Annotated in this window: 110 protein-coding genes, 1 tRNA gene and 4 pseudogenes (1 of these 115 running past the window's edge); 59 read left to right on the top strand and 56 right to left on the bottom strand. The window is 66.0% G+C overall.

The window, feature by feature from the left end:
* From V6M63_RS14245 to V6M63_RS14205, 9 genes are all read left to right on the top strand, one after another.
* Positions 1-166 carry the end of a formate dehydrogenase subunit alpha gene (locus V6M63_RS14245; RefSeq protein WP_332742843.1) on the top strand. Its footprint begins 2,801 nt before the window's first position, so only the last 166 of its 2,967 coding nucleotides appear in the window; its start codon lies off the left edge, out of view; it ends in the stop codon at positions 164-166.
* Positions 167-181: 15 nt separating this feature from the next.
* A complete protein-coding gene (gene fdh3B, locus V6M63_RS14240) occupies positions 182-784 on the top strand; it encodes a formate dehydrogenase FDH3 subunit beta (RefSeq protein WP_056272861.1) in 603 nt (200 codons plus the stop codon).
* Positions 781-1,026, top strand: coding sequence for a hypothetical protein (locus V6M63_RS14235; protein WP_332742839.1), 246 nt, complete (start codon positions 781-783; stop codon positions 1,024-1,026). Before fdh3B ends, V6M63_RS14235 begins: the two co-directional genes overlap by 4 nt.
* Positions 1,027-1,039: 13 nt before the next feature.
* On the top strand, positions 1,040-2,260 hold the full coding sequence (locus V6M63_RS14230; RefSeq protein ID WP_332742837.1) for a formate dehydrogenase subunit gamma: 1,221 nt from the start codon (positions 1,040-1,042) through the stop codon (positions 2,258-2,260).
* Between the two features lie 34 nt (positions 2,261-2,294).
* Positions 2,295-2,690: a hypothetical protein gene (locus V6M63_RS14225; RefSeq protein ID WP_332742835.1), complete on the top strand. Its 396-nt coding sequence runs from the start codon at positions 2,295-2,297 to the stop codon at positions 2,688-2,690.
* A gap of 107 nt (positions 2,691-2,797) precedes the next feature.
* Entirely contained in the window at positions 2,798-3,658 is an 861-nt protein-coding gene (gene fdhD, locus V6M63_RS14220) for a formate dehydrogenase accessory sulfurtransferase FdhD (RefSeq protein WP_332742833.1), read from the top strand.
* A 62-nt stretch (positions 3,659-3,720) separates the two neighbouring features.
* Positions 3,721-4,353, top strand: coding sequence for a uracil phosphoribosyltransferase (upp, locus tag V6M63_RS14215; protein WP_056272841.1), 633 nt, complete (start codon positions 3,721-3,723; stop codon positions 4,351-4,353).
* Positions 4,354-4,501: 148 nt separating this feature from the next.
* Entirely contained in the window at positions 4,502-7,057 is a 2,556-nt protein-coding gene (locus V6M63_RS14210; RefSeq protein WP_332742828.1) for an ABC transporter permease, read from the top strand.
* Positions 7,054-7,464 (top strand): group II truncated hemoglobin, encoded by a 411-nt coding sequence (locus V6M63_RS14205; RefSeq protein WP_332742826.1) that lies wholly within the window; start codon positions 7,054-7,056, stop codon positions 7,462-7,464. The genes V6M63_RS14210 and V6M63_RS14205 overlap by 4 nt, the downstream gene beginning before the upstream one ends.
* A 66-nt stretch (positions 7,465-7,530) precedes the next feature.
* Here V6M63_RS14205 and V6M63_RS14200 read toward each other — a convergent pair whose 3' ends face one another.
* Both V6M63_RS14200 and radC read right to left on the bottom strand, forming a co-directional pair.
* Positions 7,531-8,166 (bottom strand): Smr/MutS family protein, encoded by a 636-nt coding sequence (locus tag V6M63_RS14200; RefSeq protein ID WP_332742824.1) that lies wholly within the window; start codon positions 8,164-8,166, stop codon positions 7,531-7,533.
* Positions 8,167-8,228: 62 nt separating this feature from the next.
* Entirely contained in the window at positions 8,229-8,921 is a 693-nt protein-coding gene (radC, locus tag V6M63_RS14195; RefSeq protein WP_332742823.1) for a RadC family protein, read from the bottom strand.
* A gap of 113 nt (positions 8,922-9,034) precedes the next feature.
* Here radC and V6M63_RS14190 point away from each other — a divergent pair, with 113 nt between their 5' ends.
* From V6M63_RS14190 to serS, 3 genes are read left to right on the top strand one after another with little or no spacing between them, the layout of a single operon-like run.
* Positions 9,035-9,481, top strand: coding sequence for an FKBP-type peptidyl-prolyl cis-trans isomerase (locus V6M63_RS14190; protein ID WP_442909591.1), 447 nt, complete (start codon positions 9,035-9,037; stop codon positions 9,479-9,481).
* Positions 9,481-10,452 carry a 4-hydroxy-3-methylbut-2-enyl diphosphate reductase gene (ispH, locus tag V6M63_RS14185; RefSeq protein WP_332742819.1) on the top strand — a complete coding sequence of 324 codons (972 nt, stop codon included), beginning with the start codon at positions 9,481-9,483 and terminating at the stop codon, positions 10,450-10,452. Before V6M63_RS14190 ends, ispH begins: the two co-directional genes overlap by 1 nt.
* Positions 10,453-10,499: 47 nt before the next feature.
* Positions 10,500-11,813 carry a serine--tRNA ligase gene (gene serS, locus V6M63_RS14180; protein WP_332742817.1) on the top strand — a complete coding sequence of 438 codons (1,314 nt, stop codon included), beginning with the start codon at positions 10,500-10,502 and terminating at the stop codon, positions 11,811-11,813.
* Between the two features lie 66 nt (positions 11,814-11,879).
* Here the strand turns inward: serS and V6M63_RS14175 are convergent.
* A tRNA-Ser gene (locus V6M63_RS14175) sits at positions 11,880-11,967 on the bottom strand.
* Between the two features lie 117 nt (positions 11,968-12,084).
* Between V6M63_RS14175 and V6M63_RS14170 the strand changes: the two genes are divergently transcribed.
* The gene (locus tag V6M63_RS14170) at positions 12,085-13,515 is read left to right on the top strand and encodes a sensor histidine kinase (protein WP_332742815.1); all 1,431 of its coding nucleotides are present in this window, start codon (positions 12,085-12,087) and stop codon (positions 13,513-13,515) included.
* A gap of 30 nt (positions 13,516-13,545) precedes the next feature.
* Here the strand turns inward: V6M63_RS14170 and V6M63_RS14165 are convergent, their stop codons facing one another.
* From V6M63_RS14165 to ppc, 7 genes are all read right to left on the bottom strand, one after another.
* Positions 13,546-14,139, bottom strand: coding sequence for a LuxR C-terminal-related transcriptional regulator (locus V6M63_RS14165; protein WP_082585758.1), 594 nt, complete (start codon positions 14,137-14,139; stop codon positions 13,546-13,548).
* 247 nt (positions 14,140-14,386) lie between these two features.
* Positions 14,387-15,679: a tryptophan--tRNA ligase gene (locus V6M63_RS14160; RefSeq protein WP_332742809.1), complete on the bottom strand. Its 1,293-nt coding sequence runs from the start codon at positions 15,677-15,679 to the stop codon at positions 14,387-14,389.
* 5 nt (positions 15,680-15,684) lie between these two features.
* Positions 15,685-16,353: a site-2 protease family protein gene (locus V6M63_RS14155; RefSeq protein ID WP_332742807.1), complete on the bottom strand. Its 669-nt coding sequence runs from the start codon at positions 16,351-16,353 to the stop codon at positions 15,685-15,687.
* Positions 16,354-16,416: 63 nt separating this feature from the next.
* Complete coding sequence (locus V6M63_RS14150; protein WP_332742805.1) at positions 16,417-17,052, bottom strand: L-threonylcarbamoyladenylate synthase; 636 nt, start codon at positions 17,050-17,052, stop codon at positions 16,417-16,419.
* 15 nt (positions 17,053-17,067) lie between these two features.
* On the bottom strand, positions 17,068-17,976 hold the full coding sequence (locus V6M63_RS14145; protein WP_332742804.1) for a DMT family transporter: 909 nt from the start codon (positions 17,974-17,976) through the stop codon (positions 17,068-17,070).
* On the bottom strand, positions 17,976-18,833 hold the full coding sequence (locus V6M63_RS14140; protein ID WP_332742802.1) for a 3',5'-nucleoside bisphosphate phosphatase: 858 nt from the start codon (positions 18,831-18,833) through the stop codon (positions 17,976-17,978). Before V6M63_RS14140 ends, V6M63_RS14145 begins: the two co-directional genes overlap by 1 nt.
* A 24-nt stretch (positions 18,834-18,857) precedes the next feature.
* Positions 18,858-21,692, bottom strand: coding sequence for a phosphoenolpyruvate carboxylase (gene ppc, locus V6M63_RS14135; RefSeq protein WP_332742800.1), 2,835 nt, complete (start codon positions 21,690-21,692; stop codon positions 18,858-18,860).
* Between the two features lie 153 nt (positions 21,693-21,845).
* Between ppc and hemC the strand changes: the two genes are divergently transcribed.
* From hemC to V6M63_RS14115, 4 genes are read left to right on the top strand one after another with little or no spacing between them, the layout of a single operon-like run.
* Complete coding sequence (gene hemC / locus V6M63_RS14130; RefSeq protein ID WP_332742798.1) at positions 21,846-22,799, top strand: hydroxymethylbilane synthase; 954 nt, start codon at positions 21,846-21,848, stop codon at positions 22,797-22,799.
* A 4-nt stretch (positions 22,800-22,803) separates the two neighbouring features.
* The gene (locus V6M63_RS14125; protein ID WP_332742796.1) at positions 22,804-23,667 is read left to right on the top strand and encodes a uroporphyrinogen-III synthase; all 864 of its coding nucleotides are present in this window, start codon (positions 22,804-22,806) and stop codon (positions 23,665-23,667) included.
* A complete protein-coding gene (locus V6M63_RS14120; RefSeq protein ID WP_332742795.1) occupies positions 23,664-24,881 on the top strand; it encodes a uroporphyrinogen-III C-methyltransferase in 1,218 nt (405 codons plus the stop codon). Before V6M63_RS14125 ends, V6M63_RS14120 begins: the two co-directional genes overlap by 4 nt.
* 23 nt (positions 24,882-24,904) lie before the next feature.
* A complete protein-coding gene (locus V6M63_RS14115; RefSeq protein WP_332742978.1) occupies positions 24,905-26,191 on the top strand; it encodes a heme biosynthesis protein HemY in 1,287 nt (428 codons plus the stop codon).
* A gap of 92 nt (positions 26,192-26,283) precedes the next feature.
* On the opposite strand, the gene V6M63_RS14110 is transcribed toward V6M63_RS14115, so the two are convergent.
* Positions 26,284-29,460: an Rne/Rng family ribonuclease gene (locus V6M63_RS14110; RefSeq protein ID WP_332742794.1), complete on the bottom strand. Its 3,177-nt coding sequence runs from the start codon at positions 29,458-29,460 to the stop codon at positions 26,284-26,286.
* 587 nt (positions 29,461-30,047) lie between these two features.
* Between V6M63_RS14110 and V6M63_RS14105 the strand changes: the two genes are divergently transcribed.
* The 3 genes from V6M63_RS14105 to V6M63_RS14095 all read left to right on the top strand — a co-directional run bounded on the left by V6M63_RS14105 (position 30,048) and on the right by V6M63_RS14095 (position 32,008).
* Positions 30,048-31,070, top strand: coding sequence for an RluA family pseudouridine synthase (locus V6M63_RS14105; protein WP_332742976.1), 1,023 nt, complete (start codon positions 30,048-30,050; stop codon positions 31,068-31,070).
* A 69-nt stretch (positions 31,071-31,139) separates the two neighbouring features.
* Positions 31,140-31,445, top strand: coding sequence for an H-NS histone family protein (locus V6M63_RS14100; RefSeq protein WP_332742792.1), 306 nt, complete (start codon positions 31,140-31,142; stop codon positions 31,443-31,445).
* 92 nt (positions 31,446-31,537) lie between these two features.
* Complete coding sequence (locus V6M63_RS14095; protein ID WP_332742790.1) at positions 31,538-32,008, top strand: low molecular weight protein-tyrosine-phosphatase; 471 nt, start codon at positions 31,538-31,540, stop codon at positions 32,006-32,008.
* Here V6M63_RS14095 and V6M63_RS14090 read toward each other — a convergent pair.
* The gene (locus tag V6M63_RS14090) at positions 31,986-33,680 is read right to left on the bottom strand and encodes an AMP-binding protein (RefSeq protein ID WP_332742788.1); all 1,695 of its coding nucleotides are present in this window, start codon (positions 33,678-33,680) and stop codon (positions 31,986-31,988) included. The two genes, V6M63_RS14095 and V6M63_RS14090, sit on opposite strands and share 23 nt — an antisense overlap.
* Positions 33,681-33,771: 91 nt before the next feature.
* Positions 33,772-34,560 (bottom strand): 2-keto-4-pentenoate hydratase, encoded by a 789-nt coding sequence (locus tag V6M63_RS14085; RefSeq protein WP_332742786.1) that lies wholly within the window; start codon positions 34,558-34,560, stop codon positions 33,772-33,774.
* 55 nt (positions 34,561-34,615) lie between these two features.
* On the opposite strand from V6M63_RS14085, the gene V6M63_RS14080 reads away from it, so the two are divergent.
* Complete coding sequence (locus tag V6M63_RS14080) at positions 34,616-35,305, top strand: alpha/beta hydrolase (RefSeq protein ID WP_332742784.1); 690 nt, start codon at positions 34,616-34,618, stop codon at positions 35,303-35,305.
* Complete coding sequence (locus V6M63_RS14075; protein ID WP_332742782.1) at positions 35,306-35,593, top strand: hypothetical protein; 288 nt, start codon at positions 35,306-35,308, stop codon at positions 35,591-35,593.
* Here V6M63_RS14075 and V6M63_RS14070 read toward each other — a convergent pair.
* Positions 35,545-36,525 carry an EamA family transporter gene (locus V6M63_RS14070; RefSeq protein ID WP_332742781.1) on the bottom strand — a complete coding sequence of 327 codons (981 nt, stop codon included), beginning with the start codon at positions 36,523-36,525 and terminating at the stop codon, positions 35,545-35,547. The two genes, V6M63_RS14075 and V6M63_RS14070, sit on opposite strands and share 49 nt — an antisense overlap.
* Positions 36,526-36,622: 97 nt before the next feature.
* On the opposite strand from V6M63_RS14070, the gene V6M63_RS14065 reads away from it, so the two are divergent.
* The 3 genes from V6M63_RS14065 (at position 36,623) to V6M63_RS14055 (ending at position 39,344) form a co-directional block, all read left to right on the top strand.
* Positions 36,623-37,075, top strand: a complete 453-nt coding sequence (locus V6M63_RS14065; RefSeq protein WP_332742779.1) for an Lrp/AsnC family transcriptional regulator — start codon at positions 36,623-36,625, stop codon at positions 37,073-37,075.
* A 177-nt stretch (positions 37,076-37,252) separates the two neighbouring features.
* Positions 37,253-37,741: a Cache 3/Cache 2 fusion domain-containing protein gene (locus V6M63_RS14060; protein WP_332742777.1), complete on the top strand. Its 489-nt coding sequence runs from the start codon at positions 37,253-37,255 to the stop codon at positions 37,739-37,741.
* A 13-nt stretch (positions 37,742-37,754) separates the two neighbouring features.
* On the top strand, positions 37,755-39,344 hold the full coding sequence (locus V6M63_RS14055; RefSeq protein ID WP_332742775.1) for a methyl-accepting chemotaxis protein: 1,590 nt from the start codon (positions 37,755-37,757) through the stop codon (positions 39,342-39,344).
* 36 nt (positions 39,345-39,380) lie between these two features.
* Here the strand turns inward: V6M63_RS14055 and V6M63_RS14050 are convergent, their stop codons facing one another.
* A complete protein-coding gene (locus tag V6M63_RS14050; RefSeq protein WP_332742773.1) occupies positions 39,381-40,829 on the bottom strand; it encodes an 8-oxoguanine deaminase in 1,449 nt (482 codons plus the stop codon).
* Positions 40,830-40,865: 36 nt separating this feature from the next.
* Between V6M63_RS14050 and V6M63_RS14045 the strand changes: the two genes are divergently transcribed.
* The 6 genes from V6M63_RS14045 (at position 40,866) to V6M63_RS14020 (ending at position 46,937) form a co-directional block, all read left to right on the top strand.
* Entirely contained in the window at positions 40,866-41,678 is an 813-nt protein-coding gene (locus V6M63_RS14045; RefSeq protein WP_332742771.1) for a hydroxypyruvate isomerase family protein, read from the top strand.
* Positions 41,678-42,988 carry a glycerate kinase type-2 family protein gene (locus V6M63_RS14040; protein WP_332742769.1) on the top strand — a complete coding sequence of 437 codons (1,311 nt, stop codon included), beginning with the start codon at positions 41,678-41,680 and terminating at the stop codon, positions 42,986-42,988. The genes V6M63_RS14045 and V6M63_RS14040 overlap by 1 nt, the downstream gene beginning before the upstream one ends.
* Before the next feature lie 176 nt (positions 42,989-43,164).
* Entirely contained in the window at positions 43,165-43,833 is a 669-nt protein-coding gene (locus V6M63_RS14035; RefSeq protein WP_332742767.1) for a DUF3348 family protein, read from the top strand.
* Complete coding sequence (locus tag V6M63_RS14030) at positions 43,830-45,773, top strand: DUF802 domain-containing protein (RefSeq protein ID WP_332742765.1); 1,944 nt, start codon at positions 43,830-43,832, stop codon at positions 45,771-45,773. Before V6M63_RS14035 ends, V6M63_RS14030 begins: the two co-directional genes overlap by 4 nt.
* Entirely contained in the window at positions 45,770-46,432 is a 663-nt protein-coding gene (locus V6M63_RS14025; RefSeq protein ID WP_332742763.1) for an OmpA family protein, read from the top strand. The genes V6M63_RS14030 and V6M63_RS14025 overlap by 4 nt, the downstream gene beginning before the upstream one ends.
* Positions 46,425-46,937: a DUF2894 domain-containing protein gene (locus V6M63_RS14020; protein WP_332742761.1), complete on the top strand. Its 513-nt coding sequence runs from the start codon at positions 46,425-46,427 to the stop codon at positions 46,935-46,937. Before V6M63_RS14025 ends, V6M63_RS14020 begins: the two co-directional genes overlap by 8 nt.
* Positions 46,938-46,983: 46 nt before the next feature.
* On the opposite strand, the gene V6M63_RS14015 is transcribed toward V6M63_RS14020, so the two are convergent.
* The 3 genes from V6M63_RS14015 to V6M63_RS14005 all read right to left on the bottom strand — a co-directional run bounded on the left by V6M63_RS14015 (position 46,984) and on the right by V6M63_RS14005 (position 49,939).
* Positions 46,984-48,066 (bottom strand): TRAP transporter substrate-binding protein, encoded by a 1,083-nt coding sequence (locus tag V6M63_RS14015; protein WP_332742759.1) that lies wholly within the window; start codon positions 48,064-48,066, stop codon positions 46,984-46,986.
* Positions 48,067-48,203: 137 nt separating this feature from the next.
* On the bottom strand, positions 48,204-48,965 hold the full coding sequence (locus V6M63_RS14010; protein WP_332742974.1) for an ABC transporter permease: 762 nt from the start codon (positions 48,963-48,965) through the stop codon (positions 48,204-48,206).
* Between the two features lie 5 nt (positions 48,966-48,970).
* Positions 48,971-49,939, bottom strand: a complete 969-nt coding sequence (locus tag V6M63_RS14005) for an ABC transporter ATP-binding protein (protein WP_332742758.1) — start codon at positions 49,937-49,939, stop codon at positions 48,971-48,973.
* Between the two features lie 80 nt (positions 49,940-50,019).
* On the opposite strand from V6M63_RS14005, the gene V6M63_RS14000 reads away from it, so the two are divergent.
* The gene (locus tag V6M63_RS14000) at positions 50,020-51,114 is read left to right on the top strand and encodes a PA0069 family radical SAM protein (RefSeq protein WP_332742757.1); all 1,095 of its coding nucleotides are present in this window, start codon (positions 50,020-50,022) and stop codon (positions 51,112-51,114) included.
* Here V6M63_RS14000 and V6M63_RS13995 read toward each other — a convergent pair.
* From V6M63_RS13995 to ybaL, 3 genes and pseudogenes are all read right to left on the bottom strand, one after another.
* A complete protein-coding gene (locus tag V6M63_RS13995; RefSeq protein WP_442909596.1) occupies positions 51,074-51,247 on the bottom strand; it encodes an oxidoreductase-like domain-containing protein in 174 nt (57 codons plus the stop codon). The genes V6M63_RS14000 and V6M63_RS13995 overlap by 41 nt on opposite strands.
* A gap of 87 nt (positions 51,248-51,334) precedes the next feature.
* Positions 51,335-51,562 (bottom strand): annotated as a pseudogene (locus tag V6M63_RS13990) (DUF1653 domain-containing protein); the annotation flags it as partial.
* Positions 51,559-53,274: a YbaL family putative K(+) efflux transporter gene (gene ybaL, locus V6M63_RS13985; RefSeq protein ID WP_332742756.1), complete on the bottom strand. Its 1,716-nt coding sequence runs from the start codon at positions 53,272-53,274 to the stop codon at positions 51,559-51,561. The gene ybaL and the pseudogene V6M63_RS13990, both read right to left, overlap by 4 nt.
* 189 nt (positions 53,275-53,463) lie before the next feature.
* On the opposite strand from ybaL, the gene V6M63_RS13980 reads away from it, so the two are divergent.
* The 3 genes from V6M63_RS13980 to upp (V6M63_RS13970) are packed head-to-tail and all read left to right on the top strand — an operon-like array spanning position 53,464 to position 56,635.
* Positions 53,464-54,762 carry a GTP cyclohydrolase II gene (locus V6M63_RS13980; RefSeq protein ID WP_332742755.1) on the top strand — a complete coding sequence of 433 codons (1,299 nt, stop codon included), beginning with the start codon at positions 53,464-53,466 and terminating at the stop codon, positions 54,760-54,762.
* Positions 54,759-55,973 carry a URC4/urg3 family protein gene (locus V6M63_RS13975; protein WP_332742753.1) on the top strand — a complete coding sequence of 405 codons (1,215 nt, stop codon included), beginning with the start codon at positions 54,759-54,761 and terminating at the stop codon, positions 55,971-55,973. The genes V6M63_RS13980 and V6M63_RS13975 overlap by 4 nt, the downstream gene beginning before the upstream one ends.
* A 32-nt stretch (positions 55,974-56,005) precedes the next feature.
* A complete protein-coding gene (gene upp, locus V6M63_RS13970) occupies positions 56,006-56,635 on the top strand; it encodes a uracil phosphoribosyltransferase (protein ID WP_332742752.1) in 630 nt (209 codons plus the stop codon).
* A 16-nt stretch (positions 56,636-56,651) separates the two neighbouring features.
* On the opposite strand, the gene V6M63_RS13965 is transcribed toward upp (V6M63_RS13970), so the two are convergent.
* From V6M63_RS13965 to V6M63_RS13950, 4 genes are all read right to left on the bottom strand, one after another.
* Positions 56,652-57,953, bottom strand: coding sequence for a TRAP transporter large permease (locus V6M63_RS13965; protein ID WP_332742750.1), 1,302 nt, complete (start codon positions 57,951-57,953; stop codon positions 56,652-56,654).
* A 7-nt stretch (positions 57,954-57,960) separates the two neighbouring features.
* On the bottom strand, positions 57,961-58,443 hold the full coding sequence (locus tag V6M63_RS13960) for a TRAP transporter small permease (RefSeq protein WP_332742748.1): 483 nt from the start codon (positions 58,441-58,443) through the stop codon (positions 57,961-57,963).
* A 2-nt stretch (positions 58,444-58,445) separates the two neighbouring features.
* Complete coding sequence (dctP, locus tag V6M63_RS13955) at positions 58,446-59,435, bottom strand: TRAP transporter substrate-binding protein DctP (protein WP_332742745.1); 990 nt, start codon at positions 59,433-59,435, stop codon at positions 58,446-58,448.
* Between the two features lie 61 nt (positions 59,436-59,496).
* Positions 59,497-59,949 (bottom strand): type II 3-dehydroquinate dehydratase, encoded by a 453-nt coding sequence (locus V6M63_RS13950; protein WP_332742743.1) that lies wholly within the window; start codon positions 59,947-59,949, stop codon positions 59,497-59,499.
* A gap of 208 nt (positions 59,950-60,157) precedes the next feature.
* Between V6M63_RS13950 and V6M63_RS13945 the strand changes: the two genes are divergently transcribed.
* Genes V6M63_RS13945 through V6M63_RS13935 form a run of 3 tightly spaced genes read left to right on the top strand, consistent with a single transcriptional unit; the run spans position 60,158 to position 63,342 of the window.
* Positions 60,158-60,952 carry an IclR family transcriptional regulator gene (locus tag V6M63_RS13945; RefSeq protein WP_332742741.1) on the top strand — a complete coding sequence of 265 codons (795 nt, stop codon included), beginning with the start codon at positions 60,158-60,160 and terminating at the stop codon, positions 60,950-60,952.
* 12 nt (positions 60,953-60,964) lie between these two features.
* Positions 60,965-62,227, top strand: a complete 1,263-nt coding sequence (locus tag V6M63_RS13940) for an amidohydrolase family protein (RefSeq protein WP_332742740.1) — start codon at positions 60,965-60,967, stop codon at positions 62,225-62,227.
* Positions 62,224-63,342 (top strand): MBL fold metallo-hydrolase, encoded by a 1,119-nt coding sequence (locus V6M63_RS13935; RefSeq protein WP_332742739.1) that lies wholly within the window; start codon positions 62,224-62,226, stop codon positions 63,340-63,342. Before V6M63_RS13940 ends, V6M63_RS13935 begins: the two co-directional genes overlap by 4 nt.
* A 73-nt stretch (positions 63,343-63,415) precedes the next feature.
* Here V6M63_RS13935 and V6M63_RS13930 read toward each other — a convergent pair whose 3' ends face one another.
* The 3 genes and pseudogenes from V6M63_RS13930 to V6M63_RS13920 all read right to left on the bottom strand — a co-directional run.
* Positions 63,416-64,864: a carotenoid oxygenase family protein gene (locus tag V6M63_RS13930; protein WP_332742737.1), complete on the bottom strand. Its 1,449-nt coding sequence runs from the start codon at positions 64,862-64,864 to the stop codon at positions 63,416-63,418.
* Positions 64,865-65,905 (bottom strand): MerR family transcriptional regulator, encoded by a 1,041-nt coding sequence (locus V6M63_RS13925; RefSeq protein WP_332742735.1) that lies wholly within the window; start codon positions 65,903-65,905, stop codon positions 64,865-64,867.
* A gap of 73 nt (positions 65,906-65,978) precedes the next feature.
* Positions 65,979-66,275: pseudogene (locus V6M63_RS13920) on the bottom strand (DUF1428 domain-containing protein); the annotation flags it as partial.
* Between the two features lie 155 nt (positions 66,276-66,430).
* Here V6M63_RS13920 and V6M63_RS13915 point away from each other — a divergent pair.
* The 3 genes from V6M63_RS13915 to V6M63_RS13905 are packed head-to-tail and all read left to right on the top strand — an operon-like array spanning position 66,431 to position 67,952.
* Positions 66,431-66,997 (top strand): TetR/AcrR family transcriptional regulator, encoded by a 567-nt coding sequence (locus tag V6M63_RS13915; protein WP_332742733.1) that lies wholly within the window; start codon positions 66,431-66,433, stop codon positions 66,995-66,997.
* Positions 66,998-67,023: 26 nt separating this feature from the next.
* On the top strand, positions 67,024-67,311 hold the full coding sequence (locus V6M63_RS13910; RefSeq protein ID WP_332742731.1) for a YciI family protein: 288 nt from the start codon (positions 67,024-67,026) through the stop codon (positions 67,309-67,311).
* Positions 67,312-67,343: 32 nt separating this feature from the next.
* Positions 67,344-67,952 carry a DNA-3-methyladenine glycosylase I gene (locus tag V6M63_RS13905; protein WP_332742729.1) on the top strand — a complete coding sequence of 203 codons (609 nt, stop codon included), beginning with the start codon at positions 67,344-67,346 and terminating at the stop codon, positions 67,950-67,952.
* A gap of 37 nt (positions 67,953-67,989) precedes the next feature.
* On the opposite strand, the gene V6M63_RS13900 is transcribed toward V6M63_RS13905, so the two are convergent.
* The gene (locus tag V6M63_RS13900; protein WP_332742727.1) at positions 67,990-68,673 is read right to left on the bottom strand and encodes an alternative oxidase; all 684 of its coding nucleotides are present in this window, start codon (positions 68,671-68,673) and stop codon (positions 67,990-67,992) included.
* A gap of 209 nt (positions 68,674-68,882) precedes the next feature.
* Here V6M63_RS13900 and V6M63_RS13895 point away from each other — a divergent pair, with 209 nt between their 5' ends.
* The 8 genes from V6M63_RS13895 (at position 68,883) to arcC (ending at position 78,154) form a co-directional block, all read left to right on the top strand.
* Positions 68,883-69,101 (top strand): YdcH family protein, encoded by a 219-nt coding sequence (locus V6M63_RS13895; RefSeq protein ID WP_332742726.1) that lies wholly within the window; start codon positions 68,883-68,885, stop codon positions 69,099-69,101.
* A gap of 35 nt (positions 69,102-69,136) precedes the next feature.
* The gene (locus V6M63_RS13890) at positions 69,137-70,234 is read left to right on the top strand and encodes an NAD(P)-dependent alcohol dehydrogenase (protein ID WP_332742724.1); all 1,098 of its coding nucleotides are present in this window, start codon (positions 69,137-69,139) and stop codon (positions 70,232-70,234) included.
* Between the two features lie 239 nt (positions 70,235-70,473).
* Positions 70,474-72,036 (top strand): methyl-accepting chemotaxis protein, encoded by a 1,563-nt coding sequence (locus tag V6M63_RS13885; RefSeq protein ID WP_332742722.1) that lies wholly within the window; start codon positions 70,474-70,476, stop codon positions 72,034-72,036.
* Positions 72,037-72,162: 126 nt separating this feature from the next.
* Positions 72,163-73,200 (top strand): MerR family transcriptional regulator, encoded by a 1,038-nt coding sequence (locus tag V6M63_RS13880; RefSeq protein ID WP_332742720.1) that lies wholly within the window; start codon positions 72,163-72,165, stop codon positions 73,198-73,200.
* 168 nt (positions 73,201-73,368) lie between these two features.
* Positions 73,369-74,820 carry a YfcC family protein gene (locus tag V6M63_RS13875; protein WP_332742718.1) on the top strand — a complete coding sequence of 484 codons (1,452 nt, stop codon included), beginning with the start codon at positions 73,369-73,371 and terminating at the stop codon, positions 74,818-74,820.
* Positions 74,817-76,064 carry an arginine deiminase gene (arcA, locus tag V6M63_RS13870; protein WP_332742716.1) on the top strand — a complete coding sequence of 416 codons (1,248 nt, stop codon included), beginning with the start codon at positions 74,817-74,819 and terminating at the stop codon, positions 76,062-76,064. Before V6M63_RS13875 ends, arcA begins: the two co-directional genes overlap by 4 nt.
* Before the next feature lie 12 nt (positions 76,065-76,076).
* Positions 76,077-77,078 (top strand): ornithine carbamoyltransferase, encoded by a 1,002-nt coding sequence (gene argF, locus V6M63_RS13865; protein WP_332742714.1) that lies wholly within the window; start codon positions 76,077-76,079, stop codon positions 77,076-77,078.
* A gap of 158 nt (positions 77,079-77,236) precedes the next feature.
* Entirely contained in the window at positions 77,237-78,154 is a 918-nt protein-coding gene (arcC, locus tag V6M63_RS13860) for a carbamate kinase (RefSeq protein ID WP_332742712.1), read from the top strand.
* A gap of 27 nt (positions 78,155-78,181) precedes the next feature.
* On the opposite strand, the gene V6M63_RS13855 is transcribed toward arcC, so the two are convergent.
* From V6M63_RS13855 to dsbD, 5 genes are all read right to left on the bottom strand, one after another.
* Positions 78,182-79,162, bottom strand: coding sequence for a c-type cytochrome (locus tag V6M63_RS13855; protein ID WP_442909595.1), 981 nt, complete (start codon positions 79,160-79,162; stop codon positions 78,182-78,184).
* 95 nt (positions 79,163-79,257) lie between these two features.
* Positions 79,258-79,962, bottom strand: coding sequence for a c-type cytochrome (locus V6M63_RS13850; protein WP_442909594.1), 705 nt, complete (start codon positions 79,960-79,962; stop codon positions 79,258-79,260).
* Between the two features lie 193 nt (positions 79,963-80,155).
* Positions 80,156-81,010, bottom strand: a complete 855-nt coding sequence (gene dsbG, locus V6M63_RS13845; RefSeq protein WP_332742707.1) for a thiol:disulfide interchange protein DsbG — start codon at positions 81,008-81,010, stop codon at positions 80,156-80,158.
* Entirely contained in the window at positions 81,007-81,849 is an 843-nt protein-coding gene (locus tag V6M63_RS13840; protein ID WP_332742705.1) for a prolipoprotein diacylglyceryl transferase family protein, read from the bottom strand. Before V6M63_RS13840 ends, dsbG begins: the two co-directional genes overlap by 4 nt.
* On the bottom strand, positions 81,846-83,714 hold the full coding sequence (gene dsbD, locus V6M63_RS13835; RefSeq protein WP_332742703.1) for a protein-disulfide reductase DsbD: 1,869 nt from the start codon (positions 83,712-83,714) through the stop codon (positions 81,846-81,848). Before dsbD ends, V6M63_RS13840 begins: the two co-directional genes overlap by 4 nt.
* A gap of 181 nt (positions 83,715-83,895) precedes the next feature.
* On the opposite strand from dsbD, the gene V6M63_RS13830 reads away from it, so the two are divergent.
* Both V6M63_RS13830 and V6M63_RS13825 read left to right on the top strand, forming a co-directional pair.
* Positions 83,896-84,579 carry a response regulator gene (locus V6M63_RS13830; protein WP_332742701.1) on the top strand — a complete coding sequence of 228 codons (684 nt, stop codon included), beginning with the start codon at positions 83,896-83,898 and terminating at the stop codon, positions 84,577-84,579.
* Entirely contained in the window at positions 84,576-85,943 is a 1,368-nt protein-coding gene (locus V6M63_RS13825) for an ATP-binding protein (protein ID WP_332742699.1), read from the top strand. Before V6M63_RS13830 ends, V6M63_RS13825 begins: the two co-directional genes overlap by 4 nt.
* Before the next feature lie 69 nt (positions 85,944-86,012).
* Here the strand turns inward: V6M63_RS13825 and V6M63_RS13820 are convergent, their stop codons facing one another.
* The 4 genes from V6M63_RS13820 to V6M63_RS13805 form a co-directional block, all read right to left on the bottom strand.
* Entirely contained in the window at positions 86,013-86,780 is a 768-nt protein-coding gene (locus V6M63_RS13820; protein ID WP_332742697.1) for a Crp/Fnr family transcriptional regulator, read from the bottom strand.
* Between the two features lie 171 nt (positions 86,781-86,951).
* Positions 86,952-87,266, bottom strand: a complete 315-nt coding sequence (locus V6M63_RS13815; RefSeq protein ID WP_332742695.1) for a BON domain-containing protein — start codon at positions 87,264-87,266, stop codon at positions 86,952-86,954.
* A 193-nt stretch (positions 87,267-87,459) separates the two neighbouring features.
* Entirely contained in the window at positions 87,460-88,779 is a 1,320-nt protein-coding gene (locus V6M63_RS13810) for a trypsin-like peptidase domain-containing protein (protein ID WP_332742693.1), read from the bottom strand.
* A 59-nt stretch (positions 88,780-88,838) separates the two neighbouring features.
* Positions 88,839-89,300 (bottom strand): c-type cytochrome, encoded by a 462-nt coding sequence (locus V6M63_RS13805; RefSeq protein ID WP_332742691.1) that lies wholly within the window; start codon positions 89,298-89,300, stop codon positions 88,839-88,841.
* 602 nt (positions 89,301-89,902) lie between these two features.
* On the opposite strand from V6M63_RS13805, the gene V6M63_RS13800 reads away from it, so the two are divergent.
* The 4 genes from V6M63_RS13800 to V6M63_RS13785 all read left to right on the top strand — a co-directional run bounded on the left by V6M63_RS13800 (position 89,903) and on the right by V6M63_RS13785 (position 92,973).
* Positions 89,903-90,292, top strand: a complete 390-nt coding sequence (locus V6M63_RS13800) for a DUF302 domain-containing protein (protein WP_332742690.1) — start codon at positions 89,903-89,905, stop codon at positions 90,290-90,292.
* A 110-nt stretch (positions 90,293-90,402) separates the two neighbouring features.
* Positions 90,403-91,122, top strand: coding sequence for a Crp/Fnr family transcriptional regulator (locus tag V6M63_RS13795; RefSeq protein ID WP_332742688.1), 720 nt, complete (start codon positions 90,403-90,405; stop codon positions 91,120-91,122).
* A 30-nt stretch (positions 91,123-91,152) separates the two neighbouring features.
* A complete protein-coding gene (locus V6M63_RS13790; protein WP_332742686.1) occupies positions 91,153-91,854 on the top strand; it encodes a Crp/Fnr family transcriptional regulator in 702 nt (233 codons plus the stop codon).
* A gap of 120 nt (positions 91,855-91,974) precedes the next feature.
* Complete coding sequence (locus V6M63_RS13785; RefSeq protein ID WP_332742684.1) at positions 91,975-92,973, top strand: aldo/keto reductase; 999 nt, start codon at positions 91,975-91,977, stop codon at positions 92,971-92,973.
* Positions 92,974-92,985: 12 nt separating this feature from the next.
* Here V6M63_RS13785 and V6M63_RS13780 read toward each other — a convergent pair.
* Both V6M63_RS13780 and V6M63_RS13775 read right to left on the bottom strand, forming a co-directional pair.
* Positions 92,986-93,069 (bottom strand): annotated as a pseudogene (locus tag V6M63_RS13780) (YciI family protein); the annotation flags it as partial.
* Between the two features lie 8 nt (positions 93,070-93,077).
* Positions 93,078-93,863 carry an SDR family oxidoreductase gene (locus V6M63_RS13775; RefSeq protein WP_332742682.1) on the bottom strand — a complete coding sequence of 262 codons (786 nt, stop codon included), beginning with the start codon at positions 93,861-93,863 and terminating at the stop codon, positions 93,078-93,080.
* 105 nt (positions 93,864-93,968) lie between these two features.
* Here V6M63_RS13775 and V6M63_RS13770 point away from each other — a divergent pair, with 105 nt between their 5' ends.
* On the top strand, positions 93,969-94,865 hold the full coding sequence (locus V6M63_RS13770) for an AraC family transcriptional regulator (protein ID WP_332742680.1): 897 nt from the start codon (positions 93,969-93,971) through the stop codon (positions 94,863-94,865).
* A gap of 33 nt (positions 94,866-94,898) precedes the next feature.
* Here V6M63_RS13770 and V6M63_RS13765 read toward each other — a convergent pair.
* Positions 94,899-95,258: pseudogene (locus V6M63_RS13765) on the bottom strand (YciI family protein); the annotation flags it as partial.
* Between the two features lie 95 nt (positions 95,259-95,353).
* On the bottom strand, positions 95,354-95,935 hold the full coding sequence (locus V6M63_RS13760; protein ID WP_332742678.1) for a TetR/AcrR family transcriptional regulator: 582 nt from the start codon (positions 95,933-95,935) through the stop codon (positions 95,354-95,356).
* A gap of 104 nt (positions 95,936-96,039) precedes the next feature.
* Between V6M63_RS13760 and V6M63_RS13755 the strand changes: the two genes are divergently transcribed.
* A complete protein-coding gene (locus tag V6M63_RS13755) occupies positions 96,040-96,627 on the top strand; it encodes an NAD(P)H-dependent oxidoreductase (RefSeq protein ID WP_332742676.1) in 588 nt (195 codons plus the stop codon).
* Positions 96,628-96,705: 78 nt separating this feature from the next.
* Here the strand turns inward: V6M63_RS13755 and V6M63_RS13750 are convergent, their stop codons facing one another.
* From V6M63_RS13750 to V6M63_RS13720, 7 genes are all read right to left on the bottom strand, one after another.
* Positions 96,706-97,332 (bottom strand): hypothetical protein, encoded by a 627-nt coding sequence (locus tag V6M63_RS13750; RefSeq protein ID WP_332742675.1) that lies wholly within the window; start codon positions 97,330-97,332, stop codon positions 96,706-96,708.
* A 124-nt stretch (positions 97,333-97,456) separates the two neighbouring features.
* On the bottom strand, positions 97,457-98,212 hold the full coding sequence (locus tag V6M63_RS13745) for a hypothetical protein (RefSeq protein WP_332742987.1): 756 nt from the start codon (positions 98,210-98,212) through the stop codon (positions 97,457-97,459).
* 105 nt (positions 98,213-98,317) lie between these two features.
* Positions 98,318-99,814 carry a tripartite tricarboxylate transporter permease gene (locus tag V6M63_RS13740; protein ID WP_442909590.1) on the bottom strand — a complete coding sequence of 499 codons (1,497 nt, stop codon included), beginning with the start codon at positions 99,812-99,814 and terminating at the stop codon, positions 98,318-98,320.
* Positions 99,811-100,311: a tripartite tricarboxylate transporter TctB family protein gene (locus V6M63_RS13735; RefSeq protein WP_332742673.1), complete on the bottom strand. Its 501-nt coding sequence runs from the start codon at positions 100,309-100,311 to the stop codon at positions 99,811-99,813. The genes V6M63_RS13740 and V6M63_RS13735 overlap by 4 nt, the downstream gene beginning before the upstream one ends.
* An 86-nt stretch (positions 100,312-100,397) precedes the next feature.
* Positions 100,398-101,492 carry a tripartite tricarboxylate transporter substrate binding protein gene (locus tag V6M63_RS13730; protein WP_332742671.1) on the bottom strand — a complete coding sequence of 365 codons (1,095 nt, stop codon included), beginning with the start codon at positions 101,490-101,492 and terminating at the stop codon, positions 100,398-100,400.
* Positions 101,489-102,280, bottom strand: coding sequence for a 3-ketoacyl-ACP reductase (locus tag V6M63_RS13725; RefSeq protein ID WP_332742669.1), 792 nt, complete (start codon positions 102,278-102,280; stop codon positions 101,489-101,491). The genes V6M63_RS13730 and V6M63_RS13725 overlap by 4 nt, the downstream gene beginning before the upstream one ends.
* A 35-nt stretch (positions 102,281-102,315) precedes the next feature.
* Positions 102,316-103,236: a shikimate dehydrogenase family protein gene (locus tag V6M63_RS13720; RefSeq protein WP_332742667.1), complete on the bottom strand. Its 921-nt coding sequence runs from the start codon at positions 103,234-103,236 to the stop codon at positions 102,316-102,318.
* A gap of 109 nt (positions 103,237-103,345) precedes the next feature.
* Here V6M63_RS13720 and V6M63_RS13715 point away from each other — a divergent pair, with 109 nt between their 5' ends.
* Positions 103,346-104,131 (top strand): IclR family transcriptional regulator domain-containing protein, encoded by a 786-nt coding sequence (locus V6M63_RS13715; protein WP_332742665.1) that lies wholly within the window; start codon positions 103,346-103,348, stop codon positions 104,129-104,131.
* 33 nt (positions 104,132-104,164) lie between these two features.
* Here V6M63_RS13715 and V6M63_RS13710 read toward each other — a convergent pair whose 3' ends face one another.
* The 6 genes from V6M63_RS13710 to V6M63_RS13685 all read right to left on the bottom strand — a co-directional run bounded on the left by V6M63_RS13710 (position 104,165) and on the right by V6M63_RS13685 (position 108,766).
* Positions 104,165-104,887, bottom strand: coding sequence for an anti-sigma factor (locus V6M63_RS13710; RefSeq protein ID WP_332742663.1), 723 nt, complete (start codon positions 104,885-104,887; stop codon positions 104,165-104,167).
* On the bottom strand, positions 104,884-105,456 hold the full coding sequence (locus V6M63_RS13705; protein ID WP_332742661.1) for a sigma-70 family RNA polymerase sigma factor: 573 nt from the start codon (positions 105,454-105,456) through the stop codon (positions 104,884-104,886). The genes V6M63_RS13710 and V6M63_RS13705 overlap by 4 nt, the downstream gene beginning before the upstream one ends.
* A gap of 70 nt (positions 105,457-105,526) precedes the next feature.
* A complete protein-coding gene (locus V6M63_RS13700; RefSeq protein WP_332742659.1) occupies positions 105,527-105,922 on the bottom strand; it encodes a COG4315 family predicted lipoprotein in 396 nt (131 codons plus the stop codon).
* Positions 105,923-106,084: 162 nt separating this feature from the next.
* The gene (locus V6M63_RS13695) at positions 106,085-106,789 is read right to left on the bottom strand and encodes a PEP-CTERM sorting domain-containing protein (protein ID WP_332742657.1); all 705 of its coding nucleotides are present in this window, start codon (positions 106,787-106,789) and stop codon (positions 106,085-106,087) included.
* A gap of 85 nt (positions 106,790-106,874) precedes the next feature.
* On the bottom strand, positions 106,875-108,263 hold the full coding sequence (locus tag V6M63_RS13690) for a YihY/virulence factor BrkB family protein (protein ID WP_332742655.1): 1,389 nt from the start codon (positions 108,261-108,263) through the stop codon (positions 106,875-106,877).
* A 110-nt stretch (positions 108,264-108,373) separates the two neighbouring features.
* Entirely contained in the window at positions 108,374-108,766 is a 393-nt protein-coding gene (locus tag V6M63_RS13685; RefSeq protein WP_332742653.1) for a VOC family protein, read from the bottom strand.
* Positions 108,767-108,902: 136 nt separating this feature from the next.
* Here V6M63_RS13685 and V6M63_RS13680 point away from each other — a divergent pair, with 136 nt between their 5' ends.
* Positions 108,903-109,730: a DUF72 domain-containing protein gene (locus tag V6M63_RS13680; protein ID WP_332742651.1), complete on the top strand. Its 828-nt coding sequence runs from the start codon at positions 108,903-108,905 to the stop codon at positions 109,728-109,730.
* Between the two features lie 422 nt (positions 109,731-110,152).
* On the opposite strand, the gene V6M63_RS13675 is transcribed toward V6M63_RS13680, so the two are convergent.
* Positions 110,153-110,596 carry a hypothetical protein gene (locus V6M63_RS13675; RefSeq protein ID WP_332742649.1) on the bottom strand — a complete coding sequence of 148 codons (444 nt, stop codon included), beginning with the start codon at positions 110,594-110,596 and terminating at the stop codon, positions 110,153-110,155.
* Between the last annotated feature and the right edge of the window lie 244 nt (positions 110,597-110,840).

The following is a 110,840-nucleotide window of genomic DNA, read 5'->3' as shown; positions in this document are numbered from 1 at the left end:
CTTCTCGGGACGCTGGCAGGGCGAGGACATGAAGCCCTACTACCCCGAAGGAGCCTTCCCCGTGGTGCGAGGCGAAGCGGTCAACACCGCGACCACGTATGGCTACGACATCGTCACGATGATGCAGGAAACCAAGACCACCATCTGCAACGTCGAAAAAGCCTAAGACCAGGAGCACACCATGGCAAGAATGAAATTCATCTGTGATGCAGAGCGCTGCATCGAATGCAACGGTTGCGTGACCGCCTGCAAGAACGAGCACGAGGTGCCTTGGGGCGTGAACCGCCGCCGCGTGGTGACGCTCAACGACGGCGTGCCCGGCGAGAAGTCCATCTCGGTCGCCTGCATGCACTGCAGCGACGCCCCTTGCATGGCCGTGTGCCCTGTGAACTGCTTCTACCGCACCGACGAAGGCGTGGTGCTGCACGACAAGGACGTGTGCATCGGCTGTGGCTACTGCTCCTACGCCTGCCCGTTCGGCGCGCCGCAGTTCCCCTCGCAAGGCACGTTTGGTGTGCGCGGCAAGATGGACAAGTGCACCTTCTGCGCTGGCGGCCCCGAGGCCCATGGCAGCCAGGATGAGTTCGAGAAGTACGGACGCAACCGCCTGGCCGAAGGCAAGCTGCCCGCCTGCGCCGAGATGTGCTCGACCAAGGCGCTGCTGGCCGGTGACGGCGACGTGGTGGCCGACATCTTCCGCAACCGCGTGTTGCAGCGTGGCAAGGGCGCCGAAGTCTGGGGCTGGGGCACCGCCTACGGCACCGCACAAGGGACCAAATCATGATCCAGCGTTTCACCCTCACCATCGCAGCGGCAGCCTTGACACTGGGCCTGGCGGCCTGCGGCGACCAGCCGCAGGAAATGAACGCCGCAGGCGTCAAGCAGGACGGCGCCCCCTACATCGGCGTGGGCAAGAGCCAGTACGCCCAGGGTGGCTGGAACGTGGGCGACAAGGCCAGCTGGGAGCAGCAGCTCAAGGCGCGCGCTCAGTACGGACAGAACGACTACACCCGCATGTCCAAGTGACAAGGAACGCTGTATGCAACGGTTTTTGACCGCTGGCTTGCGCCAGCTCGCATCACCCGCTTTCCTGGCTGCTGCCCTGCTCGCGCTCAGCGCGGGCGTGGCCAGCGCTCAAGCCGTGAAACCGGCCACGGGGCAGGACGACCCGGCTCCGCCGGCCGTGACCGCGCCGGCAGCCACCCAGCAGGGCGGTATCCGCAGTGCCAACATCTTCGAGATCGCGCCCGACGCGGCCACCGATCCGAAGTACAGCGAGCAGACCAACGCCGAACGCGGCAAGGTCCAGCCGGGCAACAACGCACCCATGTGGCGCGATGTCGGTAAAGGCGTGACGGGCTATTCGAGCCTGCCCTACCCGGAAGCCGGCAACATGATCCAGGGCTTCGTGCAGTACCCCGGCTCGCGCCTGACCAACGCCGGTGAAGCCTGGCGCCAGGTGCGCAACAACTGGATCATTCCTTACGGTGGCTCGCTGTTGTTGATCGTGTTGGTGGCGCTTGCGCTGTTTTACTTCGGCAAGGGCACGATCAAGCTGCACGGCAGCGAGACCGGTCGCGTCATCGAGCGCTTCACCTATGTCGAGCGCGCAGCCCACTGGGTCAACGCCATTGCCTTCGTGGTGCTGGCCGTCTCGGGCATCGTCATGGCGTTCGGCAAGTTCTTCCTGCTGCCCGTCATCGGCAGCACGCTGTTTGGCTGGCTGACCTACGCGCTCAAGAACATGCACAACTTTGCCGGCCCGCTGTTCGCGGTGTCGCTGGTAGTGGTGTTCTTCACCTTCCTCAAGGACAACTGGCCCAGCAAGGACGACTTCGCCTGGATCATGAAGGCGGGCGGCCTGTTCGGCTCCGCCGAAGTGCCTTCGCACCGCTTCAATGCGGGTGAAAAGCTCGTGTTCTGGGGTGGCGTGTTTTTCCTGGGGCTCATCGTGGTGGGCTCCGGGGTGTTCCTCGACAAGATCGTGCCGGCCGTGGAGTACACCCGCGCCAACATGCAGGTGGCCAGCATGATCCACGGGGTGGCCACCGTGCTGATGATGGCCATGTTCCTCGGACACATCTACATGGGCACCATCGGCATGCAGGGCGCCTACAAGGCCATGAAGACCGGCTATGTGGACGAGACCTGGGCCAAGGAACACCACGAGCTCTGGTACGACGACATCAAGGCCGGCAAGATCCCCGCGCACCGCACGACGGCCGCCACCGCGGCCAGTGACGCGCCCCGCACCGCCTGAACGCATCCCGTTAGTCTGAAGCAAGGAACCTTCCATGAAACGCAGCCTTCTGTGCCTCTCGATGCTGTTGGCCACGTCCGTGTTTGCCAAGTTGCCCACACCCGTGTTGACCGAGGAAGCCAAAGCCAAGGCCGAAGAAGCCAAGGCCAAGACCGCCTGGGCCGCCAAGGTCGACAGCTACAAGCTGTGCCTGTCCATGGACCGTGCGGCTGGCAACTACTTCAAGACGGCCGCTGCCAGCGGGAAGTCGGTAAAGCCCGGGGCGGCATTGCCCGCCTGCGCCGATCCAGGGCCGTTCACCTACGTGGCCGCAGCGGCCGCAGCCGTGGCCAAGCCGGCCGAAGCGGCGGGTGCCCATTCACCCGCAGCCACGGCGGCCAGCCCGCCCAGCGGCAAGGCGCCCGCCGCGGCGACCACACCGACCAAGTGATTGGTGGCGGCGCTGCCCGCTTCTGTGTGTCATCGCTTGAAAGGGCCGCGCCTTCGGGTGCCGGCCCTTTGACGTTGTCGTCTTCGAATCTGTTGTAGCCTGCTGCCATGCCTTTGCCCCACCTCACCCAGGCCCGTGCGCCACTGACCCGCGAAGTCGAGGTCATGAACCAGCACGGCGAGCGCGAGACGATCTTCATACCCGCCGAGCGCGACCTCACCGTGTACGTGGACAAGCGCGAGTTGGTGACCCTGATGACGCTGGGCGCGCAACCCGAGTGGCTGGTGCTGGGCTACCTGCTCAACCAGCGGTTGATCGCCACGGTGGACGACATCGAATCCGTCACGGTGGACTGGGAGGTGGGCGCGGCTTCCGTCAAGACGCGGCATGGCATCGACCACATCGAAGAGCGCACCTCCAAACGCGTGGTCACCACCGGCTGCGGCCAGGGCAGTGTGTTCGGCAACCTCATGGACGAGATCGACAGCATCCGCCTGCCCGAATCCATGGTGCTGCGCCAGTCGCAGCTGTATGGCATCGTCAATGCGATCCGGCTGAAGGAAAGCACCTACAAGTCGGCGGGCTCGGTGCATGCGTGTGCGCTGTTCCGCGACGAGGAGCTGCAGCTGTTTGTTGAAGACGTCGGCCGCCACAACGCGGTGGACACCATCGCAGGGTGGATGTCACTTGAACAGTCCACCGATGCGCGCAACAAAGTGTTCTACACCACCGGCCGCCTCACCAGCGAGATGGTCATCAAATCGGCGCAGATGGGCGTGGCCATGGTGGTCTCGCGCAGCGGCATCACGCAAATGGGGCTGGACGTGGCGCAGCGCGTGGGCCTGTGCGCGATCGGCCGGGCCACCAACAAGCACTTCCTGTGCTACACGCACCCCGAGCGGCTGGTGCTCGACGCGGTGCCACCGGCCACGCCCACGGCCCGCGAGCGCGCCGCCAGCCCGTCCTGACGCGGCGCTGCCCCGAGTGATCGGGCATAAACTCGGTTCACTTTTTTGCCGAGAAATTCCCCATGAGCCGAGACGTCCACGTCATTGACCACCCCCTGGTGCAGCACAAGCTCACCCTGATGCGCCGCAAGGACACCAGCACCAAGAGCTTTCGCGAGCTGGTGCACGAACTCAGCGCGCTGCTGGCCTACGAAATCACCCGCGACATGCCGATGCAGGAGATCGAGATCGAGACCCCGCTGGAGAAGATGACCTCGCGCGTGATCGACGGCAAGAAGGTGGTGCTGGCTTCCATCCTGCGTGCGGGCAACGGTTTTCTCGACGGCATGCTGCAGGTGATCCCCGGCGCGCGCGTGGGCCACATCGGTCTGTACCGCGACCCGGCCACGCTCAAGGCGGTGGAGTACTACTTCAAGATGCCGCAGGACATGCACGAGCGCGACGTGATCGTGCTCGACCCCATGCTCGCCACCGGCAACTCGGCCGTGGCGGCTGTTGATCGCCTGAAGAAGACCGGCCCACGCTCGATCCGTTTTGTGTGCCTGGTCACTTGCCCCGAAGGCATCAAGACCTTCCACGATGCGCACCCCGATGTGCCGATCTACACGCCGGCGGTGGACCGTGGTCTGAACGAACACGGTTACATCGTGCCGGGTTTGGGCGACGCAGGCGACCGCATCTTCGGCACGAAATAGGATCACCCCCGCGCCGCGCTTGCAGCGCGTCACCCCCTCAATGGGGCAACGCCTGCGGCCTGGCGGAGCCAGTTCAGCGGCGTTCTGAACCAATGCACTCCGCGCCGGTCCGACGTGTGGCTATTGTTGATGCGATAAGGTCCTGCGAATGCGTACACCTCCCACCTCCCTGCCCATCCGCTTCTGGACCCTGGGCTGGTCTTCCCTGACCCGCGACTGGCGCGCCGGTGAGTTGCGGCTGTTGATGCTGGCCGTCACGCTCGCGGTCGCTGCCTTGTCGGCGGTGGGCTTCTTTGCCGACCGCTTGCAAGGCGGCCTGTCGCGCGATGCACGTGCGCTCATCGGGGGCGACGTGGTGATCAGCAGCGACAACACGCCACCACCGGCCTTCGAACAGCAGGCGCGCGAACTGGGCCTGACCGTGGCGCAGACGCTGGGGTTTCCCACCATGGGCCGCGCCCGAGACGAAGAGGGTGGTGCCGCCCGGCTGGTGGCCTTGAAGGCCGTGGGCGAGGGCTACCCGCTGCGTGGCAGCCTGCGCGTGGCCGAGACACCCACCGCCGCCGATGCGCCCACGCGCGAGATTCCCGCCCCCGGCACCGCCTGGGTCGACGCCGCGCTGCTGGTGTCCTTGAACCTGCGGATGGGCCAGCCGCTCTTGCTGGGCGACTCGGCGCTCACCATCGCCCGCATCATCGTGGTGGAACCCGACCGGGGTGCTGGCTTCATGAGCTTTGCGCCGCGCGTGATGATCAACAACGCCGATCTGCCCGCCACCGGCCTGGTGCAGCCCGCCAGCCGGCTCACCTACCGTCTGGCCGTGGTGGGCGACGAAGCCCGCGTGGCCCGTTTCAACCGGTGGGCTCAGGCCGAGATCGCCCAGTCCGGCCTGCGCGGCATCCGGCTGGAGTCGCTCGAGGGTGGACGCCCCGAGATGCAGCAGACGCTGGAGCGCGCCGAAAAATTCCTCAACCTCGTGGCGCTGCTCGCCGCGTTGCTGTGCGCCGTGGCGGTGGCCATTGCCGCGCGCGGCTTTGCCCAGCGGCACCTGGACGACTGCGCCATGCTGCGCGTGCTCGGCCTTTCGCAGGGCACCATGGCGCGCGCTTACACGCTCGAATTCGCGCTCGTCGGCCTGTTTGCCAGCGCGCTCGGTGTGGCCATCGGTTATGCGGTGCACCACGTGTTCGTGGTGCTGCTCGCGGGCCTGGTCGAGGCCAGCCTGCCGCCGCCCGGCATCGCGCCCGTGCTGCTCGGCCTGGGCATGGGCCTCACGCTCATGATGGCTTTTGGCCTGCCTCCGGTGCTGCAGCTGGCCAAGGTGCCGCCGCTGCGCGTGATCCGCCGCGACGTGGGCCAGCTCAAGCCCGCCACGCTGGCCGTGCTGGCCCTCGGCATGGCCGGTTTTGCCGCATTGCTGCTGGCCGCCAGCCGCGATCTGGTGCTGGGCAGCATCGCGGTGGGCGGCTTCGCGGCCGCCGTGCTGCTGTTCGCCGCCGCCAGCTTTGCTGCCGTGCGCCTGCTGCGTGCCAGCGTCAACGAAGCCACCGCACCTCGCGCGCTGGTGATGGCCACGCGCCAGCTCTCGGCCCGCCCGGTCTACGCGGTGGTGCAGATCAGCGCGCTCTCGGTCGGGTTGCTCGCGCTGGTGCTGCTGGTGCTGCTGCGCACCGACCTCATTGCCAGCTGGCGCAACGCCACCCCGCCGGACGCACCCAACCGCTTCGTCATCAACGTGCAGCCCGAGCAGGGCACGGAGTTCCAGCAGGCGCTGCGCACCGCCGGGGTGGAGCGTTTCGACTGGTATCCCATGATCCGGGGCCGCCTGGTCAGCATCAACGGCGCAGCGGTCAGACCCGAGGACTACACCGACGACAGGGCTGCCCGTCTGGTCGACCGCGAGTTCAATCTCTCCAACACCGCCACCCTGCCCGACAACAACCCGGTGGTGCAAGGGCGCTGGACCAACGACGAAGCCGACGCCCTGAGCGTGGAAGAGGGGCTGGCTGAAACGCTGGGCCTCAAGCTCGGCGACCGACTGGGTTTCGACATCGCCGGCCAGGTGACTGAAGGCCGCATCACCAGCCTGCGCAAGGTGGACTGGGGCTCCATGCGGGTCAACTTCTTCGTGGTGTTTCCGGTGGCCGATGTGCCCGACGTGCCGGTGAGTTTCATCAGCGCCTTTCGCGCGCCCGATGGTGCGAGTGCCGCCGGCGCGAGCTTCGACAACACGCTGGTGCGCCAGTTTCCCAACATCACCAACGTCGACATGAGCCAGACCATCGCGCAGGTGCAGCGCGTGCTCGGCCAGGTCATCAGCGCGGTGGAATTCCTGTTCGCCTTCACGCTGGCCGCCGGCCTGGTGGTGCTGCTGGCCGCCATCACCGCCACGCGCGGCGAACGCGAGCGCGAATTCGCCATCCTGCGCGCGGTGGGCGCAGGCTCGCGCCTGCTGCGCCAGGTGCAGCGCATCGAGTTGCTGGGCGTGGGCCTGCTGGCCGGCTTCCTGGCTTCCACGGTGGCCGTGGTGGTGGGCTGGGCGCTTGCTCGCTACGTGTTCCAGTTTTCCTGGACCGCTTCGCCCTGGGTGCCGCTGGGCGGCGCGCTGGCCGGCGCCGTGCTGGCACTGTTGGCGGGCTGGTGGGGACTGCGCAGCGTGCTGCGCACCCCGGTGGTGGAAACCTTGCGCAGGGCCGCCGAATGAACACGCCCCTGCAAGAGCCCACGCCCTTCGCAACTCCCTTCGAATGGATCGGCGGCGAAGACAAGGTGCGCGCCCTGGTCGACCGCTTCTACGATCTCATGGACATCGAGCCCGGCTACCGGGAACTGCGCGCTGCCCATGGCAGCACGCTGGCCGATGCGCGGCAAAAACTCTTCTGGTTCCTCTGCGGCTGGCTCGGCGGCCCGCAGCACTACACCGAACAGTTCGGCCACCCGCGCCTGCGCATGCGCCACATGCCGTTTTCCATCGGCATCATCGAACGTGACCAATGGCTGGCCTGCATGGACCAGGCGATGGTCGAGACGGGCGTGGACGCGGTGCTGCGCGAGCGATTGAAGACCAGCTTCTTTCAGACTGCGGACTGGATGCGGAATTCGCCAGGGTGAGAGCCGGTGCTTTCAATCAACCAACGGGCTGCGACATGCAAACGGCCATGCCTGTGCGAGCTGCCTTCATCCCGATCGCAGCAACACCACCAGCGCCCCAGCCCCACCCTCGGCCGGCCGCGCCTGCACAAACGCCATCACCTCGTTCTTCTGCACCAGCCAGCGCAGCACGCGGTTCTTGAGCACCGGCATGCGCCCGGGTGAGCCCAGGCCCTTGCCGTGCACCACGCGCACGCAGCGCAGGCCGTGCTGGTGGGCCTCGCGGATGAAGCGGCCCAGGGCTTCGCGGGCTTCGTCGGTGCGCAGGCCGTGCAGGTCGATCTGGCGCTGGATGCTCCAGCTGCCTTCGCGCAGCTTGCGCATCACGTCCGGCCCGAGGCCCGGGCGGTGGAAGCTCAGCATCTCGTCGGTGTGCAGCAGGGTCTCGATGTCGAACTCGTCGGACAGTGCCTCGCGCATCACCGAGGCCTCGTCAAGCTGTCGTTGCACGGGGAGCGGCTCCACCGGCACCCGGCGCGGCTCGATGCGGCCCGGGTTGGCGATGGATTGCACCGGCCCCACGGCGTGGGCAAACAGGCGTTGCTCGCGTTCGCGCCGCCGCTCGGCCTGGCGCGCGGCTTCGCGTTGCAAGGCATCGGCCGCCGCACGCTCGGCCATGGCGCGCTTGAGCGCCTTCAGGTCGGCCAGCGTGTTGACTTTCATGGCGTCGATTGTGACGGAGCGGTCTCGCTCGCCGCTGCGGGCACGAGATCAACCCTGCAGCGTCAGATCAAGCCCATCTCGGCCATGGACGCGGCGTGGTTGCGCGTGACGATGAAGTGGTCCAGCACGCGCACGTCCACCAGCGCCAGCGCCGACTTGAGGGTGGCGGTGAGGGCTTCGTCGGCGCGCGAGGGCAGGGCGGTGCCACTGGGGTGGTTGTGCGCCAGCACCACGGCGGCGGCGTGGTGATGCAGGGCGCGCAGCACCACTTCTCTGGGGTACACGCTGGTCTGGGTGAGGGTGCCGCGAAACAGTTCCTCGAGCGCCACCAGCCGGTTCTGGGAGTCGAGGAACAGCACCGCAAACACCTCGTGCTGGCGGCCACCGAGCTGCAGCTGCAGGTACTCGCGCACCGCCTGGGGGTTCTCCATGAGCGTCTTTTCCTGCAGGCGCTGGGTGAGCGCGCGGCGGGCGAGTTCGAGCACGGCCAGCACTTCGGCGCGTTTGGCCGGGCCCAGGCCCTTGACCTGCCTCAGCGCCTCGGCGCTGGTGTGCAGCAGTCCGGCCATGCCGCCAAAGTGTTCCAGCAGCTCCTGAGCGAGCTGCACCACGTGTTTGCCGCGGATGCCGGTGCGCAGCAGCAGCGCCAGCAGTTCCACGTCGCTGAGCGCGGAAGGTCCGCGTGCCAGCAGCTTTTCGCGCGGTCGCGCGTCGTTTGGCAGGCTCTTGAGCCCGACTGCAAGAAGGCCATCCATCGTTTTCTCTCCCTGTTTCAGTCCGCTTTTTACAATACAGGCTTCACCCCACCGCCAGCGCCCCGGTTTTCAGCCCTTGCGCCACACTCCCGCCCATGCTTTCCCATCCGCCCATGCCCCAAGTCCAAGACGGCTCCTTCCTCACCCTGCACTACCGCATGTCGGGTCCGCAGGGGCAGGTGATCATCGACACCTTCGCCGGCAAACCCGCCACGCTGAGCCTGGGCACCGGCGAGCTCTCGCCCGCCATCGAGCAGCGCCTGATGGGGCTGGAGGAGGGCACCCACACCATCATCGAGCTGGCCGAGGGCGAAGCCTTTGGCGATCGCCAGCCCGAGATGGTGCAGTGGGTGGCTCGCAAGCTGTTGAGCGAGCTGGGAGACCCGCACGAACGGTACGTGGCCGGCGATGTGGTGCAGTTCCCCACGCCCGATGGGCTGGGCACCTATGCGGGCGCGGTGCTGCAGGTGCGCGAAGACGGTGCGGTGCTGTTCGATTTCAACCACCCGCTGGCCGGGCAGCCGGTGAACTTCGAAGTGCAACTGATCGGGGTGCTCTGATGCCGATGTCCCAGGAAATCGTTCTCGCCGAGCCGCGCGGCTTCTGTGCCGGTGTGGACCGCGCCATCGAGATCGTCGAGCGTGCGCTCGCCAAGTTCGGCCGGCCCATCTATGTGCGCCACGAGATCGTGCACAACACCTATGTGGTCAACGACCTCAAGGCCAAGGGTGCGGTCTTCATCGAGGAACTGGCCGACGTGCCGGCCGGCGCCACGCTGGTGTTCTCCGCCCACGGCGTGAGCAAGGCGATCCAGGACGAAGCGAAGCAGCGCGGCTTCCACATCTTTGATGCCACCTGCCCGCTGGTGACCAAAGTGCACGTCGAGGTGGCCAAGCTGCACCGCGAAGGTTTCGAGTTCATCATGATCGGCCACAAAGGACACCCCGAGGTGGAGGGCACGATGGGCCAGTTGGAGAGCGGCATCCATCTGGTGGAAGAGGTCGCCGATGTGTCGCGCGTGTCGCCCACGCAGACGGCCAAGCTTGCCGTGGTGACGCAGACCACGCTGTCGGTGGACGACGCCGCCGAGATTCTCAAGGCCGTGAAGGCGCGCTTTCCCCAGGTGCGCGAACCCAAGCAGCAGGACATCTGCTACGCCACGCAGAACAGGCAGGACGCGGTCAAGCTGCTGAGCCCGCAGGTGGACATCGTGATCGTGGTGGGCAGCCCCACCAGCTCCAACAGCAACCGCCTGCGCGAAGTCGCGCTCAAGCTCGGCACGGTCAGCCACATGGTCGACAGCGCCGATGAGCTGCGCGCCGAGTGGTTCGAAGGCAAGAGTCGCGTGGGTCTCACCGCCGGCGCCTCGGCGCCCGAGATCCTGGTGCGCCAGGTGATCGAGCGCATCAAGGCGCTGGGCGCCATTTCCGTGCGCACCATGGACGGCCTGACCGAGACCATCAAGTTCCCGCTGCCCAAAGGCCTGAAGATGGACGGCGAAGACGCCGCGCCGCTGCAGCACCTGCGCTGAGCCGCCGGGGCACCCAGGTGCCTTCTGCCCAAACCTACAATCGCCGCATGCTAGACATCGTTCAACTGAGAAAAGACCTCCCCGGGGTCGTGGCGCGGCTTGAAACGCGCAAGAGCCCACAGCCGTTTCTGGACGTGGCCGCCTACCAGGCCCTGGAGACGGAGCGCAAGACGCTGCAGACCCGCACCGAAGAGCTGCAAAGCCAGCGCAACACGCTCTCCAAACAGATCGGTCAACTCAAATCCAAAGGGGAAAACGCCGACGCCGTGATGGCGCAGGTGGGCGCACTCAAGACCGAGCTGGATGTGTCTGCCACGCGGCTTGAGGTGATTCAAGCCGAACTGCACAACCTGCTGCAGGCCGTGCCCAATCTGCCGCACGAGAGCGTGCCCGTGGGCAGCGACGAGCACGGCAATGTGGAGCTGCGCCGCTGGGGCACACCGCGTGTGTTCGACTTCCCGGTGCGCGACCATGTGGACGTGGGTGCCCCGCTCGGACTCGATTTCGAAACCGGCACCAAACTCGCCGGCTCGCGCTTCACCTTCATGCGCGGCCCGCTCGCGCGCCTGCACCGTGCGCTCAGCGCGTTCATGCTCGACGTGCAGACCCAGGAGCACGGCTACACCGAGTGCTACACGCCCTACATCGTGAACGCCGACACCCTGCGCGGCACCGGCCAGTTGCCCAAATTCGAAGCCGACCTGTTCGCGGTGAAAAAGGGCGGCCAGGAAGGTGAGCCCGTGCCCGACACGCAGGCGCTCTACCTGATCCCCACCAGCGAAGTGACGCTGACCAACACCGTGCGCGACACCGTGGTGGCCGAAGCCGAGTTGCCGATCAAGCTGACGGCGCACACACCGTGCTTCCGCTCGGAGGCCGGCAGCGCCGGGCGCGACACGCGCGGCATGATCCGCCAGCACCAGTTCGACAAGGTCGAGATGGTGCAGATCGTGCATCCCGACAAAAGCTACGAAGCCCTGGAGGCCATGACCGGCCACGCCGAAGCTGTGTTGCAGAAGCTCGACCTGCCCTACCGCGTGCTCGCGCTGTGCACCGGCGACATGGGCTTTGGCGCCACCCGCACGCACGACCTGGAAGTGTGGGTGCCCGCGCAAGGCACCTACCGCGAGATCAGCTCGGTCTCCAACTGCGAGGCCTTCCAGGCCCGGCGCCTGCAGGCTCGCTTCAAGAATGCGCAGGGCAAGAACGAACTCGTGCACACCCTCAACGGCTCGGGCCTGGCCGTGGGCCGTGCGCTGGTGGCGGTGTTGGAGAACTTCCAGAACGCCGATGGCAGCGTGACGGTGCCCGAGGTGCTGCGGCCGTACATGGGTGGGCTGGAGCGCCTGAATCCGACTTGAAAACGGCTTGAAGCGAAAAGCTTTGCCCAGCAAAAAGCCACCGGGTTCGGTGGCTTTTTTCATGTCTGGCGGAGAGGGTGGGATTCGAACCCACGGTACCTTGCGGTACGCCTGATTTCGAGTCAGGTACATTCGACCACTCTGCCACCTCTCCGGTGTCGGTCTTCATCGCGAACCGGCGAGTATAGCAGGCGCTCAACGCCGAGATGTCGGCATGTCGGGCGCGCGAGGCGGGTGAGACAATGCGCCCACCGCCGCATTCCACCCACCCATGCTTGTCGACACCCAACCCGCGACCTATCAACACGTGCCGGCATCGCCGGAGGTGCGTGACCATTGGGTGAATTCGCAACTCATCGGCGTGTTGATGGACAACATGGGCCCGTCGTTGGTGGCGGCCACGCTTTCGCTGCCGCTGCTGGTTTACATGATGGCGGGGGATGTCAACACGGTCGGCTTGCTGGTCTGGACCGTGCTGATGCTGGCGATGCTGGTCTACCGCTACCGTCTGATCGGTATCTACCGTTTGCGCCACGACAGCCTGGAGGGGCCGCAGCGCATCACCTTCATCACCCGCTACCACTGGAGCTGGGCCGCTGTGGCCCTGCTGTGGGGCGGGCCGGTGCTGCTGAGTTACCAGCAGGCACCGATCGCCACTCAGTTCGTTTGCGCGCTGGTGGTGCTGGGCCAGGGGCTGCTCACGCTCACCTCCTTCAGCGCCTACCTGCCGGTCTACCGCACTTACGCCAATGCACTCATGCTCTCGGTGCTCTTGAGTCTGGTCGTCGTCATGGTGGTGTTGCCCCAACCGGCTGGGGCACTGCAGACCGGACTGGTCCTCATGGCCCTCCTGGTGGCGTTCTGGGGCTTGCTGTTCATGACAGGAACACGCATGCACGAGGTTCACCGTGCCAGTTTTGAGTTGCAGTTTTCCAATCAGGAGCTGATCGACTCGCTCACCTTGCAGACCCGCGCCTCGTTGCGCGCGGTGGCCACCAAAAACCGATTTCTGGCGTCTGCCGCCCACGACCTGCGCCAGCCGGTGCATGCGCTCAGCCTCTACGCCGACTGGCTGGCCACCGAGCCGGAGATGGCGCGTGACATCGCCCCGCGCATCCTGCAGTCCACCCGCGCCATCAACGAGTTGTTTGATTCGTTGTTCGACCTGACGCGCATCGATGCAGGCAACTACAAGGTGCGGTTGCAGCACGTGGATGTGGAGAAGCTGTTCGCCGATCTGTCGCTGCAATTCGAACCGGTGGCGGTGGGCAAGTCGCTGCGTCTGCGTTCCCACACGCGGCCCACCACGCTGTGGTCGGATCCCGTGGTGCTGCGCCGCATTCTGGGCAACCTGGTGTCCAACGCGCTGCGGCACACCCATCAAGGGGGCGTGTTGCTGGCGCTGCGTCAACGCGAGGACATGTTGGTGTTCGAAGTCTGGGACACCGGCGTGGGCATTGCGCGCGAGCACCAGCAGGCGATCTTTCAGGAGTTCTTTCGCGTGTCCCAGCATCAGGGCACCGAGGACAGCCTGGGCCTGGGTTTGACGATCGTGTCCAAGCTGGCGTCGTTGATGGGCTACCAGCTGGCCCTGACGTCGGAGGCCAACCGGGGCAGCGTCTTCAGGGTGATGCTGCCGGCGTTCACCCAACAGGAAGCCACCGGGAGGCCCGAACCCACGGTGGTGCGCAGCGCGGCCTGATCACGGGCCGCTGCGCTGCTGCCCGCGGGATCAGAGGTCCAGCAAACCAGCCGTGCGGGCGAGGTGGCTGGCCTGCGAGCGGCTCTTGACGTTGAGCCGGCGGAACAGTCGCCACAAGTGCACCTTGACGGTGTGTTCACTGATCTGCAGTTGCTCCGCGATATCGCGGTTGCTCAGGCCACGGTCCAGCATGACCAGCAGCTGTTTCTGACGTTTGGAAAGTTTGTCAGGAATGGTGGGGGCGTTTTCGTCTTCCACCTCGTCGGTCAGGAATTCGCGCAGCACCTTGGCGATCTGTGCCGCACCGGCCGACTTCTCCACATAAGCGTCGGCGCCGGCTTCGCGGGCCAGGTCTTCGTAATCGGATGAGGGTGAAGCCGACAGCACGATCAACGATGTGTCGGGCAACATCTGGCGGACTTCGCGCACACCGGACACGCCGTTGGTGTCGGGCAGTTTGAGGTCGAGGCAGACCAGCTCTGGCTCACCATGTTCGGCGATGGCCTTGCTCACGGACGCCAGCCGCTCAAGTTCAATCACCTGGGTCGAGGCCCGAAGGCGGCGAAGCAGCATGACGACGGCTTCGCGCATGAGCGGGTGGTCGTCAATAACAAAAATACTCATATCGGGCTGTGCTGGTAATAAATGGTTTCAACCGAAGAGCATATCGGCAACTTGAACCTTTGGCGATAGCCGCCTCCGGCGAAATCGGTCCTGGGATGGGACTTGTTGCACGATATGCGTCGCGCGGCGTGGGCTTCCATCGAATACCCCACATGGTACGCGCATGGGACGCGGGATGTTACCCAAAAGAAGACACCCTTCTCGGAGGCCTTCTGTGGGGCCGTTGCCGTGTCGGGGTCACGCGGGTTCAGTCGGCCTGCTCGCTGAAGGCCTGCAAGGCAGCCGACACTGCCGCAGGGTCGCCACGGGACGCCAGCTGACCCGACAGGGCTTCCAGCGCCATATTGCCTTCGCGTTGCAGGCGCATCATGGCTTGAGCCGCATCGCGTGGAGCGGTGAAGCCTGTGCTTTGCAGGAGCAGCGCGCCCTGGGCGTCGAGCAGCTTGAAATAGAACAGGCCGTCCGGTTCCCGGTATTGCTTGAAACTGGGGGCCGCACTCTTGCTGCCCTTGCGGACCACGGGAGCCGCCGCCATCTGAAGCGGGCGCAAACCGACGGCGTGGCGCAGTCTTGATGTGAATGGCGTGGCGATGGCGCGTGCTTTTTCAGCGCCTGCTTTCAAGGTCTTTTCAATCCGCTCGGGCTCCTGGATCAATTCGTCGTAGACCAAGCGAAGCGGTGCAATTTCCTGGTCCAGGCGTTCGAACAAGACTTGCTTGGCCTCGCCCCAGGCGATGCCGTCGGCGTAGGCTTTTGCCAGCGCAGCGGTTTCATCGGCCGAGGCGAAGGCCTGGTAGAGCTGGAACAGCGCCGAGCCATCGGTGGACTTGGGCTCGCCCGGTGCGCGCGAGTCGGTCACGATGCCCATGATGAGTTTCTTCAACTGCTCGCGCGGCACGAACAGCGGGATGGTGTTGTCGTAGCTCTTGCTCATCTTGCGACCGTCAAGCCCGGGCAGGGTGGCCACGTGTTCTTCGATGGCGGCCTCGGGCAGCGTGAAGTGTTCGCCGTAGAGGTGGTTGAAGCTGGCCGCGATGTCGCGCGCCATTTCGATGTGCTGGATCTGGTCACGCCCCACCGGCACCTGGTGCGCGTTGAACATGAGGATGTCGGCCGCCATCAGCACCGGGTACATGAAGAGACCGGCGGTCACGCCAGCGTCAGGGTCGGCGTTGGCCGCGGTGTTCTTGTCGACCGACGCCTTGTAGGCGTGCGCGCGATTGAGCACGCCCTTGCCGGTCACGCAGGTCAGGAGCCAGGTGAGTTCGGGAATCTCGGGGATGTCGGACTGGCGGTAGAAGGTGACCTTCTCGGGATCGAGCCCGCAGGCCAGCCAGGTGGCGGCAATTTCCAGCGTGGAGCGCTGCACGCGCGCGGGCTCGCCCACCTTGATGAGCGCGTGGTAGTCGGCCAGGAAGTAGAAGCTCTCCACCTGGTCCAGGCGGCTGGCGCGCACGGTGGGGCGGATGGCACCGACGTAGTTGCCCAGATGGGGTGTGCCCGAGGTGGTGATGCCGGTGAGGACGCGTTGGGTTTTCATGGGCGTTACAGGATCAGCATGCGCAGGGGTGTGAGCAGCACTTCAATGGCGCTGCCGGTGAGCATCATCAACGGTCGCAACCAGAGGTTGCCCACCACACCGCTGATGACCAGGGCCATGACGATGAAAAATCCCCAGGGCTCGACGCGTGAGACCAGTTCGGCCTGGCGCAGGGGCAGCAGGCCCACCAGAATGCGCCCGCCGTCCAGGGGGGGAAGTGGAAAGAGGTTGAAGGCGAACATGACCAGGTTCACCAGCACGCCCGCGCGGCACATCTGCAGGAAGAACTGTTCGTGCACGCCCATCGCGGCCAGCACATAGAGCAGCACGGTCCAGGCGATCGCCTGGAACAGGTTGGCACCGGGCCCCGCAAGGGCGACCCAGACCATGTCGCGCTTGGGGTTGCGCAGGCGCCCGAAGTTGACCGGCACCGGCTTGGCATAACCGAACAGGAAGGCCCCTGCGGTGGCGAAGTACAGGATCAAGGGCATCGCGATGGTGCCCACCGGATCGATGTGCTTGACGGGGTTGAGCGTGATGCGTCCCATGAGTTCGGCGGTGCGGTCGCCGAAGTGCCGGGCCGCGTAACCGTGAGCCGCCTCGTGCAGCGTGATGGCGAACAGCACCGGGATGGCGTAGAGGGCGACGGTTTGAACGATCTGGGCGAAATCCATGGAGGGTGCGCTGTGGGCAAACGGGTATTGTCCCAGACTGGGCGAGAGCCCCGCCGGGGTGGCTCAGAGCCCGAGCGGACCGAGGGCGCCCTGGCCTGCGCGGATCACTTCGGGTTCCCCGCCGCTGCCCATCGGCGTGAGGTCGATCACCGTGGTGGGCTCCAGCGCACAGGCCCCGGCATCGATCACACCGGCCAGCTCATGCTGCAGACGTTCGCGGATCTCCTGGGCGTCGTTCAGCGGATCGGTCTGGCCGGGCAGGATGAGTGTGGTGGAGAGCAAGGGCGCACCATGCAGGCCCAGCAGCTCCAGCAGCGTCCTGTGCTCGGGCACGCGCAGGCCGATGGTCTTGCGCGACGGGTGGCTCAGGCGACGCGGCACTTCCTTGCTGGCCTCCAGGATGAAGGTGTAGGGGCCAGGTGTAGCGAGCTTGAGCAGCCGGTACTGGCGGTTGTCGACCCGCGCGTAGCTGGCGAGTTCGCTCAGGTCGCGGCAGATCAGCGTGAGGTGGTGCTTGTCGTCCACCTGGCGGATGCGGCGCAGGCGGTCGGCGGCGGTCTTGTCGTCGAGGTGGCAGACCAGCGCGTAGCTCGAATCGGTGGGCACGGCCAGCACGCCACCGCGTTCCAGCAACTGCACCGCCTGCTTGAGCAGGCGCGGTTGGGGATTCTCGGGATGGACTTCGAAGAACTGCGACATGGTGGTGAGACGCGCTCAGGCCTCGGGTTGTTCCACCGGCAGTCGCCGGTCGCGCGCGGTGAGCCAGCTGGCGGTGGCGCCGCACAGCACGATCATCGCGATGCCGATGAGCTCCAGGCGGCCCGGCACATGGCCGAACACGACCCAGCCACAGAACATGGCGAAGCCGATCTGGCCATAGAGGTAGGGCGTGAGCGTGGACGCCTGCGTGCGTTTGAACGCCAGGATCAACAGAAAATGGCCCACCGTGCCCATGAGGCCGATCAGGCACAGCAGCGCGAACGTGGCTGCGTCGGGCACGGTCTGCCACACCACGGGCAGCACCAGGCTGGCGAGCAGCGCGCCGACCCAGCCGGTATAGAAATGCATGGTCATGGGGTCTTCGGTGCGCGCCATCTTGCTGGTCAGAATCTGGAACCAGGCGTAGGTGAACACCATCACCAGCGGCAACAGACTGGCCCAGCCGATCACATCACCACCAGGTTGCACCACCAGCAGCGCGCCTGCGAAGCCGCCGCACACCAGCACCCAGCGCAGCGGCGACACGCGCTCGCGCAGGAACAGCGCAGCCAGCAGCGTGACCACCAGCGGCGTGATCATGACGATGGCGGTGAATTCGCCCACCGGCATGTACTGCAGGGCGACGAACGAAATCGCGCTCACGGCCAGCAGCAGGGCACCGCGCAGCACCTGAAAGCGGGGGTGCGCGGTTTGCAACAGGCTGCGACCGCGCAGCGGCAGCATGACGGCCGTGACCAACACCGCGTGGAACGCGTAGCGGAACCACACCGCCATCAACACCGGCACGAAGGCGCCGACGTACTTCACGGTGGTGTCCAGCACGGCAAAGAACGCCGTGGCCAGCACCAGGAAGCCAATGCCCAGCGCGGCCTGCGCGGGCGGGTAGCGCGTCGGCTCCACCATCACTGCAGGATGCGCGACTGCAGCAGCTCCCACACCGGCGTGACGCTGCCGGGCAGGTCGGGCAGTTTGCCCAGGTCCATGTGGCTCTCTTCCGGGCTGTGGAAATCGCTGCCGCGCGAGGCGGCGAGGCCGAATTCCTGGCAGTAGCCCGCGTATTTCGCGTAGTCGGACTGGTTGTGCGCACCGGTCATCACCTCCACCGCCTGACCGCCGTGGCTTTTGAACTCGGTGAACAGCGCGAATTCTTCATTGGGCGTGAGCTTGTAGCGGCCCGGGTGGGCGATCACGGCCACGCCGCCGGACTGCGTGATCCAGCCCACCGCGTCGGCCAGCTTGGCCCAGCGGTGTGGCACGAAGCCGGGTTTGCCTTCGGTGATGTATTTGCGAAAGACGTCGTTGGTGTCCTTGCTCACACCGATTTCCACCAGATAACGCGCGAAGTGCGAGCGAGAGATGAGCTCGGGGTTGCCCACGTACTTCAAGGCGCCTTCATAGACATCTTTGATGCCCACGCGGGCGAGGTCGTCGCTCATGTCGCGGGCCCGCTGTTCGCGCCCGCCGCGCGTGGCCCGCAGGCCGGCCAGGAGCGTGGGATGCGTGTGGTCCATGCCCAGGCCGACGATGTGCACCGTGATGCCCAGGAAGGTCACCGAGATCTCGACGCCTGTGAGGTAACTCATGCCCACCTCACGCGCAGCCGCCATGGCGCGATCCTGCCCACCGAGTTCATCGTGGTCGGTCAGGGACCACAACTCCACGCCGTTGGCCTGGGCGCGCTGCGCCAGCGCCTCGGGCGTGAGGGTGCCGTCGGAGACGACGGAGTGGCAGTGCAGGTCGGCGTTGGTCAATGTGTTCACCGGGTCATTTTAGGTTTTACCCATTCACCCTGTGTTTCGCAGGCCGGCCGCGATGCCGTTGATCGAAATGTGGATGCCGCGGCGCACGCGTTCGTTGCGATCGGCGTCGTTTTCACCAGCGCGGTAGCGCCGCACCAGTTCCACCTGCAGGTGGTGCAGCGGGTCGATGTAGGGGAAGCGGTGGCGCATGGAGCGCTGCAGCGCAGCGTTGTTGACCAGGCGCTGCTTTTCACCGGTGATGAGCGCCAACGCATCGGCGGTGCGGTGCCACTCGGCTTCGATGGCGGTGAACACCTGCTTGCGCAGGCGCTTGTCGGGCACCAGCTCGGAGTAGAGCGAGGCGAGCGCCAGATCGCTCTTGGCCAGCACCATGTCCATGTTGGAGAGCAGGGTGCTGAAAAACGGCCACTGCTTCACCATCTTCTGCAGCAGCGCCTTTTGTGTGGCCACGCCCTTGGGACCGTCGCGGTGCAGGAAGGTGTGCACCGCCGAGCCGAACCCGTACCAGCCCGGCAGCGTGAGGCGGCACTGGCCCCAGCTGAAGCCCCAGGGAATCGCGCGCAGGTCCTCGATCTTCTGCGTCGCCTTGCGTGAGGCCGGACGCGAGCCGATGTTGAGCTCGGCGATCTCGCGGATCGGTGTGGAGGCGAAGAAGTACTCGGCGAAGCGCGGGGTGTCGTAGACCAGCGCGCGGTAGGCCGCCATGCTCTGGCGCGAGAGCTCGTCGGCCGCCGCCAGGAAAGCGGCGGGCGCGTTGCGCGTGGGCTTGAGCAACGTGGCCTCCAGTGTGGCGGCCACCAGGGTCTCGAGGTTGCGCCGGCCGATTTCCGGGTTGGCGTATTTGGAGCCGATCACCTCGCCCTGTTCGGTCAGGCGGATCTGGCCGCGCACCGTGCCCGGCGGTTGCGCGAGGATGGCCTGGAAACTCGGACCACCACCGCGCCCCACTGTTCCTCCTCTGCCATGGAACATCCGCAGCTGGATGGGTTTTTCACGGCCCTGGTTGAGGGCGTCGAACAACTCGACCAGTGCGATCTCGGCCCGGTACAGCTCCCAGTTGCTGGTGAAGATGCCGCCGTCCTTGTTGCTGTCGGAGTAGCCGAGCATGATGTCCTGCTCGCAATAGCCATCGGCCGCGCCCCGTTCGACCATGGCGCGCACACCGGGCAGGGCGAGGTACTCGCGCATGATGGGCGCGGACTGCGCCAGGTCTTCGATGGTCTCGAACAGCGGCACCACGATCAGGTCGCACACCGCGTCGTCATTCAGCGTGCCGCGCATCAGCCCAGCCTCTTTTTGCAGCAGCAGCACCTCCAGCAGGTCGCTCACGGTTTCAGTGTGGCTGATGATGGCGTGGCGAATGGCCTGCGCGCCGAAGCGCTCGCGCCCGCTGCGCGCGGTGTCGAAGATGGCCAGTTCGCCCAGCGTGTGGGCCGAGTACGCAACACCGGGCACGCGCAAGGGTCGCGCGTCGTTGAGCTGGCGAAGCAGCACGACGCGCTTGCCGGCCTCATCGAGTTGCGAATAGTGCGGCTCGATGCGCGCCGTGGCGAGCAATTCCGCCACCACCTCTTCGTGTTTGTCCGAGCTTTGCCGCAGGTCCACCGTGGCCAGATGAAAGCCGAACACCTGCACCGCACGCATCAGCGGCTGCAGGCGCGCGCGCGCCAGTGCGGCGCCGTGATGCGACTTGAGCGAGTCTTCGATGGTGCGCAGGTCGTCGAGCAGTTCGGCTGCGCTGATGTAGGCGTCTTGCGGTGCCACGGCGTGGCGCGCCGCCTCGCCGCCGGTGAGGTGGTGAAGCGTGGCCGCGAGGCGCGCGTACATGCCAGTGAGTGCGCGGCGGTAGGGCTCGTCCTGTCGGTGGGCATTGGTGTCGGGTGAGCGCTTGGCCAGGGCCTGCATGGCCGGGCTCACGCTGGTGAGCATGGCCGACACGGAAAGCTCGGCGCCCAGGTGGTGCAACTGGGTGAGGTGGTGGCGCAGCACCATGTCGGCCTGGCTGTGCAGCGCCAGTTCGAGCGTCTGCTCGGTCACGTTGGGGTTGCCGTCGCGGTCGCCACCGATCCACTGGCCCATGCGCAGGAAGGGCGCGATCACGGCGTTCTCGCCATCGTCGCCCAGACCTTCCTCGAGCTCGCGGTACAGGCGCGGGATCTGCGTGAGGAAGGTGGCCTCGTAGTAGCTCAGCGCGTTCTCGATCTCGTCGGCCACGGTCAGCTTGGTGAAGCGCAGCAGGCGCGTTTGCCAGAGCTGGGTGACACGGGCGCGGATCTGCGCCTCGATGTCGTCGCGCTCGCGCGGCAGGCGCTCCTGTTCGTCGCGCTCGCCGAGCAGCCGCGCGATGGCGCGCTCGGCGTCCAGGATGCTCTTGCGCTGCACCTCGGTGGGGTGGGCCGTGAGCACGGGCGAGATGTGGCTGTGGGCCAGCGTGTCGACGATGGCGCCCGGCGCGATGCCGGCCTTGTGCAGTCGCTGCAGCGTGCGCGCCAGACTGCCTTCCTGCAACTCACCGGCGCGCTCGTGCACGGCGCGGCGGCGGATGTGGTGGCGGTCCTCGGCCAGGTTGGCCAGGTGGCTGAAGTAGGTGAAGGCGCGGATCACGCTCACCGTCTGGTCACCGCTGAGGCCCTTGAGCAGTTTCTTGAGGGCTTTGTCGGCCGATTGGTCGGCGTGGCGTCGGAATGCGACCGAGAGCTGGCGGATCTGCTCGATCAATTCAAAGGCCACCCGGCCCTCCTGCTCGCGGATCACATCGCCGAGGATGCGTCCGAGCAGACGGATGTCGTCGATGAGCGGCTGGTCCTTGTCGGCGCGGCTGGAGGGGCGGGTGCGGGTGTGCGCGATCGTTCGGCTCATGGTGTTGGGAGATGAGAGGCCTGCCGACGGGGCCGGGTGTTCTGGAGAAAACCCGGTCGAAGGGCCATGCTAGCATCCCAAAACACCCTGCCCGGTTACGAACCGGGTACCAAATTTCGCGGGTCGTGCCGCCAAAGATCCTCCCCTCCCTTCATGTCCACTTCCACCTCCCTGGCCATCACCATCGCCACCCGCGAGAGCCGCCTGGCGCTGTGGCAGGCCGAACACGTCAAGGCTTTGCTGGAAGGCCTGGGCCACCGGGTGACGCTGCTGGGCATGACCACGCTGGGCGACCAGATCCTGGACCGCAGCCTGTCCAAGGTGGGGGGCAAGGGCTTGTTCGTCAAGGAACTCGAAGTGGCGCTGGCAGAGGGCCGCGCCGACATCGCCGTGCATTCGCTCAAGGACGTGCCGATGCAGCTGCCCGACGGCTTTGCGCTGGCCTGCGTGATGGAGCGCGAAGACCCACGCGATGCCTGGGTGTCGCCGGGCTGTGCGTCGCTGGCCGAGCTGCCCGCGAACGCGGTGGTGGGCACCTCCAGCCTGCGCCGCCTGGTGCTGTTGCGCGAATCGCTGGACCGACTGGGCCGCACCGATGTGCGCATCGAACCCTTGCGCGGCAACCTGGACACGCGCCTGCGCAAGCTCGACGAAGGCCAGTACCACGCCATCGTGCTGGCCGCGGCCGGCCTCAAACGGCTGGGCCTGGGCCAGCGCATCCGCCACATCTTCGAACCGGCCGACTCCTTGCCCGCCGCCGGCCAGGGGGCACTGGGCATCGAGGTGCGATCGGATCGGCAAGACCTCGTCGATGCGCTGGCGCCGCTCGCGCACACCGCCAGCTGGCAGCGCGTGGCGGCCGAGCGCACCGTATCGCGCGCCATGGGTGGCAGCTGCTCCATGCCCCTGGCGGCCTACGCCGACTGGCAGGCAGACGGCATGTTGAAGCTCGACGCCGCCTGGGGCGATCCGCAAGGCCGGCATGCCGTGGTGCGGGCGAGCGGGCAGGCGCGCGTGCACACGCTGGCCGAGGCCGAGGCGCTGGGCCAGCGCGTGGCCGCCGACCTGCGCGCGGCCGGCGCCACACCGCCGCTGGTGGAGGTCTGAGGCCTTGAGCGAGACCACCGCCCAGCGGCCCGTGCCCGGCCGCCTGGCGCGACTGATCGTCACCCGTCCCGCGGGTGAAGCCGCCCACTGGGTGCAAGCGCTGCGTGCCCAGGGCTGGCCAGCGCAGGCCCTGCCCCTGATCGACATTGGCGAGCCGGCGTCCGTCGAGGCCAGGGCTGCCTTGCAGGTCTGGCGCGCGAACTGGTCACAAGTCGATGCGCTGCTGTTCGTGAGCGGCGCGGCCGTGAGCCATTTTTTTGCCGACGGGGCGGTTGCGCGTCCGCTGGCGCCGTTCAACACACGTTTCTGGGCCCCGGGGCCTGGCACGGCGCGCCAGCTCGAACAGGCGCTCGGCGCCCTGGGCATTGCGCCCGAGCGCATCGACTCGCCGCCAGCCGACGCCGCGCAATTCGATTCCGAGCATCTCTGGCCCGTGGTCGCCCCGCAGGTGGTGGTGGGAAGCCGGATCCTCATCGTGCGGGGATCGACCATGGAAGCGCCCGCAGCCGAGGGCTCTGTGCCCGGGCATGGGCGCGACTGGTTGATTCGGCAATGCGAGGCCCGCGGTGCCCGGGTCGAAGGCTGTGTGGCCTACGAACGACGCCCGCCGGTGTTCGACGACGCCGATCGCGCGCTCGTGGCGCAGGCGACCCTGGCAGGCAGTGTGTGGCTGTTCAGCAGTTCCGAAGCGCTGGCCGCGCTGCGCATGGCGCAGCCATCGGCCCGCTGGACTGCGGTCACGGCGCTGGTGACGCATCCGCGCATTGCCCAGGCTGCGCGCGACGCGGGCTTCGGGCGTGTGATCGAATCACGTCCCAGCCTGCCCGACGTGTTGCGCGCCCTAGAATCAGAGTGCACTGCACCATGAGCTCCAACCAACCTGTTCACCCCTCCACCGACACCGCGGCGCCCGCCGCGGTGCCGAGCCACGCAGCGCCGCAGTCTGCTGCTGCAGCGGGGCGCCGACCCGGCTCGGGGTTGACGTGGCTGGCCGTGCTGCTGGCCGCGCTGGCACTCGTGCTGGCCGGCTTGCTGTGGCAAAAGCTCAGCCTCACCCAACAGGAACTGGCCCGCCGCGTGCAAGACAGCGGCGAGCAGGCCGTGGAAGCGCGCACCATGGCCGCACAGGCCGAGGCGCTGGCGCAGGAGCTGCAGGCGCGGCTGGCCGTGGCGGAGGTGCGCTTGTCCGAAGTGAGCCTGCAGCGCAGCCAGCTCGAAGAACTCATGCTGGCGCTCTCACGCTCGCGCGACGACAACCTGGTGCAAGACCTGGAGTCGGCGGTGAAGCTCGCGCAGCAGCAGGCCCAGCTCACCGGCAGTGCCCAGCCCATCATCTCCGCGCTCCAGGCGGCGGACCAGCGCATTGCCCGAGCCGCCCAGCCACGGCTCAATCCGGTGCAGCGCGCCATTGCACGCGACATCGAACGCATCCAGGCCGCCCCGCTGGCCGACATCCCCGCGCTGGCCATGCGGCTGGACGAGTTGGCCCGGCAGGTGGACGAGTGGCCTGTGCTCAACCAGGTGGGCTTGCAGAAGGCGGCGCCTGCCGCACGCAAGACCGCAGCGGCGCCCGTGCCAGCGGCTGCAAAGAACCCTGCCACGCCCGCCACCGCTGCGCCAGCCGCCCCCGCCGCCCAGGAGCCCGCTCTGGAGAGCGAGCCAGGTGCCGAGCCGGGTGGATTCAGCCAGGGCTGGGCGCGTGTCTCCGGCTGGTGGAGCGCTCTGTGGGAGCGCACCTGGACCGAGATCACGCGCAGTGGCCGCGAGCTGGTCCGTGTGAGCCGCATTGACCGCCCCGAGGCCGCGCTGCTGGCGCCCGAGCAGGCGTTCTTCCTGCGCGAAAACATCAAGCTCAAGCTGCTCAACGCCCGCCTGGGGCTGCTGGCCAGGCACATGGCCGCCAGCCAGGCCGATGTGGTGGCGGTGGAGGCGTCCATCGCGCGCTACTTCGACACCAGCGCACCCCGGGTGGCCAGCGCGCAAGCCTTGCTGGGTCGCCTGCGCCGCGATCTGGTCGACAACGAACTGCCGCGTCCGGAAGCGACCCTGTCCGCCCTGGCCGCGGCTGCGGGAGGCCGCTGATGCGCCGTCGTCAGCGGGGCGCAATGCGCAACGTGTTCTGGTTGCTGGGGCTGGCCGCCGTGGCGGTGGCGCTGGCGCTGCTGGTGGGGGACAACGCGAGCACGGTCACGCTGTTCTGGCCCCCTTACCGGTTCGACGTCTCCTTCAACTTCGTCCTGTTCTGCCTGATCGCCGCCTTTGTGCTGCTGCACGCCGCGTTGCTGGCCATCGGTCTGGTTCGAGACCTGCCCGAACGGGCGCAGCGCTGGCGCAACCAGCAGATCGAGCGCTCGGTGGTGGGTGCGGTCATGGACGCGTTGGCGCACCAGCTGGCGGGCCGTTTCGTGCGTGCGCAGTCGGCAGCGCAGCACGCGCTCGATCAACTCAAGACCGTCGCGCCAGGCCAATGGCCGCGGCGCGACCAGTTGCAGGTGCTTGCGCATTTGCTGGCCGCCGAAAGCGCGCAGTCGTTGCAGAACCGCGAGCGGCGCGATGAACATCTGCAGGCCGCGCTCGATCCCGCCTTGGCCAAGGGCGCGCCCGATGCGTCCGAGGGCGCCCTGTTGCGCGCGGTGCGCTGGGCAGTGGAAGACCGCGATGTGGAGGCCGCACGCAGCCGTCTGGCCGAGCTGCCGCAAGGCGCGGGCCGCCGCATCCAGGCGCTGCGGCTGAAGCTGCGCGTCGCGCGCCTGGGGGGCGCCACGTCAGAAGCGCTGGAAACCGCGCGCCTGCTCGCCAAGCACAAGGCGTTTTCACCCGAAGCCTCGCGCAGCATCGTGCGCGGACTGGTGCTCGACGCCTTGCGCGAAGCACACGACATGGCGCAACTCGAGGCTGTGTGGAATGGTCTGGACGCCAGCGAACGCGCCATGCCCGAGCTGGCCCTGGCCGCCGCGCGGCGCGGTAACCAGCTGGTGCTCCAGCGCAGCGATGCTGACGGAGATGAACCCCGCGAGGTGGCCGCTCGTCTGCGCTCGTGGCTGGAGCCGCTGTGGCTGGACTTCGATGCCCTGACGCCCGTGCAGCAACGCCAACTGGTGGTGGCCTTCGAGCCCGGCCTGCCGCAACTCGACAGCGCCTGGCTCGCTCGACTGGAGCAGCAACAGCGCCTGTCGCCCAACAACGCCTTTCTGCAGTACCTCGCCGGGCAGGCCTGCATGCAGCGCCAGCTCTGGGGCAAGGCCAGTCAGTTGCTCACGCAGGCCAGCCACGGCTTGAATGACGCCGCGCTGATGCGCCGCACCTGGCGCTCGCTGGCCCTGCTGGCCGAAGAGCGCGGCGACGAGACGGCGGCTCAGGCGGCCTGGAAACAGGCCGCGTTGCTGGACTGAACGCCTGCTCACCCGCCAAAAGAAAAGCGCCCGAGGGCGCTTTTCTTTCGGGGTCCATACCTTCAGGCGCTGGCGCCTGAAGGAGGGGCCGATCAGCGTGTCTCGAAAGGCAGCTGCATGTCGCGCAGGTCCTTGCGCGTCTCGACCAGCACCAGCGGTCCGTCGTCCAGCACCACCGCCGGCTTGGGCTCGCGCGGCACGTGCACGGGCTTGGGCTCGGCCGCGATCGCGGCCTGCACCTGGGCCACTTTGTCGGCGTTGGAGTTGACCCACTCCAGACCGCTGGACTGGGCGACCTGCTGCATCTCTTCCATGGGCAGCGAGAAGCTGGCCACCTTGGGCAGACCGCGGGCCGCGGGCGCCTCGACCACCACCGGCGCTGCGGGCTTGGGTGCTGGCGCGCGAGGGGCGGGTGTCGGTGCTGGCGCGGCCACCGGGGCGGCCACCGGCGCCACCACAGGTGTGGCGATGGCTGGTGCCGGTACGGCAGCCTCCATCACCGGAGCTTCGATCGGAGCTGCGACGGGAGCCGGGGCGGCCACGGGCGCTTCGTCCACCACAGGCGCGGGCGCTGCCTCCACGGGCAGACTGAAGTAGCTGCGCGTGGGGGCTTCGTCCACCGGCTCGTGCACCAGTGTCGAGGCAGCGGCGAAGGCCACTTCGCTGGCTGGCATCTCACTGACGGGTGCTGCCTGGCCTTCGCCGCCTTCGGGGGCGCCGTTGGCATCGCGTGGGCCGCGCTCGCGGCGATCGCGGCCATATCGGTCACGGCTGCGGCGCTCGCGCGGGGCGCGTGGTGTGCCATCGGCACCCTCGGCCATCTCGCCTTCGCGGGGTGCCTCCGTGCTGTCGCCAGCTTCCTGCGTGACTGGAGCGACATCGCCCTGGATGATCGGGGTCTGACCTTCGGCCCCTTCGGCTGGACGACGGCGGTTCTCGCCACCGCGACCACCACGACCGCGGCGCTGGTTGTCGCCGCCTTCGTTCGCTTCGCCTTGTGCGGCGACCGGCGTTCCGTTCACCAATTCAGCGGGCGCTGCGCCCTCCACCGGTGCAGCGTCGCGGCGGTTGTCGCGGCGACCCTCGCCTCGGCGGCCCTCACCGCGGCCTTCGCCACGTTCTCCGCGGCCTTCACCGCGTGGTTCACCACGCGCTTCGCTGCGGCCTTCGCCTCGCGGCTCACTGCGGCCTTCACCCCGGCGACCTTCGCCGCGGCCTTCGGCACGTCCTTCGGGACGGCCTTCCGGGCGTCCTTCCACACGGCCTTCGCCGCGTGGCTCGCCACGGCCTTCGACCGGACGGCTCTCGCGACCGCCTTCGCGGCCGCCACGGCCGCCTTCGCGACCGCGGCCTTCGGCACCACCGCGTCCACCGCGGCTGCGGCCATCGCGGCCACCTTCACGACCACCGTCGCGCTGACCACGACCATCGCTGCGCTCTTCGCGTGCGCCGGGTTTGGCGGCGGCCGGTGCGGCCACCACGGGTTTGGGTGCCGCGACGGGAGTGTCACCGCCACCGAACAGGCTCTTGAGCCAGCCGAAGAAGCCCTTTTCAGCAGGAGCAGCCGCCACGGGCGCGGCCACGGGGGCTGCTGCAACAGCCTTGGCTGCCACGGGAGCTGCCACGGGTGCCGCCACCTCGGGGCGGGGTGCCGCCACAGGAGCCGGACCGTCGGGCAGCACGCCCTTGATCACCGGTTCCTGCTTGTTGGTGCGTTCCTGGCTGCGGCGCGTGAAGCCGGTGGCTTCGTCCGGCTCGTCGGCCAGCTTGTAGCTGGCGTCCAGATTGTCCAGGCGCGGGTCGTCGTGCTTCAAGCGCTCGAGCTTGTAGTTGGGCGTGTCCAGCGACTTGTTGGGCACGAGCAGCACGTTGATGCGCTGCTTGAGTTCGATCTTGGTGATCTCGGTGCGCTTCTCGTTGAGCAGGAAGCTGGCCACTTCGACCGGCACCTGCACCAGCACGGCCGCCGTGCTGTCCTTGAGCGACTCTTCCTGGATGATGCGCAGGATCTGCAGCGCCGACGATTCGGTGTCGCGGATGTGGCCCGAACCACCGCAGCGCGGGCAGGGGATGGACGAACCTTCGTTCAGTGCGGGCTTGAGGCGCTGACGGCTCATCTCCAGCAAACCGAATTTGCTGATGGCGCCGAACTGCACACGGGCGCGGTCCTGGCGCAGCGCGTCGCGCAGGCGGTTTTCCACGTCGCGGCGGTTCTTCGACTCGTCCATGTCGATGAAGTCGATCACGATCAGGCCACCCAGGTCGCGCAGGCGGGCCTGGCGGGCCACTTCGTCGGCGGCTTCGAGGTTGGTGCGGGTGGCGGTCTCTTCGATGTCACCGCCCTTGATGGAGCGGGCCGAGTTCACGTCCACGGCCACCAGCGCTTCGGTCTGGTCGATCACGATGGCACCACCGCTGGGCAGCTGCACGGTGCGGCTGTAGGCGGTCTCGATCTGGTGTTCGATCTGGAAGCGCGAGAACAGCGGTGCGTCGTCGCGATAGCGCTTCACGCGGTGCCCGTGCTCGGGCATCACGTGGCTCATGAACTGGTGCGCCTGTTCAAAGATGTCGTCGGTGTCGATCAGGATCTCGCCGATGTCGCCGTTGAAGTAGTCGCGGATGGCGCGGATCACCAGGCTCGATTCCTGGTAGATCAGGTAGGCGCCCTTGCCGCCCTGGGCCGCGCCGTCGATGGCGTTCCACAGCTTGAGCAGGTAGTTCAGGTCCCATTGCAACTCGGGCGCGTCGCGGCCGATGCCGGCGGTGCGCGCAATGATGCTCATGCCGTTGGGGTATTCGAGCTGGTCGAGCGCCTGCTTGAGTTCCTGGCGGTCTTCGCCCTCGATGCGTCGGCTCACGCCACCGCCGCGCGGGTTGTTCGGCATCAACACCACGTAGCGGCCGGCCAGGCTCACGAAGGTGGTGAGTGCTGCGCCCTTGTTGCCGCGTTCTTCCTTTTCGACCTGGACCAGCAGTTCCTGGCCTTCGCGGATCACGTCGTTGATGCGGGCCTGATTGACCGGCACACCCGCAGCGAAATACTGACGCGAGATTTCCTTGAATGGCAGGAAGCCGTGGCGGTCCTCGCCGTAGTCCACGAAGCAGGCTTCCAGCGAAGGCTCGACGCGGGTGACGACGGCCTTGTAGATGTTGCCCTTGCGCTGTTCGCGCCCTTCGATTTCGATTTCGTAGTCGAGCAGTTTTTGCCCGTCCACAATGGCCAGCCGGCGCTCTTCGGCCTGCGTGGCGTTGATCAGCATGCGTTTCATGATGCGATTTCCTTCGTTCAAACACACAAGGACGCCCGGGTTCGAAAACCACAGGCGTCAACTCGCCGTGAACCAGCGGAAAAAGCGAACGGGGGAGGAATTGCCGGAGAGCCGTTGACCCGCAGTTCGGGGTAGGCGTTCAACACAGGCGGGCACCAAGGTGCCGCGTCGAACCGCCAGGTCAGGGCGTAGGCGCGTGGAGTTGGGTGAGCAGGGAAGGCTGGATGGCTGTCAATGACATGGATCTGGCCGGGTTATCTCTGTGTTCACTTTGTCCTCGACCAGCTTCACGTTGGAAAGCTGGTCGATTGGGGTATTCCGTAGTCGGGTTCGCTGTTTTCATCAACCGGTTCGCCCGCGGCGTCTACCGCACCTTGACCGCACCGGGATTCCATGGGGAATGGCCGCGGGTGCGATGGGAGGTGCCGGGTGCTGCGGGTGGCAACCTTCTCACGTCGGTCTCCCGCTTTGTCGGGCCGGGAGGTCTGTGCCTTCAGTGCTTGCCGTAAACTCAAGGCAAATCAATCACTTACAGCACGTGACGAGAGTGACGCATTATAGACAGCCAACCGTCACCGTGGTGTCCTATTTCCCCTCCGAATCCCTTGCTTCAGCCCCCGAACTCCGCAGCCGCCGCCGTGCGGCACCTCACGGTGGACGAAGAGTCGGCCGGGCAGCGCCTCGACAACTTCCTGTTCCGCGAACTCAAGGGGGTGCCCAAGACCCATATCTACCGCATCATCCGCTCGGGTGAGGTGCGCCGGAACAAGGGCCGGGTCGGGGCGGACGACCGGGTGCAGGCGGGTGACGTGTTGCGGATTCCGCCGATACGCCTGTCCGAGCGGGCGGAAGAAAAGCAACTCAATCCGGCACCCGCCCGGCAGTTCCCGGTGATTTTCGAGGATGAGGCATTCCTGGCCATCGACAAGCCCGCCGGAGTGGCGGTGCACGGGGGCAGTGGCGTGAGTTTTGGCGTGATCGAACAAATACGCCAGGCCCGCCCCGACGCCAGGTTGCTGGAATTGGTCCATCGCCTCGACCGTGAAACCAGCGGCCTGCTGTTGATTGCCAAAAAGAAAAGTGCACTCAAGGCCTTGCAGGATCAATTCCGCGAACGCGAAACCGGCAAGACCTATCTCGCGCTGGTCAAAGGGGCTTGGCCCGCACGCCTGAAGGTGCTGGATCAGCCATTGCACAAATATTTGCTGGCCGATGGCGAGCGGCGCGTGAAGGTGACGACCAAGGATGACCCCGACGGCCTGCACTCGGTGACCTTGGTGAAGGTGGCGGCGCGCGTGCCCGTGCCCGCAGCGCTGGCCTCTGTGCTGCCTGAGGGCTTGAGCTTGCTGGAGGTGACCATCAAGACCGGCCGCACCCACCAGATCCGGGTTCACCTCGCCAACGCCGGTCATCCGATTGCGGGTGACGACAAATACGGTGATTTCGAACTCAACCGTCAATTGGCGCGTGCCGGATTGAAGCGGATGTTTCTACACGCCTGGCGCCTTCGATTGAGTCACCCCGTCTTGAATACACCGGTTGAGTTGCACGCGGGCTTGCCCGACGAACTGCAACCATGGTCCGGTGGTTGGACGGGAAAAGGCGATTAGAATGTGGTTCCGCATCGGCAGCTTTTAATCGCACATTCCGATCGATTCCATCTTTACAAGGATTTATCAATGGCCAGCTATTCCGAACTCATGGCGCAAGCCCAAACCCTGATGGCGCAGGCCGAACAGGCACGCAAAGACGAACTCGCTTCCGTGATTGCCGATATCAAGGCCAAGATGAAACAATTCGGCATTTCGGTGGCCGATCTGGGTGGTGGGACCGGCGGGAAGAAGCCGGCCAAATCCAAATCGGCATCGGCGCCGAAATACCGAGGCCCCAACGGCGAGCTCTGGGCGGGCGGTCCGGGCCGCAAACCCGAGTGGGTGCGTGCCGTGCTGGCTTCCGGCAAGAGCGTCGACGACTACCTGATCTGAGCCTTTTCCGGCTTTTGCAAGGCCCGCCTCTGGCGGGCCTTGTTTTTTCCGGGGCGTCTCACCGGGTGCTCGCGGCTCGCTATCCTTGCGGCATGACCAGGATCCTTCTTGTTTGCATGGGCAACATCTGCCGCTCACCGATGGCCGCCAGCGTGATGCACGCCGAAGTGCATCGCAGGCAGCTGGCCGATCGGGTGTCGCTGGACTCTGCCGGCACCTACGGCGCGCACCGCGGGGAAAAGGCCGATCGTCGCGCCATCCTGCTTGCGCAGGCGCGCGGCTACAGCCAGATCGCCAAGGAACGCTCGCGCAAGGTGACGGATGAGGACTTCGAGCACTTCGATCTCATCCTGGCCATGGACCGCGACAACCTGGCCAACCTTCGGCAGGCGTGCCCGCCGCAGCACCAGCACAAGCTGCACTTGTTTCTGGAGTACGCGGGCGTGCCGGGGACCTTGGAGGTGCCCGACCCTTACTACGGCAACGCGGAAGGTTTCGAGGCCGTGCTGCGCCTGTGCGAGCAGGGCGCCGACGGGGTGCTCAGCCGCCTTTTTGCCAGATGATTTTCTTGCCCGACGCTTCCCAGCTCTCGTAGTGCCTGGCGTACAGGTCCTCGATGCGGTTGCGCTTGACCTTGAAGGTCGGCGTGATGACGTCGTTGTCCACCGTCCAGGCGGTGGTGACCACCACGATGCACTGCAGTTGCTCGTGCGGATCGAGCGTGGAATTGATGGTCTTGAGGTGGGCGGCCAGTGAGGCCTCCAGCTCGCTGCGCGCGCCGGGATCGGCCACTTTGGTCACCGCATCGGCGTTGAGCATCACGATGCCCAGCGGCTGGCCGAGGTTGGCGCCGGTGACCACGCAGGCCTCCACCGCTTCGTGCATCACCAGCTTGTCCTCGATGGGCGCGGGCGCCACGTACTTGCCCTTGCCGGTCTTGAACAGATCCTTCACGCGCCCGGTGATGCGCAGCAAGCCCTGCTTGTCGATCGTGCCCTTGTCACCTGTCTTGAGCCAACCGTCATCGGTAAAGCTCTCCTTGCTCTTCTCGGGCTCCTTGTAGTAGCCCAGCATCATGGCGGAGTTGCGCATCTGCACCTCGCCGGTCTCGGGGTCCAGGCGGTGCAGCACGCCTTCATAGGCCGGGCCCACCGTGCCCTGCTGGTTCTTGCCCGGTTCGGTGATGTGGGAGAGCGCGAGGTTCTCCGTCATGCCGTAGCCTTCGTTGATGTTCAAGCCCAGCTTGCTGTACCACTGCAGCAATGCAATGGGCATGGGTGCTGCGCCCCCGGCGGCGAACGTGCACTGGTCCAGGCCCAGGGCCTTCAATACCTTCTTGCGAACGATGCCGCCAATGATCGGAATGCCGAGCAGGCGGTTGAGTTTGGCCGGCGGCATCTTGTGATGAATGCCCTGCTGGAACTTGACCCAGAGGCGGGGCACCGAGAAGAAGATGGTGGGGCGGGCGCGCTGCAGGTCGGCGGCGAAGGTGTCGAGGGACTCGGCGAAGTACACGTGCATGCCCGTGCGCAGCCAGCCGTGCTCGACCAGCATGCGCTCGACCACATGGGCCAGTGGCAGGTACGACAACATGCGGTCGTTGCCGGACATGGGAATGCGCTTGAGGCCGGCGTCGAGCGCCCAGGCGAAGTTGGCGAAGGTGTGCATGACGCCCTTGGGCATGCCGGTGGTGCCCGAGGTGTAGATGAGGGTGGCGAGTTCTTCACCATCGCGCAGGGGCTCGCCCGCCATGGGCTGGCTGCGCTTGCAGATCGCGTCCCAGCCCTCGCAGTTCTTCACAACGTCTGCGGGCGAGAGCGGGTAGCTCATGCAGGGCAGGTCGGTGGGCACGCCGGGCTTCATGCCTTCCCAGCCGTCGAGCTTGCCCACGAACAGGGCCCTGGCTTCGCTGTGCGTCAGGATCTGGCGGATGGTCTCTGGCGCGAGCGTGGGGTACAGCGGCACCGACACGTAGCCCGCCATCCAGATGGCCAGGTCGCTCATCATCCACCAGGCGCAGTTCTTGGAGAGGATGGCCACTTTGGAGCCCGGCTCCCAGCCGTGCGACTGCAGGTGGGTCGCCATGCGGCGCACCTGGTCGGCCACTTGTGCCCAGGTGAAGTCCTGCACCACACCATTTCCCATGGGTTGCGTGAGGGCCACGCGGGTGGGGGCGGTTGTTTCCCAGTGATACAGGCGTTGAAGGGCCAGCAGCTCGGGCGCTATTCTGCTCATGTGGTTTGTCTCCGTTGTATGTGCTGCGCACGAATCTACCAAGGCCGCAGCCTGGTGTTTAGAGGGTTTCACCTGCAAGAGAACGCTTGCCTCAACCGGTGAAGCGCACCGACAGGCTGGGCAATGGCGAGGTGAAGCGGGCCGCCCAGTGCTCGCCGGGTGCAACAGGCCAGGCATCGGTCCAGGTGCCGGTGGTGATCACGTCGCCGGCTTGCAGCTCGGGTGCGCCGGGGCAAGCGCGCAGGGTCAGTGTGAAATGCTGCAGCGCGCGCAGTGGGCCATCCAGCACGTTCGAGCCCTGGCCCTCCTCGACAGCCTGGCCGTCCTTGAGCAAGCTCACCTGGGCATGGGCCAGCAAGGTGTCGAGTCCGTCGGCGCTGCCGGCGAGCTCGCGCACCGGCGTGCGGCGACCCACCACCAGGCGCGCGTGCAGCGCACCATCGGCCACGGTGTCGGCGGGCAGAAACTTCCAGTCCGCCAGGTGCGACTGCACCACTTCGAAGCCAGGCGCCACCCAGTCGATGGCCTCGAACAGATCGTCCAGCGTGGCACTGGCCGCGGGCGTGGCTCGCAGGCCGAACACGACCTCGGGCTCCAGCCGTGGCTGGCAGGTGTGGGCGAGCGACACGCTGCCTTCGCCCTCGCACAGGGTGAGCGTGCTGTCCCACACGCAGCCCCAGATCGGCGCGAACACGTTGTAGCGCGGCCAGATCGAGCGGTTGGTGAAGCCCACCTTGTAGCCGCGCGGTTGTTCGCCGCGCGCGATGCGCAACTGCCGCACCGCCAGCGCACGTTCATACGCGGTGTCCAGGGACAGGCCGGACGGTGTGGACCAAAGGCTGCCATGGTCGAGGTGGTTCAGAAGTGCATCAGGTGTCATGGTCGTGGTGATGGGCCAGGGGACTTCATCATAGGCAGCCGGTATGCTGCGGGCCATGACTCCTCACACGCTTGAAACCCTCGAACTCGTCACCGGGGGCAACCCCGCAGCCACGCCTGTGGCCAGCATCGTCGTGCTGCACGGCCTGGGCGCCGACGGCAACGACTTCGTGCCGATTGCCCAGGAACTCGATCTGGATGCCATCGGTCCGGTGCGCTTCGTGTTTCCCAGCGCGCCGGTGCGCCCCGTGACCCTCAACGGGGGCTACGAGATGCGTGCCTGGTACGACATCCACCCACCCATCGGCCAGTCGCGCATGGAAGACGAAGCCGGCCTGCGCGAGTCTTGCGCCCTGGTGCAGGGTTTGCTGGACCGCGAGGCCGCGCGCGGTGTGCCGCCCGCGCGCACGGTGCTCATGGGGTTTTCGCAGGGCTGCGCCCTGACGCTCATGGCAGGCCTGCGCGCGCCGCAGCGCCTCGCCGGTCTGGTGGGCCTGTCGGGCTACCTGCCGCTGGCGGACAGTACAGCCGCCGAGCGGTCCGAGGCCAACCGCGACGTGCCCATCTTCCTGGCGCACGGCACGCACGACCCGGTGGTCGTGGTCGAGCGCGGTGTGGAGTCGCGCGATGCGCTGCAGGCGCTGGGCTACCCGGTGGACTGGCACAGCTACCCGATGGAGCACTCGGTGTGTGCGCAGGAAGTGGCCGATCTCAACGCCTGGCTGGTGCGCCTGCTGGCGAGCTGAATGCCTGGCTCCGCGGGCTTCTTCACACGCCGCTGGCGCGGTGAGGTGCCGATGCGCGTGCTGTTCTGGCGCGACATGGTGACCGTGGGCACGGTCTTCAACCTGCTGGCCACCGCGGTGGCGCTCGCCATTGCGTTGGCGGACGAGGCCATCGTGCTGGCCGCGGTGGTGCACTTCGCGCCGCTGCCCTACAACCTGTTCCTCGTGGCCTCGGTCTGGCGCTGGCCCGGCGTCGGGGCCTATCGCTGGGCTTCGGTGGCGTGGCTGGTGGTCGTCACGCTGGTGTGAGCCTCTGTGCGGGTGCGCAGCCAGGTGCTCAAGTCGCGGCCGTACAGAATGAGTGCCAGCGCCAACAGGATCAGCGGCATGGCCACAAACACCCAACCCGTGAGCTGCTCACCGCCGAGCAGCACGCCCACGCACAGCGCGACCACCGGGTTCACGAACGAGTAGCTGCCCGCCAGCGCGGCGGTGGTGTTTTTCAGCAGCCACAGGTAGGCATTGAGCGTGACCAGCGTGCCCATGACCACCAGGTACACCCAGGCCAGGGCGGACGCAGCGCTGACCTGCGCCCATTCGAACTGGCGCGCGCCGGGCTCGAACACGGTGGCCACCACCACACCGAGCAAGCCGCCGATCAGCCATTGCGCGCCCGAGGCCATGGCCGGTGCGGGCAACACCAGCTTGCGCGAGGCGTACGAGCCCAGGCTCCAGCACAGCGGCGCGCCGAAGGCCAGCAGCGCCCCCAGTGGCGTGGCGGAAAAATCACCTTCCATCGCCAGCACCATCGCGCCCAGCGCGCCGAGCGCCAACCCGATCCAGCTGGTGAGCGGCACACGTTCGCCGCCCCACCGTGTCCACAGCGCGAGCCACATCGGCATCGTGGTGACCACCGTGGCCATGAGGCCCGAGCCGATGCCCAGCCGCTGCGCCAGCACCACCAGCGCCATGGCCGCAAAGGCCATCAGCGCGCCGATGAGCGCGCTGTTGCGCCACTGCGATGCCGTTGGCCAGGGCAGGCCCTGCCAGTGCGCGATCGCCAGCATCACCGCGCCAGCGACCACGAAACGCGCGCCGTTCATCAGCACCGGTGGCAAGCTCTGCATGGCCACGTCGAGCGCGAAATAGGTCGTGCCCCAGACGATGTACACAATCAACAAGGCGCCATACAGGCGTATCGTCTGGCGTTCCAGGCCATGTGGGCTGATGAATATCGGCATTTTCGTGTTCCCGTAAGATAATTTCCGGCGGATCTCTCTGGCGCCGTATTTTGAACAGGATTTAGGCTGTATGCAAGCAAATATTCAGACGGACGACATGGATGCCAGAATTTTGACGGCACTGAGCTCCGACAGCCGACGTTCTTACGCCGATGTGGCGTCCGAGGTGGGCCTGTCCACGGCCGCCGTGCACGAGCGGGTGAAGAAGATGGTGGAGCGCGGCGTGATCGAGCGGTTTTCGCTGCGGGTCGATCCCGACCGCGTGGGTCTGCGCTTCACCGCGTTCGTGGCCATCCGCAACGACGGCGGCATCCACTGCCGCGAGGTCGCGCCCCTGTTGCGCGAGATGCCCGAGGTGCTGGAGCTGCACAGCGTGGCCGGCGAGTACGACTTCCTGGCCAAGATCCGCACCACGCACGCCCGTGCGCTGGAAGACGTGCTCTACAAGATCAAGGCCATTCCCGGCGTGGCCCGCACCACCAGCACCGTGGTGCTCAACACCGAGTTCGAGGACCGGCCGCTGCAGCTGCCGGGTTCCCCCGCGGCCTGACAGGCAACCGGACGACAGCGGAAGCTGACCGGGGGAAGACCGGCTTTTTCCGAGATGAAACGCACGCATGACCAGCAAATGGACGGGTGTCAGGTTCAAGTCAGGCCGACTTGCAACCGATAGAGGTTGACATCCCCCGGGATGCCCAGCCCTCAACCTGTTCTTTCTGGAGTTGTCATGAAACTGAATCGCGTCCTCATGCTGGCCACGCTGGCCGTCTCTGCCTCCGTTGCCCACGCCACCGATCCCAAGGCCACCATCGCCGACCTCGACGCCCGCCTGGGCAAGATCGGCACGCCGCGCCTGGAAGGCACCGACACCGTTGCCGGCAAGCCCGTGCCCGCCATCTTCTTTGGCGAGCGCAAGATCAACAACAACTTCGACGTGGTCGACGGCATCCGCAAGACCCATCAGGCGACCGCCACCGTGTTCGTGAAAGACGGCGACGAATTCGTGCGCGTCAGCACCAACGTGCTCACCCCCGAAGGCAAACGCGGCGTGGGCACCCAGCTCGCCCGCAACGCCGCCTACGAATCCGTGAGCAAGGGTCAGCAGTATTGCGGCCCCATCGACGTGCTGGGCACCGCCTTCGACGCTTGCTACAACCCGATCAAGGACGCTGGCGGCAAGATCATCGGCGTGAGCTACATCGGTCACAAGAAGTGATGGCGGTGGCGCGATGAAAAAACTTCTCAATCCCTTTGGCTGGCTCCTCCGACTTTCGGTGGGCCAGCAGCTCTTCGGCGCGTTTGCGTCCATTCTGGTGTTGACGGCGGTTCTCGGCGCCACCGCTCTGGTGGGTCTGAAGAGCGTGGATACCGAAGCCATCGCGCTGTCCGAGAAATGGCTCAAAGGCGTGAGCGCCCTGTCGGATGCCCGTGCGCTGGCGGTGGAATACCGCGAGTTCGAAGTCAAGCACAGCCGCACCGAAGACGGCAGCTATCACGCCGAGTACGAAGACAAGATGAAAGAGACCGGCAAGTCCTTGCAGGATTTGTTCACCGGCTACCAGGGACGCGTTTCGGGTGATGAGGAAACGGCGTTGACCGCCAAGTTCTCGAGCGCCTGGGCCGCCTACCTGCAAGCGAATGAAAAGGTCGTCAAGCTCGGTCGCGCCAAACAGCAGGTGGATGCCGCCGACATCGCCGACGGCCTCTCCAGCATGGCGTTTGATGAACTGGTCGCGGCCCTCAACGGCTTGATCCAGTTCAACCACGGTGGTGGTGAAGCCTCTGCGCAATACGTGGCCACCGTGTACGACCAGGCGCGTTTTGCCGTCATGGGTCTGCTGGGCCTGTCGCTGGTCGCCGGTATTGGTCTGGCGCTGATGATCACCCGCAACATGCTGCGCCAGCTCGGTGGCGAGCCGCGCACCGCGGTGAGCATTGCGCGGGCCGTGGCCGAAGGTGACCTGACCACGCCGATCCGGCTCAAAGCCGGCGACACCGACAGTCTGCTGGCCTGGCTGCAGACCATGCAGCAGGGGCTATCGAAAGCCGTGACGGATGTGCGCCGCAGCTCCGACTACGTGTCGCACGCCAGCGGCGAGATCGCCTCGGGCAACCAGGACCTCTCGGTCCGCACCGAGCAGCAAGCCAGCGAACTGCAGCAGACGGCGGCCACCATGGAGCAACTGGGCACGACCGTGCGCCACAACGCCGACAACGCGCGCCAGGCCAGCCAGCTGGCCCAGAGCGCGTCCAGCGTGGCGGTGCAGGGTGGTGAGGTGGTGGGCCGCGTGGTGCAGACCATGAAGGGCATCAATGAAAGCAGCCGGAAGATCAGCGACATCATCGGCGTGATCGACGGCATCGCCTTCCAGACCAACATCCTGGCACTCAACGCCGCGGTGGAAGCCGCGCGCGCCGGTGAACAGGGCAGGGGCTTTGCGGTGGTGGCCGGCGAGGTGCGCAACCTGGCGCAGCGCAGCGCCGAGGCCGCCAAGGAAATCAAGGGCCTCATCGGCGCCAGCGTGGACCGGGTCGAACAGGGCTCGGCCCTGGTCGATCAGGCCGGCACCACCATGCAGGAAGTGGTGGCCTCGATCCGCCGTGTGAGCGACATCGTGGGTGAGATCAGCGCGGCGAGTTCGGAGCAGAGCGCGGGCGTGGCGCAGGTCGGCCAGGCCATCACCCGCATGGACCAGGGCACGCAGCAGAACGCGGCGCTGGTGGAGGAAAGCGCGGCTGCGGCCGACAGCCTCAAGCAGCAGGCCCAGCAGCTGGTGGAGTCGGTGGCGGTCTTCAAGACCGGCGTGGTTCGCGCCTGAGTTCGATCCGGCCTTCGGCTGCTCGAGCAGCCCGCATCACGCAACCGCCTGCGCCAGTTCCCTGGCCAGGCGGTTGTGCCTTTCCAGCAGCGGACCGAGATCCACCGTGGTGAGCTGGCCTTGGCGCACCACCACCCGCCCGTTCACCACCGTGTACGCGGCCTGCGCGCTGGCGCACAGCAGCAGACTGGCCACCGGGTCGTGCACCGCGCCGCCGGCAAAACCCAGCGTGCGCAGATCAAAGAGCGCGAAGTCGGCGCACAGGCCGGGCGCGAGATGGCCCACATCGCGGCGCCCCAGCACCTGCGCGCCGCCGCGCGTGGCGAGAAACAGCGCGTCGCGCGCCGTCATCTCGGCCGGGCCGAGGTCGCAGCCGAAGAAGGTCTTGCCCGCACGCACCTCGGGTGGCTGCATGGCACGGCCCACGCGAGCCAGCAGCAGCGCCTGGCGCGCTTCGCCCACCATGTGCGCGCCATCGTTGCTGGCGCTGCCGTCCACCCCCAGGCCCACCGGCACGCCGGCGTCCAGCATGCGGCGCACCGGGGCGATGCCCGAGGCCAGGCGCATGTTGCTGCACGGGCAGTGGGCCACGCCGGTGCGGCTCGCGGCGAACAACGAGATGCCGTCGTCGTCGAGCTTGACGCAGTGGGCGTGCCACACGTCATCGCCCAGCCAGCCGAGGTCCTGCGCGTACTGCGCGGGTGTGCGCTTGAACTTCTCCAGGCTGTAGGCGATGTCGTGGTCGTTCTCGGCCAGGTGGGTGTGCAGCCGCACCCCTTGGCCCTTGAAGGATCGCGCCAGTGCCGCGCTCTCCTTCATGAGCGCGGTGCTCACCGAAAACGGTGAACAAGGTGCGAGTGCGATCTGCAACATGGCGCCATGGCGCGCGTCGTGCCAGGTCTCGACGAGCCGCTGGCTGTCTTTCAAGATCGCGTCCTCGCGCTCCACCACGGCGTCGGGCGGCAGGCCCCCCGCGCTCTGGCCCACGCTCATGCTGCCGCGCGTGGCCATGAAGCGCATGCCGATGCGCTGCGCGGCGTCGATGCTGTCTTCCAGCCGCACGCCGTTGGGGTAGATGTAGAGGTGGTCGCTGGTGGTCGTGCAGCCGCTCATGAGCAGCTCGGCCATGGCCACCTGGGTGGAGACCTGCACCATCTCGGGCGTGAGCCCGGTCCAGATCGGGTAGAGCCCCCGCAGCCAGCCGAACAGCTCGGCGTTCTGCACCGCCGGTATCGCGCGCGTGAGGCTCTGGACCATGTGGTGGTGCGTGTTCACCAGGCCGGGTATGACGAGGTGGCCGCGCGCGTCGATGGTTTCGTCGACTTCTTCGCGCAACGCGGGAGCCAGCTCGCTGGCCGGTCCGATCCATTCGATCAGGTTGTCGCGCACGAACAGGCTCGCGTCGTGGATCTCGCATCCCTGCGCCGGGTCGTTGTGATCGAAGGTGGCGATGCAGTCGGCGCGGTCGATCAGCAGGGTGGGCATGGGCGAGCGGTTTTTTGATGTGGCGACAATGGAGGCATGTTCACATTCTCAGCCAACCTCAGCACGCTCTTTACCGAGCTGCCGTTCGCCGATCGGTTCGCCGCGGCGCGCGACTGCGGCTTCGAGGCGGTCGAGTGCCAGTTTCCCTACGGCCACACACCCGACCATCTGGCCGCCCTGCTGCGCGCCAACGGCTTGCGCATGGTGCTGCACAACCTGCCGGGCGGAGACCCGGCCACGGGTGATCGTGGCATGGCCTGTCATCCGCAGCGGGTGGGCGAGTTCCGCGCCGGTGTGGCGCGTGGGCTCACGCATGCGCTGGCCCTCGGCGTGCCGCAACTCAACTGCCTGGCGGGTCTGCAGCCCCCCGGCGTGAGCGAGGCGCAAGCCCGCGCCACGCTGGTGGGCAACCTGCGTTTTGCCGCCGCCGCGCTGCGCGTGCATGGTCTGCGTTTGCTCATGGAGCCCCTGAACACGCGCGATGTGCCCGGCTTCTTTGTGAGCCGAACGGCGCAGGCGCTGGCCATCATGGACGAGGTCGGGGCCGACAACCTGTACCTGCAGCACGACCTCTACCACGCCCAGCGCATGCAGGGCGAACTGGCCGGCACGCTGCGCGCGCTGCTGCCACGCATCGGCCACATCCAGATCGCCGACAACCCCGGGCGCGGCGAGCCCGGCAGCGGCGAGATCAACCACCGATTCCTGTTTGACGAGCTCGATCGTCTGGGCTACAGCGGCCATGTGGGCTGCGAGTATTTTCCCCTTGAAAAACGCGACGACGGCACCCGCGCCGGCCTCGCTTGGCTGGCTGCCCACGGACGCCACCCCACCGGAAGACCCCTGTGATGCAACCCACCCTGAACGATCCCCGAGCCCTGCTGCGCCACTTGTATGACGTGGCGGTGCAGCGCGCGCTGCCCCTGCACAACACGGCCGCTTTCCTGCCACCGCCGCCCAAGGGCCGCACCGTGGTGATCGGTGCCGGCAAGGCCGGCGGCGCCATGGCCCAGGCGGTGGAGGCCCTGTGGCCGGCGGATGCACCGATCTCGGGCCTGGTGGTCACGCGTTACGACCACACACCACCGCGCCCGGTGGGTTTGAAGGAACGCATCGAGGTGGTGGAAGCCTCGCACCCGGTGCCCGACGCCGCGGGTCTGGCCGCCGCGCAGCGCATCCTGCAGCTCACCCAGGGCCTCACCGCCGACGACCTGGTGCTCTGCCTCGTCTCGGGCGGTGGCTCCTCGCTGCTCACGCTGCCGGCCGACGGCCTCACGCTCGAAGACAAGCAGCGCATCAACCGCGAGCTGCTGGACAGCGGCGCCAACATCCTGGAGATGAACACCGTGCGCAAGCACCTCTCGCGCATCAAGGGCGGGCGGCTGGCGGCGGGTTGTGCGCCCGCGCGCGTGGTCACCATCACCATCAGCGACGTGCCGGGCGATGACGTGAGCGTGATCGCCAGCGGCCCCACCGTGGCCGATGCCACCAGCTGCGCCGACGCGCTCGACATCCTGCAGCGCTACGGCATCCAGGTGCCGGCGACCGTGCGCGCGCAGCTGGAGCGCGGCGAACTCGAAACACCCAAGCCGGGCGATGCGCGCTTGCAGGGTCACGAAGTGCACCTGATCGCCACGCCGCAGCAAAGCCTGGAAGCGGCCGCGGCCGCCGCGCGTGCGATCGGGCTCAACACCTACGTGCTCAGCGACGAGATCGAAGGCGAATCGCGCGAGGTGGGCAAGGTGCATGCCGCACTCGCGCGCTCGGCCGCGCTCGGCCGCAGCGATTTCAAGACGCCCTGCGTGATCCTCAGCGGCGGCGAGACCACGGTCACGGTGCGACCCCGCGTCGAAGGCCAGGCCAAGGGCAAGGGCGGACGCGCTGGCGAGTTCTGCCTGGGCATGGCGCAGGCGCTCAATGGCGTTGCCAGCGTGTGGGCACTGGCGGCCGATACCGACGGCATCGACGGCATGGACGACAACGCGGGCGCGATCGTCACGCCCGACACCCTGACGCGTGCCGCGGCGCGGGGGCTCAAGGTCACCGACCACCTGGCGCGCAACGACGCCTACGGCTATTTCAAGCCGCTGGGTGACCTGGTGATCACCGGGCCCACGCACACCAACGTGAACGATTTCCGGGCCGTGCTGGTGCTCTGACGCCGGAACCGGCCGGCAGACGGTTACAAGTCGGTCCGGCGGATCGTTTCTAATGTCGCCTTGGCCGCCGGACGTCCGGTCTGGCCACCGCTGACGGGCGTGCACGCCCCACCGTGTCAGCAACCCACCCTGTTCTTGATGCCGATTGCGCCCGCAGGGCGCCAAGGAATGCTTTTTTGCGCAGCAACTTCAACCGCTCAGCCCTGGTGCGCCAGCTTGCCGGCTGGCTGCCCACGCCCGCAGAGGCGCCTCGGCAGGACCTGGCCGAGCGGCTGGGCCAGTGGCTCAACGTGGCCGATGCCATCGCGCTGCACTCGGCCCACCAGGCGTTGCCGTCGGTGGCCCGGGCCCGGCGCCCGGCGGTGCCGGCCGCTGCCCGCGCCGTGCAGGCCGAGCTTCAGCGGGTGCGCGCCACCCTGCGCCAGGCCATCACCACCCCGCCGGGCGAGCCGGGTGACGAATCCGGCGATGACGCCGATGCCGGCTTTGCACCGCACCACCAGCGCTGTCTGGAGCAGCAGCGCCGCATGGAGATGGGCATCGACGCCTTGCGCGGCCACGTGCGCAAGACCTTGGCCCAAACCTCCCCGCGCCTGGCGCAGCTCGCCGCGCTGGACGCCGTGCTCGACACCATGCTGGGTGGGCGCGAACAGAAGCTGCTGTCCTCCTTGCCGAGCTTTCTCAAGGCGCGCTTCGACCAACTGCGCCAGACCCACCCCAGCGGTTGGCAACCATTCTTCGAAAACGACTTGCAGCAGGCCCTGCTGGCCGAGCTCGACCTTCGGCTGCAGCCCGTGGCGGGCATGGTCGACGCCCTCAGCCAGGAAGTGAAACAACACCCATGAGCAACAACGCAGTGAACCGCCTTTTTTTCGTCGGCGCCTTGACCCTCGGCCTGATCGCCGTGGTCTGGGTCGGCTGGGGCTTTGTCGGGACCAGCGCCATCGCGCTGGCCATGACCGTGGCCATCGGTGGCGTCTACCTGCTGGGCGCGCAGGAGATCCGGCGCTTTCGCGCCACCACCGACGCACTGGCGCAGGCGCTGGCCAACGTGCCCCAGCCGCTGGCGCAATTGAGCGACTGGCTGGCGCGGGTGCCATCGGCGCTGCAGAACGCCGTGCGCGCGCGCATCGAGGGCGAGCGCGCCGCCTTGCCCGGCCTGGCCCTCACGCCCTACCTGATCGGCCTGCTGGTGATGCTGGGCATGCTCGGCACCTTCCTGGGTCTGGTGGTCACGTTCCGCGGTGCCGTGTTCACGCTCGAAGGCACGGCCGACCTGCAGGCGATCCGCGCGGCACTGGCCGAGCCCATCAAGGGTCTGGGCCTGGCGTTCGGCACCTCGGTCGTGGGCGTGGCCACCTCGGCCATGCTGGGCCTCATGTCGGTCATCAGCCGGCGCGAGCGCATGGCCGTGGTGCGCCAGCTCGATGCCCACACCGCCACCGTGTTCCGCCCGTTTTCGCTCGCGCACCAGCGCAACGAAACCTTCAAGGCGCTGCAGCAGCAAGCCGGCGCCTTGCCCGCCGTGGTGGACCAGCTGCAAGCCCTGATGGCGCAGATGGAGCGCCGAGGTCAGCAGCTCGACGAGCAGTTGCTGGAGCGCCAGGCGCTGTTCCACCGCGAAGCCAGCGTGGCCTACCAGGACCTCGGCCAGTCGGTGGCGCGATCGCTCAACGACAGCCTGACGGCCAGCGCGCGCGTCGCCGGTGAAACGCTCCAGCCGGTGGTGGAGAACGCCATGGCGGCCATCGCGAGCGAGTCCACGCGCCTGCACGAGCGCGTGAGCGACGCGGTGCAGACGCAACTGGGCGGTCTCTCGACGCAGCTCGGTGCCAACGCCCGCACCGCGCTGGAAGGCTGGACCCAGGCCCTGCAACAGCACGCGCACACCAGCGAGCAGCAGACCCACGGTCTGGAACGGGCGCTGGTGGCCTTCACCACCACGTTCGAGCAGCGCTCCGCCGCCTTGCTCGCGGGCGTGCACGACACGGTGTCACGCTCGCACGCCGAACAGGCTGCAACGGAGCAGCAACAGCAGACCGCCTGGAAAGAGGCACTGCGGGCCATGGCCACCTCGCTGCAGAGCGAATGGCAACAACTGGGCGCGCAGACCCTGGCCGAGCAGCAGGCCGTGGGCCAGACGCTGCAGCAGACCGCGACCCTCTGGCGCAACGAGCTGGCCGCGCTGCGCAGCGAAGAAGCCGCTCGCGGCGAGGCTGCCGTGCAGCGCCTGCTGGAAACCGCCAACGAGGCGCCCAAGGCCGCGGCCGAGGTGATCGCGCAGCTGCGCCGCGAAACCACGCAGCTCGGCGAGCGCGACAACCTCGCGCTGCAGGAACGCGCCACGCTCATGAACAACATCGGCAGCCTGCTGCAGACCGTGCAGCAAGCCACGGGCGAGCAGCGCGCGGCCATTGAATCGCTGGTGACCTCGGCCAGCGCCGTGCTCGACCAGGTCGGTCGCCAGTTTGCCGACACGGTGGGTGTGCAAGCCCACCGCGCGCAAGACGTGGCCGCGCAGGTGAGTGGCAGCGCCATCGAGCTGGCCAGCCTGGGCGAGGCCTTCGGCCACGGCGTGCAGCTCTTTGCCGCCACCAACGAAAAGCTCATCGGCAGCCTGCAACGCATCGAGGAAGCCGTGGGCCAGTCCATGCTGCGCAGCGACGAACAGATGGCCTACTACGTGGCGCAGGCGCGCGAGGTGATCGACCTCAGCATCAGCTCGCAACAAGGCATCGTGGACGACCTGCACCGGCTGCGCACGGCCGAGAGGGCCGTGGGATGACCGGGCTGGACGACACTTGGGAAGAGGGCGCGGGCGAGCAGACCGCGCCGGTCTGGGCCGTGTTCGGCGACCTCATGGCCGGCCTCGTGGGCGCCTTCGTGCTCATCCTCATCGGTGTGCTCGTGGTGCAGATGGACCTGGTGGCCAGCCTGCAGGCCGAGGTGCAGAAACGCCAGCAGGAAGAAGCCCGCCGCATGGCGCTGGAAAAAGCCCTGGCCATTCCGCTGCAGACCGGTCGCGTGACGCTGGACAACGGGCGCATCGGCATCAGCGGCAGCGTGCTGTTTCCGCTCAACTCCGACGAGCTGCGCTCCGAGGGGCGCCTGCTGCTCAAGAGCCTGGTGCCGCCGCTGCAGGTGTACCTGGGCGAGCGCGACGAGATGCTGATGGTCAGCGGCTTCACCGACGACCGACCGGTGCAGGCCAACAACCAGCGCTACACCGACAACCTCGAACTCTCGGCCCAGCGGGCACTCACCGTGACCCGCGTGCTGATCCAGGAGGGCATGCCACCGCAGCGCGTGTTCAGCGCCGCTTTCGGTGCCGAACAGCCCGTGGCCTCCAACGCTGACGAGAAAGGTCGCTCGCTCAACCGGCGCGTGGAGATGGCCCCCGTGCCCAAGGCGGCCAGCGCGGCGAAGGCGCCTGTGCGTGAGTGACCCCGTGCGCGCCCACTACGCGCAGGCATTGCAACGGCGCATGCAGGCCGCGCCCGAGGCCGTGCAGCGCGTGCTGCAAGACCGGCTGCAACGCGCCATGGCCGAGCCGACCGAGGCGCCCGTGACGGGCGCTGCACAACCGCCACGTGCCCGCCCGAAGAAGGTCCTCACCCCGCTGGGCCAGCTCAACCAGTACATGGCCACCGCCACGCAGGCCGGCCCCGAGCTCAAGAGCGCGCAGCGCTTCCGCGAAACCTGGTCCCGCATCTGCGCCGAAGAAGACGTGACCCAGGCCGTGGAGCGTGGCCCCGAGAACGCGGGCCCGCTCAACTCGCACATGCTCGTGCTGCGCACGCTGGGGCTCATGCGCGACCTCTCGCCCGACTACCTGCGGCGCTTCATGTCACACGCCGACACGCTGCTGTGGCTGGAGCAGGCGCACGGCCGGCTCAAGGAACCCGCGGGCAAGACAAAGCCCGTCAAGACGGGCCGTGTGAAGCGCTGAGTGTCAGCGGCCCGGCGGCATGTTCCGCCAGGCCGCTGCCGGTTGATCAGAGCTTGGCGGTGGTGATGAAGCTGTCGTAGCGCCATTCGGAGAAGCGACTCCACAGGACCTGGTCGCGCTGGAAGGCGCGCATGTCCTGGTGGATCTTCTTGAATTCGGGCGACTTGGCTTCGTGCGCGGCGAACACTTCCTTCGCGGCCTTGAAGCCGGCGTCCATCACGTCCTTGGTGAACGGCTTGAGCTTGGTGCCGCTGCCCACCAGGCGCTTGAGCGCCTGCGGGTTCTGGGCGTCGTACTTGGCGGTCATGTCGCGCGCGGCAACCGCACCGGCGGCACGCACGATGGCCTTGTTTTCTGGCGAGAGCGCGTCGAAAGCCTTCTTGTTGATGAAGAACTCCAGTTCGGCGCCACCCTCCCACCAGCCAGGGTAGTAGTAGAACGGGGCGACCTTGTTGAAGCCCAGGCGCTCGTCGTCGGCCGGACCGACGAACTCGGTGGCGTCCAGCGTGCCTTTTTCCAGCGCCTGGTACACCTCACCGGCGGGCATGTTCTGCGCCACCACGCCCAGCTTGGCCATGGTCTCGCCGAACAGGCCGCCACCCAGGCGCATTTTCAGGCCCTTGAGGTCGGCCACGCTCTTGATCTCCTTGCGGTACCAGCCACCCATCTGGGTGCCGGTGTTGCCCGAGCTCATGGAGAGCACGTTGAACTTGCCGTAGAACTCGTCCATCAGCTTGCGGCCGTTGCCGTGTTCCATCCAGGCGTCCATGTGGCGCGCGGTCAGGCCGAAAGGCACAGCGCAGCCGAACGCGAAGATGGGGTCCTTGCCGGTGAAGTAGTAAGGCGCGGTCTGCGCCATTTCAATGGTGTTGTCCTGGATGGCATCCACCACACCGAAGGCGGGCACGATGTCGCCCGCGGCGTGCACCGACACCTCGAACTTGCCGCCCGACAGGGCCTTGACGGTTTCAGCGAATTTTTCGGCCGAGCCGAAGATGGTGGGCAACGACTTGGGGAAGCTGCTGGCCAGGCGCCAGCGCACGGCGGCCTGTGCATGCACGGCGGGGGCGATACCGGTGGTCAAAACGCCGGCGATGCCAGCGTTCTTGATCATTGAACGACGATCCATTGAATGTGTTTCCTGAGAGAGGTTGTCGGTGGGCGCGCGGCAGTGCGTTGCGCCCGCAAAGGGCGCCAAGTGTGCCATCTTCCGAGAGACCCTCTGGTGCGCTCTGTGCCGGGCGCGACCTCGCGCCCGCGTCGGTGTCAGCGCCGGATCTTCCAGCCCGTCTTGAACACCCACCAGACCACCGCCAGACACGCCGCCATGAACGCCAGCGTCATGCCCGTGCTCACGGCGATGTGCACATCGGCCACGCCGTAGAAGGCCCAGCGCAGGCCGCTGATGAGGTAGACCACGGGGTTGAACAGCGAGACCGTTTGCCACACCGGCGGCAGCATGTTGATGCTGTAGAACGCGCCGCCCAGGAAGGTGAGCGGCGTGATGATGAGCAGCGGGATCACCTGCAGTTTCTGGAAACTGTCGGCCCACAGGCCGATGATGAAACCGAACAGGCAGAAGGTGATGGCGGTGAGGATGAGGAAGCCCACCATCCACACCGGGTGCGCCACCTCGTACGGCACGAACACGCGCGCCGTCAGCAGGATCAGCAGGCCCAGCGTGAGGCTCTTGGTGGCCGCAGCGCCCACATACCCCAGCAGCACTTCGACCCAGTTCACCGGCGCACTCAGCAGCTCGTAGATGGTGCCGGACCACTTGGGCATGTAGATGCCGAAGGCCGCATTGGAAATGCTTTCGCTCAACAGCGAGAGCATGAGCAGGCCAGGGATGATGTAGGCGCCGTAGCTCACGCCGTCGATGTCGCCCATGCGCGAGCCGATGGCCGAGCCGAAGACGATGAAGTACAGCGAGGTGCTGAGCACCGGCGCGATGATGCTTTGTGCCCAGGTGCGCAGGGCGCGGTTCATCTCGAACTGGTATATGGCCCTGACGGCGTGAATGTTCAAACCCATCATGCTCGGGCCTCTTCTTTCTGTTCGTGCACCAGGCTGACAAAGATGTCTTCGAGCGAACTCTCGCTGGAGCGCAGGTCCTTGAAGTGGATGTTGTTGTCGGCCAGCGCGCGCAGCAGCTCGGCGATGCCGGTGTCGTCTTTCTGCGCGTCGAAGGTGTAGGTGAGGGCATGGCCGCCCTCGGTGATCTCCAGCGCCCAGGGCGCCAGAGGTTCGGGGATGCGCTCGATGGTCTGCTGCAGCGTGAGCGTGAGCTGCTTCTTGCCCAGCTTGCGCATGAGCACGTGTTTGTCTTCCACGAGGATCAGCTCGCCCTTGGCGATCACGCCGATGCGGTCGGCCATGTCTTCGGCTTCTTCGATGTAGTGCGTGGTGAGGATGATGGTCGTGCCCGCTTCGCGCAGCTCGCGCACCATGCGCCACATGTCGTGCCGCAGCTCCACATCCACGCCCGCGCTGGGTTCGTCCAGAAACAGGATCTTGGGCTCGTGCGAGAGCGCCTTGGCGATCAGCACACGGCGCTTCATGCCGCCCGAGAGCGCCATGATCTTGCTGTCCTTCTTGTCCCAGAGCGAGAGGTCCTTGAGGATCTTCTCGATGTAGGCCGGGTTGGGTGCCTTGCCGAAGAGGCCTCGGCTGAAGCTCACCGTGGCCCACACGGTTTCAAACGAGTCGGTGTGCAGCTCCTGCGGCACCAGGCCGATGGCCTCGCGCGCCAGCCGGTAGTCGCGCACCGTGTCGTGGCCGTCGGCCACCACCGTGCCTTCGGTGGCGTTGACCATGCCGCAGATGACGCTGATCAGCGTGGTCTTGCCGGCGCCGTTGGGGCCGAGCAGGGCCAGGATTTCGCCGCGGCGGATGTCCAGGTCGACCTGCTTGAGGGCCTGGAAGCCGCCGGCGTAGGTCTTGCTGACGCCGCGCACGGACACGATGGCCGCAGGGTCGGCGGCTGCAGGGGTTGAATGCATGGGAACTCCACGGAGGTGGATGAAAGGAGGCCGGAAAAGTGGTCGAATTCTAGGCTGTACCTGTGTACAGTGTTTCAACCATGCCCACTACCCACATTCCGCTGCAGGCCATCAAGGGCCGCGGCCTGGCCCAGCACCAGCCCCACCGCTTCGAGCGCGACGCCCGCGAAGCGTTCGACGACGGCTGGGGCGCGCTCGACGACGCGGTGCAGGCGCGCGACGAAGCGCCACCACCGGCCACCGAGGTGAGCTTTGAAGACGCGAAAAGCGCCATCACCCACAACGACTCGCCCGACATCGGCTTTCGCCTCGGTCTCAACCCGTACCGGGGTTGCGAGCACGGCTGCGTGTATTGCTACGCGCGGCCCAGCCACAGTTTCCTGAACCTCTCGCCGGGCATCGATTTCGAGACCAGGCTGATCGCCAAGCGCAACATCGCGCAAGTGCTGCAGCGCGAACTCGCCAGCCCGCGCCACGTGCCCGAGCTGCTCGCCATCGGCACCGTGACCGACGCCTACCAGCCCATCGAACGCGAGCTGCGGCTCATGCGCGGCGTGCTGCAGGTGTTGAGCGACACCCGGCACCCGCTGGCCATCGTCACCAAGGGCAGCGGCGTGGAGCGCGACATCGACCTGCTCGCACCCATGGCCGCGCAGGGCCTGGCGGCGGTGTACGTGACCATCACCTCGCTCGATCCGAAACTCACCCGCCTGCTGGAGCCGCGCGCCGCCGCACCCCACCGCCGGCTGCGCACCATCCGCACGCTGGCCGAGGCCGGCATCCCGGTGGGCGTGAGCGTGGCGCCGCAGATTCCGTTCATCAACGACGACATGGAGCAGGTGCTCGAAGCGGCGTTTGAGGCCGGCGCCCGGCGCGCCTTCTACACCGTGCTGCGCCTGCCGTTTGAACTGAGCCCCATGTTTCGCCAGTGGCTGGAGCTGCACTACCCGGACCGTGCCGCGCGCGTGATGGCCCGCGTGCAGGAGATGCGGGGCGGGCGCGACTACAACGCTGACTTTTCGCAACGCATGAAGGGCAGCGGCGTGTGGGCCGACCTGTTGCGCCAGCGCTTCGAGAAGACCTGCGACCGCCTGGGCTACCAGCGCGAGCGCGAGCCGCTGAAGACCACGCTGTTCAGGCCGGCGAGCCTGCAGGGGCAGCAGTCGCTGTTCTGAGCAAGGCCAGTGCGTCCGTGCGCCAGTGGTGCAGGGCTTCATAGAAACCTTCCCACACGCAGCCGTTGCAGCCGCGCCCGCAGCAGGTGGCGGGCTCGGGCGGTGGCGGGCGCAAGGCCGCGTCCAGGTTCATGCCCTGACGCTGCGCCAGGCCACGCAGGTGGGCAGTCAGTGCTTGCGCGGTGGCCAGGTCCGCCAACGGCACCTGGGCCGGATCGTGGCGCACGAAGCGGGCTTGCGTGCGGCCCTCGAACTCACCCGTCTCGCCAAACATGGCCGCCGGCCGCACCCACTGGCCCCAGCCACCGTAGAGCGCGCGGTACAGCGTCATGCCTTGCAGGCTCTCGCTGCAGCGCACGGTGTCCAGCACCTCGTACCAGCCGCCCTTGTAGTGGCGGTACAGGCCGGGCGGGGTGGGGTTCAGCGGGGGCAGGTCGTGGTCGGTCATGGTGTGCGTGTGGCGGTTGTGCGCTTGAACCGCTGCAGCACGTGTGCCGCCATGCCGCGCGCCAGTTCGGTGTTGCCCAGGAAGACGGTGCCCAGGCTTTCCTCGTGCAGCATGTCGGCTTCCTCTTCGTTGTGGGTGCGCAGGAGCACCTCGATGTCGGGGTTGAGCATGCGTGCGATCTCCACCATCTTGCGCATGTTCATCGTGTCCGGGATCGTGATGATCAGCATGGCCGCCCGGGCGATGTGCGCCTGGATCAGGACTTCGGGCGTGGAGGCGTCGCCACTGACGGCGGCGATGCCCTCCTTGCGCAGCGCGTCGACGATCTCCCGGTTCTCCTCGGCCACGACGAAGGGAATGCCCTTCTCGCGCAGGGTCTGCGCGATGCGCTGGCCCACGCGGCCCAGGCCCACCAGCACCACCTGCCTGGCCAGCAGCGACTCGTCGGTGGAGGCGGGCAGCTCGGCCAGCGGGTCGTCGCGCGCTTCCAGCTGCCGCGCGTAGGCCGAGCGCCTGCGAATCCAGGCCTGCATGGGCTCCACCGCCGAGAACAGCGCGGAGTTGGCTGCGATGGAAATGAGGGCACCGGCCAGCACCAGGCTCTGGCCCTCCGCCGGCATCAGCTTGAGCGCAACGCCCAGGCCGGCGAGGATGAAGGAGAACTCGCCGATCTGCGCCAGGCTCACGCCCACCGTCAGGGCGGTGTTGAGCGGGTACCTGAACAGCAGCACCAGCACGACCGCCGCGAGCGTCTTGCCCAGCATGATGATGGCCACCACCGCGAGCAGCTTGAACGGCTGGTTCAGGATCACGGCGGGGTCGAACAGCATGCCCACCGACACGAAGAACAGCACGGCAAAGGCATCGCGCAGCGGCAGCGACTCGTCGGCGGCGCGGTGGCTGAACTCGGACTCGCGCATCATCATGCCGGCGAAGAAGGCGCCCAGCGCGAAGGACACGTCGAACAGCTTGCCCGCGCCAAAGGCCACTCCCACCGCCACGGCCACCACGCTCAGCGTGAACAGCTCCTGGGACCCGGTGCGCGCCACCCACCACAGCGCCTTGGGCAGCAACCGGCGGCCCACCACCAGCATCAGCACGATGAACGCGGCGACCTTGGCCAGCGTGATGCCGACGGTCTGCCAGATCTCGGTGCCGGTGGCAGGCGCCACACCCTCGCTGGGGGCGATGACGCTGGCCAGCGCCGGCAGCAGCACCAGCACCAGCACCATCACCAGGTCTTCCACGACCAGCCAGCCCACCGCGATCTGACCGTTGATGGATTTGAGAAGACCCTTGGCTTCCAGCGCGCGCAACAGCACCACCGTGCTCGCCACCGACAGACACAGACCAAAGACCAGCGAGGCGGCCAGGCTCCAGCCCCAGACATGCGACAGGCCGATGCCCAGCAAGGTGGCCACGCCGATCTGCACGATGGCGCCCGGCACGGCGATGCGGCGCACGGCCATGAGGTCGTTGATCGAGAAGTGCAGGCCCACGCCGAACATCAGCAGCATGACGCCGATCTCGGCCAGCTGGCTGGCCAGACCCATGTCGGCCACGAAGCCTGGCGTGGCGGGGCTGATGACGATGCCCGCGAGCAGGTAGCCCACCAGGGGCGGCATGCGCAGCCGCACGGCGATGTACCCGAAGACCATCGCCAGGCCGAAGGCCGCCGCAATCGTGGCGATCAGGCTGACGTCGTGCGGCATCGGTGGGCCTTTCTGCTGGTGGATCGGTGGGTGGGGTTTCCTCCGGTGCGCCCGGTGCTGCGGTCGATTATGAAGGGCGATGTGGAGTGCCTGGCATTGAGCTTGCTTGGTGCCACGCAGGCGGCGGGCGCGGTTTTCAGCCGGTCCGCCGGTCTCGCCAGACCCTGGCGCATACCAAGGTGTTCAACCATGTCCGCAGACCTGCCACCACCGATCGCCAACGCCGAAGTGCCGGCCTCGCCCAACACGCCGCACCCGCGCCACATCCGCCTGACCTCGCACTCCGGCGGTTTCGGTGCCTTGCCCATCCAGTGGGGCGCGGCCACCGCGCGAGAGCGCGGGCCGGTGGTGGGCACCACGCTCAACCTGGCGCACCGCAACGTCATCGGCACCCACAGCGGCAGCTACAGCGTGTACCGCGCGCTCGCCGTGGCCGCGGGCGCGCTCAAGCGCGAGCACCGCGCCGACCTCACCAACACCGCGCCCACCGACATCATCGGCCCCTACCCGCAGTGGGCCGACCCGGACAAGATGGTGAGCATGGACCCCTGGGGCGCCGTGATTGCCGACGCCTACGCGACCGAGCTGGCCGCCGGCTACGACATCCGCCCCACCATCGCGGTGACCAAGGCGCATGTGATCCTGCCCGAGGTGATCGACGCGCTGCAGAAGGGCCGGCTCAAGCCCGACGGCCGCTTCCTCACCGCGGGTGGCGCGGCCGTGGTGACCAAGGTGGCGGTGGAGCCGGTGTGGTACCTGCCGGGCGTGGCGAAGCGCTTCGGCTGCACCGAGGCCGACCTGCGCCGCGTGCTGTTTGAAGAAACCGGCGGCATGTACCCCGAGCTGGTCACGCGCTCCGACCTGGAGGTGTTCCTGCCCCCGATCGGCGGGCAGACGGTCTACATCTTCGGCCACCCGCGCGACCTGGCCGACCCGAGCGTGGAACTCACGGCCCGGGTGCACGACGAGTGCAACGGCTCCGACGTGTTCGGCTCCGACATCTGCACCTGCCGGCCCTACCTCACGCACGCCATCGAGGAATGCATCCAGGGCGCGCAGCGCGGCGGCGTGGGCCTGGTGGCCTACTCGCGCAAGGAGGGCCGGGCGCTGGGCGAGGTGACCAAGTTCCTGGTCTACAACGCGCGCAAGCGCCAGGTGGGTGGCGACACGGCCGACCAGTACTTTGCGCGCACCGAATGCGTGGCCGGCGTGCAGGACATGCGCTTCCAGGAACTCATGCCCGACGTGCTGCACTGGCTGGGCATTCGCAAGATCCACCGTCTCGTGTCCATGAGCAACATGAAATACGACGCCATCACTGGCGGTGGCATCGAAGTGGGCGAGCGCATCAACATCCCCGACGAGCTGATCCCGGCCGACGCCCGCGTGGAGATGGACGCGAAGATGGCGGCGGGCTATTTCACGCCGGGCCTGGTGCCGGGTGCCGACGAACTCAAGATCGCCAAGGGTCGGGGGTTGAGCCTTTGACCGCGCCCGCAGCGGTGAGCGCGCTGCGCTCCACCGGCGCGATCCGCGAGCGGGCCGGGCAACTGCTGGCCCGCGCCCGCGCCGGCGCATCCACCCACTTCGCGGTGGACGACGCGGCTCTGGCGCGGGCCGCGCGCACGGTGGCCGACCTCACGCGCCAGCGTTTCCCCGACCTGCGCATTCCGTACCACAGCCGATGGCGCCATTTCGAAGCGGGCCAAGTGAACCGCGTGGCCCGCCTCGACACCTTGCTGGGCCCGGTGGACGCCGCCGAGCGCGCCCGCGCACAGATCGACCTGGCGCTGGTGAGCGTGCTGCTCGACGCCGGCGCGGGCGCCGAATGGGGCTACCGCGAGGTCGCCAGCCAGCAGACCTTCTCCCGCTCCGAAGGCCTGGGCGTGGCGAGCTTTCATGCCTTCACCTCGGGCCTGTTTTCCAGCGACCCGGCGCAGCCGCTGCGCGTGGACGCAGCCGGCCTGGCCGCATTGACAGCCGAGCGCCTGGGCGAAGCCTTCCAGGTGGGCGCGCGCAACCCGCTGGTGGGGCTGGAGGGGCGCAGCGCCGTGCTGCGCCGCCTGGGCCAGGCCATGCGCGAACACGTCGACACCTACGGCCCGCTCGGCCGCCCCGGTGCGCTGTTTGATGCCCTGCGCACTGGCCCCACCATCGAGGCCCACGCCATCCTCTCGGCCCTGCTCGACACCCTGTCCGGCATCTGGCCTGCGCAGAACGACATCGGCGGCACCGCGCTGGGCGACTGCTGGCCTCACCCGGCCGTGGTGGGCGAAGGCCTCACCGCGGGGTGGATGCCGTTTCACAAGCTCTCGCAGTGGCTCACCTATTCGCTGCTGGAACCCTTTGAATGGGCGGGCGTGCGCGTGCAGGGGCTGGACGCCCTCACCGGCCTGCCCGAGTACCGCAACGGCGGCCTGCTGATCGACGCCGGTGTGCTGCGCCCGCTGCCCGCCGACCACGCCACGCGCCGCTGGCAGGCCGGCGACACCTTCATCGTCGAATGGCGCGCGCTCACCGTCGCGCTGCTCGACGAGCTCGCGCCATTGGTGCGCGCCGAACTGGGGTTGAGTGCCGAGCAGATGCCGCTGGCCTGCGTGCTCGAAGGCGGCACCTGGGCGGCGGGCCGCCTGCTGGCGCTGCGCCTGCGCGGCGGCCTGCCCCCGCTCAACATCGCCAGCGACGGCACCGTGTTCTGAACCCGTTCCCGAACCATGAAGGCCACCCCACCATGAGCAACGTCCACCTCATCGACCACCCACTGGTGCAGCACAAGCTCACGCTCATGCGCCGCAAGGACGCCAGCACCAACAGCTTTCGCCGCCTGCTCAACGAGCTGGCCCTGCTCATGGCCTACGAGGTCACGCGCGACATGCCGATGCAGGACATCGAGATCGAGACGCCGATGGAGGCCATGACGGGCAAGGTGATTGATGGCAAGAAGCTGGTGTTCGTCTCCATCCTGCGCGCGGGCAACGGCATTCTGGAGGGCATGCTCAGCGTGGTGCCCGGCGCGCGGGTGGGCCACATCGGCCTGTACCGCGATCCCAGGACGCTCACCGCGGTGGAGTACTACTTCAAGATGCCGACCCACATGCCCGAGCGCGACGTGATCGTGGTCGACCCGATGCTGGCCACCGGCAACTCGGCGATTGCCGCGGTGGACCGGCTCAAGGAGATCGGGCCGAAGTCGATCAAGTTCGTGTGTCTGCTGACCTGCCCCGAAGGCATTGCTGCCTTCCACAAGGCACACCCCGACGTGCCGATCTACACCGCGGCGATCGACCGCAAGCTCAACGACCACGGCTACATACTGCCCGGCCTGGGCGATGCGGGCGACCGCATCTTCGGCACGCAGTGACCGCCCGGCTCGGCGATCAGCCGGTGTAGCCGGCCAGACGTGGCAGGAACAGCACGAAGTCGGGCCACAGCGTGATCACGACCAGCGCGACGATCATCACGACCAGGAAAGGCACGACCTCGCGCACCAGTGCGAGCAGCGAGACGTCGGCGATCTTGGTCATCATGAACAGCAGCAGACCATAGGGCGGCGTGACCAGACCGATCATGATGTTGAGCACGGCCACCACACCGAAATGCACCGGGTCGATGCCCAGCGCGACCGCGGTCGGCAGCAGCACCGGCAGGATCACCAGGATGATGGTGGAGCCCTCCAGGAACGCGCCCAGCACCAGCAGCAAGAGGTTGACCGCCAGCAGGAACGCCAGTGGCGACATGTCCAGCGTGCGCAGCACCGTGCTGAGCGAGGCCGGGATGTTCTCGGACGTGATCACGTAGTTGAACACCAGCGCACCGGCGATCAGCATGCCGATGGAGATGCTGGTGCGCGCGCTCGACAGCAGCGAGTCGGCCATGTCGCGCCAGCCCAGGCTGCGGTAGAGCACCGAGGACACCAGCAGCGCGTAGGCCGCGGCCAGGCCCGCCGCTTCGGTGGGCGTGGTGATGCCGCTGTAGAGGCAACCCAGCAGGATGATGGGCAGCATCAGCGCGGGCAGGGCCTCGCGCGTGATGCGGGGCAACTCGCGCAGCGGCACGGCAGGCTCCACCGGAAAGTTGTGCCGCCTGGCCTGCACGTAGATCAGCGCCATCTGCACCGCGGCCAGGAGCAGGCCCGGCAACACACCGGCGAGGAAGAGAAAGCCGATGGAGGTGCCGGAGATCAGCGCGTAGAGCACCAGCGGAATCGAGGGCGGCAGGATGGGGCCGATGACCGCCGAGACCGCGGTGAGCGCGCCCGCGAACGCCGGCGTGTACTTGCCGTTGCGGGTCATCATGGCCTGCATCAGCTTGCCCGAGCCCGCCGCGTCGGCCAGGGCCGAACCCGACATGCTGGCGAACACGATGCTCTGCAGCACATTGACCTGCGCCAGCCCACCGGGGAAGCGGCCCACGATGGCGTTGCAGAAACGCAGCAGGCGGTCGAGCACGCTGCCGGTGCTCATGAAGCTCGCGGCCAGGATGAACAGCGGAATGGCCAGCAGCAGGTAACTCGAATACGTGCTGTTGAGCAGCTGCTCGGCCGCGCTGCCCATGTCCATGCCCTTGAGCCAGAGGTACAGGATGGAGCCACCGATCATGGCCTGGCCCACGGGCACACCCAGCAGGCTGAGCGCGACGATGGTGGCCAGCGCGAGCGAAAACGGACTGGTGAAGTTCACGGGGTTTTCAGGAGAGGGGAGGGTCGATCGGATCGATGCGGGCTCCGCGCAGCAGCCCGAAGAGCTGCCACAGGTGGCGCGCGATCACGGCCACGGCAAACGCCAGGTAGATCGAGAACAACCAGTCGAAGCGGATCTTGAGGTAGGAGGTGCTCTCCACTTTCATGAAGCTCACATAGTCCCAGGTGGCCGGCAGCGCCATGCCGAAGAGCACGACGATGGCGATGGAACCGATGGCCCGCGCGATGCGCCGCAGGCGAGGGCCGAAGGCGATGTCCAGCACGTCGATGCGGATCTCGTCCGCGTCCCTGAGCACGAAGGCCGAGCCCCACAGCACCAGCCAGAGCCAGGCCACGAGCGAGATCTCCGCCGTCCAGCCCACCGGCCAGTCGAACACGTAGCGCAGGACGATCTGCAGGATGAAGGCGATGAAGATGACCGCGAGCAGCGCTGCGGCCACCCCGTCGGCGAAGTGGCGTAGGGCGCGCATCCTCACTTCATTGCGTTGATCTTGTCGATCATGCCGGCTGGCCAGTTCTTCGCTTCATCAGACGCCAGGTAGATCTTCTGCGCGTATTCGCGGAAGGCGTTGATGTTGGGCGCATACACGTCCAGGCCACCCCGGCGGAAGCCTTCGGCCAGCTCGGCCTCGCGCTTCTGGTGCTCGGCCGTGCTCCAGGCGATGGCCTTGTCGGCCGCGGCCTGAAAGGCGCGCTGCTTCTCGGGCGACATGGCCTGCCAGGTCTTGAGGTTCATCGTGAGCAGATCAAAGCCCACCAGGTGCGAGGTCAGCACGATCTGGCCCATCACCTCGTTGAACTTCATGTTCTGCACGTTGGGCAGCGGGTTGTCCTGGCCGTCCACGGTGCCGGTCTGCAGGCCGGTGTAGGTCTCGGCGTAGGCCAGCGGCGTGGGGTTGGCGCCAAGCGAGCGGCCCAGCAGTTGCCAGGCATCGCCCGGGGGCATGCGCAGTTTCACGCCCGCCAGGTCGGCCGGGGTGTTGATCTTCTTCTTGCCGCGCAGCCCCACATGGCGCGTGCCGAAGAAGGTGGGGCCGAGGATCTTCACCTTGAGCTGGTCTTCGACCTGCTTCTTCATCTGGGCGCCCATGTCGCTGGCGAAGAAGGCGTTGAGGTGGTTGGCGTCGCGAAACAGGTAGGCCGAGGTCAGCAGCGACCACGAAGGCACCTGCTTGGAGATGTCCTGCGGCGAGATGTTGCCCATCTCCAGGTTGTCGCGTTGCAAAGCCACCAGCTCGGTGCCCTGGCGGAACAGCGTGGAGTTGAGGAACAGTTCGATCTTGTGGTCCGCGGCCACGTCGGCGGCCAGGCGTTTCATCATCTCGGCGCGGATGTCGGTGTCGGAAAACACGGCGGCAAATCGCAGCGTGCTCTGGGCCTGGGCCAGGCCCGGCCACAGCGCTGCGGCGGCGAGGGTGGCGCCCGTGGCGAGGGCGGAACGGCGGGTGAGGGCAGCTTTCATGGTGTTGTCTCCTGTGAAGTTGTCGGCGGCGAAGAAAGCGGATGAAACGGGGGCTGCGTTGTCAGGCGGCGACGGCAGGTTTGAGGTGCCGGGCCATGGCGTGCAATGCCAGCTCATAGCCGTAGGGCCCGAGGCCGCAGATGACGCCGGTGGCGCCCAGCGAAATGATCGACTGCTGGTAGAGCGCCTCACGCCGGTGGATGTTGGTGATGTGCACCTCCATCACCGGCTGGTCCAGCGTCTTGAGCGCATCGAGCAGCGGGATGGAGCGAAACGACAGACCGGCCGGGTTGATGAGCACGGCGGCGCCCAGTGCCCGCGCCTCCTGCACCCAGTCGATCAGCACACCTTCGTGGTTGGACTGGCGAAACTCGCACTGGAGCCCGAGTTCGGCGGCCACCGCGTGGCAACGCTGCTCGATCTGGGCCAGCGTGGTGTGGCCGTAGAGGTGGGGTTCGCGGATGCCCAACAGGTTGAGGTTGGGGCCGTTGAGGATGTAGACGGTGGTGGTCATGGCGGTGAGGAGGTTGGCGCGGCTTGAGCGTGCCCGTGCGGTGCAACGGGCTGGCCGTGGCGTGGGCTTGGCCCTATATTTGTCTCCAGGTATTTCCGTGCTGCGATCAACCGGTGTGTGGTGATCACGCCTGTCTTGCAGCGATTCTTGTCCCGGTTCAGGAAACTCTTTCCAGATTGGAAAGTGATTCCACATAAAGAAATCTGCCATGAACCTTGCCCTTGACCGTGGTCTTGCCTTGCTCGAACACCTCTCGCGCAACCCCGACGGGTTGCCCCTGGCCCTCATGGCCCATGACCTGGACATTCCCCTGAGCGCCTGCCACCGCCTGCTGGGTGATCTGCAGCACTGTGGCTATGTTCGGCAGAAACGCAAACAGGGTGACTACCAACTCACGACCAAGGTGGTGTCACTCGGCCTGGGTTACCTCAGCCACGCGGGCATCGTCGACATTGCCGAGCCGCTGCTGGAGCGGCTGGCGCTGCAATCGGGTGAGCTCGTGCGTTTGTCGATCGTGGACGATGAGCGCCTGATCTGGGTGGCCAAGGCGCAGGGCACGCGCCAGCAGGGCATCCGCTACGACCCCGACATGGGCATGGAAGCGCGCCTGTCCTGCACGGCCTCCGGCCACGCCTGGCTGCAGACCTTGAGCGACGAACGCGCGCTCGAACTGGTGGCGCACCAGGGCTTCGGCGCACCGAAGGAATTCGGCCCCAAGGCGCCGACCACCATCAAGGCGCTGCTGGGGTTTCTGCACGCGGCGCGGGTGCGTGGCTGCGCCATGATCGACGAGGTGTTTGCCCCCGGCATGAGCGCGATGGCCGCGCCGGTGTTTCGGCGCCACGAGGCCATCGGCGTCATCAGCATCGCCGGGCCGCGCCAGCGCCTCACCATGGACGCGATGCAGAACCTCATGCCCGCCCTGCTGGCCGCGGCATCGGAGCTGGGGCCCATCAGCAACGTCTCCAACCTCTTCGGCAGGCCGCCGCTGGGCAAGGGCTGAAGGAGAACACGCATGCTTGACCTGCTGATCACCCACGCCACCCTGCCCGACGGCCGCACCGACATGAGCGTGGCCGTGCAGGACGGCCGCATCACCGAGGTGAGCGCCGGCTTGAGCGCGCCCGCGCACGACACCGTGCACGCACAAGGCCAGTTGCTCACGCCACCGTTCTGCGACCCGCACTTCCACATGGACGCCACGCTGAGCTACGGCCTGCCGCGCGTGAACCAGAGCGGCACGCTGCTCGAAGGCATTGCCCTGTGGGGCGAGCTCAAGCCGCTGCTGACCGAAGAAGCGCTGGTGGAGCGCGCCCTGGCCTACGGCGACTGGGCTGTGGCCAAGGGCCTGCTGGCCATCCGCAGCCACGTGGACACCAGCGACCCCAGCCTGCTGCCGGTGCGCGCCATGCTGGAAGCCAAGCGCCGCATGGCGCCTTACCTCGACGTGCAACTGGTCGCCTTTCCGCAAGACGGCGTGCTGCGCTCACCCGGTGGGCTGAACAACATGATCCGTGCGCTGGACATGGGCGTGGACGTGGTCGGCGGCATCCCGCATTTCGAGCGAACCATGAGCGATGGCGCGGCCAGCGTGAAGCTGCTGTGCGAGCTGGCCGCCGAGCTCGGCCTGCCGGTGGACATGCACTGCGATGAAAGCGACGACCCGCTCTCGCGCCACATCGAGACCCTGGCCTTCGAGACGCAGCGCCTGGGCCTGCAGGGCCGCGTGAACGGCTCGCACCTCACCTCCATGCACAGCATGGACAACTACTACGTTTCCAAACTGATTCCGCTGATCGCCGAGTCTGGCGTGAGCGCGGTGGCCAATCCGCTCATCAACATCACGCTGCAGGGCCGGCACGACACCTACCCCAAACGCCGCGGCATGACGCGCGTGCCCGAGCTCATGGCCGCTGGCGTGACCGTGGCATTCGGCCACGACTGCGTGATGGACCCCTGGTACTCGCTGGGCAGTGGCGACATGCTGGAGGTGGCCCACATGGGCCTGCACGTGGCGCAGATGACCAGCCAGGCCGGCATGCGGCAATGCTTTGAAGCGGTGACCACGAACGCCGCGAAAGTGATGGGGCTGCAGGGCTACGGCATTGAAGCGGGCAACGACGCCAGCTTCGTGCTGCTGCAGGCGCGCGACCCGATCGAAGCCATCCGCCTGCGGGCCACGCGCCTGAAGGTGTGGCGCCAAGGGCGGCTGCTGTCGGAGATGGCGCCGGCCACCGCGCGCCTGAGCCTGCCTGGGCGCACTGGGGCGGCCGCATGAACTCGTTTGGCAAACGCGCCCTGGGCGCGCGCCTGGAGCGCATGCGCGCATCGACGATGTGGGACGGCCTGGGCTTTCGCAACGTGCACCCGGCCTTGCCCGGGCTGCGCGATGCGACCGTGCCCCGGCCCACGCTCAAGGAATTTCTGAGCTCGGGCGGCCGGCGCGCGCCGACCGGGCCGCTGCCCTCGCAAGACCCGCGCGAGGCCTGGAGCCGCCCGGCGCAGAGCGGCCTGCGCGCCACCTGGCTGGGGCACTCCACGGTGCTGATCGAGATCGACGGCCACCGCGTGTTGACCGACCCGGTGTGGGGCACGCGCGCCTCACCCTTTCGGCTGCTCGGCCCCAAGCGCTTCCAGCCGGTGCCGCTGCGCCTGCGGCAGATGCCCGAGGTGGACGTGGTGGTGATCTCGCACGACCACTACGACCACCTGGACCACCCCACCATCCGCGCGCTCGCGCGGCACAGCGCCGTGCCGTTCGTGACGTCCCTCGGCGTGGGCGCCCACCTGCAGGCCTGGGGCGTGGCGGCCGAGCGCATCACCGAGCTGGACTGGTGGGAGAGCCACCGCGTGCCCCACACCGGTCTCACCATCACCGCCGCGCCGTCGCAGCATTTTTCAGGGCGCGGCTTCAAGGACCGCAACGCCACGCTGTGGTCGTCGATGGTGGTGCAGTCCGGGCAGCACCGTGTGTTCTTCAGCGGCGACACGGGCCTGACCACCGAGTACGCCACCATCCGCGAGCGGCTGGGCCCGTTCGATCTGGTCATGCTGGAAGTGGGGGCCTTCCACCCAGCCTGGGGCGACATCCACCTGGGCCCGGTGAACGCCCTGAAAGCCCACGCGCTCCTGGGCGGTGGTGCTTTTCTGCCGGTGCACTGGGGCACCTTCAGTCTGGCCATGCACGCCTGGGACGAACCGGTGGAGACGCTGCTGCAACTGGCGCCGTCGCTGGGTGTGCCGCTGCTCATGCCGCGCCTGGGCGAAGCGGTGGAGCCGGCTCACCTTGAAGCTGTGGTGCCGTGGTGGCGAGGGCTGGACGAGGGCGTGCAACCCCCGCGCCCCGCTGAAGCGCCGATCATCCAGCGCGAACTGCCTTGGCCGCTGGACTGACGCAGGGTGCCAACGCCGTGCGATTTGCGATGGCAGCTTGTTGCGACTGGCCGTCTGGCCGGGCACTGGCTCGTTACAGGCCAGGTCGCCAAGTCCCGTGAAAACCGAACGGCACGCGGTGCGGCAAACGGGCGACCGCAACAGGTCCGGCCGCCAGGTCCATCGCATCGAACACCAGCAGGTCGCTGCGCCTTTCCTGTTCACGCCAGGCCACGGCCAGCAGCCAGCCGTCGCCCTCGGCTGCGTCGATCGCGCGCGGCACGAACACCGGTTCGGACACCACGTCTCCATAGGGCAGCGTGTGCATGCTGCGCTCGCCGGTATCGAAGTCGAAACGGGCGAGGCTGTCGTAGAGCACGCTTTCCGAGTCATCCCTTGCGCGCGACGTCCCATGGCAGGTATAGAAGCCGTAGCGGTTGCGCCGGCCCGTGTAGCGCTCGTCGATGCGTGGAAACTCCGCCACCAGGTCGTCGAGGTACTCACGCCGGAACCCGGTGTCATTGCCGCTCAAGTCGAAGGTCCAGCGGCACAGGCGCGCGGCCATGGCGTCGGGGTCACCGGGATGGCCGTCGGCATCGGGCAGGCCGGGCGCCGTTTCCGACTGCATCACGTAGGCCACGATGGTGTCGCCGTCGTCCCAGGCATTCATCACATGGAACACGTGGCAGGGGTCGGCGTCGAACCAGCGCAGTGTGTCAGCCGCCCCACCATGCTGCATCACGCCAACGTGGGTCCGCAGGCCGGCATCCCAGGCCAGCAGCGGCTTGCCGCGCATGGCGCGTTCCATGCTGAGGGTCAGCGGCGTGACGGGAAAGAGCACATGCCCGCGCGTCACCATGAAGTCGTGCGCCATGCTGGCATACGGCGCTGCGAACGATTGGAGTCGCGTGACCTCGCAGTGCCTGTCCATCACACCGTAGAGCATGGTTGGCGAACAGGGGCCGTCGGGCGAGTATGCGAAGAAATGCAGTTCGCCGCTCTCGGGGTCCATCTTCGGGTGCGCGGTGCAGCGCGAGGTCACGCAGTCGCCGAAGCTCTGATGTCCTTTGGACGCCAGCGTACAGGCGTCGAGCTCAAAGGGCTGATGCGACTCTTCGAGAGCGAACAGGCGATCGCCATGCCACAGCATGCTGGTGTTGGCCGTGCCACCGTTTCGGCCCTGCGCCAGCGGGTCGCTGGTGGCGGGGTTGCCGAAGGTGCCGAAGAGCGCGCGTCCGGCTTCATGTTCCAGTTGCCATTTCGGCGTGCGCGCCCAGCGGTTGCTGTACGACACCGTGCCCTTGGCGATGTGGAAGGCATGCACCATCCCGTCGCCGGAGAACCAGTGGTAGCTGTTGTCGCGTGGCGCGTATTGCGGGTTCGGGCCGACACGGTAGAGGCTGCCCGACATCTCGGGTGGCAGCGCGCCTTCGATGTGGAGCGCCGCGATGTCGTGCTCCTCGGTGAGCGGCGCGTAGTTGCCGGTGAAGAAGTGAGGATTCGTCTGCGTTTGTGCGTTCACGTGGGGGCCTTTGGGATTCATTCAGGAGGTCGATGCGCCGTCCAGGTGCGCGATGGCTTGCCCGACATAGGCGGTCAATGTCTCGTCGATGCCCGAGCCGGCCCGCAGAGCCGCATCGTGATGGAACGCGCGTTGCAGCTTCGCGTGCAACGCGGCATCGCCGCCGGCCTTGGCGAGCGAGAGCGCCTGCCAACGCAGCGCCAGCGCGCGCATGGCTGCACCATCGGTGGGAGCGCTCGCCAGCATCTGTTGCCGAACCTCGGCAATGAGCGGCGGCCATGCATCGGTCTGCGCAACGTAGTGCTGGCGCAACGTGGCCATGTCGCCCGAACTGCAGTAAGGCGCGTAGAGCTGCAGGCGCGCGAAGGCCATCGCGTGCGAGATGTACCGGATGCCGGCGCGGTCCACACCGGTCAGCGCGTGGAGCGACGGCTCGTTCCAGTGCATGGTGTAGAGCTTCATCAGCAGACCTTCGTCACCCCCGGCCTCTTCGAGCAACAGTTCTATCCAACGTTGCGCCAGGGCCTGTGCCTCCGGGTTCTCGGGTGAAACGCCGGCCCCAACCAGGCGTTGCAGCCACGCCGACAACTCCGAGCGCTCGGGCGCCACGGCGTCAGTGAAGCCGTCGCGCTGCGTCTTGAGTCTGCGCTGCTCGTCCTCGCTGAAGTACTTCGAGCCCGCGATCATGCTCTCGAGCGCCAGGAGCCAGTCGTCGATGCCGGGCTCTTCGCTGGCCTGCAACCGGGCCTGCACCGTGAGCAGGTGGGTGCGCAGCGCCGATGCCTGCAGGATTTCGCGGTCGAGTTGCGCCACCTGCCGGGCCACGACTTCCGAAATCCCGCCGGCCGCGTTGTCGAGCAGGCCTTGTATGTCGGCGAGCGACAGGTCGAGTCGCCGCAGCGCCTGAATGCGGTAGAGCCGCGCCACGTCTTTTCGGCCATACAGGCGGTAGCCACCACTGGACCTTTCGGACGGCACCAGCAGGGCGATGTCGTCATAGTGCCGCAATGCGCGCACTGTCAGCCCGGTGCGCCGGGCCAGTTCACCAATCTTCAGAAACATGCCTTCCCTCTCAAGTTGAAGGCATCGTAGACCGTGCCGTTGCGAGAGGGTCAAGCGCTTTTCGTGGCCCGCGCTAAGTCGCCATCAGCTTTGTCGACAGGCGCTGCGTGCCCGCCGCTGGGCCGCACCGGGGTGCGCTGATGCGCTCGAGCAGTCCGCCGAAGATCATGCGTTTGCCGTCGAAGGGCATGGGCAGGTTGCCGGGTGTGGACGGATCCATGCGCGGGTCTTCCATCATTTTCTTCATGGCCGCGTCGCGCGTGGCCTTGTCGGGCCATACGACCCACGAAAAGGCCACCGTCTCTTCGGCGGTGGCCTGGACTGCGCGACGGAAGTCGGTGACTTTGCCGTTGGGGACGTCGTCGCCCCAACCCCGCTCGCTGGTCTGCTCGCGCTGGGCATCAGCCTTCGCGCTGCCCTGGCCGCTGGATGGATGGGGCTTGACGGAATAGGACAGTTGTCCTATTCTCCGCAGCCATTAGGATGGTTGTCCTAAACGTCAGTCCAGAACCTCCGATGAACGACATGACCACCCGAGACCAGATCGTGGCTGCTGCCGACGAATTGTTCTATCAGCACGGCTTCGAGCACACGTCGTTCACGGCGATCGCGAGCGCCGTGAAGATTTCGCGCGGCAATTTTTACCATCACTTCAAATCCAAGGACGAGATCCTCGATGCGGTCATCGAAGCCCGGCTTGCCAGCACGCGTCAGATGCTCGAAGGATGGGAAAGCCAGGTGGCCGAGCCCGAGGCACGCATCCAGCGTTTCATTCACATCCTGATCCAGAACCAGACCTTGATCATGAGCCACGGCTGCCCGGTTGGAACCCTGTGCATGGAGCTGGGCAAGCTCGATCACGCATCCCGGGAACACGCCAACGAACTGTTCTTGCTGTTCAAGCGTTGGCTTGCGCGGCAGTTCGCCGAACTGGGCCGCAAGAAGGACGCCGATGCCTTGGCCCTGCACCTGCTCGGACGCAGCCAGGGCGTGGCCACGATGGCACAGACGTTTCGCGATGCGTCCTTTGTGCGGCGGGAGGTGCGGCTGATGGACCAATGGTTGCAATCCTGCGCAAGCCCCGCAGCTTGAGTGAACCCTGCTGGAGAACATGCAAGATGTTTGTCGTGCTGCTGAACCTGTCCACCCACAAAGACCAGGCCCCCAGGCACATGGAGGCTCACAAGGCCTGGCTGCAGCGTGGCTTTGACGATGGTGTTTTTCTGGTGGCCGGCAGCCAGGCGCACGGCAAAGGCGGTGCCATCGTCGCCCACAACACCAGCAGGGCCGAGCTGGAAGCAAGGGTGGCTGGCGACCCCTTCGTGGTCGAGGACGTGGTGAAGACGGAGTTCATCGAGATGTCACCCTCCCGGGTGGACGAACGTCTGCGTTTCCTGCTGGCTTGAAGCCCCCACCGCGTTGGCGAAGATTGAACCGAATGAGCACCACCGTACCTGGGCCCGATGGCCAACCTCGATGCCGCTGGTGTGCGGCCGCCCCCGAGTTTTTTGCCTACCACGACAAGGAGTGGGGATACCCGGTGGCCGACGACCGCCGTCTGTTCGAAAAGCTGTGCCTGGAGAGTTTCCAGTCGGGCCTGAGCTGGCGGACGATCCTCGCCAAGCGGGAGCATTTTCGCGCCGCCTTCCATGCGTTCGACTTCGACCGCATCGCGCGCTTCACCGAGAAGGACGTGGACCGTCTGCTGCAGGATGCCGGCATCGTTCGTCATCGCGGCAAGATCGAGGCTGTCATCAACAATGCACGCCGTGCGCAAGAGATGGTGCGGCGGGAGGGCTCGCTGGCCGCCTTCCTCTGGCGCTACGAGCCCGACAAAACGCAAACGGGCCTGCCGCAGACAGCGTCCACCTCGGCGCAGTCCCACCAGCTGTCGAAAGATCTGAAGAAGCTTGGCTGGAAATTCGTCGGCCCCACGACGGTGTACGCCTTCATGCAGGCCATGGGCCTGATCAACGATCACGCCGAGGGTTGCGTGATTCGCGAGCAGGCTGAGCGGGCGCGCAAGCGCTTCTCGCGTCCGGGTTAGAGGGGCCGCGAAGGCTCACTACAGCCGCCCCAGCGCGTCACGCAACATGCCGCTGGACGCGCAGGTCGGCGTGCTCCGGGTAGGGCGCTGGCGGCTCGGTGCGGGCCGGCTCTCCGGCCAGTTGGCTGGACAGGCCGTGGTTGATGTCGCGGTGGTGCGCCTCGTCGGCGCGCACCACCAGCACCACGTCGCGCAAGGTGGCGTCGTCCTTGAGTTTCCAGTAGCGCTTGGCGATGTCGGGCGCGGGCCCGTTGGGTGCACGGCCCGAGTCGATCTCGGCCAGGTACTGTGTGTAGCTGATCACCGCTTCCTCTTCAAAGTAGCCCACCAGGCGGTGCGCCGTGCGGCGTGAGACGAGATACAGCGCAAAGAACCCGAGGTAGAAGACCCACTGCGCAAAGAGGATGAGCCAGCGTTCCAGCGCGGTGGGCCTGGCGACCTCGATGAAGGTCATCAGGTGCATGCGCTCGTTTTCTGCTTCTTCCATCAGCGTGCGGATCCAGCCTTCATCGTTGACCATGCGGCGCAAGGAATGCAGATGGGTGAGCGTGGCACCCACCATGCCCGGCACGGCCGCCACCGTCTCCAGCACGATGGCGCGGTGGCCGTAACGTTTGGCAAAAAACGCATCCGCAAGAAATCGCAGCAGCTTCGTCACGCCTCGCGCGAAGTGGTCGCTGGCGGTGCGGGGCGGGTGGTGCAGCGGGGCGTCGTCAGTCATGGATATCCGTCGGAGTGGGTGCTCCCAAACATCCTGACGGATGTGCCTGCGGGGGTCTGGGCGCTGGCGCACAGATGCGACGGCGCATCCCGCCCAAGCTGTTCGATCGCGCACGGTTTGACCTGAGTCAACAGGCCTGGGAGGATCGTGCTTCACACTGAAGTCCACCTCGCGGCAGTCTTCTGCCGCATTCAACGAAAGGCAGTCCGATGTTTCCAGAGTACCGAGAGCTCATTACCAATCTCAAGAACAACGACCACCACTTCACCCGGCTGTTTGACCAGCACAACGCCCTCGATCAGAAGATCAAGAACATGGAGGAGGGCATCGAGATGGCGACCCACGTCGAGATCGAAACGCTCAAGCGCGAAAAGCTGCAGCTCAAGGACGAGCTCTATGCCGTCCTCAAGAAAGCCAGCAGCACCTGACACCACCGAGTCTTCCAACCGTTCCAGGAGGGACCGTGTCCACCATGATGAAAGCAGCCGTCTTCGTCGGGAAGAACCGCATCGAGGTGGTGGACAAGCCCATCCCCGACGTGGGCGCCAACGACGCGTTGATCCGCATCACGACCACCACCATCTGCGGCACCGACGTGCACATCCTCAAAGGTGAGTACCCGGTGGCCAAGGGCCTGACCATTGGCCACGAACCGGTGGGCGTGATCGAGAAACTGGGCAGCGCCGTGCAGGGCTACACCGAAGGCCAGCGCGTGATCGCCGGCGCCATCTGCCCCAACTTCAACTCATACGCCGCACAGGACGGCGCGCCTTCGCAGGACGGCAGCTACCTGATTCCCCAGGGCCTGTGTGGCTGCCACGGCTTCAAGGCCACGGCGGGCTGGCGATTCGGCAACCTGATCGACGGCACCCAGGCCGAGTACGTGCTGGTGCCCGATGCGCAGGCCAACCTGGCGCCCATTCCCGATGGCTTGACCGACGAACAGGTGTTGATGTGCCCCGACATCATGTCCACCGGCTTCAAGGGCGCGGAGAACGCCAACATCCGCATCGGCGACACGGTGGTGGTGTTTGCGCAAGGCCCCATCGGCCTGTGCGCCACGGCCGGCGCGCGCCTGCTGGGGGCGTCCACCATCATCGCGGTGGACGGCAACGACCACCGCCTGGACATTGCAAGGAAGATGGGCGCCGACCTCACGCTCAATTTCAAGAACTGCGATGTGGTGGACGAGATCATGAAGATCACCGGCGGTCGCGGTGTGGATTCGTCCATCGAAGCGCTGGGCACACAGGCCACCTTCGAATCGGCCCTGCGCGTGCTCAAGCCCGGCGGCACCTTGTCCAGCCTGGGCGTCTATTCGAGCGACCTCACCATTCCCCTGTCGGCCTTCGCCGCCGGCCTGGGCGACCACCGCATCAACACCGCGCTGTGCCCCGGCGGCAAGGAGCGCATGCGCCGGCTCATGAACGTCGTGGCCTCGGGCCGCATCGACCTGGGCTTGATGGTGACCCACCAGTTCAAGCTCGACGACATCGTGGCGGCGTACGAACTGTTTGCGAACCAGCGCGACGGGGTGCTGAAGGTGGCGATCAAGCCTTGAGGTCGAGGCGCGGTGACGCGGGAACAGATGGACCGGGGCGCCCGTTGACATGCATACCGTGACTGAATTCATGGATCCGTGATCAACTCAGTTCACACCCATGTGGCTAAGCCGATAACGACAGTACCAAGCGCCGAAGGTTCACGTCTTTTGGGGAGGACGCGGAGCTTGAATCGCATCGGGCACCGCGCTGGTCCGAGGCGGTCTTTGAATCCGGCGCCCTCAAGAGATCCCACGCCATGAAATCAGTTTTCACTTTCAGCATCGCCCGACGACTCTATGCCGTCGGCATCGCCATCTCGGTGGCGCTGGCTGCCTTGGGCATGTATGCGTACACCACTCTGAATGAAGCCGCCGACCTGGCCGGCTTCACCGAGAGCACCCGTGTGCCGCAGCTCAACACCATGGCAGACATGGAGCTATCGGTGACTCAGGTCTCGCTGCAGATTCGTCACGCGATTCTGGCGCGCAATGCCCAGGAGCTGCAGGAGACGTTGGCGTACATAGCCAACACACGCAAGCACATGGACGAATCGCTCTCCGCATACGAAAAGCGCTTGTTTTCTGAACAGGGAAAAACCCATTTCGCGACGTTGCCACCGTTGATGTCGAACTTCTGGAAGCTTGGTGAGGCCAATATTGCGTTGATCCAGGAGGGCAAAAAGGAAGAAGCCTTTGCCTACTTGGTGGACGTGACGATTCCTGCGCGCAATCACCTGCTCAGCGCCTTCAGAAAGGGCACCGAAATTCAGACCAAAGGACTCAGCAGCGATATCCAGATGATTCAAAAGGATGCGCACAACACCTCCACGTTCATCGCCATTGTTGCGTCGGTCTTGTTGGTTGCGCTGATGCTCTTTTCAGCGCACGTCGCCACTGTGCTGCGCCGCCGCGTGGCCGCGACCCAGGCCGTGGCAGAGCGTGTGCGCGATGGCGACCTCACCATCGCCGTGACCGACGACGCGCGCGATGAATTCACGCCTTTGCTCGCCACCATGAAGGACATGCAGGCTTCGCTGACGCGCGTGGTGACCGAAGTGCGTCACGGCGCAGACAACGTCGCCACGGCCAGTGCGGAGATTTCCCAGGGCAACAACGACCTCTCCAGCCGTACCGAGCAGCAAGCCTCTGCCCTGGAAGAAACCTCGGCATCCATGGAGCAAATGGGTTCTACCGCCAGCCAGAATGCGGACAACGCCCGTCAGGCCAACCAGCTTGCGGCAAGCGCCAGCACGGTGGCCCTGCAAGGTGGCGATGTGGTGAACCAGGTTGTTCAGACCATGAAGGACATCAACGACAGCAGCAGGAAGATCAGCGACATCATCGGCGTGATCGACGGAATTGCCTTCCAGACCAACATCCTTGCCCTGAACGCAGCGGTGGAGGCCGCGCGGGCTGGTGAGCAGGGCCGTGGGTTTGCGGTGGTGGCAGGTGAAGTGCGCAACCTGGCACAGCGCAGCGCGCAGGCGGCCAAGGAGATCAAGGTGCTGATTGGCGCCAGCGTGGAGCGTGTGGCGCAGGGCACACAGTTGGTCGACAGGGCCGGTACCACCATGAAGGAAATCGTGACCTCCATTCAGCGTGTGACCGACATCGTGAGCGAGATCAGCAGTGCCAGCAGCGAGCAGAGCGCCGGTGTGGGCCAGGTGAGTGAGGCTGTCAGCCAGATGGATCAGGCCACACAGCAAAACGCTGCACTGGTCGAAGAAAGTGCTGCAGCAGCGTCCAGTCTTCAGCAACAGGCCCAACAACTGGTGCAAGCGGTGTGCGTGTTCAAGCTTGCGGGACATGCGACCCGATAGGCATCGGATCGGGAGAATTGGCCCCGCTTCTCTGAACTGTTTCACCCCGAGAGATGAAGAGACTCGTCCCTTGACACGGCCCCAGGGGACGGCCCGAAGATGGTGCCTTGTCGAAAAGGACCCCGCATGGCCACCAGAAAGATCCCCACTTCTCCCGACGCCCGATCGTTGCTCGCTGCCGAGGCGGCTCGCCGACTGGGCGTTTCCGTCAAGGCGCTGCGACTGTACGAGCAGCGTGGCCTGCTTCAGCCGACACGCACCGATGCTGGCTATCGGTGCTATGGCCCGGCGGATATCCGGGCCGCACAAGACGTGGTGGCACTGCGCTCGCTGGGTCTTGGTGTCGCTCAGATTGCAAAGGTCATGAAGGGGGATGCCAGCGCAACGGATCAAGCGCTGGCGCTGCGCGAGGCTGAGTTGAGCCAGCAGTTTTCGGACATGCAAAGAGCGAGCGAGCGCTTGAGGGAACTGCGCCGTGGTCTGGCCCATGGACTGCGCCCCCGTGCTGGAGAACTGGCCGATGTGATCGAGGCACAGGGTGCCACCGTCTCCTTCGAGTTGCCGTGGCCATGGGGCGGTGAGTCGTTCGCACTCAGCGATGTTCGGTCGCTGACCTATCTGGTGGGGCCCTTGGGCAGCGGAAAGACCCGATTGGCCCAACTGCTTTCCCAGGCCCTGCGCAATGGTCACTTCCTTGACCTTCAAAGGCTTGACGACCCTGACCAGTTCCTGGGCGACCTCGGACTGACGCAGGACGAAGTGGCCATGGTGGAGAGTCACCTTGTCTGGCTGCGCGAGGAGGGCGCCGTGGACGACATGCCGCTTCGGGTCGTGCTGAGCGCACTGGAGGCCCAGGGAGGCCAACGGGCGGTTGTCATCGACATGATCGAAGAGGGACTGACTCGGCCATCCCAGGAGGCGCTCATGTCGCTGCTGCGCCGCCGCCTCAGAACGCGCGCGGCGCCCATGGTGGCGATGACGCGCTCCTTGTCGATACTGGACCTTGCCCTCGTTGGCCCCGGCGAGGCCATCCTCTACTGTCCCGCGAACCACTCGACTCCCTTCGTGGTTCCGCCGTTTTTGGGTGCCATTGGCCACGAGGCGCTCGTGTCATGCCTGGCCACGCCGGAGGTTCGGGAGAGGGTCACACGCATGCGTGCATGAGTGCCTGTGCCGGCTCGTGTCGCGTCGCATTTCTCTGCTCGAAAGCTCACTTGCCTTGACCCAAGTCAAGGCGCGAGGGACATCGCAGGCTCAGCATCGGGCGAGATGCATCGCAAGCCACTGGCCATCGTGACGGGGGTAGCGTCAGCGTCACTGGAGGCACACACCATGACAAGCCAAACGATTCCGCAGGCGCCTGCCGCCGCCGCGCCCAGCGTTCAAGACCGGTTTCCCACCGCATACAGCATCCTCTTTGCGCTGATCATCCTGATGGCCGCGCTCACCTGGATCCTGCCGGCCGGCCAGTACCAGCGCGTGGCCAACGAGGCGCTGGGCAAGGACGCGCCGGTGCCCGGCACCTACCAGGTGGTGGAGGCGGCGCCTCAAGGCGTGTTCGACGTGCTGATGGCGCCGATCACGGGCTTCTACAACCAGAGTACGGGCATGGCCAACGCCATCGACGTGTCGCTCTTCGTGCTCGTCATCGGCGGCTTCCTGGGCGTGGTGAACGCCACGGGCGCCGTCAACACCGGCATCGAGCGCGTGATGCTGCGCTTGAAGGGCCGCGAGAAATGGATGATCCCGGCCCTGATGCTGCTGTTTGCCGCCGGCGGCACCACCTATGGCATGGCCGAGGAGACGCTGGCGTTCTATGTGTTGCTGATTCCGCTGATGATCGCGGTGGGCTACGACGCGCTCACCGGCGTGGCGGTGATCATGGTGGGCGCCGGTGTGGGCGTGATCGGCTCCACCATCAACCCGTTCTCCACCGCCATCGCGTCCAACGCGGCCGGCATTCCGTTCACCCAGGGCCTGGTCTTGCGGCTGGTGATCCTGGCGCTGGGCTGGCTCATCTGCGTGGTCTACGTGATGCGCTATGCCGAGCGGGTGCGCAAGGACCCTTCGTCCTCGCTGGTGGCCGATCTCAGGGCGTCCAACGAGGCGCATTTCCTGCGCAACCGCGAAAGCCACCGCGAGGCGGTGCTCACCGGCCGGCAAAAAATCATCCTGCTGATGTTCGGCGCCACCTTCGCCGCCATGGTCTGGGGCGTGGCCTCGCAGGGCTGGTGGATGGCCGAGATGTCGGCCCTGTTCCTGGCCTCGGCCATCGCGGTGGGTCTGGTGGCGTGGATGGGCGAGAAGCCTTTCACCACCGCCTTCGTCGACGGTTCGCGCGATCTGCTGGGCGTGGCCCTGGTGATCGGCTTGGCGCGCGGCATCGTGGTCATCATGGACCAGGGCAAGATCACCGACACCATCCTGCACACCTTCGAAGGCTGGATCAGCGGCATGCCCGACGTGGCCTTTGTCAACGCGCTGTTCGCCACCGAAGGCCTGCTCAGCCTGCTGGTGCCGTCGACCTCTGGGTTGGCGGTGCTGAGCATGCCCATCCTGGCGCCGCTGTCCGACTTCGCCGGCGTGCCGCGCGAGCTGGCCGTGACCGCGTTCCAGACCGCGATCGGCATCACCAACCTGGTGACACCCACCTACGCCGTGGTGGTGGGCGCGCTGGCCATCGGCCGGGTGCCCTACCAGCGCTGGGTGCGATTCATCTGGCCCTTGATGTTGATGTTGACGCTGCTCAGCGTGGCCAGCCTGAGCGCGGCGGTGCTCCTGTGAGCGCAGTCGGCACCACCGAGGCCAGTGCCAGCCGGCTGGGCGTGCATTCCGAGGTGGGCAAACTGCGGCGCGTGCTGGTCAGTGCGCCTGGCCTGGCGCACGAGCGCCTCACTCCGGCGAACTGCGATGCCCTGTTGTTCGACGACGTGTTCTGGGTGCAGCAGGCGCGCACCGACCATTTCGACTTTGTCTCCAAGATGCAGGACCGTGGCGTCGAGGTGCTGGAGATGGGCGAGCTGCTCGCCGAGACCCTGGCCATTCCGGCCGCGCGCGACTGGGTGCTGCAGCGCAAGATCACACCGGACCACGTGGGCGTGGGCATGCTCGACGAGCTCAAGGGCTGGCTGTGGGGGCTGCCCGCCGAGGCGCTGGCGCGCTACCTCATCGGCGGTGTGGCGGTGCACGACCTGCCGTTCAAACCGGACGGCATGTTCGGGCCCTACCTGGGCCCCGATGGCTTCGTGCTGCCACCGCTGCCCAACATGCTGTTCACGCGCGACACCAGCGCCTGGATCTACGGTGGCGTCACCCTCAATCCCATGCACTGGCCGGCGCGGCGGCAGGAAACGCTGCTGACCGCTGCCGTGTACCGGCACCACCCGCTGTTCGCGCAGGCCGGCTTCCCGGTCTGGTGGGGCGACCCCGACGTGGACCACGGCCCGGCCACGCTGGAGGGCGGCGACATCATGCCGATCGGCCACGGCGTGGTCTTGATCGGCATGGGTGAGCGCAGCACACCGCAGGCGGTGGGGCAACTGGCGCAGGCCTTGTTCGCCGCCGGCGCCGCCCAGCGTGTGGTGGCCTGCCAGATGCCGCAGTCGCGCGCGGCCATGCACCTGGACACGGTGTTCTCGTTCTGCGACCGCGACACCGTGACCAGCTTCGTGGACGTGGCAGCGCAGATCGTCTGCCACAGCCTCTACCCCAACGACCGTGGAGGCATCGACTACAGACGCGAAAGCCAGCCGCTGTTCGAGGTGGTGGCGCAATGCCTCGGCCTGAAGCAGTTGCGCGTCATTCCCACCGGTGGCGACGGCTACGAACAGGCGCGCGAACAGTGGGACGACGGCAACAACGTGGTGGCCATCGAGCCGGGCGTGGTGATCGGCTACGACCGCAACACCCACACCAACACCCTGTTGCGCAAGGCCGGCATCGAGGTCATCACCATCCGCGGCAGCGAACTCGGCCGTGGTCGCGGCGGCGGGCACTGCATGACCTGTCCGATCTGGCGCGAGGCCTGACAAGGAAACACCATGGCATTCAATCTGAAAAACCGCAGCCTGCTGACCCTGCGCGACTTCACGGCGGGCGAGATCGGCTTCCTGCTCAAGCTCGCCGCCGACCTGAAAGCCGCCAAGTACGCCGGCACCGAGCAGCCGATGCTGCGCGGCAAGGAAATCGCGCTCATCTTCGAAAAAGACTCGACGCGCACCCGCGTCGGCTTCGAGGTGGCGGCGCACGACCAGGGCGCCACCGTCACCTACCTCGGGCCCTCGGGCAGCCACATCGGCCACAAGGAATCCATCAAGGACACGGCGCGGGTGCTGGGGCGGGTGTACGACGCGATCGAATACCGCGGCTTTGGCCAGGCGGTGGTCGAGACGCTGGCGCAGTGGTCGGGCGTGCCGGTCTACAACGGCCTGACCGACCAGTTCCACCCGACGCAGATCCTGGCCGACCTGCTGACCATGCGTGAGCACTGCGAGAAGCCGCTGCGTGAAATCGCCTTCTGCTTTCTCGGCGACACCGGCAACAACATGGGCGACTCGCTGCTGATCGGCGCTGCCAAGCTCGGCATGGACGTGCGCCTGTGCGGGCCGGCATCGTTGTGGCCGGACCCGGCCATCGTCGATGAAGCGTCGGCGCTGGCGCGGGACAGCGGGGCGCGCGTCCTGCTGACCGAGGACGTGGCCGCGGGCGTGAAGGGCTGCGACTTCCTCTACACCGACGTCTGGGTCTCGATGGGCGAGCCCGAATCGGTCTGGGCCGAGCGCATCCGGCTGCTGCTGCCCTACCAGGTCAACGCTGCGGCGATGGCGCTGACTGGCAACCCACGCGTGCGCTTCATGCACTGCCTGCCGGCCTTCCACAACACCGAGACCGAGGTGGGCGCGCAGATCGAGCGGCTGCACGGCATCACCGCCATGGAGGTCACCGACGAGGTGTTCGAGAGCCCGGCGTCCATCGTGTTCGACCAGGCGGAGAACCGCATGCACACCATCAAGGCGGTGCTGGTCGCCACGCTGGGGGGCTGATGTGAAGCACCCCCCGCGCCGCTTCGCGGCTCCCCCCTCTCTCGCCCTCGGCGGGAGGGGGGCGACACCTGGGGCCGGCGGAGCCGGACCCGCGGTGTCTCTGGCCTGGCGTTGTTTCGTGCGTTGCGGGTCGCGCTTCGGCGTGATGGTGTACTGAGATGGCCTTCGTCGTGGTTGCTCTGGGTGGCAACGCGCTGTTGCGGCGCGGCGAGCCGGTGAGCGCGGCAACGCAGCGCGACAACATCCGCCGCGCGGCGCTGGCGCTGGCGCGGCTCATGGCCGAGGGGCACCAGCTCGTCGTCACCCACGGCAACGGGCCGCAGGTGGGCCTGCTCGCGCTGCAGGGCGAGGCCGCCGGCAAGGGCGCCTTTCCGCTCGACGTGCTCGGCGCCGAGACCGAGGGCATGATCGGCTACGTGTTGCAGCAGGAACTGGACAACGCCTATGCGGGCGCGGCGCACTTCGCCACGCTGCTGACGCAGGTCGAGGTGGACCCGCAGGACCCCGCGTTCGAAGCTCCGAGCAAGCCGGTCGGCTCGGTCTACAGCGAGGCCGATGCGAAACGCCTGGCCGAGCAGCGCGGCTGGTCCGTCGCGCGCGATGGCGACGCCTGGCGCCGCGTCGTGGCCTCACCGAAGCCGGTGCGCATTCTCGAGATCGAGGTGATCCGCCTGCTGGTGGCGCAGGGCGTGACCGTGATCTGCGCAGGCGGCGGCGGCATTCCCGTGGCGCAGCGCGCCGACGGTGCCTACATCGGTGTGGAGGCCGTGATCGACAAGGACCACGCCAGCGGCCTGCTGGCCGCCGAGTTGAAGGCCGATGCCTTCCTCATGCTGACCGACGTGCCGGCGGTGTTCACCGGCTGGGGCACGCCGGCGCAGCGCGCGCTGGGCGACGTGACGCCGCAGGAGCTCGCCGCCCTGGACTTTGCCGCTGGCTCCATGGGCCCCAAGGTGCAGGCCGCCTGCGATTTCGTGAACCGCAGCGGTGGCATGGCCGGCATCGGCGCGCTGGACGACGCGTCGGCCATCCTGGCGCGGCGGGCCGGCACGCGGGTGGTGCCCCCACAGGTTTGATCTCGGCGAGGTACTCGGTGCACAAGCTCACGGCCGAGTCGTCGGCCGGGGCTTGAACGGCTTGGGCGGGCCAGTGGCGCCGAGCACCTTGCCCGCAACCTCGCGCCCGTACATCGAATCCTCGGTGGCGTGAAACTCCCGTTGTGTGCCTTGCACGTTGCCGGTGTAGCGCGGGTCCTGTGGCCGGTCGTGGCTGTTCATGAAGAGCGCGACGTCCCACGCCTGTTGCTCCGTCAGCGTGCCGGGCAGACCCAGCGGCATGTTCGCCTTGACAAACGCGGCGGCATTGCTGATGCGCCCCATGCCGGCGCCCCAGTTGAACGAGTCAGCGCCCCAGAGCGCAGGGAACACCGCGTAACCGTTTTGCGTGCGCTGGCCTGCGCCATCGGCGCCGTGGCACAGCGCACAACTCTCGGTGTAGACCTTCTCGCCGCGCACGAAGTCGGCCTGCTGCGCGGGTGGGGCTAGCGGCGGGTAACCGCGGCCCGCGAGCTTCGGGTCGAGCGGTGCGCCGGACGCGAGCCAGTAGGCGTAGCTCTCCAGCGCCACCAGCTCGGGCGCCCCCAGCGGTGGTGCGCGCCCGTTCATGCTGTACTCGAAACAGCCTTGCAGCCGCTGCTGGAAGGTGGTGACGCTCTTGGTCTTGCTGCGGTAGGCGGGGTAGCTCACGAAAGCGGCCCACAGCGGTGATGAGTCCGCCAGCCGCCCGGCATCGAGGTGGCAACTGACGCAGCGCAAGCTGTTGCCGACATACGCGGGCATGGCGCGCGGCGTGTCGACAAAAATCTCGCGGCCTCGACGGATCACGTCGCCGAACTCGCCCGCCGGTATTTGTGATTCCGGAGGTGGGCGAAACACCACGCCCGCGCCGGTCGGGGCGGCCGGCGCGGTGAGCTCGGCCCGAGGCGGATCACCCGCCAGGTCGCTCGGTGGTCGTGGCGCGGACGCTGCCGCGCGTGCCTGTTCGCGTTCCCGCCGGGCGGTCCATCGCTCGCTGTAGGCCTGCATGCTGAAGTAGTCGAACACCCCTGCCGCATGGAGGCCAACGCCGATGGCCAGCACCGCCAGCGCGGCGCCCACAGCCCGCCGTGTTTGTCGGGTCATCATCGAACCTCCTTCGCAGGCAAGGCGGCGTAGTGCTCGGCAATGGCGAGCACCTCGGCCTCGGACAGCTTCCTGGCGACCACGGACATCAGCCCCATCGGGCCGGGCGGTCGTGCACCGGTTTTCCAGGCGTTCAACTGGTTGGCAAGGTAGCTCGCGCTCTGCCCGGCCAGAGGCGGAAAGTCCGGGCCCACGCCACGCCCACCCGGGCCGTGGCATTGCTCGCACGCCGGCAACTGGTCGGCCCAGCGGCCGCGGGTGGCCAGGGCACTGCCCGCCGAGACCGGTGCCGACGACGTTGCCATGGACGATGCGGGCGCTGTTGACACAGCTGCGGCCGGCGCAGGCAACGCAGCGTAATAGGTCGACACGTCAACGCGTTGGGCGTCCGACAATGCCTTGGCGATCGGCCTCATCACGTCGTTGACGCGCGTGCCGTCCGCGAAGGCGGCCAGCTGGCGTTGCATGTAGGGCGCGCCCAGTCCGGCCAGGCGCGGGAAACCGGCCTGTGCGAGGCCTTCTCCTGCCGCACCATGACAGGTCTGGCAGGCTGGGACAGCCCCGGCGCCCGTCTTGGCAATGGCCGCGCCGTCGGCATGGCAGCTGACGCTGAACATCAGGCCCAGGAAGACCTGGATGGCGGACCATCTTGTGATCACCAGTCGGCCCGTTCGAGGCTGCGTTGCCCGCTCGGTGCGACGCATCGACCGTTGCAAGAGCGCGTTGTCTGCGAGCAGTTGCGCAAGGGACTCGATCATGACGGTCTTTCCATGGGCAAGGTAGGCCATCAGGAGCCGGGCGGTTGTCCAAGGCCGCATGGCGTGCATGGCAGCCTGCCAGCTTGGCCTGATCCGCTTCGTCTCTCTGTGCGGTGCCGTACCGAGCGGCCGGTTCCCGTCAACGCGGCCCAAAGATGGCAGCCAGGCCGGACTCCGGCGCGCCCTGGCGCATCTGGACACCGCCGCCGGCGTCCTTCCACACCAACGCGGGCGTGGCTCGCAGGCCGTAGGCGCCCATCAGCGCGGCGTTCGCGTCCAGTTTCGCGGCGACCGCGGCGGGGACCACCGAAAGCGGTTTCAAGCTGTCGTCACCGAGGGGTTTTGGTCGTCCGCTGGCCAGCATCTTTGCGTTCGATGCAACGTGCCCCCGTTCATGGGCGTCCAGTGCTGCAGCCGGGTTTTTGTCGCCGAGCAATGCGGCTGCCTTGCCGGCGCTGGTCGGTGTCAGGATGCCCACCATGACGTGCCGAAGCTGCACCTTGCCCGCGTCGATCCACGGCCGTGCGTCGTCCCAGAGCTTGTTGCAGTAGGGGCAGTTGGGGTCGGTGAACACATAGACCGTTCGTGGCGCGTCCGAGCGGCCATCAGCGATCCAGTGGCTCTTCTCGAGATTGCCCCAGACCGCCTCGGACATCGGCTGGGCCACTGCTTTTTCCAGCCCGGTCGCCGTGAGGTTCTTGCCGGTGGCGTCAAACATCGTTCCGGCAATCACGTACTTGCCATCGGGCGTCAGGTACAGGGCAATGGGCTCGGTGCCCGCGTGGGCAGCGTAGGCGGTCATTCCGCCTGCACCTGGAAATGTGCCCACGATGCTCAGGCCTTTTTTTTCCAGCGCCTGGAGTGGCACGGGAAGGGGTGGGGCAGCGAAGGCCATCGATGCAGAAGCCGATGCGAGGGCGATCAGCACGACCATGGACGACACGGTTGCGAAAGGCAGGGGTGATGAGAAGGCGCGGGCATTGGGATGGTTCATGGCGTGGTGAGTGGTTGTGATGGAGGTGTGGCGGCGCGAAGGCTTGTCAGGCGCTGGGTGAGCGTGGCTTGCGACAGCTCGCCAATGCGGGTGTCGACAAGCCATCCTTGCGCGTCGAAGAACAGCGTGGTTGGCAAGGCGCTGTGGCCCAGCGTTGCGCCCGTGAGGCGCTTGGGATCGAGCAGCACGTTCTTCAGCGTCAGGCTGTGGCGGTTGAGGAAGCTGTCAATTGCTTGCGCGTCTTCGCCTTGATTGACGAAGACGATGTTCATGTCCGGGTGGGCAGCCTGTGCCTGTTGCATCACGGGCATCTCGCGCACGCACGGCGGACACCAGGTAGCCCAGAGGTTGACCACGGTGGGCTTGCCGGCGAACCCCACCAGCGACACCGGCTGACCCGTCATCGAGGTCAGCGCCAGCGGCGGCAAGGGCACGGGCGTGGTGGACATCAGAACGGAGCCAAAGCTGCCCAGCATCAACACCAGGCCGGTGGTGATCGCAGCGGCAAACACGGGTTTGCGCATGCCGGCCTGGCGCTGCGCACGTTGCAGGCCGAACAGCAAGGCCGCCACAACGCCCGCAGCGGGCTCCCAGCCGCCATCGCGGATGTCCAGGATGCTCAGGGGGGAAGCGAAGTACTGCTCGTGCCATTGCCAGACGAAGGCGAGTCGTGCCGCGAACAGGCCGACCAACAGCATGCGCGTGAGCGTGGGTTCGGCCTCGATGCCCGCGGACTTCGCCATCCATCTGGCGACCCACCGGCCGAGTGCGATGGCGAACAGGGCGAGCAGCACCGAATACGGCAACGACAGCGGGCCGATCTGCAGGGACTGGTTCATACCGGAGCCTCCACCTTGAGCGTGGGTGGCCCAGGCTGGCGCTGCAAGAACTGCTCGACTGTGAACTCACCCACCAGGCGGGCGTCGCGCCGCTCGCGTCCGGCCGCATCGAACATCATCACGGTCGGCGGGCCGATCACCTGGTGGTTGCGCATCAGTTCCCGATGGTGCGCGTCGTTCGTGGTCACATCGGCGCGCAGCAGCAGAACGCCGGCCAGCGAGCGTTGCACGCGAGCGTCTGCAAAAACCTCCTTTTCGATCGCCTTGCAGGAAACACACCAGTCGGCATAGAAGTCAACAAGGGTGGTTTGCCCCGCCGCCCGGGCGGCGGCCAGTCGGGCCCGGAGGTCGGCGTCGCTGGTGATGGGTTCAAACTGCAGGCCCGTTGTCGTTTCCGCCTGGCCCGTTGCCGACGCTGCGGCGAACGGCAGTGGCCGCCAGGGATCCACCTGACCGCCCGCCGCGCCGAGCACCATCGCGCTGCCCCACAGACCGGCCAGCACCGCCAGCGTGCGGATGGCCAGCCGGTTCGGCGACGCGCTGTCAGAGACGGCGGTGGCCCTGCGAGACGCCGCATGCACGAGCGTCACCGCCACAGCGAGCAGGAGCGTGCCCCACATCAGCAATGCCAGCGGCGCGGGGACAACGCGTTCCAGCATCCACACTGCGGTGCCCAGCAGCACGAAGCCCAGCGCAGCTTTCACGCGTTCCATCCACGGACCCGGCTTCGGCAGGAAGCGCGAACCCAGGGTGCCGACGATCACCAGCGGCGTGCCCATGCCCAGGCCCAGCGCCGCCAGCAACAGCGCTCCCTGGACCGCGTTGCCGCTCTGGGCGATGTAGAGCAGGGCACCTGCCAGCGGCGCGGTCATGCACGGGCCGACCAGCAGTGCCGACAACACACCCATGGCTGCAGCACCTGGCAGCGAACCGCCGCGCAAGCCATGGCTTGCACCGTCGAGCTTGTCGCGCAGCCGGGCAGGCAGCTGCAGGGTGAACACGCCGAACATGCCCAGGGCCAGCACCACGTAGATGCCACCCAGGGCGAGCATCGTCCAGCGGTTTTGCAGCATCGCCTGCAGGTTCGCCCCTGCCAGCGCAGCCGCCACGCCCAGTGTGGAATAGGTCAGCGCCATGGGCAGCACGAACGCCATGGACAGCGCGAACGCACGCCGTGGCGGCGCCCGGCTGCCCACCACGATGCCGGAGACGATGGGCAACATCGGCAGCACACAGGGCGTGAAGGCGAGTGCGATGCCGAGCAGGAAGAAGAGCGGCAAGGTCCAGCCGAGCGAGCGCTCGCCCAGCCATTGCTTGATCAGGGTGTCACTGCCGGAAACGCTGTTCCAGAAGCCGGTGACGTCCGGTGATTGCGCTTGTGATGAGGAGTTGGCGGGTGTAGCGGTGGAGTTGGCCGACGAGACGCCGGCGACCTGGATGGTCTGGCTCTGGGGGGGATAACACAGACCTGCATCGGCGCAGCCTTGCCATGTGACGTGGAGTGCGGCGGCGCCCGCGGACGACACCTTCATCGTGACCGCGTCGTGGTAGACCTCCATCACGCCGAAGTTGGGGTCGTCCTTGCGAATGCCCGGCGGGAGTTCCGTTTCCACAGGGCCTGCGGACGGAGATGCCGTGACCGCCATGCGCTCGCGATACAGGTAGTACCCCGGCGCGATGGTCCAGGTCAGATGCAAACCGCCAGTGCCGGGCTTCGCGACCACCAGCCGAAAGGCTCGCTCGGGTTGCAGGAAGTCTTCAGCGGCGTGTGCGGGCACCGCTCCAACCCACATCAGCACCAGTGCGGTGAGGGTGGCCGGGGCAGCGCGCAAGCCGCTTCGGAGACGATGGAAAAAGTCGGGCATGGGCAGGTGTGGAGCGTGACGGGGTGTCAACGAAGCGACATCCTTGAACGCTGCGATTAAGGTGGCGTTAACGCCTTTTCCGGAGTGTCTTTGGCGGTGCTTCCAACCCCTCACCCACCATAATCGCGCCATGAAATCCAATCGGCCATGAAATGCGGTGTTGGCCCCTTCGGAGACTGTCGTGCACGTCTTGCTGATTGAAGACGACCGTCTCGTTGCCAGTGGCATCGTTGCCGGGCTGCGCTTGCTCGGCGTGACCGTGGATCACGTCGACACCGCCGCGAAGGCGCGCGCGGCGCTCGGTGCGTCGCACTTCGATGTCTGTGTGCTTGACCTCGGCCTGCCCGATGAAGACGGCATGGCGGTGCTTGCGCGTTGGCGCGCTCAGGGGCAGGCGATCCCCGTGCTTGTGCTGACGGCGCGTGACGCGCTCGAACACCGAGTCGCGGGACTGCAGGCCGGCGCCGACGATTACTTGCTCAAGCCCTTCGAGCTCGACGAACTGGTGGCCCGCCTGCATGCGCTGGTGCGCCGGGCCAGCGGGCGCAGCAGTGACCTCGTCGAACACGGCAGCCTGACCTTCAGCGCTTCCAGCGGCGAGGTCCGGCTGCACGGCGTGCGGGTTGAACTGTCGCGACGCGAACTCGCGTTGTTGCGCGCGTTGCTGCAGAACCCCGGCCGCATTCTGAGTCTGGAGCAACTCCAGGCCAGCCTGTATGGCTTTGAAACCGACGTGGAAAGCAACGCGGTGAACGTGCACATCCACCACCTGCGCCGAAAGCTGGGTCCCACGATCGTGGAAACCGTGCGCGGCCTGGGCTACCGGTTGGGTGCGGCCGGAGCGGCACTTGAGGAAAGGCGATGACGCTGCGCCTGCGCCTGGTCGCCATCATCGGTTTGTCGCTGACGCTGCTGTGGAGCGTCGTTGCGGTGTGGATGTTCATGGATGTGCGCGAGCAGTTGAGAACCGCTCTGGACGAGCGACTGGCAGCATCGGCACGCATGGTGGCCGGCCTGGTGGCGCGCCTTCCGGCCGAACGCCTGCAAGTCAATGGGCCACCGGATTTGCCGCTTGATGTGATCGCGCGCGACGGCCTGGCGTGTGAGGTCAGCCTGGTTCGCGGCGAGGTCGGGATCCTGCCCATCGCGCGCACCGCCACCAGCCCTGGCCTGGAGGCGGCAACTTTGGGCTACAGCACAGCCGTCCATGGTGGCAAGTCCTGGCGCACCTACGTGCTGCAGGTGGGTGAAGTGCGCATTGCCACCGCTGACCGCGTGGATGGGCGTGAAGGCCTGCTGCGCGAGATCGCGCTCTCTGCAGCTGTCCCGTTCGCCATCGCGATGGCCGGCAGTCTGGTGCTGCTGTGGATCGGTGTCGGGCGAGGTCTTGCGCCGATCGAACGGGTGCGCACCGCGTTGCTGAATCGACGGGCTGACGCCGAGGTGCCGTTGCCCGACATCGACGCGCCACCGGAACTGCAGCCGCTGATCGACACCATCGCTCACTTGCTGGTTCGCGTGCAGGACGCGATCGAGCGGGAGCGGCGCTTCACCGACGACGCCGCGCACGAGCTGCGCACACCGCTGACCGCCATCAAGACCCATCTGCAGGTGCTGCGCCTGGCCTTCGGCGACGCCGGGCTGCCTGGCGCGGCCGGCGAGGCGTTGGTGAATGCGCAGCAAGGCGTGGCGCGGCTGCACCGCACGCTTGAGCAGTTGTTGTTGCTGGCGCGGCTTGAGGGAGCGGAGAAGGCCGATCAGGCGCCGCGGGTCGATGCGGTGCATGCGGCGCAACAGGCGATCGACGATGCGTCAGCCGGTGCACCACGCGTGGAGTTGCGTGCAGAGACGAACTCAGCGTCGCTGGCGATGCCCGAGGTCTTGCTGGTGTCGGCTCTGCGCAACCTGCTGGACAACGCGTTGCGCCATTCACCCAGGCCCGGCTCGGTCGTGCTGCAGATCGAACGGCCGCCGGGCCAGGTGGCGTTCTGCGTTCTCGACGAAGGCCCGGGCATGACCGCCACCGAAGTTGCACAAGCGGCGCAGCGGTTCTGGCGGCGCGGCAGCGGTCATGTGGATGGTGCTACCGGCAGCGGCCTGGGCCTCTCGATCGTCGATGCCATCGCCAGGCGTTATGGCGGCAAGTTGCAGCTGGCGCCGCGCAGGGGCGAGGGTCTGGAAGCGCGGCTGTGTTTTCCAGCGGTTCGTGGTGAGAGCGACACAGCTTGAAGCCGGGGCGCGCGCATCGGGCCGCACCTGGGTTGAGTGGATACCTGTTGCCTCAGCGATCGCAAGCACTCAGAACGGCTGTCCGATCAGGAGGTCCAGTGGGTTCGTCAATGGCTGCGGCGTTGATCGCGCCAAGGGCAGCAGCCGGTTGTACTCGTTCTTGACCACTCTGTAGCACTCGCAAGCCTGCCTCTCGAGCCCTGTGCGATCGACCACCTGGATGCGCCCACGCGCGTAGGAAATCTGACCGAGGGCCTGCAACCGCTGTGCGCCCTCTGTCACGCCTTCGCGGCGTACGCCGAGCGAATAGGCAATCTGCTCATGCGTTGCGACGACCACGTTGTCCTGACCACGGTCCAGGTTCAGGAGCAGCCATCGGCACAGCCTCTCGTACAAGGAATGGTGGCGGTTGCACACCGCTGTCTGTGCCACCAGGCTGCTCAGGGCCAAGGTGTAGCGCAACAACAGTCGCGATGCAGAGCCGACCCGGTCGACCTCCTCCTGGAGCACCCGCGCCGGCAACCGGAGCGCCTCGCCGGGGCTTCCCACCACGGCACGGTTGGGCATGGATCCGCCCCCCAGGAGCAGCTCTATGCCGACGATCCCCTCGTTGCCGATGAGGGCGAGCTCTGTCGATTCCCCGTCTGCCGTGACGTAGACGATGGAGACAACGGCCGTCGTCGGGAAGTACGCGAAATTCATCGGGCGGCCGGACTCGTGCAAAACCAGACGCTGCGGTAGATTGACCTTCTCCAGCTGGGGCAGCCAGCGCTGTCGCACGTCCTCCGGGAGGCCGGCGATGACGTGGTTCGTTGGTGGTGAACATGCAATGCACATGAAGCGACTCCGCCAATTCAGTGCACTGAACGTTAGGCCGTCCTGACCCAGGCTCCCTTGATCTGGCTCAACCTGCGGAGTCGTCGTGTCCGATGTTGAACCGTTCGGCCGATGGGGCGCTCCCACGCGGCAGTTGGACGAGAGCGCCGCAAGCGAGCGCTGCTCAGTCTCTCAAGGCCGCACAGAAATTTCGTTCTTGACCGACTTCACGCCGTTCACTTTGCGCGCGATGGCCTCGGCAGCGGACTTCTCCGCAGCGCTCTTCGCGAACCCGGACAGCATGACGGTGCCGTTGAGCGTTTCGACCCGGATGCTGGTGGCGGCAACCGTTTTGTCCTCGGCGAAACGAGCCTTGATCTGGGTGGTGATGACGGTGTCGTCGACATATGCACCAACTGATTCCTGGCCGCGAGTGACGGCGCAGCCCGACGTGGTGAGCAGAAGCAGCGCGGTGAAAGCGGCGACGAATGCGTGACTTGTTTTCATGGTTGACTCCAGTGGTTGTTTCTATTCGGCCAATCCGATCATCCGGGTCTGCAGTTCCCGAATGACCGTCAGTCTCCGGGAACCTCGCAATTCACTCTGTGCGATACCGAACATGGAACTGGCCGTCGGTTGATGGAGGCGTGGAGTGCCTTGGTGCTCGTGGGGCATGCCGTGCGCCAGGAAACCGGCGGTGTCAATCCAGCTCCAGCGGGATGAACATCCGTTTCCCGTCGCGGTCCACCAGCAGGGCAGCGCTCAAGGGGCGGTTGCGCACCAGCCGCCGCACGTCGTCCAGGGATTGCACGGGTGTGAGGTTGATGGCCAGCAGGGCGTCGCCTGCGAGCAGTCCGGCCTGCGCAGTGTGTGCGCTCACCTCGTCAATCCAAAGTCCCGCTGTCACCCCAAGCAGATTGCGCTCCTGCGCCGTCAGAGGCCGCAGGCTCCAGCCCAGCTCTTGCCGGCCCTGGGCAGCGTGCGTGGTGTCGGGCACCCCTGCCTCCACCAGATCCATCGCCTCGTCCAGTTGCACCTCCAGCTCCAGTGCCTTCTTCCCCCGCCACACAGCAAGGCGAACCCGCTCGCCTGCCAGCGCCACGCCGAGGTAGCTGGTGAGCTCCCCCGCGTACCCGAGCGCCTGGCCGTTGCAGGCGGTGATGATGTCGCCCGCGCGCAGGCCGCCCTTGTCGGCGGCGCTGCCAGCGTCAACGCCGGCCACCAGCGCACCCCGAGGCTGCTCCAGGCCAAAGGCGTGGGCCAGCGTGAGGTCCAGGTTCTGGATCGTCACGCCCAGGTAACCGTGCCGCATGCGGCCGTGGGCAACGATCTGATCTTTCACGCGCATTGCCACATCGATCGGCACCGCGAACGACAGACCCTGGTAGCCCCCCGAGAAGGTGTAGATGTGCGACTGGATGCCGACCACCGAGGCGCTCGCATCCAGCAGCGGCCCGCCCGAGTGGCCCGGGTTGACGGATGCATCGGTCTGGATGTGGGGCACCGCGGCGTAGCCCGGCAGCGCGCGACCCTTGGCGCTGACGATGCCGTGCGAAACACTTTGCTCAAGCCCGAACGGTGCACCGATGGTCACCACCGGGTCGCCTACCTGGAGCTGGTTCACCCGGCCCACCCGCAGCACCGGCAGACCGGTGGCTTCCAGGCGCAAGACGGCCACGTCCGTCGTCGGGTCGGTGCCCACCACCTGCGCGCGAAACTGGCGCCGGTCACTCAGGCGCACCGTGATGCGGCGAGCGCCTTCAATCACATGGGCGCTGGTGAGCACCAGGCCGTCGCGGCTGATGATGAAGCCCGATCCCTGCCCATGAAAGGGCTGCTTGCCATTGAATGGCAGCACGGGTGTCTTGTCTTCGGGTGTCCACGGAGATGAAGAGGGCGTGCGCATGCCGACCACCTCGATACCCACCACGGCGGGGCCAGCCAACTCGACGATCGCGCGGTGGTTGGGTGTGAACCCACCCGGCAACGCGCCGGTCAGGCCGTCAGGCTCGGTGGCCAAGGCAGCTACCAGCGAACTGCCCAACAGCACGAGAGCAGGGAGCCGCCAGCGCACTGCCTTCACTTGACCTGGATTCGGTTGATGTATTCCAGCAGGCCCAGGATGCGCGCGCGCACATGCGCCTCGGCGTTGTAGGGCGCCTCCATGAAGTACTCAGCGTCCTTGATGCGGTAGTCGCGCCCCCACACCGGCATGTCGCGCGAGCCGTGGGCCGGCACTTCCGCGCCGTCGATCACGTCGTACAGCCGGTTCATGGGCAACACGCCGCCGTTGTTCTTTGCCAGCATCGTGAGGTCGGGCGGGATCCTGGTCAGAAAGGGCACGAGCGGGCCGTTGCCCTTGCCGTTGGTGCCATGGCAACTGGCGCAGTTGGCGTCGAACTCGCGCTTTCCAGGGTCGACGGCAGCGGGGCGTGCCTGCGCCAGCGCATTGCTGGCCAACACGGTGAAACCCAAGGACAGCCAAAGGGATGTTTGCAGCTTCTTCATGGGGACGTCCTCCAGTTCGAGATCTGCGTCCATGTTCGCGCTGGAGAATGTGCGGCGCATTGACTTGTCTCAAACGCTCTGCAGGTAGGCTGCCGATGCGGTTCTGCACAAGGTCAACGCGCCGGCGGCTCCAAGACGTGGATGTGCGTCCAGATCGGTGGGTTGTCGGGTTGCTCACGACAATGGGTCATTCCTCAATTTCGGTATGAACTGCGGCTTCATTGAGCCTGCTCAATGCCAGCACCACCGGCCCACCGCAAACTGCAGTGGCCGATGTTTCTCCGGATAGAACCGGAGTTCAGAGGCCAAGTGAGGATTCCCCCTGAGGGGGGCGTTTCCAGCGTGTGTTGCCACACTCTGGTGGATGAAGGCAACCTCAGACCGGCTAAACCCAGTGGGCATCGCCGGGGACCTTCACCATGGCCCGCCATTCGCAAGGGTGGTGGGCCATCTTGTTTTCGAACCGTGCTGGCCATGCGGCAGAAAGGTTGAACATGAAAACCGCTTGCGCTCTTCGTGACCGGGCTTGGAAAAGGGATTCAAGCATGACGCGCCGGGCCAGACCATCCAAGGCCAACACCTCCAGCAAACGCATCGCGGTCCAGTGATGCGATTGACCAGCGAGGAGAAGCAAGTTGTACGGATTCAACACGACGATCGAGCTTTCGTTCGATGACGCCCTTGAGCGTGTCATGGCAGCGCTCAAGCAGGAAGGCTTCGGTGTCCTCAGCGACATCGACGTTCAGGAAACGATGAAGAAGAAGCTCGGCGTCGACATGCCGCCCTACCGCATCCTGGGCGCCTGCAATCCACCTCTGGCGCACAAAGCCTTGCAAGCCGAGCCCGACATTGGACTGCTGCTGCCATGCAACGTGGTTGTGCGCCAGGAAGCCGAAGGCCGCGTCTCGGTGGCGTTCATCGATCCGCTGGTGATGATGGAGATGGTTGACAAGCCCGAGGTGCAAGCTGTCGCAAAGGAGGCCGAGCAACGACTGCGGCGTGCTTGCACGAGCCTGGCGCACTGAGGTCTTGACTTTTTCGAACGGATAAAAGGTAGTTTCCGCTCAAGAGGTGGGCGCGTAGAGTGAGCAAAGAGCCGAGTTTCACGACAAACACCACGCAGGAGGGGGGCTCCTTGGAAGAACCATTCAACCCACGCCAGAACAAGCTGCTGGCCTGTTTGCCCGACGCCGAGTGGCAACACTGGAAACCCCAGCTTGAGCTGGTGGAACTGCCGCTGGGCAAGACGCTGTACGAGCCTGGTGCGCAGCAGACCTTCGTGTACTTCCCCACCAGCGCGATCATCTCGATGCTCCACGTGCTGGACGACGGATCGTCGGCTGAGATCGCGGTCGTCGGATTTGAAGGCATGGTCGGCATCTCCATCCTGATGGGCGGCGGCTCCACACCGAGCCACGCCGTGGTGCAAAGCGGAGGCATGGGCTATCGACTGCGTGCCGATGCCTTCAAGGGCGAGATCGAGCGTTCCACCCCGGTCATGCACCTGATGCTGCGCTTCACGCAGGCCCTCATCACGCAGATGAGCCAGACCGCGGTGTGCAATCGCCACCACTCGCTGGAGAAGCAGTTCGGGCGCTGGCTGTTGCTCAGCCTGGACCGCTTGCACGGCAACGAAGTGGTGATGACGCAGGAGCTGATCTCCAACATGCTGGGCGTGCGCCGCGAGGGTGTCACGGAAGCGGCGCTTCACCTGCAGGCCGCCGGCGTCATTCGCTACGCGCGCGGCCACATCTGGGTGCTGGATCGGCCCCGGTTGGAAGAACGCACGTGTGAATGCTATCGGGTGGTGAAGAAGGAATACGAACGCCTGCTCCCAGCTCTCGAAGCGACCTGATCTGACTGATTGACGCGCGTGAATGTCCACATGAAAACCACCGAAAACGACCTCATCGAACGCCTGCCCAAGGCGGTGCGCAAACGCTTTCTCGCGCTGTGCGAGCCGTTTGAACTTGTGCTCTCGGCCGAACTCGGCGTGCGCGGCAAGGAATTGAGCCACGCCTACTTTCCCCGCTCTGGATTCATCTCGCTCGTGATCGACATCGACAGCCACCCACCGCTGGAGGTGGGCATGGTCGGACACGAGGCCATGCTGGGCTCAGAGCTGGTGCTGGGGCTGGTCAAGACACCCTGGCGCGCTTTGGTGCAGGGGGCGGGCAGTTGCTGGCGCATTGAAGCTCGGGCGCTTCAGAAGGCCATGGAGGACATCCCCGCGTTGCAGGACGTGATGAAGCGCACCTTGATGGTCCGCTTGCACCAGCAAGCCCTGTCATCGGCCTGCGAGCGCTTCCACCCGATTGAACAGCGGCTGGCGCGCTGGCTGCTCATGAGCCAGGACCGTGCCGATGCCAACCACTTCTATGTCACTCAGGAGTTCATCTCACTGGTGCTTGGCGTGCGGCGCGTGAGCGTAACCAAGGCTGCGGGTGACCTCAAGAACGACGGCATCATTCAATACACCCGTGGCCAACTCAAGGTGCTTGACCGGGCCGGGCTCGAGCGCAAGGCTTGCACCTGCTATGAGGCAGACAAGCGGCTGAGCACCATTCTCATGAACGAGAAAAACTAGAGTCGAACCCGTGGGGTGGGGTGTCACATGCTTGCCTCATGATGTGAGGGCGGCAACAGCTGCAACGCGCTGTCCAGGCATGCTCGACAGACCATCTTTCCACTGACTCACATGACATCCATGAAACACCGCAAACTGGGCGCCTCGGGCCTCGTCACATCCGCCCTGGGTCTGGGCTGCATGGGCATGAGCGAGTTCTATGGCCAGACCGACGATGCCGACGCGCTGCGCACGCTTGAGCGTGCGCTGGAACTGGGTGTCACGCATGTCGACTCGGCCGACACTTACGGCCACGGTCACAACGAAACGCTCTTGGGCCGTTTCATGGCTCAGGGCGGTGCGGCGCGGCGCCAGCAAGTGATTCTGGCCACCAAGTTCGGCATCGTGCGTGTGGCTGGTCAGTACGAACGGCACATCGACAATTCCCCGGCCTACATACGAGAGGCCTGCGATGCCTCGCTGCGGCGTCTGGGGGTGGACCACATCGACCTGTACTACTGCCATCGCCGCGACCCGGCGGTTCCCATCGAAGAGGTGGTGGGCGCCATGGGTGAGCTGGTGCAGGCGGGCAAGGTCAAGGCCATCGGCCTGTCGGAGGTGTCGGTCGAGACGCTGCGCCGTGCCCAGGCGGTGTTTCCCATCGCTGCCGTGCAAAGCGAGTATTCCTTGTGGAGCCGCGAGCCCGAGGCGGGCATGCTGGCGGCCTGTGCCGAGTTGGGCGTGGCTTTTGTGGCCTACAGCCCGCTGGGCCGCGCCTTCCTCACCGGCACGGTGGACGTGGGCCAGTTGGCCGACAACGATTTCCGCAAGAACAACCCGCGCTTCGTGGGCGAGGCGCAGGCGGCGAACCAGCGCCTGGTGGCCGCGCTGACCAGCTTCGCCGCCGAACGGGGGCTGAGCAACTCGCAGGTCGCGCTCGCCTGGATGCTAAACAAGCACCCGCACGTGGTGCCGATTCCGGGCACACGCCGCATCGCCTACCTGGAAAGCAACGTGAGCGCGGTCGACATCGTGCTCACGCCCAGCGAGATCGAGCAACTGGACCGGCTGTTCGATCCGATGGCCGTGGCCGGCGCACGGTATCCCGACGCGGGACTGCTGGGCATCGAAGCCCGGTAGACCTCAGGCCAGGTCGGCCGCTTCAAACAGCGGCCGGATCTCGATCTCGCTCGGTCCCGGCATGGGGTTGGGGCAGCGCCGAACCCAGGCGACCGCCCCGGACGTCACAACGCAATGGCGTGTTCCCGCGCTGTTTCTGAAAGGAACGGTTTCTGCGCAGCCAATGTCACCGCATCCGCGCCGGCCGGGAACCGCAGCCGGGGTGTGGTGTCGTTGGCGGCCAGCCACACGGCTTCGGCCACGTCCTGTTCGCTCGTGACAGCCGATGGCTGTCCGAGGCTGGCAAAAATGGATTGGGCGTAGGCCGCATACGCCGGCGGGATCAGGCCCTGCATGCGCTCGCTGCCATTGGCCGTGAACCGCGTGGTGGGCGCGTAGCCCGGCTCGACCAGCTTCACCTGCACGTTGAAGGCCTCCAGCTCCAGCGCCAGAGATTCGGTGAAGCCCTCTATGGCTGTCTTGCTGGCGGTGTAGGCCGCCACCATCGGCATGGGGGCCAGCGTGGCGCTGGAAGTCACGTTCACCACCCGGCCACTGCGGCGGGCCCGAAACTGCGGCAGCGCCGCCTGGGTCATGGCCATGGTGCCGAAGGTGTTGGTTTCGAAGATCTCGCGCACCGTCGACATGGGCGTGGCTTCGAAAGCACCGAAGAGGCCCAGACCGGCGTTGTTCACCAGCACGTCGACGGGGCCCACGTTTTCCAGTGTGCGAGCGATGCTCTCGGGGCAGGTCACGTCCAGTGGCAGCACATGCAGGCGTGAAGACAAGGGCAGAAGGTCGGTACGCGGGGTGCGCATGGTGGCGTACACCTTCCAGCCGCGGGTGTGGAAATGCCGGGCGGTTTCCAGGCCATAGCCGGACGAGCAGCCCGTGATCAGGACGGTTTTCATTGCGGAACTCCTTTGGGGAAGTGGTTGGGAAGAACGCAACGATACCGGGCGTCGTCCGGACTATCTACAATCATAAGTCCACAGTTTGTTTGCAGGAGTCCGGAGATGGTCGATCCGCTGGCAGAAGTCATCGCCCTGCTGCGACCGCGCGCGGTGTTCTCCAAGGTGATCAGTGGCGCTGGTGCCTGGGCCGTGCGCTATTCGGCGTTCGGCCAGCCCAGCTTCTGCACGATGCTGGAGGGGCAATGCGTTCTGTCGGTGAAGAAGGAGGAGCCTGTCACCCTGGAGGCGGGGGATTTCGTGCTGATGCCTGCCACGCCAGGATTCGTGCTTTCAAGTCGTGAGCCCGCTGTGCCGGTCTTTCTCGATCCCAAAAAAACGCAGGGAACCACAGGAGAGCTGCGGCACGGGCGGCGCAAGGGGCCTCCTGATGTGCGCATGCTCGGCGGCTATTTCGAGTTCGATTCCCCGGATGCCGCGTTGCTGGTGTCGCTCCTTCCCGTGCTCCTGCATGTGCGTGGCATCGAGCGCCTGCCGATTCTGGTGAAGCTGGTCAGGGAGGAATCCCTTGAAGCGCGACCGGGTCGTGAGCTGGTGCTCGGTCGGCTGGTGGAGGTGTTGCTGATCGAGGCACTGCGAGCGACCACTGGAGACAGTGCCCCGCCGGGTCTGCTGCGCGGTCTTGCCGACACCCGGGTTGCCGTGGGCTTGCGCCTGATGCACGGTGCCCCTGCGCACACATGGACGGTGGACGCGCTCGCCAGGGAGGCTGCCTTGTCCCGATCAACATTCTTCGAGCGGTTCTCACGCGCCGTGGGCTTGCCCCCCATGGAATACCTGCTGGCCTGGCGCATGGCCCTGGCCAAAGACATGTTGAGCCGCAGCGGCGTGGCCATCGCGGAGGTGGCAGAGCGGGTGGGCTACAGCTCGGCCAGCACATTCAGCACTGCATTCAGTCGCCACGTGGGACAGCCGCCGGGCAGGTACGCGCGCCAACCATAGGCCCTTGCCCTCGGACGCAGGATATCAGCTCAGATCGGCCGCCTCGTACAGCGGCCGGATCTCGATCTCGCTCGGTCCCGGCATGGGATTGGGACAGCGCCGAACCCAGGCGACCGCCTCCTCCATGTCCTTCACTTCCCACAGCCAGAAGCCGGCGACCAGTTCCTTGGTTTCTGCAAAAGGCCCGTCAATCACCCTGCGGTCGGCACCATCAAACGCGACGCGCTTGCCTTGCGACGAGGGCTTGAGGCCATCAGCGGCCAGCAAGATGCCGGCATCGCGCAGCTCATCATTGAATCGGTCCATCGCCTCGAACATCTCGGTCGCCCAGGGGGTGGACAGCAAGCCCTTCTCGCTGTCTTCAGTCGCCTTCACAAGCACCATCACGCGCATGGCCATCTCCTTGGTGGATCCGGCCGAAACGGCCAGGTATCGCAACGACGAAAGGGGTCGCAGGAAATCGACACGTAGCAGCCTGTGTCGCGGCCTCAGCCGCCCACCGGCGCCAGCCAGGCGCGCAGGTAGGGCAGCAGCCGGTCCTTCATGGGTTTGTCGCGGTGCAGGGCGCAGAAGTTCAGCGCCAGGGTCTGCACCAGAAAGGCTTCCACACCCTCGACCAGGATGTCCTTCGGCACGTCCTTGCGGAACGCGCCGTGATCCAGCCACTGGCCCAGGATCTCTTCGAGCCGCCCGAAGGTGAGGGCGATGGGGCCGATCTCTTCCATCGCGGCCGCGCCCGAACGGCGCAGGATCACGTCGAACACATAGCGCTCGGACGCCATCAGGTCCACCACCGGCATCAGGCGCTTGGTCAACTGCTCCACATCGCGTGGGGCGGGTCGCGCGGCCATCTGGTCGAGCAGCGCGTTGATGCGCTCGCCAATGAGCAGGTCCATCAGTTCGTCCTTGTCCTGGAAGTGCGCAAAGAAGGTGCCTTTGGCCACACCCGCGCCCAGCACCACCTCTTCAATGCGCAAGGCCTCGAAGCCTTTGTCGGTCACGAGTTCGTGCGCCACGGCGGTCAGGCGGGCGCGGGTGTCAAGGGTTCGTTGCTGGACGGCTTTTCGCATGGGGATGGGCTCACGTGGAAAAGTGACCAAAGTCAAAATAAATTGACCACGGTCAAATAAATGGCTATAAAACTGACTCCGGTCAATTTTACAGGAGCCACGTCATGAAACGCATCTTCATCCTCAATGGCCACCCGGCCGAGACCTCGCTGTCACGAACCCTGGTGGAAGCCTACGCCGACGCCGCGCGCCAGGCCGGGCACGAGGTTCGCCTCACCCATCTGCACGACCTGCACTTCGACACCGACTTTGGCTGGGTCGATGTCGAGAGGCCCAAGCCGCTGGAACCCGCGCTGGAACAGTTGCTGCAAGACCTGTCGTGGAGCGAGCATTTCATGATGTCCACGCCCATGTGGTGGGGCGGCCTGCCCGCCAAGCTCAAAGGCCTGTTTGACCGGGCGCTGCTGCCCGGGCGCGCCTACGACACACGCAACAAGAGCCTCATCGGGCTGCCCCGGCCCATGCTCACCGGCCGCACCGCACGGGTGGTGATCACGTCGGACACACCCGGCTGGTTCCTGCGGCTGGCCTACAAGAACGCGCTGATCTGGCAACTGCGCCGGCAGATCCTGGAGTTCGTCGGCCTCAAGCCGACACGGCTCACGCACCTGGGGCCGGCGAGTGAGCCGAAGGCGGGGGAGGTGCTGCGGTGGGTGGCGCAGGTGCGGGAGTTGGGGAGTCGGGCGGTTTGAGCGGGGGCGCTTGGGGTGGGCGGCCGGTACGCCTTCCGTCGCTGATGTCCCAGTCGTTGGAGTTAGCAGGCGAGTAGGTTAGGCCGTATTCGCATCCTCGGCCGCTATCCAGCGTTCAAAGACGGCCTCAAACAGTTTCTCTGATGCTTCCAAGAACGAAAAAACAAAGGTAGGTTGGACCGTTAGCCCGCCTATCTCAGAGTTCTGAATTTCAGTTGACCGCGCGAGAAGAAGCTGCTTCACGAGTGGGCGTGGTTCTTGGCCCAGATCGCCCGCACTGTGGACAATTGCGTTCCGGATCAGCCGATAGGCGTCAACTTCATCCCAGAGCGACTGTTGGACCACGAGGCCTGAGACTTTGGTTATGACTTTTCGTGATTTTTGGAAGGGGGAGTCGCCGGCCAGGTCCTTTAGGGTCAAGCCGGTCCCTCCTGTCCTGAGCAATGTCTTTGCGACTCCAACTAGCCGGGTTTCAACTACGGTGTATGCGAGCGCCAGTAGGCTTTGCTGTTGCTGGTTCGGGAACCTCCTGACTAGAAGTTCATACGTATCCGAGTTGTTCTCGAAGTAGGCCTCACGCTCATCCTGAGACAACTCTGAGACCGCGCTGGCAACATGGGCCTCATGCTTCCTAGCTTCCGAAAGTATCAGCTCCGTTGTCAGGCGCGCATATGCCCTGACGTCCTCCAGCTCGGAACGAGTCAACCGGCGGTGTGCGTATACGACGAAACGCTTTTGGGGCCGAGGACGAATTCATGTACTCGGGTAACCGTAGGATTGTCCAGTCACCGCCCTCAGGATATCCATGGCAACTGGATGAAGAATCAGTCTATGACTGTGCAAAGTGAAGCTGCACGGTGGCCTTCAGTTGCTCGGCGTACTGGAACACGTCATCTACCGATTCAATGTTCATCACCTCTTCCTCCTTGCCGGCGTTGAACAGTCCTAAGCGAAGCTTCTGCGTGTTGTTGAAGCGCAAGCGGCAGATGGGCTTTCGGTTGTTGTCATCGAGTAGCACAGCGCAGTAAGACTGCGCGTCGCGGATGAATATGCGCTTGGGTGGGACAACATCGCGAAGGATCGCCCTGACCAAGTGAAACGCTTCCAGTTCCTCGAGTGAAGTCTCAAGCTGAGCCTGAGCTTCGCTCGGGCTTAAGGACTTTGCTTCTTCCGCGCTTGGGGAAGAGATCGAGCCTGCCGGGGCTTGCAGACTCACAACGGACACGGCTTCTGGAGACATCGCGCCCTTCAGTCGTGCATTGATGCGCTCACCGATCAGTTGCTCAAATGCACGGCGAGTAATCGGCGTGAATTGCTCGCGAATCGCGGCTGTGAATTTCCGGTTCCCGATCATGTCGCCGGCAAGAAGACGGACGACTTCCTCTGGTGGACTTTCAATCCAAGCCACGAGCTTGGTCTGTATGGCTCGGGTGTACTTAAGTTCGTTCGCCGTCGTCAGGATCGTTTCCAGATCGAAGGCAGATTTTGCAAACTTCTTGAGTTCTTCGACATCTCGCTCGCGGAAGTCCAGGATGTTGAATTCGAAGAAGGGCTTCTCGTCCCTCCTCCGCCGTCCCCGTCGCATTCATTTCTTCAGGCTCGCCACCCGGCTGCGCCACCGCATCCCGCAGCGCTTCAAACACGCTGATCGCCAGCAGGAACGGTGGCTCGCCCACGGCCTTGCTGCCGTTCATGCCGGTCGGTTGCGCAGCCGCTTCCACCAGGCGGTCTGGCTGACGATGGTGAAGGTGAGCGCGGCGAGGATGATGGCAGACAGCGGGGAGGTGAAGAACTCGCCGACGAACTGGCCAACATTGCCTTCTGCTGAAATCATGGCCTGTCGATAGCTTCGATCCATCATCGGACCGAGGATGATTCCCAAGATGACAGGACCTACCTGGTAGCCGTACATCTTCAGGAAGTAGCCAACCACCCCGAAGCCGAGCATCCAGTAAACATCGGTGGGGTTGTTGCTGATCGCGTATGCGCCCACTGCAGACAACACCAGAATCAGCGGCAGCAAGACAGGTTTTGGCGTTTCGACAATCTTGGCAAACATCTTGATGCCGGTCAGACCAAAGATGAGCAGGAAGATGTTGGCCAACGTGAGGCAACCCACCGTGAACCAGAACAGGTGGGGTGTCTCCACCATCAGGAGTGGTCCTGGCTTCAAGCCGTGTATGTACATCGCGCCGATGATCACGGCGGTCACTGCATCACCGGGGATTCCCAGCGTCATCATGGGAATGTAGGCGCCTCCGATCGCGGCGTTGTTGGCGGACTCGGGTGCCACCAATCCCTCAACCGCTCCCTCGCCGAAGGGGACCTCGGGGTTCTTGACGCTGCGCTTGGCGTGGTCGTAGGCCATCAGTGCGGCAATGTCGCCGCCCGCGCCAGGCAGTGCGCCCACCACAACGCCGATGGCCGATGTCCGCGTTGCCAATGGGAGGTGTTTGCGAACCACGCTCCAGGACGGGATGATCTTCGACACGTTCTGCTTGACTGTCTGGAGCTTCAATTCGTGCAATTGCGCCAGGACCTCGGCGACGCCGAAGAACCCGATCATGGCGGCGACATACGAGATGCCCGCGGTGAGCTGGAGGCTGCCGAACGTGAAACGCGATTCGGCGGTCATGGGGTCCAGCCCGACCGAGCCGATCAGGACGCCGAGCGCGCCCGCAAATATGCCTTTGGCCAGCGAGTCACCGGACAGGCTGCCGACCAGCAGGATCCCCCACAGCGCCAGCATCAGGTAGTCGCGTGGAGCGAACTTCAGGGCGAGTTCCGATACCGCAGGTGCGGCCAGCGCGAGCGCCATGATGCCGATGAATCCACCGAAGACCGAGATGATGGTGGTCAGTCCGATGGCCTGGCCCGCCTCTCCGCGCTTGGCCATGGGATAGCCGTCCAGCGCCGTGGCGATGGCCGAAGGTGCCCCGGGGATGTTCAGAAGAATGGCACTGCGCGAACCGCCATAGACACCGCCAAAATAGATGCCGGCGATCAGCGCCAGGGCCGAGTTGACGTCCCACTTGAAGGTGAACGAGATCAGGATCGACACCGCCATCGTCACCGAAAGTCCGGGAATCGCGCCGATGTAGATGCCTGCAAATGTGCCGACCGCCGTCAGCATCAGCAGTTGGGGATCCAGCCAGGGGATCAGGAAGAAGCCAAGCACTTCGCTCATGACAGCATCCCTTGCAGCAGTTTTCCGCTGGGTAGAACGACCGAAAATGCCGTTTGAAAGATCACGTGGATGGCAGCCAGGCTGAGTGCGGACACCACCAGATTGAGCACGATGCGCCGGCTGCCGAGCAACCACATCGAAACCACCAGAAAGACATACGACGACACCAGGAAGCCCGCCCATTCCAGTGCGAGCATGTAGGCGAACGTTGCGGCTGTGAAGCCGATCAACACACCGGGTGTCAACTGGCGCATGAACTGCTGTGGCAGCGTTTCACCTTCCAGGGGCGGGCTTGGCTTCTCGCGCAGGGTGTGCACGACATTGGCCAGCCCGGTGATGACCATGACACCGGTTGCCACCATCGGGAACGAGCCTGCCGAAGTCAGTGACTCGAAGCCCGAGATGCCGTAGGCGGTCCAGAGCATGAATGCACTGAACATCAACAGCAGCACGGTGAATGCCATTTCGCCGGGCAGCCGGCTTCGTTGGGTGTGCATGATGAAGAATTCCTTGGAGATGTTTCAGGTGTCCGTGGTCGTGCAGGGCCCGGCGATTCGATGCCCGCCAGGCCTCGTGGGGGCGCTCAGGGCTTCGCGATGCCCAGGTCGGCGGGGTTCTTCTTCGCCACGCCCACGTCCTGGTAGGTCCACGCAGTCACCGACTGCCACTTCTTCAGGAAGGCTTCGGCTTCGCCGCCCGACAGGTTCATCACCACATTGCCTCGGGCAACCATCAGCTCTTTGAACTTCGGATCGTCGACGGCCTTCTTGAAGGCGGCTGTCAGACGGGCCTTGACTGCATCGGGCGTGTCCTTCTTGACGAAGACGCCGTAGAACGGACCCCAGGGCAGGTATTTTTCCAGGGCGGGAAGATCTTTGGTGATCGGGGGAACATCGCCAAAGGGCTTCTCGTCAATGGCGGCCAGTGCTTTCAAGCGACCTGCCTTGATGTGTTCGGCCGCAGCACCCGCGCCAACAAACATCAGATCAACGTGACCGCCGAGCAAGGCTGTCACGCCGGGTCCGTCGCCATCAAAAGGAACAGAGGTCACGGGAAACTTGGTGACGGTGGAGATCATCGCGCCAACAGTGAAGGGCAGGCCACCAGTGCCGGTGGACGCTTGTTTGATCTTCCCTGGGTTGGCCTGCACGTCGGCCAGCAGATCCTTGAAAGACGTCCACGGCTTGTTGGGGGTCGTCACCACCAGAACGTTGCCTCGGCCAATGATGTTCACGGGATAGAACCTGGAATAGTCGAGATCGCTGATGCCCAGGATCGGGTGCAGCTGCGGGTTCTCGGCACCAAACAGCAAGGTGTAGCCGTCGCTGGCCTGCTGGTTGATGAAGTTGGTGGCGATCGCCCCCACGCCGCCGGGCTTGTTCTGCAGCACGATCTTTTTGCCCAAGGCTTCTTCGGCGCCCGGCGTCAGTGCACGGCTGACGACGTCCGTGGCTCCGCCCGCGCCCCACTGGATGATCCCGGACAGCTCGCGCTCCGGAAAGCCTTGCGCCGATGCGCCTGCCGTGGCAGCCACGCACGCCATGGCAGCGATGATGTTTCGGATCGGTTTCATTGTTGTCTCCTGATGGTTGGGAAGTGGAAAAAAAGGTCGACATGCGACCGGAGGAAAACCTGCTGTTCGGGATGGGTGTTGCCTGTTCGGTCGTTGTCGGTTCAATAGCGATGGATCAGCATGCCGCCGTCGACCTTGATGGCCTGACCCACGGTGTAGGGCAGCAAACCCAGAGCCAAGGTGCTGACGGTTCTGCCCACTTCTTCTGGCCTGCCCCAGCGCGGATTGACAAGCCAGCCGCGTTCAATCTCGGCGTCGTAGTGTGCCTTTGACGCCAGGCTCATGTCGGTTTCGATCAGTCCTGGTATCACTTCATAGACACCGATGTCTTCTTCACCAAGACGCACGGCGAACAATGAAGACACCATCGCAAGAGCCGCTTTGGAGACGCAGTATTCAGCGCGCTGGATCGAAACCGCTTGGGCATTCGAAGACGTGATCGTGATGATGCTTCGGTGGTGTGTTCTCTCGGTGTCCTTCAAAAGGCCGCGGGCAAAAGCCTGGGTGAGAAAGAAGGTGCCACGGGTGTTGATATGGAGGCAGCGATCAAATGCCTCGGGGGTCACATCCAGCAGGTCGCCGCGCGACAACACGGAGACGCCAGCGTTGTTGACAAGACAGTGGATACGCCCGATGGCAGCTTCGGCGCAGTCCAGGAAGCCCATGTGGGCGGAAACGTCGCCAAGGTCGACCGGCACCGCAGCAGCACGTACCCCCAGGGCGTTTGCTTCATCCACCACCCGGTGCAGTTCGTCACTGTCCTCAAGGTCGGACAGAACGAGGTCGAAGCCGGAGCGTGCCAGGGTCAGTGCAATCGCCCTGCCGATGCCTCGGCGGGCGCCGGTGACCAGCGCGGCGGGCCGGGACGGTGGGTTGCAGCTTGTGGACGGCATGGTTTGGAGACGGTGGGGTAGCGGCTGCGGTTGAATCAGGCCGCGTGGCCGCGACCCGACATTGCGCTGCGCACCGAGCGCATCGCTGGATGATCAGCTTGGCGAAGTTCCTTGGCAACCGTGTCGTACCCGAAGAAATCGAGGTAGTCGGGGATCTGCTGGACCATCATCTCGTGACCCGAAAAGGCACGGATTCCCCTGTCCAGGCAGGCGCGCTCGATGGGCGTGGGTTGACTTTTCATGAGGATGTCGATCACGGTGGCGCTGCGCTCCAGGCGCAGGGGATCAAAGGGCATCGGATCGTTCGCGTTGAGCCCGAGAGGCGTTGTGTTGATCACCAGATCGAAGCCCGACGGATCGTTGCTGGTGGCGACATGCGCGCTGGTGCGCACCGAAGGGACGGTTTTCAATACCTCCACCAGATGGCTCGCGCGCTCAACGGCTGTATCGAATACCGCAAGTTGGACGGGGCCGTCGCTGAAGGAGGCGAGTGCACTGGCAATGGCCAGGCCGGCGCCGCCCGCGCCCAGCAGGAGCGCCCTCCGTCCAGCGAGGTCAACGCCATGGTGGCGCAGCGCGCCGACGAAGCCGCTGCCATCAAAAAGGGCACCTTCAAGGGCGGCGTCGCCACTGCGGCGCACGGCGTTCGCCGCGCCCGCCAGTCTCGCCGCTGCATCGACCCGGTCGAGCAGCTTCGTCAACCGCGTCTTGTGCGGAATGGAGACCAGCATTCCCCGCACATTGCCTGCCACCAGCGCGCTGGTCACGAACGAATCGAACTGCTGCTCGTTGATCCAGATGGGCACGCACACCGCATCCACGTCAAAGCGCGAAAAGATCAGGTTCAATGCCTGTGGTGCCATGACCTGGGCGATGGGGTTGGCGACGGTGAGGATCAGTTCGGTGGTTCCCCGAACCGTGGGGGTCGCAGAGGCTGGGGGCTTGATCTGGGGCATGGCGGCGACTGTACGAACAGCCGCCAACCGCGTGAAGAGACGTTTCCCCCGGTGCGACCGATAATCGGACGCGCTTGTCCGATCTCCGGGCATACCTATCGCTTTCCCTATGTCCGCCTCCCCACTGCACGCCGAGTTTCCGATTGATCCGGCCGACCTGATTGCCGGTCTGGGCCGAGGTTTGTCGGTGATCGAGTCTTTCGACGATGAGCACCCGAGGATGACCGTCAGTGAGGTGTCTCAACGCACCGGTATTCCCCGCACGGCGGCGCGCCGTTACCTCTTGAGCTTGTGCCATTTCGGTTATGCACAGACCGATGGAAAACACTTCTGGCTGGCGCCGCGCGTGCTTCGGTTGGGTCAGAGCTATCTCGGTGCCGCTCGCCTGCCGCGGCTTGTTCAACCCTTTATTCAGCGGCTGTCGATGGCGACCGGCGAGACTGTCAATGTCAGCGTGCTCGATGGCCATGAGGTCGTCTACATCGCCCGCAGCAACAGTCCCCGGGTGGTGTCGATCGGCTTTCACTCGGGCGCGCGAGTCCCGGCGCATGTGGTCACACCAGGCGTCGTGCTGTTGGCGCGGTTGAGCGATGAGGCCCTGTCGAAATGGATCGATGAGCATGAATTCGCGGTGTTCACCACGCACGTCACTTGCGATGGCAAAACCTTTGTCGAATGGGTGCGCCAGGCGAGGCGGATGGACCACTGGATCACCATGCAGTTGCTGGACCCGGGCCTGATGGGTGTTGCGGTTGCGCTTGTCGATCGGCACGGCAACTGCAAGGGAGCGCTGGGCATGACACTGCAGGTCCAGGCCTGGTCGATCAAGACAGTGGAAGAAAAATTGCTTCCCTCGCTGCGTGAGACGGCGATGGCGCTGTTGCCCTTGATCTAGGCTGAGCCGGTGCCTGGGGCTCGCCAGCCCCGCTCAACGCCAGAGCTTGCCGCACAGCCCGCGGTAGACATAGGGCAACGTGGGTGCCTCGGGGCGGGTGCCCGAAGGCTCCAGGGACACCGCCAGCTCCACCGCCGGGAAGAACACCTGCTCGGCGGTCTCGGTCAGGTCGAGGTGGGTGAACTTGCCATTGGGCAGCGGCCCCACGGCGGCGACCGCCCCCGCCTTGTCGATGCGCCAGAGGTAGAGGGTCTGTCCTGCGGGCACTTCGACAGGCGTCACCTGCTTGATGTCGACCCGCTTGCCATTGCGCAGGCTGGAGACGATCAGGCCTGGTTGTCCCTGGGCCGTGGCGAGCACACCCACATAGCTGTCGGGCAATTCCATGCCGCGTTGCTGCTCGGTGTGGGCTTGCCACACGACCGGCACCAGGGCGCCCAGGAACAAGCCCGCTGCCAGCGCCCCCGCGGGCGCCGGGGCCAGCAGGCGACGCCACCAGGAGGGCGCGGCCTCGGCCGCGGTGGTGCGGGTCGTCGCTTTCGCGATCCGGGTCCACAACGCGGCGCTGGGTGCCTGCTCGGGCAAGGCCCGATGCAGGGGCGCCAGGCGTTGTGTCCAGTCGTTCACGGCGGCCACCAGTTCGAGGCGGCTATGCATGGCCGATTCAAACCGGCGCCGCGCGCCGCCGCGCAAGGTGCCGGCCACATAGGCCGCGGCCAGCTGATCGATGGCCGAAGGATGGTGGTACCAGTTCATGCCAGGGCCTCCATGCAGCCCTTGAGCCGCATCAAGCTGCGCCGCGTCCAGGCCTTGACGGTGCCGAGGGGGCGCGCCATGCGCTGGGCGATCTCGGTGTGGGTCAGGCCGTCTTGAAAGGCCAGCAACAGGGCCCGCCGGGGTTCGGGCTCCAGCGTGCCCATGCAATGCGTCAGTTGCGCATCGTCTTCATGGGCCAGCAACTGGTTCATGGGGGACGCATCTTCGGCCTGCGCATCGTGCATGCGCTCTTCGCCGTGCTCGCCGCGCCAGTGCAGCGGCTCTTCGGGTTTGCGTTTGCGCAGCAGGTCGATGGCGCGGTGCCGGGTGACCACGCAGAGCCAGGCCAATGTGCGGTGCTGCCCCGGCGCAGCGTTGGCAGCGCGGTTCCAGATCGAGGTGAAGACCTCCTGCAGCACATCCTCGGCCATCGCGTGGTCTTGCGTCACGCGCATGGCCACCGCCATCAGACGGCTGGCGCCCAGGCGGTAGAGGGCCTCGAACGCCTGGGCGTCGCGCAACGCCACACGCGCCAGCAGGCCGGCGACTTCATCACGGTCATCGATCAAGAGGAACCCCCGAATGCAACGTGGCCGAGCATACCGCTGAGGCATGCCCGGCCTGGGAAACGCCGGCGGCTCAGTACGTCGATGTGGCGGCGGCGGCGGTCTTGGCGCCCGGCTTGGAGGAGATCACATGCCACACGCCGCCCTGGCCGTCACCGTTGCGCTCACCGGGCTTGGCATCGCCGGCAAAGTAGTAGAGCGGCTTGCCGTTCATCGTCCATTGGCGCGTGCCGCTGATCAGGCCGAATTCGCCCTTGGCCGCCGCCTCGGGCTTGGCGGTGAAGGCCGGCCACGCCACCAGGCAAGCACCGCTGCAATTGCTCTTGCCCGGCTCGTCCTTGTCGAAGATGTAGACCGTGCGACCGGCCGCGTCGGCCAGCACGCCGTCACGCACGACGGGCTGCGCCTGCACGGCAGCGGCGGCGAACAGGGACAGGGCGCAGGCGGCCAGGAGAGTGGTTTTTTTCATGATGCATTCGTCCTAAAAGATGTTGGGTTTCGGGCCCGCACCATTGCGTGCCTGCCTTTAGAACGGAGGAGATGGGCGCCTGGATGCAGGGGCCTGAAAAAAAAATGGAAGCGGCCAGCAGGGGCAGGGCCTCTCCGGAGCTGCGACTCAAGGTCGCAAGCATCACTCTGCGAAGCCGATCCGGCTCACTTGTCTGGGTGGGGCCAGCGGGACGGGCCGCCGCTTGCGGCTCCACACCAGTGCCAAGAGGGCGAGACCTGCCAAGGCGAGGGAAGAGGGTTCAGGCACTTCCTGGGCGCGTTCACTTCCATCGATGCGGAATGCCATGTCCAATGTGGTGTCGAGGCGCGCGCCGACACCATCGTTCTGCCACTGGGTCGCCGAAGAACCGAAGCCCGTTGTCGAGCTGGCCATGATGGCGTAGTTGATCTCCGTATCGTGCTGAAAGCCAATCCAGTAGGTACCTGCCGCCAGATCGATGCTGGTGTTCAGCCTCAGATCGAAGACGTTGTCTCCCAGGCCGTTGGGCGTGGGGCTGGCGTCTTGCGTGGCCACCGTTTCCAGCAGCGCGCCGCCCCCGAACACCGGGTCGGCGCTGTAAATCCAGGCACGCGCGCCATTGAAGTCGGCAAGGCCACCATAGAGGTAAGCCGTCCAACCGATCGACGTGATGGTCGAGTTGGTGCCGAGCGTGAAATCTTCAAAGATGGTCCAGGTGCCGATGCATATGCCGCTGTCTTCGGCGCAGCGGTTCGAGTTGCCAGCGGTGGGACCGTTCGAGAACAGCAGCGCGGCCGACGCCGGCAATGCCATCGACAGCGTGATGACGGCGAGCGCCACTGCGTTGGTCAAGCGTTGAGTGAACATCGATTCTCCTTTCGGTTCGTTTGTCCGGTCACAGCCACCGATGCCCACAGACACGGCCAGCAGTCTATCGGAGCGATCATGAAAATCAACCTTTTGCAGTCTGTCCCATCCGCTGCCCCGTCCCCGCCCTCAAAACCTCTTCCGCCGGCCCGGGATCCGCTGGCGTGGCATTGCCTTGCTGGACCAGGTCGTGCAGGCTCATGCCCGCCAGCGAGGTGGCTGCCGCCTGCTGCAGCTGCGTGACCAGCCTGTCCACCGCGACCGTCGTCGGCACCCCCGCGGGTGACAGAAAGCCGTCTTCACCGGCAGCGCGCACCGCCTCCAGCACGTCAGCCAGCAGGATGCGGGCCGGGCTGCGCGCCGGCAGGTACCTGCACGGCTCTTCGACGGTGGCGACCACCAGGGCCTTGCGCTCAAGCTCGTCGAGCACCACCATCAACACATGCCCGGGCACCTTCAGGTGCTGGGTGAATGTTTCCTGTGATGGCGCCGCCTCGCCATGAACGAAGCGCCTGGCCACCAACTCCATGATCGCCAGGGCCAGCCGTTCACGCATGCGGTTGCTCAGGCGCGGCTCGCCGCCGCGCAGGTACAGGTACTCCGGGTGCTGCACGTAGAACGCAACGCTGGCACCGAACAGCAGCACCAGCCAGCTCAGGTAGAGCCAGATCATGAACAGGATCACGATGGCGAAGCTGGCATAGATGGCGGCGTAGTTGTTCGACGTGGAAATGAACAGCGCGAACGCCCAGCCCGCCGTCTGCCACGCGAGACCACCCACGGCGCCACCCACAATGGCCGGCCACAGGCGCACGCGCGTGTTGGGCATGAACAGGTAGATGAAGGTGAAGGCTGCGGTGATCAGCAGGTAGGGCACCAGCCGACTGAGCGCCTGCACCAGCTGGCTCAACACTTCCACCGACATCAGGCCGCGCACCAGCTCGATGTTCATCACCGTCGCGGTGGCGCCCAGCGCGGAAAACACCAGGATGGGGCCGACCATCAGCACCGTCAGGTACCGCGTGAACCGTTCGCCCAGGGGGCGCGTGCGCGGCGCGTGCCAGATGTAGTTCAGCGACTCCTCGATCTTCTGGATCAGCGAGATCGACGTGTACAGGAGCAGCGCAAGCCCGACCGCGCCGAGCACGCCGACGTTCATGTTGTCGATGAAGCCGGTGATGCGCAGCGCAATCTCTCCACCCTTCTCGCCCAGCGGTGCGAGCAGGTTCAGCAACATGGGCTGGATCTGGTTCGTGACACCAAACGCCTTGAGCACGGAAAAGCTCAGCGCCAGCAGCGGCACGATGGACAGCAGCGTGGTGTAGACCAGGCCCATCGCGCGCAGCGTGAGCTGCCCGAAGGCCAGGTCGCGACCCAGGATCAGGACGGTGCGCGCCAGCCGCAGCAAGCCGGTGTCGCGGGCGGGTGTCCACACCAGCGATTCAATACGGTCCTTCAGCGAGTCAAGGGGCATTTGCGTCGGTCACCAGGTCGATTTGGCATCAAACGGTACCACGCTGCCCGTTTCTTCTCCAACCGCGATCAGCCTTTCGATCTCGGCGTCTTGCCCATTGACCGTGGCCCTTATGGCACCCGGTACAGCGCGCAGAGTTTGTTGCCGTCCGGGTCGCGCACATAGGCCAGGTGCATGCTGCCCGATGGGCCGCCACGCGGGCCGGGTGCGTCTTCAATCGACACGCCACCCTGCGCCACCGCCGTGTCGTGAAACGCCTGCAACTGCTCGGGTGACGAACACTTGAAGCCGATGGTGCCGCCGTTGGCAGGGCACGCCGTTTCGCCGTTGATGGGTTCGCTCACGCAGAACGATGTGCCTTCGTGGCGAAAGAAGAGCCGCTTGTGGCCCGAGCCTGCCGTGTTCTGCACCGGTTCGCCCACGCCGAGCGTGCCGAGCACCGCGGTGTAGAAGATCTTCGAGCGCTCAAGGTCGTTGGACCCCACCATCACATGACTGAACATTGTTTTTCCTTGTGGCAAAAAATTGTGCTGGTGGATGGTAGCGCCCGGCCCATCGAGGCGGCCTTCTTCTCTGACCGCCTCGCGTGAGAAGAATCCCGTTAGAGTGGCAGCGGATCACTTTTGCGGGAAGACGAACATGGCCACAAGACAAGCAGCGTCGGGCACCGTCAGAGCGGGCATTGGCGGTTGGACGTACGAACCCTGGCGCGACAATTTCTACCCCAAGGGCCTCGCGCACAGCAAAGAGCTCGCTTTCGCCAGCGCTCACCTCACGGCGATCGAGGTCAATGGCACCTACTACAGCACCTTCAAACCACCGACCTTCGCGAAGTGGCGGGACGAGACACCCGACGGTTTCATGTTCTCCCTCAAGGCCAACCGCTTCGCCACCAACCGCAAGGTGCTGGCCGACGCGGGCGAGTCCATCGAACGTTTCGTCGGCAGCGGCCTGAGCGAGCTGGGCCCCAAGCTCGGGCCACTCGTGTGGCAGTTCGCGCCAACCAAGCTGTTCGATCCGGTGGACTTCGAGGCGTTTCTGAAGCTGCTGCCGGGCAAGGTGGATGGCTTGCCCCTGCGCCACGCGCTGGATGTGCGGCACAACAGCTTCATGGACCCGGCGTACCTGGCCTTGGCGCGCAAGTACCGGTGCGCGACGGTGTTCACCGATTCGGACGACTACCCGTCGTTTGCCGACCTGACGGCGGACTTCGTCTACGCGCGTCTGATGCGCACCGACCCGAAGGTGAAGACGGGTTATGCGCCCAAGGCGCTGGACCGGTGGGCCGAGGCAGCGAAGACGTGGGCGGCCGGCGGTGAGCCCGCCGATGTGCCACGGCTGGAAGGCCCCGGAAAGAAGGCCGGGCCGCGTGACGTATTCATGTACTTCATCAGCGGCGCCAAGGAACGGGCGCCTGCGGCGGCGATGGCGTTGATCGAACGCCTGAACAAGGCTGTCCCTGCCTGAACCTGCGGGCCCTCGGCCGCTGCGCCGAGCAAACCGCTCAGCGTTGGGGGCCATGGTGTTGCGCTCGGGATGGTGGTGGCGCACGATGGCCTGGATGAAAGCAGTGATGTCTTGGCCGAGGACCAATCCCGGGTCCGGCTGGCCGAAGGCAGAAGCGCCGTCACATCCGCTGCCTCCAGCAACGCGTGGGACGCGGCACCCGCCGACCGCCCTTCGCACCAGACCCGGCTGGTTCATGCGGCTAGCCTACAAGAACGCGCTTATCTGGCAACTGCTGCGGGAGACACTGGAGTTTGTGGGCCTGAAGCCAACGAGGCACGCGCAACTGAGTCCGGCGAGTGAGCCGAAGACGGGTAAGGTGCATCGGCGGGTGGCTCAGGATCAGAGGTGTGGGAGTCGGACCGTTTGAGTTGGATTCAAAGTTAACTGGACTTTTTCAGTGGTGACGCCAAATGCTCAATGAACACGGTCATCTCATTCTTCACGGTCTCAACCTCATCCAAGGAAAAAGTAATCGACTCACCAACAGCAAGATTTACCTTGAGGGATCTAGGTAGCACTTTTGCGAGCTGACGCACCGTCCTATCCGAAACACGCCCGCCTGCATGGACGATGGCGTGTCTGCAGGCTTGTGCTGCGATTATGTTGTTCATCCTCTGATCTCGCGCCGGTTCAAGTGATGTGTAGGTCGAAAATGCTCGAACGGTAGCGCCCATGTCCTGAAAGGTGTAATCGTGCTTAGCTATTAATAGATCTGGCACGGCACCGACCAGGCTCCAGTCTCTTTCTTTAAGGTCGATTACGCTGAGCTTGAACTCTTCTTCTAGCAGTTTTCCTGGGTTATCTGAGGCAAGTTGCTCTGTCACTGCTTGTCGGAACAAATCACCAAGAGCAGAAGCGAAGTGTGAGACAAGTAGAACAACTGCTTGATTGTAGATTGCTTGATACTTTCCCCGAATGCTTTCGTTTTGTCGAATGCCTCTAATTAGTCGGACCTGATTTATTCAGATTGACGCAAAGGCCAAGCGATGGGCTGAGCTGCTGAGTGCGTGAACAAGCGGCATGCGCGGCATCGGAGACCAGTTCGGCGATAGGCCCGCGATCTGGCAC

It is taken from the genome of Hydrogenophaga sp. (assembly GCF_036675665.1).
Taxonomy (GTDB): Bacteria; Pseudomonadota; Gammaproteobacteria; order Burkholderiales; family Burkholderiaceae_C; genus Hydrogenophaga.
The sequence above is the reverse complement of the archived record's forward strand: the minus strand, read 5'-3'. Positions and strand labels throughout refer to the sequence as shown.

Coding starts and splice junctions, on each gene's coding strand:
- V6M63_RS13805 (WP_332742691.1), bottom strand. CDS start 89,300: ATGGACGCAGATCTCGAACTGGAGGACGTCCCCATGAAGAAGCTGCAA.
- V6M63_RS13770 (WP_332742680.1), top strand. CDS start 93,969: ATGGTCGATCCGCTGGCAGAAGTCATCGCCCTGCTGCGACCGCGCGCG.
- arcC (WP_332742712.1), top strand. CDS start 77,237: ATGGCCTTCGTCGTGGTTGCTCTGGGTGGCAACGCGCTGTTGCGGCGC.
- V6M63_RS14225 (WP_332742835.1), top strand. CDS start 2,295: ATGAAACGCAGCCTTCTGTGCCTCTCGATGCTGTTGGCCACGTCCGTG.
- V6M63_RS13815 (WP_332742695.1), bottom strand. CDS start 87,266: ATGAAAACAAGTCACGCATTCGTCGCCGCTTTCACCGCGCTGCTTCTG.
- V6M63_RS13995 (WP_442909596.1), bottom strand. CDS start 51,247: ATGAACCTGGACGCGGCCTTGCGCCCGCCACCGCCCGAGCCCGCCACC.
- hemC (WP_332742798.1), top strand. CDS start 21,846: ATGTCCACTTCCACCTCCCTGGCCATCACCATCGCCACCCGCGAGAGC.
- V6M63_RS13695 (WP_332742657.1), bottom strand. CDS start 106,789: ATGTTCACTCAACGCTTGACCAACGCAGTGGCGCTCGCCGTCATCACG.
- V6M63_RS14155 (WP_332742807.1), bottom strand. CDS start 16,353: ATGGATTTCGCCCAGATCGTTCAAACCGTCGCCCTCTACGCCATCCCG.
- V6M63_RS14235 (WP_332742839.1), top strand. CDS start 781: ATGATCCAGCGTTTCACCCTCACCATCGCAGCGGCAGCCTTGACACTG.
- dsbD (WP_332742703.1), bottom strand. CDS start 83,714: ATGCCCGACTTTTTCCATCGTCTCCGAAGCGGCTTGCGCGCTGCCCCG.
- V6M63_RS13945 (WP_332742741.1), top strand. CDS start 60,158: ATGAACCTTGCCCTTGACCGTGGTCTTGCCTTGCTCGAACACCTCTCG.
- V6M63_RS13775 (WP_332742682.1), bottom strand. CDS start 93,863: ATGAAAACCGTCCTGATCACGGGCTGCTCGTCCGGCTATGGCCTGGAA.
- V6M63_RS13755 (WP_332742676.1), top strand. CDS start 96,040: ATGAAACGCATCTTCATCCTCAATGGCCACCCGGCCGAGACCTCGCTG.
- V6M63_RS14145 (WP_332742804.1), bottom strand. CDS start 17,976: ATGGTGGAGCCGACGCGCTACCCGCCCGCGCAGGCCGCGCTGGGCATT.
- V6M63_RS14040 (WP_332742769.1), top strand. CDS start 41,678: ATGCAACCCACCCTGAACGATCCCCGAGCCCTGCTGCGCCACTTGTAT.
- fdh3B (WP_056272861.1), top strand. CDS start 182: ATGGCAAGAATGAAATTCATCTGTGATGCAGAGCGCTGCATCGAATGC.
- V6M63_RS14100 (WP_332742792.1), top strand. CDS start 31,140: ATGGCCAGCTATTCCGAACTCATGGCGCAAGCCCAAACCCTGATGGCG.
- V6M63_RS13950 (WP_332742743.1), bottom strand. CDS start 59,949: ATGACCACCACCGTCTACATCCTCAACGGCCCCAACCTCAACCTGTTG.
- V6M63_RS13900 (WP_332742727.1), bottom strand. CDS start 68,673: ATGACTGACGACGCCCCGCTGCACCACCCGCCCCGCACCGCCAGCGAC.
- V6M63_RS14120 (WP_332742795.1), top strand. CDS start 23,664: ATGAGCTCCAACCAACCTGTTCACCCCTCCACCGACACCGCGGCGCCC.
- upp (WP_056272841.1), top strand. CDS start 3,721: ATGAGCCGAGACGTCCACGTCATTGACCACCCCCTGGTGCAGCACAAG.
- V6M63_RS13960 (WP_332742748.1), bottom strand. CDS start 58,443: ATGCGCGCCCTACGCCACTTCGCCGACGGGGTGGCCGCAGCGCTGCTC.
- V6M63_RS14030 (WP_332742765.1), top strand. CDS start 43,830: ATGAGCAACAACGCAGTGAACCGCCTTTTTTTCGTCGGCGCCTTGACC.
- V6M63_RS13855 (WP_442909595.1), bottom strand. CDS start 79,162: ATGCAGGCCTACAGCGAGCGATGGACCGCCCGGCGGGAACGCGAACAG.
- V6M63_RS13935 (WP_332742739.1), top strand. CDS start 62,224: ATGAACTCGTTTGGCAAACGCGCCCTGGGCGCGCGCCTGGAGCGCATG.
- V6M63_RS13725 (WP_332742669.1), bottom strand. CDS start 102,280: ATGCCGTCCACAAGCTGCAACCCACCGTCCCGGCCCGCCGCGCTGGTC.
- V6M63_RS13735 (WP_332742673.1), bottom strand. CDS start 100,311: ATGCACACCCAACGAAGCCGGCTGCCCGGCGAAATGGCATTCACCGTG.
- V6M63_RS14085 (WP_332742786.1), bottom strand. CDS start 34,560: ATGACACCTGATGCACTTCTGAACCACCTCGACCATGGCAGCCTTTGG.
- dctP (WP_332742745.1), bottom strand. CDS start 59,435: ATGAAAGCTGCCCTCACCCGCCGTTCCGCCCTCGCCACGGGCGCCACC.
- V6M63_RS14050 (WP_332742773.1), bottom strand. CDS start 40,829: ATGCCCACCCTGCTGATCGACCGCGCCGACTGCATCGCCACCTTCGAT.
- V6M63_RS14170 (WP_332742815.1), top strand. CDS start 12,085: ATGCTTGTCGACACCCAACCCGCGACCTATCAACACGTGCCGGCATCG.
- V6M63_RS13940 (WP_332742740.1), top strand. CDS start 60,965: ATGCTTGACCTGCTGATCACCCACGCCACCCTGCCCGACGGCCGCACC.
- upp (WP_332742752.1), top strand. CDS start 56,006: ATGAGCAACGTCCACCTCATCGACCACCCACTGGTGCAGCACAAGCTC.
- V6M63_RS14095 (WP_332742790.1), top strand. CDS start 31,538: ATGACCAGGATCCTTCTTGTTTGCATGGGCAACATCTGCCGCTCACCG.
- V6M63_RS13790 (WP_332742686.1), top strand. CDS start 91,153: ATGAAAACCACCGAAAACGACCTCATCGAACGCCTGCCCAAGGCGGTG.
- V6M63_RS13680 (WP_332742651.1), top strand. CDS start 108,903: ATGGCCACAAGACAAGCAGCGTCGGGCACCGTCAGAGCGGGCATTGGC.
- V6M63_RS14015 (WP_332742759.1), bottom strand. CDS start 48,066: ATGGATCGTCGTTCAATGATCAAGAACGCTGGCATCGCCGGCGTTTTG.
- V6M63_RS14190 (WP_442909591.1), top strand. CDS start 9,035: ATGCCCCAAGTCCAAGACGGCTCCTTCCTCACCCTGCACTACCGCATG.
- V6M63_RS14045 (WP_332742771.1), top strand. CDS start 40,866: ATGTTCACATTCTCAGCCAACCTCAGCACGCTCTTTACCGAGCTGCCG.
- V6M63_RS14115 (WP_332742978.1), top strand. CDS start 24,905: ATGCGCAACGTGTTCTGGTTGCTGGGGCTGGCCGCCGTGGCGGTGGCG.
- V6M63_RS14065 (WP_332742779.1), top strand. CDS start 36,623: ATGGATGCCAGAATTTTGACGGCACTGAGCTCCGACAGCCGACGTTCT.
- V6M63_RS13825 (WP_332742699.1), top strand. CDS start 84,576: ATGACGCTGCGCCTGCGCCTGGTCGCCATCATCGGTTTGTCGCTGACG.
- V6M63_RS13880 (WP_332742720.1), top strand. CDS start 72,163: ATGGCCACCAGAAAGATCCCCACTTCTCCCGACGCCCGATCGTTGCTC.
- V6M63_RS13740 (WP_442909590.1), bottom strand. CDS start 99,814: ATGAGCGAAGTGCTTGGCTTCTTCCTGATCCCCTGGCTGGATCCCCAA.
- V6M63_RS13980 (WP_332742755.1), top strand. CDS start 53,464: ATGTCCGCAGACCTGCCACCACCGATCGCCAACGCCGAAGTGCCGGCC.
- V6M63_RS13895 (WP_332742726.1), top strand. CDS start 68,883: ATGTTTCCAGAGTACCGAGAGCTCATTACCAATCTCAAGAACAACGAC.
- ybaL (WP_332742756.1), bottom strand. CDS start 53,274: ATGCCGCACGACGTCAGCCTGATCGCCACGATTGCGGCGGCCTTCGGC.
- V6M63_RS13715 (WP_332742665.1), top strand. CDS start 103,346: ATGTCCGCCTCCCCACTGCACGCCGAGTTTCCGATTGATCCGGCCGAC.
- V6M63_RS13910 (WP_332742731.1), top strand. CDS start 67,024: ATGTTTGTCGTGCTGCTGAACCTGTCCACCCACAAAGACCAGGCCCCC.
- V6M63_RS14005 (WP_332742758.1), bottom strand. CDS start 49,939: ATGCATTCAACCCCTGCAGCCGCCGACCCTGCGGCCATCGTGTCCGTG.
- V6M63_RS13820 (WP_332742697.1), bottom strand. CDS start 86,780: ATGTGCATTGCATGTTCACCACCAACGAACCACGTCATCGCCGGCCTC.
- V6M63_RS14000 (WP_332742757.1), top strand. CDS start 50,020: ATGCCCACTACCCACATTCCGCTGCAGGCCATCAAGGGCCGCGGCCTG.
- V6M63_RS14165 (WP_082585758.1), bottom strand. CDS start 14,139: ATGAGTATTTTTGTTATTGACGACCACCCGCTCATGCGCGAAGCCGTC.
- V6M63_RS14160 (WP_332742809.1), bottom strand. CDS start 15,679: ATGAAAACCCAACGCGTCCTCACCGGCATCACCACCTCGGGCACACCC.
- argF (WP_332742714.1), top strand. CDS start 76,077: ATGGCATTCAATCTGAAAAACCGCAGCCTGCTGACCCTGCGCGACTTC.
- V6M63_RS13840 (WP_332742705.1), bottom strand. CDS start 81,849: ATGAACCAGTCCCTGCAGATCGGCCCGCTGTCGTTGCCGTATTCGGTG.
- serS (WP_332742817.1), top strand. CDS start 10,500: ATGCTAGACATCGTTCAACTGAGAAAAGACCTCCCCGGGGTCGTGGCG.
- V6M63_RS14090 (WP_332742788.1), bottom strand. CDS start 33,680: ATGAGCAGAATAGCGCCCGAGCTGCTGGCCCTTCAACGCCTGTATCAC.
- V6M63_RS13745 (WP_332742987.1), bottom strand. CDS start 98,212: ATGCGACGGGGACGGCGGAGGAGGGACGAGAAGCCCTTCTTCGAATTC.
- radC (WP_332742823.1), bottom strand. CDS start 8,921: ATGGATGGCCTTCTTGCAGTCGGGCTCAAGAGCCTGCCAAACGACGCG.
- ppc (WP_332742800.1), bottom strand. CDS start 21,692: ATGAGCCGAACGATCGCGCACACCCGCACCCGCCCCTCCAGCCGCGCC.
- ispH (WP_332742819.1), top strand. CDS start 9,481: ATGCCGATGTCCCAGGAAATCGTTCTCGCCGAGCCGCGCGGCTTCTGT.
- V6M63_RS14070 (WP_332742781.1), bottom strand. CDS start 36,525: ATGCCGATATTCATCAGCCCACATGGCCTGGAACGCCAGACGATACGC.
- V6M63_RS13930 (WP_332742737.1), bottom strand. CDS start 64,864: ATGAATCCCAAAGGCCCCCACGTGAACGCACAAACGCAGACGAATCCT.
- V6M63_RS14055 (WP_332742775.1), top strand. CDS start 37,755: ATGAAAAAACTTCTCAATCCCTTTGGCTGGCTCCTCCGACTTTCGGTG.
- V6M63_RS13760 (WP_332742678.1), bottom strand. CDS start 95,935: ATGCGAAAAGCCGTCCAGCAACGAACCCTTGACACCCGCGCCCGCCTG.
- V6M63_RS14060 (WP_332742777.1), top strand. CDS start 37,253: ATGAAACTGAATCGCGTCCTCATGCTGGCCACGCTGGCCGTCTCTGCC.
- V6M63_RS14210 (WP_332742828.1), top strand. CDS start 4,502: ATGCGTACACCTCCCACCTCCCTGCCCATCCGCTTCTGGACCCTGGGC.
- dsbG (WP_332742707.1), bottom strand. CDS start 81,010: ATGAACCATCCCAATGCCCGCGCCTTCTCATCACCCCTGCCTTTCGCA.
- V6M63_RS14075 (WP_332742782.1), top strand. CDS start 35,306: ATGCCTGGCTCCGCGGGCTTCTTCACACGCCGCTGGCGCGGTGAGGTG.
- fdhD (WP_332742833.1), top strand. CDS start 2,798: ATGCCTTTGCCCCACCTCACCCAGGCCCGTGCGCCACTGACCCGCGAA.
- V6M63_RS14110 (WP_332742794.1), bottom strand. CDS start 29,460: ATGAAACGCATGCTGATCAACGCCACGCAGGCCGAAGAGCGCCGGCTG.
- V6M63_RS13720 (WP_332742667.1), bottom strand. CDS start 103,236: ATGCCCCAGATCAAGCCCCCAGCCTCTGCGACCCCCACGGTTCGGGGA.
- V6M63_RS13915 (WP_332742733.1), top strand. CDS start 66,431: ATGACCACCCGAGACCAGATCGTGGCTGCTGCCGACGAATTGTTCTAT.
- V6M63_RS13875 (WP_332742718.1), top strand. CDS start 73,369: ATGACAAGCCAAACGATTCCGCAGGCGCCTGCCGCCGCCGCGCCCAGC.
- V6M63_RS14150 (WP_332742805.1), bottom strand. CDS start 17,052: ATGTCGCAGTTCTTCGAAGTCCATCCCGAGAATCCCCAACCGCGCCTG.
- V6M63_RS14230 (WP_332742837.1), top strand. CDS start 1,040: ATGCAACGGTTTTTGACCGCTGGCTTGCGCCAGCTCGCATCACCCGCT.
- V6M63_RS14205 (WP_332742826.1), top strand. CDS start 7,054: ATGAACACGCCCCTGCAAGAGCCCACGCCCTTCGCAACTCCCTTCGAA.
- V6M63_RS13885 (WP_332742722.1), top strand. CDS start 70,474: ATGAAATCAGTTTTCACTTTCAGCATCGCCCGACGACTCTATGCCGTC.
- V6M63_RS14080 (WP_332742784.1), top strand. CDS start 34,616: ATGACTCCTCACACGCTTGAAACCCTCGAACTCGTCACCGGGGGCAAC.
- V6M63_RS13925 (WP_332742735.1), bottom strand. CDS start 65,905: ATGTTTCTGAAGATTGGTGAACTGGCCCGGCGCACCGGGCTGACAGTG.
- V6M63_RS13905 (WP_332742729.1), top strand. CDS start 67,344: ATGAGCACCACCGTACCTGGGCCCGATGGCCAACCTCGATGCCGCTGG.
- V6M63_RS14200 (WP_332742824.1), bottom strand. CDS start 8,166: ATGAAAGTCAACACGCTGGCCGACCTGAAGGCGCTCAAGCGCGCCATG.
- V6M63_RS13850 (WP_442909594.1), bottom strand. CDS start 79,962: ATGCGTCGCACCGAGCGGGCAACGCAGCCTCGAACGGGCCGACTGGTG.
- V6M63_RS13710 (WP_332742663.1), bottom strand. CDS start 104,887: ATGAACTGGTACCACCATCCTTCGGCCATCGATCAGCTGGCCGCGGCC.
- V6M63_RS13700 (WP_332742659.1), bottom strand. CDS start 105,922: ATGAAAAAAACCACTCTCCTGGCCGCCTGCGCCCTGTCCCTGTTCGCC.
- V6M63_RS13785 (WP_332742684.1), top strand. CDS start 91,975: ATGAAACACCGCAAACTGGGCGCCTCGGGCCTCGTCACATCCGCCCTG.
- V6M63_RS13690 (WP_332742655.1), bottom strand. CDS start 108,263: ATGCCCCTTGACTCGCTGAAGGACCGTATTGAATCGCTGGTGTGGACA.
- V6M63_RS13685 (WP_332742653.1), bottom strand. CDS start 108,766: ATGTTCAGTCATGTGATGGTGGGGTCCAACGACCTTGAGCGCTCGAAG.
- V6M63_RS14025 (WP_332742763.1), top strand. CDS start 45,770: ATGACCGGGCTGGACGACACTTGGGAAGAGGGCGCGGGCGAGCAGACC.